This window comes from Neptuniibacter sp. CAU 1671 (assembly GCF_029222905.1).
GTDB lineage: Bacteria > Pseudomonadota > Gammaproteobacteria > Pseudomonadales > Balneatricaceae > Neptuniibacter.
The window spans coordinates 113,032-228,374 of record NZ_JARHUE010000001.1; the positions used below are offsets into that span (position 1 = coordinate 113,032).

A 115,343-nucleotide genomic window follows, 5' to 3' on the forward strand; every position below is an offset into this window, starting at 1 on the left:
CCCTGTCAGACAGGGCTATCTATATCTAACAATCGCTTTCAACTTTGCTTTGAATTGCACGCTGGCTCGCTAATGCCTGCGCAATGATCCGCTCCACCAGTTGCGACACTGATGGCGCATCACTGATCAGTCCCTGAGAGATGCCGGTCCAGAAGATGCCTTGGGAGAGATCACCGCTGGCAAGTACCTCAGCACCTTTAGCACCTGACACCCAGGCGGCAATATTACTGAACTGTGTACCCGCAACCGCCTCCTGCTGCGCTACTTTCACGGCAACGTCATTACGGTAGACCCGCGCGGTATTACGAAAGCTTCTTAAAATCAATTGAGTATCGGCTTCACCGGCTTCGATCAGCACCTGCTTAAGCGCGGGATGCACCGGAGCCTCTTCAGTGGCCATAAACCGGGTCCCCATGGCTATACCACATGCACCAAGCGCCAGTGCAGCGATTAAACCCCGACCATCGGCAAAACCACCGCAGGCAATGACCGGTACTGATAACTGATCCACCGCCCGGGGCACCAGTACCAGTGAAGGAACATCCTGCTCACCGGGATGCCCGGCAGCCTCAAACCCATCAATGGTGATCGCCGCACAGCCGAGTTTTTCTGCCTTAAGGGCATGTTTAACCGAGGTGCACTTGTGAATCACTTTGATACCCGCCGCATGAAACAACGGCATCAGTGCTTCCGGACTGCGCCCGGCGGTTTCGACCACCCGTACACCTGATTGTGCAATTACCCGGGCATAACCTTCATAATCCACCGGTTGCTGGGTAGGCAGCAACGTCAGGTTTACACCAAACGGCTGGTCGGTGAGTTGCTGGGTTTTTTCAATCTCATTCTTCAGATCTGTCGGAGATGGCTGGGTCAATGCACTGAGAAAACCCAGTGCACCGGCATTAGCAACGGCGGCCACCAGTTCAGCGGTGGCTACACGTTGCATACCACTCTGGATAATCGGATGGCGTACACCAAACAGTTCTGTCATTGCCGTCTTAAACATCACTATCACCCTGTAATTTCTTTGCCGAAGATCTGACGCGCCACAATCATGCGCTGAATTTCATTGGTTCCTTCATAGATCTCGGTGATCTTGTAATCCCGGTAGACCTCTTCGACCTTGTAGTGGCTGCCGTCAGCTGACAATGTGCGCATATAACCATAACCACCAAAAATCTGGATCCCATCGCGGGCCATATCCCCTGCCAGTTCAGTGCCATAAAATTTCGCCATCCCCGCTTCCGGCTCAGCCTGTTTGGCACCCAGATCAAGTCTCAGTGCAGCTTTCAGGTAGAGGTTTCTGGCGTTTTCAATCTGTGTTGCCCGGCCGGCCATCAGGAACTGCCAGTGCTGAAACGCACCAATTTTCTGGCCAAAGGCTTCCCGTGTTTTCAGATGCTGTACTGAGTGATCAAACACCACCTGCGCCATCCCGACCCCGGTAGCCCCTATACCAATCCGTCCCAGGGCCAGCGCCGACAATGCTCGTTTTAAGCCATCCCCGGCATTGCCTACCCGATGAGTCACCGGCACTCTGACCTGATCAAAATGCACATCGGCGGTGAGTTGGCCTCGGTTACCGAGCTTGAGGTCTGGCGTACCTACGGTGACACCCTCGGAATCTGTATCAACCAGCAGCAACACCATGCCATCAGTTTCACTTTTACAGAGCACCAGAATAAAACCGGCAACCGGCGAGTTGGTGATCCAGCGTTTATGACCATGGATGACGTAATGGTCCCCATCACGATAGGTCATGGTTCTGACTGAGCGTGCAGAAAGATCGGTACTGGCGGCAGGTTCAGTGGTGGCGAAGGCACCGACGGTTTCCCCATTGATCACTTTACTCAGGTAGGTTTTACGCAGCTCAGGGGAAGCATATTCCAAGGTTTTTCCGGCCAGAATGCAGTGCACATCAAAAATGGCTGCAATGGAGTTACTGTGATAGGCCAGCTCCTCACAGGTCACAGCGGTTGCCAGAATCGGATGTGCCAGGCCGCGGCCACCATCAGCTGCACTATAGGGAATCTGGAAAAGGCCTTTTTCAGCCATCCGGTCAAAAATATCCCGTGGGAAGTTTTCTACCGACTCATCGTTATGGGCAATTTCATACGCTCTGGGAGCGATAAATTCATCGGCAAACGCGCGCACCTCCTCCCGGATAGCCTGAATTTCAGGGGGTGATATCAGGTCATGATAAAGCGTGTCAGAAAGTCGTTCTGGCTGTGACATGGTCTGCTCCATTGTTTTTATTTTCATCAGTCTAGCGAGATGACAGGAAGCAGAGTAAAGTCTTATATGACATTAACTATGCGATAAATGACAAAATGCCTCATGTTGCTCTGTTGGTACTGGATAACTGCTATCTCTCCAGCCTGACCGGCTTAATGGATCTGTTTCAGGTGGCTAATGCACATGCCAGAAAACAGCTACCACAGCATGCAGAGGCCTTTACCTGGCAGTTTTTATCCATGGACGCTGCGACAGTTCAGGTCAGTGGCGGCTTATCAATTGCAGCCGACCCAATCAGGACACTCGCTGATATAGAGTTTGATCTGATCTACATTCCCGGCATCTATTACCCGGGTCAGGTCAAGTTTGCGGATTATCTGGAGCAACACCGGCCCCTGTTTAACTGGCTGAAGCTAAGGCATCAGCAGGGCGCCCTGCTGGCCGCCAATTGCACCGGGACCTTTCTATTGGCTGAAACGGATCTGCTTGACGGAAAAAATGCCACCACCACCTGGTGGCTGGAACGTCAGTTTCGAAAACGTTATCCCAATGTCGCGCTGGATATTCGCCAGATCCTGACTGAGGATGCCCGGCTGCTCTGCGCCGGTGCGATTACCACCCACCATCACCTGGCCCTGAAAATGGTAGAGCGCTTTTATAACCAGCGGATTGCAGAGTTAACGGCAAAAGCACTGCTGGTGGATTTTGGACATCATGTGCAGCAGCCTTACCAGAGTCTGATCAGCGACAAAGAACACGATGATCCGCTGGTGGGCCGCGCACAGTATCTGCTTCAGGAAGCGGTTAACCTCGAACTGACCATTCAAGATTTGGCGAGCCAACTTTCAGTGAGCCCGAGAACACTGATAAGGCGTTTTAAGGCAGTGTTGGGTATTCAGCCCTCGACCTATCAGCAGAACTTACGACTGGAAGCAGCAAAATATCTGCTGGAACACACCCCCATTCCGATTGAAGAGGTGGTGCTGGATGTGGGTTACGAAGATCCGAGTTCATTTACCCGGCTGTTTCAGAAGCGGGTCGGCCTGACGCCTTCGCAATATCGCGAAAAATTCCGAGGCCAGACCCGTTCAGTTTTATCCTGAGCGCGTTATGCGGGGAGTTTTACAGTCAAACTCGGGGTATTTGCACGGGAACAGCACGGCGTAAAACTGTTATTAGCCTCACGTTCAGCATCCGTCAGGAACATATCCCGGTGATCAGGCAAGCCCTCTTCAACGCTCATCAGGCATGAGCCACACACACCCTGCTCACAGGAGAAAGGCACCTCCAGACCACAGCGCTGCAGAGCCTCAAGCGCCGTTTCATCAGCGCCGACGGTGATCACCTGATCTGTATCGCTAATCCGCAGATCAAAACTCTGATCACTGTCATGCACCAGAGAATCACTGCGACTGAACAGTTCATAATGAATATTACCGGCCAGCCATCCAGCCGCTGTGGCTTTCTCCTCGATGGCCCGGATCAGTCCTTCAGGACCGCAGACATAGAGATGCTTACCGGCGTTGGGTGATGCCAGCATCGCATCGAGATCGAAGCGCTGGTCAGCCTCGGCATCGGCGTGCACATACATATCCTTGCCACAGAGTTTATCCAGTTCAGCTACATAGGCTGCGCGGGACTGCTGCCGGGTCAGATAATAGAATTTAAATGAATTATTTTCTTTAACTGATTGTTTAATCATTGAATATATCGGCGTAATACCGATGCCGCCAGCAACAAACAACAGCTCCTCAGCAGGTTCTAACGGGAACAGGTTACGCGGTGCACCAACCCGAATCTGATCACCCTGCTGGTAGTTGTCGCACAGCTGACGGGAGCCTCCGCGCCCTTCTGCTTCCCGCAAAACGGCAATCTTATAAAAGCCCGTTTCGTCCGGCCCGTTGGTCAGAGAATACTGGCGGGTCAGTTCCGGACTGACACAGACATCCAGATGTGAACCCGGGCTTGGCACCGGTAGTTCACCCCCTTCCACCGACCGGAACTCAAACTCAAAAATATCTTCAGCAACCTGCTGCTTGCTGGTGATCTCAACTAAGAACTGTAAATCAGACATAACGCACCCATAAGAGAGGTTCGCCCTGCAAACACAGGGCGTAAATAGAGAGATAGATTAAGCCTGTTGCTCTTCGGCAATCAGCTTATCAAGGGTGCGTCGCACGCGCAGGCTGCCTACATCACTGGACAGCAGCACTGGATTCAGCTCCCAGAAGTCCTGATCACCCATCTCCCGATACTGGGCTTCCAGTACGGGTTTATCTTCCTGGGTGAAGGCCTCTATCATGCCTTCCATCTTCATACGGTTGTATTCGCAATCATCCATTTTGTAGTTACGTGAAGACGCGAAGAAGTAATGCGTGGTGTGTTCAGTTTCAGGTGTCACTGCGTGGAAGTCATACAGCACGGCACCGTCATTGGTGAAGTCACTGCTGTCCTGTACCGCACCCACTTCCAGCGTCATAGAAGCCGGCGCCTGCCAGACCACCTCGACAAACATCTGGGCGGCATCTTCGGTGCGCGGCATATGTTCACGGAACAACAGCATGGCCGGTTCCTGTGTCCAGTCCCAGCGGATCGAAATACGGTTGTTATCCAGCTCTTTTACCTGAGGCACCTGCGGGCTGAGTTTACCGGCAGAGTTCAGCAGCGGACCATGCAGGTGGTCCACATGACTCAGGTCCATCACATTATCCACCACCAGATCATAACGGCACTTGTTGTACATATAATCATGCCCAACAGCGCTCTCCGGGTTCTCGGTGTAGATACTCAGGTTGCGTACCATCGCAGCGTCCGCTTTTTCCTGATCACCCATCCAGATCCAGATAAAACCATCACGTTCAATGATTGGATAGGTCTGAACTGCACAGGCCTTGGGGATTTTGCCGTTGCCATGGGGGTTATGCACGCACTCACCCTGCGCATCAAAGTGCAGACCATGATAGTGACACTGGATCACATCACCCAGGCGTTTACCCATGCTCAGGGGCGCAAAACGGTGTGGGCAGCGGTCACGCATGGCAATAACCTGTTTCGCTTCGTTGCGATACATCAGTACAGATTCATTTAACAGCTTACGTGTAAACAGCGCCTCATCATCGACCTCTTTTGAAAGAGCGGCGATATACCAGGCATTACGCAGGAACGGAGAAGTGGTTTTATCTGAGGTTATGATCATGTGACATCACCTTATTATTATTTTGGATGTAATTAATTAACGGTCCTTTCGTACCTGATCAGACAATTGCAGGAAGGGTGCCAACTTATATGGATTATTTTTAACTTATTTTTCAATAGGTTAATTAAGGTGATTTTTTATAGCACGCAAGACAGGAATGAAGTTTATTGATTTGAAGAAACCTGATTTCAGGATTTACAAATATTTGTAAATCCTGAAATCATCGGTCACCCCTCGAATGAGGGTTCATGGTTGGCTTTTTTCAGACGGTACTCAAACTGGCCACGCTTCATGGCAACACGACGTGCTGCTGCAGACATATTGCCGTTGCTCGCTTCGAGAGCCTTGGCAAGGTACGCATGCTCAAAGTCACTGAAACTGGCGTGTTGGTCCATCAGTACCTGCCATGCCTGATCCAGATCAGGCGTCACTGACTCCAGCGTTGTTGGCACAGCCACGACGGGACCTGACGACAACCTGAGCTGTTCCAGATCGATATAGCCATTTTCATCCGCAAGGATAACGGCCCTTTCGCAGACATTTTCCAGCTCACGGACATTGCCCGGCCAGCTATACGCCATCAACTGGGCAAAGGCTTTTTTAGACACCCCCAGGATGGTTTTACCGATGCGTTCAGCAAAGCGCTGCACAAACAGATTTACTAACAGTGGAATATCATCTGAGCGCTTTCTTAACGGAGGAATCTCAATCGGAAACACATTGATCCGATAATACAGGTCTTCCCTAAAGAGACCCTCTTTCACATCCTGCGCCAACTGACTGTTGGTGGCCGCAATGATCCTGATATTCACCGGGATCTCGTTGGTACCCCCTACCCGTTCAATCACACGCTGCTGAATGGCACGTAACAATTTGCCCTGTGCCTCATAGGGCAGACAGCCAATTTCATCGAGAAACAACGTGCCACCGCAGGCACGCTCAAATTTACCGGCACGACTGCTGTCAGCTCCGGTATAGGCGCCTTTTTCAACGCCAAAAAGCTCTGATTCCACCAGATCTTTGGGAATCGCTGCGCAGTTCACAGAGATAAATGGCCCGTCACGTCGCTCACTGATCGAATGAATCGCATTGGCAAAACGTTCTTTACCGACACCGCTCTCGCCGAGCAGCAATACCGAGGTCGGAGTGGCTGATACTTTTTTGCAGAGGTAGGCCGCCTGACTGAAGGCCGATGAAATACCCACCATATCCGGCAACGTGTGTTCGCCGGAGCCGGTTTTTGGCTGGAGTTCATCAAACCTGAAATGGCGGGATTTCGGCTGTGCGATAAACGCTTCGACCGACATGAATTCCAGATACTGGTCTGGGTTGGGTTCCTCTTCCAACGGCAGCCCAATCACCCGACACTGATCATGCCCCATGGCCACACACTCGGTTTCTTTCCAAAGAATTGGCCGGCCCATCAGATAGGTGGAATAACCGCAGGCGTAGGCAGTCATCATCCAGCAGGCCGGACTACCCGCAATCCCGAAATGCTCCAGATGCGCCTGAGCTTCCCAGGAGTTTTCCCAGGCATATTCCGCCCAGAACTCACCGGTATTTTCATTAAACCGCAGGTGATCAATGGCCCGGTGATGAGCAAATCCCTGTAGCTCTCTGAGTACCGGCCCATATTCGAACAGCTGAGTCAGGTCATCTGACATCTGTTCTGACAGCTGGCGGGCATCAGCAACACCCTGCTCATAGCCCAGTCGCATAAAGAACTTTTTGGTTTCCTCTATGCCAGATCGGTTGATCATCTCACGGCGGAATGCGGCAAGCGTAAAGTCATGCACCAGCAACATACGTTGTTGCATGAATTTAAACATGCCTGACTCAAGATCATGCTTGAGTGTGTCATGGATACAGGATGCGCAGGTTGTCTGTTTCATCTTATTGTTATTCCAAACACGTGTGACAGCTTTTAAGACAAAAAAGCCCGGTATTAACCGGGCTCTGCACAAGGCGCAATGCCTTTGAGTGGTGAATTATTTACCGCGTGCACGCATGTTCTGCACGGTAAATGTATCCACCGGGCTCAGGTTTGGATCCACAATACCTTTGAACTGTGCAGTGGTACAGTGGTTCGCCTGAACGTCGATCATGGTCACAGAGTCATCAATGGAGACACCGCTGCCTTTGTTGATTGGCAGGTGGTAGTCCGGATGCGCCTGACCAATGGTGAATGAACGCCACAGATCACCTTTACGGTCGTAGGAGATGGTCCGTGGAATGGTGTAGGTCTGGGCATCGATAAAGTGTACCCGTTTGCTGATCGGGTGGTTTTCATCCACTGGATCAGACTCCAGCACATACACCTTACGCAGCTGCCAGGTAATGTCCTGGAAGCAGCCGCCCTTGCCACCGTAGGCCACCATCTGGAAGCCATCAGGATCGTTCTGGTGTACTTCAGTATCGAAGTTAGTCAGATCGTTGTGGTTGTACATCGGCATCAGGATGTTCTGGGTGCCTTTATAGGTCCAGTTCATATCACTGATACGACCGTTGTAACCCTCAAAGTCTTCGATCATCAGATCCGAGCCCAGGAACGCATCAGTAGTCTGGCCAGAAGACAGACGACGTACACGACGCTGGAAGCCCAGATACAGGTAGACGTTATCCAGCTTGGTGTCATCCTCAAAACGGTGAATCAGCAGCTGGGTGTTTTTCAGGTCATACGGCTCCAGTACTTCCGCATAGGTACCGCGGAAGAACTCGGATGGGTTTGGATCAATCGCCGGTACCGGGTCATGCTGGGTCCGGTGAGTAAAGTTCAGGAAGTGGAAGTTGAACTTGATGGTACGCTCCACCTTACCGGTGTTCATGTCGCGGTACTTCCAGTAGAACGGATAAATAGAGGCAGAGTCACCCCAGTTGTAACCGTACTTGAAGTTCCACGCCAGTTTTTCACCGGCACGGGGATCATCCAGCTTGGGTTCTTCCGGGAACGGACGGCCCGCAACGGTTTCAGAGATCTCGCCGTGGCCTGCCCCCAGAGTCACACCACTGGAGTATTTGCGAGTGGCTTCAATGTAACTTTCATCCAGCACGAAGTCGGTGGTTTCACCCACTTTCAGTTCTGTATCGCCGTTCTTGATAAAGCTGTACATGGCCGGGTCGAGGGCATCTTTGAACTGATCAACGTTGCCCTGATTGATGGTCATGCCGGCACTCAGGCCCGGGAAGCTGGGTACCCCGTTCTTGTAAGGGTAAAAGCTGCTTTCGATCACCGCGTCTGACACTTCGGCCTGCGCCTGGCTGATCATCACGGCCGAGAGGGCCAGTGTTAAGAGAGTTTTATTACGCATGGTCTACACACCTATATTCTTGTTATTCGTTCCGCGTTAGAAGCTGTAACGGACGGTCAGCTGAATCTCGTCTTCCTGATTCGCCACACCGATCGGGCCATTGGTGAAACGGGCCAGCGGCTCGTACACTTTTTCGCCACCGACGGGCGACCAGCCGAAGGTTTCATCACCGCCGAACTTCACGTTCAGACCCAGGTTAAACATCCAGTGGTTATCCGGTGTCCAGGAGATGCTTGGGGCAACGGCAGTGGCTTTACCGCCAAAGTCATGCGCCATGATGATCTGCGGACTCAGTCGGTTGTTCATGTACCAGCCTTTGAACAGCAGGGTCGCAATCCAGTTGTCTTCTTCGTTCGGCATGTCTTCGACATGATCCAGGATATGCTCACCAAACAACTGCGCAGAGATCAGGAACGCACTCTGGGTGCCCAGTGATGGCATCACGAGGTTTTTGTCGAAACCGATCACGTAACGCAGCATGTCGGTCTCTTTGTGACCGTTCAGGTCACGCGCCAGCTCTTCGCCCTGGGTGTAGGCCAGCTCCAGACGCCAGACCGCATCCATGTCCATGGAGTAGTAGTCGATGGCACCGCCCACCAGGTTGACCCGGGGGAATTCGATGTTGAACAGGCCGAAGTTGTCACCCGGTCCAGGCAGTGCGTGCAGAGACGGCAGCTGCTGACGGAAGTGCAAGGCGTTCAGGGAGAAGGTCGCATCGCCATACACCCCTTCCCACTTCACACCAAACTGGGTGTTGGCCAAGCTCCAGCTCGGCTCTTCCACGTCGTTGATCACGTAAGGACCCCCGCCGTTGATGCGGGAGCTGAAGAAACAGCCGGCATCCAGAATGCTGTAGGACTGACCACAGGTACCCAGATTGCTTGGACGGAACTTGTCGAAGTTCCAGACAAAGGACAGGTTGATATCGTCAAAGGTCTCGGTGGCACCCATACGCCAGGTGGCGTTCAGCATCCACTGAGGGATACGGATATCTTCCAGCTCGTCGTAGATATTGTGACGGGAGTAATCCACCGGGTTCAGCACGTCGAGTACGCGGAACAGGTCGGTTTTACCCCAGATGATCTGTTGTTTACCCAGTGAGAAGGAGAACACATCACCGTTATCCAGTGGCAGGTCACCACGCACATAGAGTTCGCGGACAAAATCCAGCTGGTCATTAAACTCAGGGAAAGCAGCGTCGCTCTCGTGCTGATCCATGTAGCCGTCGAGGTTGTTACACAGCGCCGGATCATTCTCACACGGGAACGGAGTACCCGGAGCCAGGACCATATTGGACAGGTCCGCATCGTGCCAGTTGGCACCCAGATGGGACTCCTGAGCATCTTTGCCGAAGTCCTTGTCGTTCAGGTCGTAGACACCATCGTAGGTGCCACGCAGCACGCCGTTGATGCTCAGCGAACGAAAGGTTTCGCTTTCAAGTTTTTTCTCAAACTCCGCCTGGGCAGTGTTGCGGAATTTGGATAACCCAACGTCATCGCGATAATAAGTAGCGTTTTCAACAAAACCTGCCCAGGTCGTTTCTGCTGCAGTGGCTGTGGTTGCCATCTGGCCCCCTACCACAGCGGCAGAAATTGCCAGTGCCATGCGAGTGTATGTCGTTGTTATTTTTTTCGACATCTTTTTGGCCTCTTGTTATGCCTTTGTTGTCATATAAAGGGCTGACTCCCGTTCCTGAGCCGCCCCCCCCCTTTCCTTATCGATAGACTGTTCCTCATCCGGGATCTCGTCGGCATGGATCACACCATCCTCATCCAGATAAGCGGTAGTAATAAACTTCGGTTTGAACACCAGTACCCAGCTCGGTACCAGCAGCATGGCGGCAGCGCCGTTCAGCAACACCATGACAATCAGCAGCAGTGCAGCATCAGCCTGGAAGCGCAGGTCAGACAGAACAACCCACATCACAATGCCTGAGATCAGGGTGATTGCCGTAAAGCTCACTGCCAGCCCCGTGGTACTGATCGCCTGTTTCACCGCCAGTGCAAGACTGCCCTGCTTGGCCATTTCAGCGCGGATGCGGTCCATCATGTAGATTGAGTAGTCGATACCGACACCCACACCCACCGCAATAATCGGCACGGTATTGGCGTTAATACCCATGCCCACCACACCCATGTAGGCGTAGGTCAGTGTGGTGGCGAACAGCATGGCGCCAAACATCATCGCCCCAGCCATAAATGACTGATAAAACAGGGTGACGAAGATAAAGATCAGCAGGAAGACCAGCGGCAGTACCATCAGGTTGGTTTCATAGGCCGCTTCATTCTGCGAAGCGATAACACCGATGGTGCCGCCCGCCAGACGAATCGTCAGACCCTCAACCTTGCCTTCGTTGTCAGCTATCCACTGCTTCGCGGTATGAATGGCACGACGGATGGTTTCGCCTTTATGGTCCTTGTAATAGAACACCAGGTTGGCGACACGATCATCCGGATCCACAAACTCATTCAGTGCACCCGGAATCGGGTTGGACATCATGTAGGTGTACATCAGACCACCCACATACAGCTCATCATCGGGAATCTGGAACCAACGCGGGTCGTTGCTGTGCAGCAGACGGTTGACCTGCATGACCAGATCCGGCACACCTTTAGAGGCACCCACTTCAGGGTCCATCAGCATATGTCGCTGCAGATCCGCCAGCGCCATCAGCACCTCTGGCCGTTTAATGCCGCCCTTCTCTGAAGTTTCCGCCACGATGTACAGCTCTTCAGAACCCGGGAAACTGTCGTTCACCGCGGTTGAGGAGATGTTGTAGTCATGGTCATGGTAAAGAATCGGAGATCCCGGTTCTGACTCACCAATCACCACCGTTGAAGAGAACCAGAAGCCAGACAGCAACAGACCGGCCGCAACCAGCAGCGCATTGCGTGCGGCGATTCGGCTACTGATCAGATCCGCACAGAAATAGCCCACTTTGTGGAAAGCATTCGGCTGGATTTTGGTGCTTTTCGGCTTCGGCAGAACTGACAGCAGCAGTGGCACTGCCACCAGTACGGTCAGAATGATGCTCAGTGCCCAGATAGAGGCGTAATGTGCCAGCTTGGTATTCAGCGGAATCGAACCGATGGCTATCAGCAACAGACCAATCGCATCTGACACAACACCCAGGCTGCCAGGACGGAACAGGCTTTCAAAGGTCAGACGGGCGGCCAGATGATGATCGTCATGTCCGGCCAGTTCCTGATAATAACGTTCAACCAACTGAATCCCGTGGGACATTGCCCGCGCTGAGATCAGGAACGGAATGACCAGACTGAGGGGGTCAAGGTTATAGCCAAACAGGGAGATAATGCCCACACCCCAGATGGTGGAGACAATCACCCCTGCCAGCGGAATCAGAATGCCGTACGCCTTGCGGAAATAGAAGATCAGCAGCGACAGCATGATCAGAATCGTGAACAGGAAGATTTCAAAAATCTGGTCCAGATACTGATACGCCCAGCCCACCAGCATCGGCTGACCGGTCACGTGAATCTTCACACCATCAGCGGATTCAGCCAGACGCATCTGCTGAATTTTGTTGAAGGTTGCGGCATAGTCCAGCTGACCTTCAATCAGCTGCGCCTTGATCAGGGCCATATGCAGATCAGGGCTGACCAGCGGGCCATAGATACGACCGTCGGCGACAATCTCTTTACGCAACTGCTCCAGATCAGCCCCGCTCATGTCGGTGTGTTCCGGATTGTAATATGGCTCAGAGTTAACGTTGCCCTCTGGCGTCAGCCACACCTTACGGGTGTTTCGGTGAGTTACACTGGCCACCAGGTTATGGTTCACACCCGGCAACGAGTCCACTTCCTGAGTAATGCGATGAATACGTGCCAGCGCATCGTTATCAAAGATGTCATGTTCAGTGAACTCAACACCCACGATGATCACATTCGCGCCGCCAAACGATTCTTTAATCTCGTTATGCAGCTCAATGTATGGGTGAGTTTGCGGCAGCAGGTCCGCAAAATCAGAGTACATTTTGACGCTGGGAATCTGGGCCGCAAAAAACAGCGTTGCCAACAAAATCAGCGACAGGATAGTCTTTGGGTATTCAAACACACGCTTTTCAAACTGATGCATCCAGTGTGTGGTTTTGTGTGCTTTTGCAGAATGCTTATCCATTTCGATGTCCGTTAACTAATCAGGGTTTCATCGCAATCAGGGTGCCCTTACCGCCGGCAAGCAACACGCCACTCTGCGTTTCAAGGCCCGCGCCGATATAGACCGGGGGTGCATCAACTTTCACCTGAGCCCAGCCATCGTGGGTATATTTAAGAACGGTGGCATTTTCACCCAGCGCATAGACAGAACCTGCGGCGGTGAACAGCGAATACAGCGGTGCTGCGACAGGTGCAGGCAATAACTCCCAATTCTCGCCACCGTCTTCAGTGCGCAAAGCGGTGCCATCAAGACCAACAGCCCAGCCGGTCATTGCATCAAGAAACAGCGTGTCCTGGGGGTAAAATTCATCCAGCATCGGTGGCAATACAGTCCAGCTATTGCCGCCATCTTCCGTACGGGCCAACAGACCAAACTCACCTGAGACATAACCCAGTGAATGATCAATAAACTGGATGCTGGTCAGCAACGCGTCTTCATTCAGGGAGTTTTCCTGCCAGGTTTCTCCGTGGTCATGACTGGAAAGCAGTGATGAGAAACTGCCCACCGCCCAGTAGGAACCGTCGGGAGCACAGGTCAGGGAGATCAGATTTTCCTGAGAATCCAGTGGCAACTGCTGCCAGGTTTTTGCCTGATCCTGACTCCGCCAGATATGCTTATCGAAGGTCAGCACCAGCACAGAATCATCCGGACAGGTTGCCACATCCAGCAAACCCGGCTGACCCGGAAACTGTTGACGCTGCCAGGCCTGTTCGCCAATCGCGCGGGTCAGGACAACGCCAAAATTGCCCACCACAATTTCAGTGGTGCGGGTTGTCGTAATGGCCTGATAGTTGTCAGTGCGCAGAACAGCCTTGGACTGTTCCTGAGAAACACCCTCAAGATTCAGTGGCGCTTCACAACCAGACAGCGAGATAAAAGAGCCCAGCAGGGCTGTTTTTAGAAAGTCATTTAATGGTTTCACGATCTTATTCTTATTCATGTTTATCGGTTTCCATCGCCAAAAAAAGTGCCGACCAGACTGAGACGTGAGTGCAATCTCCCTATTTCAGTCCTGGACTTTTCATCCTGGCCGGCATAACGGCTCATTGATTCGTGATGAAAATACCTACATCACCTACTCTAATTCAGAGTTCTAATACCCATCCAATACATTTGAGGCGCATTCTTAATACCTATAAGGTATTGCGAAACAGGGCCTGCACACGCAAAAACCGGTTAATGGCGATAAAGAAAAAGGCAAAAAAGACTGAAACTCGTTACAGCTAGAGCAACGTATAAATTTTTAGAAAATTATTGAATATTAATCACTTATGGATATTCAGGAAGGAGCTAAATCAGACGCCTGATCAGAAATCAGGCAGAGAAATTATCGTTTAGTCAATTTATAGGCGAGTTGGCGACGGGTAAGCCCTAGCAGCCGAGCCGCTTCGGTGACATTACCACCGGCACGGGACATCGCCACATCAACCAGACGCGATTCAATGTTCGCCATGTTGAGTTCGTCATCAGGCAGGGCTTCAAATTGCAGAATGGAGTGAGTGTGCTTGTCATCACAAACGACACCTTTAGAACTGACCGACGCAAGCAGTTTGCGGTCACTTTGAATTTTGAGTTGTTCAAGCCCCAGCAGACCAGTGTCAGGAAGCAGCAGCACCGCCCGTTCGATGACATTTTCTAACTGCCGCACATTACCCGGCCAGTCGTAGTGCACCAATTCCGCCATGGCCTCATCGGTTACACCCTTAATTTTTTTACCGTATAACGGCGCGAATTTATCCAGCATCGCCTGCACCAGCAGCTTGATATCCGCTTTACGCTCACGTAACGGCGGGATCTCTACCGGATAGGCTGAAAGACGATAATAGAGATCTGAGCGAAAGCTACCCTCGGCAATCATCTGGTTCAGGTCAACATTCGTGGCGGCCACCAGGCGTACATTCACCTTGCGTAACTTGTTATCACCCAGACGTTCCACTTCACCCGTTTGCAGAACCCGCAGCAGTTTCACCTGCGCCGCTGGAGACAGCTCGCCCAGCTCATCCAGAAACAGGGTACCGCCATCGGCACGTTCAAACTTGCCCGGACGGGACTGCTGCGCGCCGGTGTAGGCGCCCTGACTAACGCCAAACAGTTCGGCCTCAATCAGTTCAGCCGGGATGGCACCGCAGTTAATCGGAATAAACGGCCCATCCTGGCGGTCACTGTTTTCATGCAGCCATTTGGCAAATACCTCTTTACCAACACCGGTTTCACCCAGAATCAGTACAGAGATCGGTGCTTTTGCCGCCCGACTGAGCATATCGAAACAATGCAAAAACCCCGGAGACTCACCGACCAGATTGCCCTGTGGAGCAGGCTCCAGACGTTTACCGCGCAGGGTTTTCAGTTCCTGCTCGATATCCACCAGGTCAGTCTGGATACGGTCATTCCGAAACAGATTGATGTAATGCTGATCTTCCCAGGCCTCGGCGGGCTTGCCCTCTAACAGGCAATATTCATCGCCTTTGGCAACACAGTGGGTCTCTTTGAAGACAATGAAACGTTTGAAAAAACCGGTGACATAACCGGACGCGTAACCGGCCATAGCCCAGCAGATCGCATGGCTGCCGGTCCCGTATTGCCGGATATGGCATTCCGCTTCCAGCGATTCATGACACACGGCCCGGCCGAAGAAGATACCCGCTTCCCAATCAATATCAGCATCGGTAACTTCTGCACGTACTACTCCTTCAAAGCCATGCAGTTCGGGACCGATCCGAAACACTTCGTAGTTGTCGCCTTCACCATAGAGTTTGTAGGCCATGGCGGCATCCTGCTGACCGGAAATAAACCCCATGCGCAGCAGCGTGCCTTTAGCACGTTCAATACCATAGTTCTCGATCAGGTCACGGCGCAGTTCAGCAAACGCTGAGGCATGCAGCAGCATCATGCGATTTTGATCGAGCCATATCTGACCCTTTTCAATATCAAAGTGCAGCCGGGAGCGGAGGTTAAACTGGTCAATCAGGCGTTTTTTATTCATGGTTTTTCAGCCGATACAGCCAGAGTACGGGGGCAATGCCCCCGTTTAATTACATATTCGGGTAGTTAGGACCACCGCCACCCTCCGGCACCACCCAGGTGATGTTCTGGGCGGGGTCCTTGATGTCGCAGGTTTTGCAGTGGATACAGTTTTGCGCGTTGATCTGAAAACGAGCCTGACCACCCTCTTCCACCACCTCATACACGCCGGCCGGACAGTAACGCTGTGCGGGTTCGGCATAGGTTGGCAGGTTGTCACGAATCGGCAGCTCAGGATCCTTCAGGCGCAGATGACAGGGCTGATTTTCTTCATGGTTGGTATTGGAAATAAATACCGAAGAGAGTTTGTCGAAGCTGAGTTTGCCATCCGGTTTCGGATATTTGATCTGCATGGCCTGATCGGCGGGTACCAGATGGGTATGATCCGCTGAACGATCATGCAGGGTAATCGGCAACTTGCCCGCAAACAGATTCTGATCGATGAAGTTAAAGGCACCACCCAAGATCGGTCCGAATTTATGCAGCGCCGGGCCAAAGTTACGCGCACGGAACAGCTCATCGTAGACCCAGCTATCCGCAAAGCGGTTGGCATATTCCGTCAGCTCAGCCCGAGCACCCTCGCTGTTGCTCAGAGCATCAAACAGGGTTTCTGCTGCAACCATGCCAGACTTCATCGCGGTATGCGTGCCTTTGATTTTGCTGAAATTCAACGTGCCTGCATTACAGCCCACCAATAAACCGCCGGGGAAACTCATCTTGGGCAGGGTATTAAAACCGCCTTTGGTGATGGCACGGGCACCGTAAGAGATGCGGCTGCCGCCTTCCAGATGCTGCGCCAGCACCGGATGATGCTTGAGACGCTGAAACTCATCGAAGGGGCTGAGCCAGGGGTTGCTGTAGTTGAGGTCCACAATCAGACCCACAACCACTTCATTGTTATCGAGATGGTAGAGGAAGAAACCGCCCGAGGTACCACCCTGCAGCGGCCAGCCGGTACCATGCACCACCAGACCCGGCTGATGTTTCTCCTCAGGTACCTGCCATAACTCTTTGAAACCTATTGCATAGTGCTGCGCATCAGCTTCGGTATCCAAACCGAATTCGGCAATCAATTGTTTGCCCAGATGGCCACGGCAGCCTTCGGCAAACACGGTATATTTCGCATGCAGCTCCATGCCTTCCATGTAGTTTGCTGTCTGCTCACCGTCTACACCGATGCCCATATCACCGGTAGCAATGCCTTTTACACTGCCATCTTCGTGATACAGAATTTCAGCCGCGGCAAAACCCGGAAAGACTTCAACGCCAAGCCCTTCAGCCTGTTCCGCCAGCCAGCGACACAGGTTACCCAAGCTAACAATGTAGTTGCCCTGGTTATGCATGGTTTTTGGTACCAACGCATTGGGCAGGCACTTACCCGCAGTCGCGGATGTGAGCAGATACACTTCGTCTTTAGTCACGGCGGTATGCAGTGGTGCACCCATCGCTTTCCAGTCAGGGAACAGCTCATCCAGGGCGCGGCTTTCGATCACCGCGCCTGACAGGATATGAGCACCGACTTCAGAGCCTTTTTCAACGACACACACACTGAGTTCCTGATCATTGTCCTGTGCCAGTTGCATCAGCCGGCACGCCGTTGCCAGTCCTGCCGGACCGGCACCCACGATCACAACATCAAACTCCATCGATTCGCGCATACGTTCTCTACTCCCCACCTACTCGCTACGGGTTCCCGGCATCGGGATTAAAGTTTGCTTTCCAGTTCAGGCAGAATCTCAAACAGATCACCCACCAGACCATAATCCGCAATCTGGAAAATCGGCGCTTCTTCGTCCTTGTTTATCGCAACAATGACTTTGGATTCTTTCATACCCGCCAGATGCTGAATCGCACCGGAGATACCCACCGCGATATAGAGATCCGGTGCCACAATTTTGCCGGTCTGACCGACCTGCAGGTCGTTGCTGACATAACCCGCATCAACCGCAGCACGGGAGGCACCAATCGCCGCCCCCAGCTTATCGGCAACCCGCGCCAGCAGATCGAAGTTCTCGGCACTGCCCAGACCACGACCGCCTGAAACAACGATCTGCGCACTGGTCAGATCAGGACGTTCAGACACCACCAGTTCCTCTTTAACAAAGGCAGAGCGATCATTCGCCGCGGTCGCTGTAACGGATTCGATACCTGCGCTACCGCCGGTGGCGGCACTGCGATCAAAGGCTGATCCACGCACAGTAATGACCTTGATAGCATCCAGAGACTGAACCGTTGCAATCGCATTGCCGGCATAGATCGGGCGTTTAAAGGTATCAGCGCTTTCAACCGCAATAATTTCAGAGATCTGGCCAACATCCAGCTGAGCAGCCACCCGCGGCATAAAATCCTTACCTGTGGTGCTGGCAGCTGTCAGAATGTGGCTATAACCACTGCTCAATGAGATCACCAATTCCGCCAGGTTTTCTGCCAGTGCTTTGTCATAGGCCGGACTATCTGCCAGCAGGACCTTTTCAATACCTTCAGCCTGTGCAGCGGCTTCAGCCACAGCGCCACAACCTGAACCTGCTACCAGAACAGTAATGGACTGGCCCAACGCCTTGGCTGCAGTGATGACACTCAGGGTGGCTGGATTGAGTGCCTGATTATCGTGGTCGGCAATAATTAATGTACTCATCAGATCACCTTCGCTTCATTTTTCAGTTTATCCAGCAGCGCATCAACGCTGTCCACCCGAATACCGGCCTGACGCTGGCCCGGTGCTTCCACCTTCAACACAGTCTGATGTTGCTTCAGCGCCACACCCAGGCCGTCCGGTGTTTCCACGGCCAGTGGTTTTTTCTTGGCTTTCATGATGTCAGGTAACTTAACGTAGCGCGGCTCATTCAGACGCAGGTCTGTGGTCACCACCGCGGGCAGTTTCAGGGCAAGGGTTTTCAGACCGCCATCCACCTCACGGGTGACAACAACCTGCTCTGCATCCAGCTCCAGTGAATACGCGAAGGTCGCCTGTGGCGCACCGATCAGAGCCGCCAGCATCTGGCCGGTCTGGTTGTTATCAGAATCGATGGACTGCTTACCCATCAGCACCAGTCCAGGCTGTTCCTGCTCCACCACTTTAGCAAGCAGTTTTGCGGTGTTCAGGGCTTCGGGTGCTGCTTCAGTTTCAATCTGAATGGCACGGTCTGCGCCCAGTGCCAGTGCTGTTCGCAGCTGTTCCTGAACCGCTTTAGGACCGATGGATACTACGACCACCTCGTCAGCTTTGCCCTGCTCTTTCAGGCGTACAGCCTCTTCCACAGCAATTTCACAGAACGGGTTCAGTGCCATTTTGACGTTGGTCAGATCAACATCACTCTGATCCGCCTTCACCCGAACTTTTACGTTGTAATCTATGACGCGTTTTACGCAGACTAGAATTTTCATTGTCTCTTCTCCGACGGTTCGCCTGTAACGGCCCGGCCTTTAAAATTGATCCACGGGTAACGCCATCAGGCTGGACTCACCCTTGAGCAATGTTTCTGTATATGCTTTAACCCTAGGCAATAGATGCTCACAATAGAAACGTGCGGTGATAATTTTTGCACTCAGGAACTCAGAATTATCCGCACCGGTTTTCAGATTCTCAGTTGCGATAATCGCCTGCTTGCTCATCAACCAGCCACCAGTCAGGTAACCGCAGAGCATCAGATAGGCATTGCTCACAGCACCTGCCGCATGGGGTGACTGAGCACCACTGTCCAGAATCCAGGCCAGAGCCGTACGGGTATCAGACAGTGCAGCAGTCAGTGCTTTCGCCAGGTCCTGCAGGCCGTCGGTTGCTTCCAGGCCTTTGCAGGTGTCTTCAACCTCGGCCAGCAGACGGGTCATACCCTGGCCTGAATTTTTCAGGGTTTTACGGCCGATCAGATCCAGTGCCTGAATACCGGTTGTGCCTTCGTAAATCGTCAGAATGCGGGCGTCGCGTGCGTGCTGTGCTGCACCGGTCTCTTCAACAAACCCCATACCGCCATGCACCTGAATGCCCAGATAGGTCACTTCCTGTGCCAGTTCCGTCAACCAGCCTTTAACAATCGGTGTGTACAGCTCAACCCGTTCCTGGGATATGGCCTGCGCATCATCCGTCGCATAATGACTGCGGTCGGTTTCAGCGGCAGCCACCAGTGCCAGCGCGCGCATCGCTTCAACAGAGGCGCGCATCTGCATCAGCATACGGCGTACATCCGGGAATTCGATGATTGGGATTTTGCTGCCATCTTTGCGTGTGCCCTGCAAACGTTCTTTGGCATAGGCAACCGCCTGCTGGTAGCTGCGCTCAGCAATCGCCAGCCCCTGCAGGCCGACTGTCTGACGGGCATGGTTCATCATGGTGAACATGTAGGCCAGACCTTCATTTGGCTCGCCCACCAGATAACCGATGGCACCGCCTTCGTCACCAAAGCTCATGGTGCAGGTCGGGCTGCTGTGGATACCGAGTTTGTGTTCAATGGATACACAACGGGCATCGTTCAGCTCAGCCGGTTCACCCTGATCATCCAGCAGGAATTTAGGCACGATAAACAGGGAAATACCTTTTACGCCAGCGGGCGCATCGGGCAGACGTGCCAGCACCAGATGCACAATGTTTGGCGTCATCTGATGGTCGCCCCAGGTGATAAAGATCTTCTGGCCGGTAATGCGGTAGTGATCTCCCTCTGGCACCGCTCGGGTCTTGATAGCTGCCAGATCGGAACCCGCATCAGGTTCAGTCAGGTTCATGGTGCCGGTCCATTCACCGCTGACCAGCTTGGGCAGCCATGTCTCTTTCAGTTCATCGCTGCCGTGGTGCAAAATCGCTTCAGTGGCACCCTGTGTCAGCATCGGGCACAGAGCAAATGCCATATTGGCAGAGTGCCAGACCTCGTTCACCGCCGTACCCAGTACATTCGGCAATGCCTGACCGCCAAAGTCTTCCGGGAAGGTCAGGGTTGGCCAGCCATTTTCAACAAACGCCTGATAGGCATCAGCATAACCTTCAGTCTCAACCACGCCGTTTTCAGTCATGCGAGCACCGTTCTGGTCACCCACAAAGTTCAGCGGCGCCCATACCTCACTGCCAAAGCGACCGGCTTCTTCAACAATGGCATCCGCCAGTTCCTGGTTAACTTCGGTCAGGCCGGCGTCAGCGCAGAGCTGATCAAACTCAACCAGGTGCTGCAAAATAAAAGCGGTATCCCGGTAGGGGTGCTGATACTCAGACATGTTGGCTCCTCTAAGGCTGTGTTAACCAGCCCGACTGATCTGATGAATGGATTAACGAGTCTTCAGAAACGAAGGTAAGACGCTGCTCTACTGCATATCCGGTCAGTTATGTATCGCCTGCGCGGACTCGTTATTCTTGTGCGCCTAATGTCCCAATAATTGCCCCTTGCGTAAATGACCAATAAAGACGTAAATTTAACATTTTAGGACACACAAAAACGCACCCCAGTGCCGGGTTAAACCTTAGTATGAGTTACGAAAATCAGACCATCTCCATGCACTATGTGCGATCCGTGATTGAGGCTCTGGGCAGACGTGGCATTGCTCAGGCAGATATTCTCGCCAAAACCGGTATCAGCCCAGAGATGCTGACCACCCCGGGCATACGGATTACGCCTCTACAACTCTCGGTTGTGATGCAGAATGCATGGGAACAGGCGGATGATGAGTTTATCGGCATGACCCGAATCCCAAGTCGCCACGGGGTATTTACCATGATGGCGCAGCAGATTATTCACAGTCCGGATCTGGGTAGCGTTTACCGTCATCTGGCGCGTTTTTATAATCTGACAACCGATGCTTTCACACTTGAAATATGTACTGATCAGGACACCGCTCAGTTCAGCATGAAGCTCAAAGAACCCGAGCTGGATGTGCAGCATATGATGATTGACTTTTTTATGCTGGTCTGGCACCGCTTCCCGGCCTGGCTGTCGGGCCAGCGCATTCCCCTACTATCGGTCGAGTTTGATTTCCCGCCACCGGAACACGCCGCAGAGTACCGATTGCTGTTCCCCTGCCCGGCCCATTTTGAAACCGGCCATTGCCGCTTTACCTTTCCTGCTGAATGTCTGAGCTGGCCCGTGGTACAAACCCGTGACAGCCTAAAAGCACACCTGCGCCGGGCACCACTGGACTGGTTTCAGAAACAGAATTACTACCCCAACCACACCCGGCGCATTCTAGATGCGATGATGGCCGGTAACCGGTTTCGTAATCTGAGCATTGAAGAAGTCGCCGAGCAACTGGCTATGACCAGCCGAACCCTGCGCCGCAAGCTGGTCGAAGAAGGCACCACCTTCCGTGAGCTAAAACATATCGCCCGACGGGATACAGCCATCCATCTGTTATCACAACGCAAACTGCCGGTAGGCAGCATTGCCCAGATTCTGGGCTTTACAGAGGCCGCTTCATTTTCCCGTGCGTTTAAAGAGTGGACCGGAGTTAATCCGCATTTTTATAAAAAATAAAGGCTGTTCAAGTTAGTTGGTAAGAGAAGCTATCTTTTGAAAGTGAATGATATTTATTTTGATTCTTGCATTTATCAACACTATCTGCTTCTTAACAAAACCAGACAACGTCTGGATTAAATTATATTCAACGTAAATGAGTCTGTGATAAACAAGCCTAATTAGTTCAGGATAATAAAGGTGCTTCAATTACATCGATATAAGATATTTTTAACTACAACCACAAAAAAAGCCCTGATATTCAGGGCTAAAATCCGCATGGCGCGGTGTTGTTGAATCATCTAGGGAATGATTCGGGGGCGAAGAAACTCATTTATAAACCAAATAGTCAGATGGCGTCCCTTCCAACCTTATATTTTTGACAAGCGACCTCCTGAAGGAATTTTTACTTATTACAGTCGAGCTGTTTGAATCATATAAAACAAAAGCGTCATCAATTTGAAGAATGCCGTATGAGTTAGAATTTTTACGCAATACATTTATTAATTTCATATCTGGCATACTGTAGACATTAACTTGAAAACGGCAATAAACATATAAATCATCGTTAACAATATTCATCAAATAAGGCTGAAAACAGGTTTTCAATGTATCAACAATCGTGTACGACTTACTTTCATATACAACCACCCTATTCCTCTCGACATCTGAAACCAATACTGTAAAAACATCTAATTTATTTTCATATTTTTCCTGATCATCATTGGTGTTTAAATTAAAATAAATAAAATAAAAACCGATAATGAACACAATAAAAATAATATATGATTTATTGAATAAATTTATCATATGAACTAAATAAAGGGCCCTCTCGGGCCCTTTATATTTATCATTCAATTTCAAAAGCAATTAGTACAGCACCACCACGGACATTTTTAAATTCCGGCCATGGTATTGAAGCAAATGCTGGGAAGAGAGAGCCAAAGCCAGAGGCTGCTACAATATATTGTTTGCCATTTGCTGTATAAGACATCACACCGCCACGCAGACCAGAACCTGTATTAAACTTCCACAGTTCTTTACCGGTCTTATCATCATATGCGTAGAGCATTCCGTTTGGATTACCGTTGAATACCAATCCACCACCAGTTGCCAGAACATGACTCAAGCCAGGTAGACCGTATTCGATTTGCCATGCTTTCTCGCCGGTGTAAGGATTATAAGCAGTTAAATAAGAAGGCGCTTTATCCTTACCTGGAGGCGGAATAATCTCAAACTCAATCAAATCATAATAAGGTTGAGAAAACGCTAGCTCATCAATTTTTTGTTCACCAACTTTAGCTCGGTTACAAATTTCATAGGAATTACTGTACCAAAGATCAGTCTTTGGACTATAGGCACCGGCATTCCAGCTACGTACACCTAGCGCACTTGGGCAGAAAACATCACTTTTGCCGTCGATTGGATTATTACGACCAATCAGCTCACCAGTTTTAGGATCAATACCTTTTACCCAGTTCATCTCCTCAGCAAGCTGCCAAACATTTTCCACTTTACCGGTATGACGATCTAACAAGGTAACGAAGCCACCTTTATTCAGGTGCATCATCATTTCCTTGCCATCTTTATCTAGAAGAACCATTTCGTACGGGGAATCAAAATCCCACGCATCGTTCGGAACTTCCTGATGGTGCCACTTGATATGACCATTTTTAGGATCAAGCGCTAAGATCGTAGAGGTGTAAAGGTTGTCGCCCTTACGGTTATTGATATTAAAATCTGGAGCTGGGTTAGATGTACCAATATAGAAGGTATCGGTTTTTGCATCATACTGACCCGGCAACCATGCGCCACCGCCACCAACTTCAATGGTGTCTTTTGGCCAGCTTTTTGGATCATCTTTAAGCACTTCAAATGTCCAGGCGGCTTTACCTGTATTTGCATCAAGAGCATAAATTTTATTACGTAGCGCCAAGTCACCACCGGTAGGTCCTGCTATCAGCACATCGCCAGCAAGAACCGGGGGAGAAGTAAAGTTACAGCCATGGCAAGTTTCAGGATCGGTCAGCTTAGTTTTCCAAAGCTCCTCACCTGTTTTCTGATCCAGGGCAATAATATGGCCATCAGAACTGCCGATGTAGACCTTGTTATTACCAACTGTGACACCGCGGTTATAGATACCAAAGATCGAACGTTCCTGAACCTCATCAAGCTCGGTGTAGTAGTGCCAAATCTCTTCACCGGTAGCACCATCAACAGCAAATACACGGTTATTTGAGCCACTGTAATATAAGATACCATCAATAACGACTGGCATAGCTTGTAGGCCCTGAGCAATATCACCAGGCTGGTGCATCCAAGCAACTTTCAGCTTAGATACATTTGACTTGTTAATCTGGTCAAGCCCGGAATAATGCCACCCACGAAAATCACGATGATACTCTGGCCAGTCAGAATAATCTTTAACAGAATCTTTGGATTTAACAGTGGGAGGAACACCGTAAGCAGTAGCAGCTGCTAGCATAGAAACAGACACTGCTATCAGGGTTTTATTCATTTTTTTCACATTGCCACCTATTATTTTAATGTATGGATGATGTTTTTCAAATATACACTTTAGATAAATAATGATTATTCTTTAAAAGAAATAAAAATTGACTATAAATGCAAAAATTTAATTTTTCGGCGCACCAGAAAGCGATTTAATAAAGGCAACTATCTGCCAAATTTGATCATCAGAAAGACTTTCTCCCCAAGCTGGCATAACATTAGCCCCTCGCTTTTTACCATCATGAATAGTTTTAAAAATATAATTTTTATCCCAGTCGGCTGGACGTTTCCTGAAGGCTTTGTTTTTTCCAGAATCACCTTGAGATCCATGACAATATCCGCAAGTCAAGGCAAACTTCTTGCTGCCATATTCAATCCATTCTGGATTCTTCAGTTGAAGATCAGTTGGGACACATTCAGTGTTACTAAAAATATCACAATTATTTTTTTCTTCTTCAACACCACCAGCAAAGCAATACAAAGACATCGAAAGCATCGATACCAAAATCAAACCTTTGTTAATTATTTTTATATTCATATTACACCTTTATAAAACCGTAAAATTTTGATATTTAATTTTTCCATCTACGACAACGATTGTATCAACAGCCTTTTCAACAAATGGTACAGCGGACCAAACCAGTAGCGTGGCATTGTACTCGGTAGACAAGTGCTCTACTTCAAAGGCTTCCCAAAATTCACTTGTACTATTCTCAATAAAATCATTAAAGAAAGTTCGAATTTCATTTAGACCAATATAAGTTTTATCCTGAGTAACCAAGATAGACTCTTCGTTATAGTCAGCCATAACATCATCAATACCATTAGAAAATGCGCCAAGGTGATGATAAATAACTTTCTCTATTTCTGCTCTATTTACATCCATATTATTCACCTCTCCAGTAATAATTTTGTGATTGATTTAACAGCCAACACTTCTATCCAATAGCCATCAGGATCCTGAATAAAAGCCAAATCTTTCATAGTACCGTCACTTGGTTTTTTAACGAATACTACGTTTTTTTCTTCGAATCTCTTACAAGCCTCGTTAACATCAGGGACACTAATTGCAATATGCCCAAACCCCTGAGGTGCGGAGTTTCCATTATGATAACCGCCAAAACTAGGATCGTTTTCAGAACCCCAGTTATGTGTTAATTCCAGGATGCCGGGAGTACCAAAGATATAATTGGCTTTTTCTTCACGGCTCAGATCATCGACATTTAAGTCACCAACATAACCTAAAAAGTACAGACTGAAGCTCATTTCAGGAAAATCATATTTATCGATAAAAGTCATACCTAAAATATTTTCATAAAAATCAGAACTAGCTTTAGGGTCGCGCACCCGCAACATAGTATGGTTTAAAACAAATTCATTCATATACACACCTTTAAAAGTCATCTCGCAGCTCTCTAAGAGCTTTAAATAATTCAAATTTTGAACTAATACTTTTTTTACAAATATCTTCTACTTTATTTTTTAATTCTTTATTTTCAAGATTAAAAAAAGGATTATAATTTTTTTCTTCTCCAATCGTCATAAGTTGATTAGAAGAATGTTTAATTGAATACTTTACATAGAAATCAAATAGTTCATGCCGCTCAGCCATTACATATTTAGAAAAAACCCAGTTTTTCAAAAAATAATCATGCCCTGGGCATAAATAACAATCATCATGGATTTTATCTTTAACACCATCAACGGTGATAAATAGTTTTTTTATATCCCCACCATTTTTTATATTGCCTATACCACCATTAAACAAAAGATCTCCAGCAATAAAATAGCCCTTGTCAACATCATCATATTCAATACAAATATGGTCTTCTGTGTGTCCCGGGCAATGTTTAATGCGCAGCTTCAGTGAACCTAGTTCCAAAACTACGTCATCTTTTAATTCGATATCAATGTTATCTACGAGATTTTTATCAAAAGCTGCAATTTTTGCATGTGGATATTTTGACTTAAAATAACAATTCCCATAAATATGATCGACATGATGATGCGTATTTATAATGTAGCAAACATCACCTTGCGCGTTTCTCAATACGTGCTCTATATCATCGATAAACAAAGGGTCTATAAGAGCAAATGAATTTGTCTCATTGCATCTTATTATATAATTATAATTATCAGACAGAATTTTATTTTCTAAACGAATTAAAGACATTATATTTTTCGCAATAATTATTTTAACTTCAGTATCGCCTCGGAAATTTCTATCTGCAAGCCCTCTTCTCTTACAGTCAACTATGCCTTCACTTTTTGGCGACTTAAATTTATTGTTCATCCTTGTGCTTGTTTCTTTGCACAAATAAACATTTTATTTTTTTTATTCGATTTATATTTCAAAGGCGTAACAAAATAATAAATCGGAGAAAAAAATGAAACAGAAAGCACCAGAAACTTACGTACAGATGGACGACATGGAATGGGCCCCTTTCCCTGAAGCGTTTTGCGATGGCCCTATTAAATGGCGACTATTAAACACCTCACCAGAGATGGGCTCATGGACTGCTGTTTTTGACTGCCCTGCTGGTACTTCATTTGCTGCACATTTCCATACCGGTCCTGGTGAGTATTTCCTGTATGAAGGCAAAATGGATATTCGTGGCGGTGTAGAAAATGGTGGTGACTCAGCCTTCGCGCCCGGTTATGGCTATGAATCATCTGGCGCTCGACATGATCAAACTTCTTTCCCAATCGATAGTAAATTTTATATGACTTTCTTGGGCCCACTGGCTTTTATCAACCCAGATGGCTCAGTAATTGCGAATGTAGGCTGGCAGGAAGCAGAGGCAGCTTGGGATGCTTTTCTGCAATCTCGATAAGAAAAGCAACACAACTAATTAATAAAATAATTATTCAAAATTCCAGGTGATATCTATGCAAATAAAAAAAATTGCTTATGCTGTCGCGCTCTGCAGTTCAGTAAATGCTTATGCGATCGAAGACTTCAATATCAACGTTTATTCAACACTTGATTTCGGTATGGTTTATCGTGCTGGCGATGACACCACTGCACCTGCAGGCAGTCAGGTTGATTGGGAAAGCGGCGTAAGAAGCGGTAGTTTCCTCGGCGTACAGGGTAACCAGAAGATTTCTGAAGATAATACTTTTATCTTTAAACTGGAATCTGGCTTTGACTTGGATGATGGTACAAGTACGTACGGCGATGACAGCATATTTGGCCGCCAGGCTTGGGCTGGTTTCACCGGTTCTTGGGGTACTGCTATTGCTGGCCGAATGGATGGAGGCCGCGCAAGCATTGCCAGAGATTACGATCCATTTGGTGAAGGTACTGTCGGCAATATGAGTTCAACTCTGATTGTTGTACCACGAGCAGATCAGGCCGTTGCCTACGTTTCACCTCGTTATAATGGCTGGGGTATTATTGCTGCGTACACCAACACTCTTGTCGGCCAAGAAGGTACAGGCAACGAAGGCGATAACAGAGTATATGCCATTATTCCTAGTTATAAAGACGGTCCCTTGAGTTTGACTTTCGATTTTGAGCATTCTTGGAATGCAAAATCTGATGCTGCTCAACTCTATCTTGGCATTTTGGCTGGCTCATATGATTTCGGACCCTTTAAACTATTCGGTTATTACGAAGAAGTTCATATTGAAAAAGATCCAGCAGTCCTTTTGGGTGACCAAGCAGCATTTATGATCGGTGCTCAAGTGCCCGTAGGTGACTCTGGGCTAATTAAACTCTCTGCCCTACGCAGCGACAACAAATCCATGGACTACACCTGTGATAAGTGGAGCATTGGTTATGAAAAAGAGTTCAACAAAGGTTTAGTTTTCTATACAAATGCAACCACCATTGACAATAATGACAATGCTCAATGCACTGTAGGCTATTCTCATAATCAAGTGGCACATGGAACTGGTGCAGGCGGATATGGTGACTTCGGTCTCGATATCGGCATTTCTTACTCATTCGATCTTTATTAAGAATAAATCGGGCACAAAAAAAGAGCTACATTCGTAGCTCTTTTTTTAAATATTTCAAATTCTTTTTTGTTTTAACTGGCGAGGACTGATACCAAATTTTTTCTTGAAGCATCGACTGAAATGAGATGCATCATTAAACCCCCATTTAAAGCAAATTTCTGATATTTGCTTATGCTCATATATAGGGTTTTTTAAATCCTCTCTGCATTTATTCAATCTTTCATTTTGTATCCAGGCATAAGGCGTAGAATTAATCTCATTAAAAATAAGATGCAAATACCTTACAGAGATCCGATTTTCTTGTGCTATTTTAGCCACATTCAAATCAGGATCCTGAATATTATCTCTTACAAACTTCATAATATTATTTAAATAATTCCTAGATAATCTCGTATCCGTCATGGAATCATTTTGACTTTCAATAAGCGAACAAGCCAATTCAAGGACAGCTCTTTTTAATGCAAATGATTCTACATTGTTTACTGTATAAAAATTTTCTGACAGGGATTTCATATATGCATAAATAATTCTAGATAATGCATTATCGGTATCAATAAACTTATAGCCATCCAATTTATTTAGATTAACCCTGCTTGAAATCTCTTTTTCTGGAATCATCAAAGTAGATTTAGCAATTGGAGATTCAACGTGAAATTCTGATGGAATCGAGCTATTCCAGAGAATCATGGATCCTTCAAGAAAAGTCTTTTCATCATGTCGTGTTTTAAAAGTCTCTCTTCCTTTTTCAAGAATTTGTAGCCCTATAAACCGTTCAGAATCTTCGTTTATAGTTTTATCGTCCCTGTAACCACTAAATTGTCCACACTGACATTTAACAAGATCGAGCTCTTCAATTTTTCGGCTTACAATATCCAAACTACTTTCATTTGAGTATGAATTTTTATCGATACTCCAACGCCTATAAATTGATAGCTTTTGCTCTTGCTCATAGATGTTTTGTATAGAATTACTTTTTTCAGCATTCCCAAGAACGAGCATCTTACACCTCTTTTTATTGTTATATTTTTATCTATAGCATAAACATAGATTCATAAGTATTAAATTAATGCATAAAAAATTGTAGATTTGTGCAAAAACAATAAAAATAAAATCAATACTAAACTATAGCTTAATTCGCTTTGAGATCAACAGCCAAAACGGTTTATTTCAGAAACAACCACCCTTCAAAAACAAAAAAGCCGGACATATCGCTATGTCCGGCAAGCAACAAAGGGCTTAGTTGAAGCGGTTTATTTACCGGTCGCGCGCATGTTCTGAACGGTAAACTTATCCACCGGGCTCAGTTTAGGATCGACGATCCCTTTGAACTGACCGGTGGTGCAGTGGTTTGCCTGGACATCAACCATGGAGAAGGAGTCATCAATTGAGACGCCTGTTCCCTTGTTGACTGGCAGGTGGTGGTCCGGATGTGCCTGACCAATGGTGAATGAACGCCACAGATCACCTTTACGGTCATAAGCTATGGTCCGTGGAATGGTGTAGGTCTGGGCGTCAATAAAGTGAACGCGTTTGCTGATCGGATGGTTTTCATCCACTGGATCAGATTCCAGTACGTACACTTTACGCAGCTGCCAGGTGATCTCCGGGAAGCAGCCGCCTTTGCCAGAAAACGCCACCATTTTGAATCCATCCGCATCGTCCGGATGAATCTCGGTGTCATAGTTCGCCAGGGTGTTGTGGTTGTACATTGGCATCAGGATGTTTTTCGCGCCTTTGAAGGTCCAGTTCATATCACTGATACGACCGTTGTAACCCTCAAAGTCCTCGATCATCAGATCCGAGCCCAGGAACGCATCAGTGGTCTGGCCAGAAGACAGGCGACGTACACGGCGCTGGAAGCCCAGGTACAGGTACACGTTATCCAGCTTGGTGTCATCCTCAAAACGGTGAATCAGCAGCTGGGTGTTTTTCAGATCGTACGGCTCAAGCACTTCCCCGTAGGTAGAACGGAAGAAGTTAGACGGGTTCGGCGTGATGGCCGGATACGGCTCATACTGGGTACGGTGTGAGAAGTTCAGGAAGTGGAAGTTGAACTTAAGTGTCCGCTCCACCTTGCCGCTGCCCATATCACGGTAGCGCCAGTAAAACGGATAGATGGACGCTGAGTCACCCCAGTTGTAACCATACTTGAAGTTCCAGGCCATTTTCTCACCGGCACGTGGATCATCCATTTTTGGCTCTTCCGGGAACGGACGGCCCGCAACGGTTTCAGAGATTTCACCGTGGCCTGCTCCCAGCGTCACACCACTGGAGTATTTGCGAGTGGCTTCAATGTAACTTTCATCCAGCACGAAGTCGGTGGTTTCACCCACTTTCAGTTCGGTATCGCCGTTCTTGATAAAGCTGTACATGGCCGGGTCGAGGGCATCTTTGAACTGATCAACGTTGCCCTGATTGATGGTCATGCCGGCACTCAGGCCCGGGAAGCTTGGCACCCCGTTCTTGTAAGGGTAAAAGCTGCTTTCGATCACCGCGTCTGACACTTCGGCCTGCGCCTGGCTGATCATCACGGCCGAGAGGGCCAGTGTTAAGAGAGTTTTATTACGCATGGTCTACACACCTATATTCTTGTTATTCGTTCCGCGTTAGAAGCTGTAACGGACGGTCAGCTGAATCTCGTCTTCCTGGTTTGCCACACCGATCGGGCCATTGGTGAAACGGGCCAGTGGCTCGTACACTTTCTCGCCACCGACGGGCGACCAGCCGAAGGTTTCATCACCGCCGAACTTCACGTTCAGACCCAGGTTGAACATCCAGTGGTTATCCGGTGTCCAGGAGATGCTTGGAGCAACCGCTGTGGCTTTGCCGCCAAAGTCATGCGCCATGATGATCTGCGGACTCAGGCGGTTGTTCATGTACCAGCCTTTGAACAGCAGGGTCGCAATCCAGTTGTCTTCTTCGTTCGGCATGTCTTCGACATGATCCAGGATATGCTCACCAAACAGCTGCGCAGAGATCAGGAACGCACTCTGGGTGCCCAGCGATGGCATCACGAGGTTTTTGTCGAAACCGATCACGTAACGCAGCATGTCGGTCTCTTTGTGACCGTTCAGGTCACGCGCCAGCTCTTCACCCTGGGTGTAGGCCAGCTCCAGACGCCAGACCGCATCCATGTCCATGGAGTAGTAGTCGATGGCACCGCCCACCAGGTTGACCCGGGGGAATTCGATGTTGAACAGGCCGAAGTTGTCACCCGGTCCAGGCAGTGCGTGCAGAGACGGTAGCTGCTGACGGAAGTGCAAGGCGTTCAGGGAGAAGGTCGCATCGCCATACACCCCTTCCCACTTCACACCAAACTGGGTGTTGGCCAGGCTCCAGCTCGGCTCTTCCACGTCGTTGATCACGTAAGGACCGCCGCCGTTGATCCGGGAGCTGAAGAAACAGCCAGCATCCAGAATGCTGTAGGACTGACCACAGGTACCGAGGTTGCTCGGACGGAACTTGTCGAAGTTCCAGACGAAGGACAGGTTAATATCGTCAAAGGTTTCGGTGGCACCCATACGCCAGGTGGCGTTCAGCATCCACTGGGGGATACGGATATCTTCCAGTTCGTCATAAATATTGTGACGGGAGTAATCCACCGGGTTCAGCACGTCCAGTACGCGGAACAGGTCGGTTTTACCCCAGATGATCTGTTGTTTACCCAGCGAGAAGGAGAACACATCACCGTTATCCAGCGGCAGGTCACCACGCACATAGAGTTCGCGGACAAAATCCAGCTGGTCATTAAACTCAGGGAAAGCAGCGTCGCTCTCGTGCTGATCCATGTAGCCGTCGAGGTTATTACACAGCGCCGGATCATTCTCACATGGGAACGGAGTACCCGGAGCCAGAACCATATTGGACAGGTCCGCATCGTGCCAGTTGGCACCCAGATGAGACTCCTGTGCATCTTTGCCAAAGTCCTTGTCGTTCAGGTCGTAGACACCGTCGTAGGTGCCACGCAGCACGCCGTTGATGCTGAGGTTACGAAAACCCTCGGACTCGATGACTTTGGTGAACTCCGCCTGAGCCGTATTACGGAACTTCGATAAGCCAACATCATCACGATAATAAGTCGCGTTTTCGACGAACCCCGCCCATTCAGTTTCAGCAGCATAGACACTACCGGCTACCGTTGCAGCCATCCCCGCGGTCATGCAAAGTGGTAGCGTTTTGAGGGTCATTTTTATTGTTTTTGACATGTAAAACCCCTTCAGGTTGTTTTCTTATGTGTTTGTTTTCCAATAACTAACTACGCGTGTATTACTCCATCCTCATCGGCATAGGCCTCACAGATAAACTTCGGTTTAAAGACAAGCACCCAGCTGGGTACCAGCAACATGGCAGCCGCCGCGTTCAGCACGACCATTACGATCAGCAGTAACGCCGCGTCCGACTGAAAACGCAGATCAGAGAGCAGTACCCACATGACGATGCCGGCAATCAGGGTGATTGCGGTGAAGCTGATCGCCAGTCCGGTGGTGCTGATGGCCCGGCGCACTGCGGCGCTGAGATCACCCAGTGACACCATTTCGGCGCGGATGCGGTCCATCATGTAGATTGAGTAGTCGATACCGACACCGACCCCTACCGCAATAATCGGCACGGTGTTGATGTTGATACCCATTTCGGAAAGACCCATGTAGGCGTAGGTCAGCGTGGTGGCGAACAGCATCGCCATAAACATCATGGTGCCCGCCGCCAGGGACTGATAGAAGAACATCACCATGGCAAAGATCAGCAGAAACACCAGTGGCAACACCCACAGGTTGGTTTCATAGGCGGCTTCATTCATGGCCGCCGTCACACCGATGGTGCCACCGGCCAGACGAATGGTCAGACCTTCAACCTGGCCGTCATTTTCTGCAATCCACTCTTTGGCGGTATGGATGGCACGGCGGATGGTTTCACCCTGATGATCCTTGTAATAGAACACCAGGTTGGCAATGCGCTCATCGGTATCGACAAACTCATTCAGTGCACCCGGGATTGGGCTGGACATCATGTAGGTGTACATCAGGCCACCCACATACATCTCATCCTCAGGAATCTGGATCCAGCGTGGATCATCGTTATGCAGCAGGCGGTTCACCTGTTTCACCAGATCCGGGATGCCTTTTGAGCCACCCACCTCAGGATCAAGCAACATATGCTTTTGCAGTGAACTCAGCGCAGCCAGTACCTCGGGCCGTTTGATATCCCCTTTCTTCTGGGTTTCTGCCACGATGTACAGCTCTTCAGAACCGGGGAAGCTGTCGTTAATCGACTTGGATGAGATGTTGTAATCGTGATCCTGATACAAAATCGGCGATCCCGGTTCTGACTCACCAATCACCACATGGGAGGAGAAATACCAGCCGCCCACCAGCAGCAGCGCCGCCAGACTGAGGGCACGACGACCGGCCTGCTCACTGCTGATCAGGCGGGCACAGCCATAACCCACATTACGGAAGATATTCTCCTGAATGTCGGTGTTGCGGGGCTTAGGCAGAATCGACAGCAACAGCGGCACCGCCAGCAAAACGGTGATGATGATCGACAGTGCCCAGAGCGACGCGTAATGCGCCAGTTTGGTATTCAGCGGAATCGAACCGATGGCAATCAGCAACAGACCAATCGCATCAGACACCACCCCCAGACTGCCGGGACGAAACAGGTTTTCAAAGGTGGAACGCGCCGCCTTGTGGTGATCCGAGTGCTGATTCAGCTCCAGATAGTAACGTTCCACAATCTGGATACCGTGGGACATGGCACGGGCCGAGATCAGGAATGGAATAACCAGTCCCAGTGGATCAAGGTTGTAGCCAAACAGGGAGATAATGCCGATGCCCCAGATGGAGGAGACAATCACCGCAGCCAGCGGAATCAGTACCCCGTAGGCTTTACGGAAATAGAAGATCAGCAGCGCGATCATGATCAGCGCGGTGAACAGGAAGATCTCGATAATCTGATCAAGGTACTGATAGGCCCAGCCCACCAGCATCGGCTGACCGGTCACATGAATTTTGTAGCCATCGGCAGCCGCTTTAAGCCGCATCTGCTGAATCGCATTGAAGGTGCCGACATAATCCAGCTGACCTTCATTCAGCTGAGCTTTTACCAGCGCCATTTTCATGTCGGGCGACACCAGCGGACCATATACCCGTGGATCGGCAATCACATCCGCACGTAACCCACTGAGGGATTCTGTGTCCATGTCACCGCCCTGTGGGTCGTAATAGGCCTGAGAGTTCACATTACCCTCAGGTGTCATCCAGACTTTACGGGAGTTACGGTGGGTTACGCTGGTCACCAGGTTGTGGTTGACCCCGGGCAGACTATCCACCGCCATGGTCACCTGATGAATTTTTTCCAGCGCTTCATTACTGAAAATGTCACCCTGCTCTACCTCAACCCCAACGATGATCACATTGGCACCGCCAAAGGACTCTTTGATCTCGTTATGCAGCTGAATGTAGGTGTGTTCCTGCGGCAGCAGATCGGAAAAATCGGAGTACATTTTTACCGCGGGAATCTGCCAGGCAAAAAACACGGTGATTGCCAGAATGATGCTCAGAATCAGCTTCGGATACTTAAACACTGCACTGTCGATGTTGTGCAGAAAATGCGTGGCCTTATGGGCCTGAACGGACTGCTTATCCATAGTTCGTGCCTTTATTATTTTTGTGACAGGCGTGCCTGATTATCAGCAACCTCAACCGAGACCAGAGAGCCTAAGCCCCCGGCCAGCAGCATGGCGTGTTCCGGCAGTGCAACCGCATCGCGGAAATACACCGGTGGATGCGACAGGCTTAACTGCTGCCACTTGCCAGACTGGTATTTGAGTAAGGTGCTGTGATCGCCAAAGGCGTAGAGACCGGTATCTGTGCGCAGAAAACCGTAGATGGGTGATTCCGTGGGTGTGCTCTGCAGATCCCAGCTTAGACCCCCATCCTGAGTATGGAGAATCTTGCCGCTCAGACCGCCAACCCAACCCTCTTCAAGGTTGATGAATTCAGCCGCATGGGCATAGAAATCATCCGGAATATACTGGGGTTCGTTCCAGGTCAGGCCGCCATCATTCGAACTCACAAACAGACCGAATTCACCGCTGATCAGGATATTGTTGCGGTCAATAAACTGAATACCGGTGAGCATCGCATCTTCACTCAGGCTCTGCTCTTCCCAGCTTTCACCGGCATCAGACGAGGACAGAATGGTGGAGAAACTGCCCACCATCCAGATGCTGTTATCTTCAGCGCAGTTGATCGCCATCAGATCTTCGCCGGTAGAAAGGTCAATCTGCTGCCATGTCTGGGCATTATCGGTACTGCGGAAAATCTGTTTATGGGTGCTGAGTGCCACCAGACTCTGATCCGGACAGGCAGCAATATCGATCAACGATGGCTTGCCCGGAATCACGCTGCGCGTCCAGTCAGGTGCTGTAACGGTACGGTGCAGCACCAGTCCGTCATTGCCTACCGCGTAGATATCCTGATGGTTAACAGTCAGAGCCTGAAACTGGTCAGTGCGGCGAACCTGCTTTTGCAGTTCCTGACTGACACCTTCGAGGTTAAGAGGCGCTTCACAGCCGGCGAGAAGCAGACTTGCGAAACCTGTGCAGAAAACTTTTTTTGTAAAAGCCGGCCACGTGAAAGCGGATTTCATCGGGTGCCGAACTTTGACGTGTCTTGTTTTAATTATGGACGTCATCATGTTCACCAATAGCCATTTGATTGAACCTTTGGGGTTCTACTACTAGGTCAGCAAACACTGTGCCAGCCAATTTAACCAGCCGCATAAATCCATATTAATCTATTTAAAATCAGCATCTTAATAAATAATGATGAAGTTAAATTTAACGATAAACCCGCCTGATTCTGGCTTTTAAGTCGCTAAGTTTAATCAAATCATCAAATGCTTAAGTAACGGGGTAAGCAAATGATTGAATGGCTAAATACAGCCACAAAAAAGCCAGCAAACGCTGGCTTTTTTATGCATTAACGGGACATCAGATACGCTTAAACAACGCTGAGCGGGTAGACTCTTCGCCACCATCCGCAGCGGTATAAAAACGCTCCATATGAATATCACGTTCAAATAAACGCCCCTGCATCAGGGTTGTGATGGCCGCATCAATCATTGGCGGCGGACCGCAAAGGTAGGCTTTGTGGCCATCAAAGCGCCCATCAAAATAGCTATTCGCCGCATCGTGAACAAAGCCAGTGAAACCCTGCCAGTCATCACCTGGCTCAGGCGCGTTCAGTGCAGGAATGTAATGGAAGTTCTCATGGGTTGAAGCCAACTCCTCAAACAGCTCGCGGTTGTATAGCTCCGCGACATTCCTTGCGCCCTGGAATAGATAGATCTGACGCTGATCGCCCTCTTCTATCATCTCCAGAATCATCGCCTGTGGACTGGACAGGCCAGAGCCACCGGCAATAAAAATCACATCTTTCGTGTCAGATTTACGGGTAAAGAACTGTCCGTAAGGGCCTGATGCATCAATGGTATCCCCCACGTTTAACTGCTCATGCAGGTAGGTTGTGCCTGCCCCGCCCGGCACCAGACGCACATGCAGCTCCATCCGGGTATTGTCAGACGGTTTGTTGGCCAGCGAAAAGGCACGGCTACCCTCTACACCCGGCAGCTGCAGGTTGATGTACTGCCCGGCCTGAAACGCCATCTCGCCATCCAGATCAAACACAATGCCTTTAATCGTGGGTGACAGATCGCGAATCTCGCGCACTGTTGCCCGGTAATCCTGAACCGGGTAACCGGCAAAATCCGGATCAACATCAATGTCGGCTTCGATCACCAGATCAGATTCAGGAATCGCACAGCAAGCGAGGATTTTGCCTTCCTCCCGCTCCATATCCATCAGGGCAAAGGGCGAGGCATTACCAATTTCAACATCACCCTCTACAACCTGACATTTACAGGTGGCGCAGGTGCCGTGGCCACAGGCAAACGGCAGCCAGACACCCTGTCTCAGGGCCGCATCCAGAATGGTCTGGCCCTCTTCCACCTCAATTACATCGCCGGTGGGTTCTATGGTTACTTCATATGTCATGGCATTTCTCTCAGGCCAATGGCTCAGATATCTGCGCCCATATAACCTTTCAGTTCTGGGGTCTGGAAACGCAGCACAGATTTATGGCTGATGCCCTGATCTTTCAGCGCGACATCCAGCTGCGGAATAAACGGCTGACCATCCAACAGCCACTCGGCTTTACTCCAGTCCAGCTGATCAAACTCCGGGTGTACCGCAAACACATCGGTGGCTACGTCCGTCAACAGGGACTTGAATGACATCTCCGGCGGGACTGGAAAAGCGAACGGAGCACAGAACATCAGGTGTTTATCCCAGGCCACATACACCAGCTGGTTGCCATGGAAGTTTTCAAAACGATCTCTAACGACGCCCCGGTAATCAGGAACGATTGCTTGTACAGACATTTTCTTATCTCTCTTATTGTGGGCAGTGCCAGACGGCACCGCCTGTGTCTATTAACTGCCTGCTCAGGCAACACCTTTCCACTGCTTCCAGCGTTTCTCATCCGGCGAACCTTTCATATCCATATTGTCCGCACCGACATTGAAGTGGTAGTAATCCGACAGCACCTGCTCTACACCCGGACCGCCACAGTTACCCTGCAGGATCTGATGCACCGGCAGCCATGACTGCACATATTTTTCAGGTTCGTCGTGGAAGATGTCTTTGCAACCATCTGAACAGAAGTGATAACGATCGCCGTTATAAACGGTATCGCGATACGCAATCTGGGTCGGGTCATCCATCTCTGTAAACAGCATCGGAATCTGACAGGTGGTACACAGCTGCGGCAGGGCTTTGGTGTAGAAACGTTTGCCTTCTGCTTCCAGCTTTTTGGCCATTTCCCAGCGTGGGCGGTAATACTTATCGAAGGTTTCCGGGTATTTCTCGCTCAGCCAGTCCAGCTCTTCATCGGTTGGAATCCAGGTGTGGAAACCGGTTGCGTGACCGTGGGTGTAGAAGGTCCACCATGCCTGATGCGAGATGTGTTCTTTTTCTTTTTCAACCAGCGCGGCATATTTCGGCATGGTAATACCGTAACGGGCCAGATCCTTGAACAGCGCACCACCGGCTTCTTCGAAGTAAACCTCCCAGGCTTCCTTCCAGCTCATGACTTTGTTTGGCAGCATGTAATCCATCATCATGCCAACCAGTGTCAACAGTCGGGTGCCGCGCCAGAACCATTTATCGATCCACTTCTGCACAATCGGCACGTTATCTTCATGCTGTTCCAGCAGGAACTTGATCACTTCCAGACCCAGCGTCATGTGACGGGCCTCATCTGACTGGGCAGAGAAACCAAAGGTCACAGTCGCCATATCGCCGTTGTAAGCTGCACCCGACATAAAAGGCACAAACAGCAGGTTGGTCAGCACGTATTCAAAGCTGAAACCGATCGCCACCAGAAACTCGAAAGGACCGGCGCTACGTGCATCATGGAAGAAAGAGGTTGGCACGGATAGATACCAGACCCGGTCCTGCATGTTGCTCCAGCTCTGGAAACCGTCAAAATATTTATTGAACTGACTCATCGCATGTACCTGAGTCTGTACATGCCGTAGTTCGTCAATTGACTGCATCTGACAGGCGATACGCGCACCCACGCCGCCGTACTGACGGCCGATATGAGCAAAACCCTGATGCGCCTGGTATTCCTGTGGAGAGATCCCGGTCAGGAACAGCTTGATCGCGTTCACATAGCGAGGATCAGACACATTCAGGTGACCATTGTTCTGGGCAAACGCATCTAGGATGGCATAGAGTTTTTTCTCTTTTTCAGCCTGATATTTCCAGTAAGCATCCATGGTCAGGCGGAACGGGTCTTCCCATTTTGACCAGTCAGTGATCTTGATGCCCTCAAACTCCTCCATCGGAAACGCATCTTTGCGATCCTGATAAGAAAACTCCCAATCCAGATCCCGCGTCAGCAGGCTGTATTTCTCTTTCAGACTTAATTTCTTAGCTGCCATTGTGGTCACCTTATTCTTATTCATTCCAGCTCAGGCTGAGTTGATCATCATCTTCATCTACGTTACCGCCCAGGGTGATCAGGCTCAGATGCAGCTCCTGCATATCCCAGTCACGGCCCATTTTTTCTTCGACGGTTTCACGCTTCACCACCAGATAACCCTCAGCCTCAATGCGAATCATCGCGGGCTGATGGATGATGGTGGATTCCGGGTTGTCTTCTTCGATCGCCTCGACGATATAACGCGCTTCATCATTGTCCTGCAGCGCCAGATACACTTTTGACATAGCCATCTCCCTTACTTGATGCCCGCTTTGGCAACACGTTTGTCCAGTTCAGCCAGTGCGATCGTCAGTGCATCTTCACCCAGCATTTCAATTGCCAGCGGCGCGAATGCTTCAGCCGCTTTGCCACGCCATTTGCTGATCCACTCGGTCATCAGGGTTTTGTTTTCTTCAGACTCGGACACAGCAATTTTCAGTACAGCCTCCAGCCAGCGGCTGGTGTCTTTGTTCCACTCCTGCATAAACTCCGTCAGCATGGCGATATCCTGACCATCGTCGGCTACCAGTTTTTCATCCAGCTGGACGTAGAACAGGTTGAACATCAGCGTATCGATCACCAGATCCTGTGCCAGGAACAGTTCAAACCAGTCTTTCTGCACCAGCGTCTCTTCACACAGGGCACGTAGCGGTTGCCAAACGGCGTCATTCATCCAGTAACCTTTGGCTTCCTGCAGGGCATCGCTACTGTTGCCGTCCAGAATCAGGCCGATGCGGGAGAGATACTGCGCTATACCCAGGCGGTCCATGGCGTTGTAGAGCAGCGCCTGAGTAATCGCCGTGCCGTAACCGTAGGCTGTGCCATACATGTTATTGAGGTTGGCAGCCTGCTCGAGGTGACGCAGCGGGATCAGGAAACGTACCACCAGATCACGTACCTCAGCCGGCAGTCGTTCAGCCAGTCCACGCTTTTCAAAGAACGCATAGTTACTTTCTGCGTTCTCCTGCATGCGGGCACGCTGCTGTACATAGGTGCCGTAGTAGAACTGTCGCGGGTCCTTGAAGGCGTACCAGTCGGCCATTTTCAGCGCCGTGCGATTGGGATCATTCAGTTCGTGCTGTGGGTCCCACAACGGACGGTAGTGGAAGTTGGTTTCAGCCTGCACATCGTAGGTGGCTTCCTGATACCGGGTAGCCGGCTTATCCCCAAAACGACGCTCGATGTGCGCAAAGGTGTTGCGAACCGGCTCCAGGGTAGAGGTCTTGATCTGAATACTCATAGGTCATATTCCCGCAAGGGTCAGTTATTTTTATTTGATCGGTCGTGATTGTTCGCCATCAGGGTTTCCTCCCCGTAACGCCACTTGCTCATTTCTGCATCCACTGCAGCCATCTGTTCATCGGTCATGAACTGAACGGCGTTGGCTTCACAGAAAATCTCAAAGGCTTGCTGAGGCATCACAAGCTCAACAAAGAGTGAGGGTTCGTTAATGGCAAAATCGAATTCAACAAAACGTGCACCAGGCGCACTGCGCACCCGCACATATTTGGTCAGTTGGCGCGCTTCCTGTTTGGAAGGCTGGTCCGGTACTGCTTTAAGGTTGGTGTGTTTCATGGCTCTAATTCACGTTTTTATTGTTGTACCCGGTTAGAGCAAAGGGTGTGCCAGCAATAAAAATCAGGTGAATAGAGCCTGATAAAAAATCTATAAGCTATTGTTTAGAATAATTTTTATTTTTTAAACTTGTTCTTTTAAGCAGCCGAATTGACTGTCAGTTTATCAATCGATGTCTATTTCAGAGGGTGATGAAATGATGAGGTAACCCGCCCTGCCTTATGATTTCAACAGGCAACTGAAGCCTGCGAGCAACCTGCAAAAAACATTTTTGTGCAGCTTTGCACATCGAGCATTGAAATTTGTCCTGCACTATAGTCACATGAAAAAAGACAACCCTGAACGGGACCGATTTTCAGAACACCTGACTGTTTTGAGAACCTGCCTGGCACGGGTTGAACTGCAAGCACCCATTACTCTAAAAATAATACAGCGGTATCTTAGATGGACACAGACACACCTTCGGCCACCCGGCCGGATGACTTAATCAGTCAGATTCAGTTTGCCTATAAAGACGGCAAAATCTGGCTGGATGAACAGCGCATGCTGCTGATTCATGCAACAGTAATGGGTTCTCTGCGTAAAGAACTGATCACTACCATGGGCATTGAGCGCGCCCGCGGATTCCTGATGCGCTTTGGCTATCAGTCCGGCATGAAGGATGCCGAGCTGGCGCATAAACTCCGGCCCGAAATCTCCAGCGCCGAAGCCTTTATGGTTGGTCCGCAGCTGCATGCACTGAAGGGCATGGTGCGGGTTGAGATGGAACAGCTGGATTTTGATATTGAGAAAAAACAGTTCTTTGCCAAGTTCAACTGGCATGACTCCTACGAGGCCGAGGTCCATCTGGCTGAATTTGGCACCGCCGCCGAACCGATCTGCTGGACGCTGCTGGGTTACGCCAGTGGCTTCACCTCCTACTACATGGGACAGAAAGTCTTTTTTAAAGAAACCCACTGTGCCGGTTGCGGTGATACTCACTGCAGCATTGAAGGCAGACCCGCTGATGAATGGGAAGATAAAGAAGAACTTGAACGCCAGCTGCTGCCCGACCCCATTATCGAAGAACTCTTTGCCCTGCGTTATGAGGTCAGTACCCTAAGAGAAAACATGCAACTCATGCGCTGTCCGGCGGATGATCTGCTGTTTAATTCAGTAGGTCAGTCAGAGGCATTTAAGAATGTCTGTCGACTGATCCAGCGCGCCTCTGACAGTACCGTCACTGTGTTGCTGCAGGGTGAAACCGGTGTAGGTAAAGAGGTGGTTGCCCGCGGCCTTCATCAGAGTAGCCCTCGGGCTGACAAACCCTTTATTGCGGTGAATTGTGCCTGTATCCCGCCGGATCTTATCGAGGCTGAACTGTTTGGCGTGCGTAAAGGCGCCTATACCGGTGCCACAGAATCCCGCGAAGGTAAGTTTGAGCGGGCGCATGAGGGCACCATCTTTCTGGATGAAGTGATCGAACTCAGCCCCCGCGCGCAGGCCTCCCTGCTTCGCGTTATTCAGGAGGGTGAGCTGGAACGTGTCGGGGGTACCGAGACCCGCAAAGTGGATGTCCGCATCGTCGCCGCCACCAACGAAGACCTTGCCCTGGCGGTAGAACAGGGGCGGTTCCGTGCGGATCTTTTTTACCGGCTGAATGTGTTCCCAGTGAATATCCCACCCCTGCGGGAACGCAAGGAAGATATACCCCTGCTGGTTGATCACTTCCTGGAGAAATATCACACCAAATACAACAAAAAGACTCAGGGCGTCTCCGACAAGGCGCTGGATGCCCTGCTCCACTATAAATGGCCGGGCAATATCCGGGAGCTGGAGAACATGATGGAGCGCGGGGTGATCTTAACGGACAACAACCGCAGCATCGATATGTATGCCTTCTTCCCCTCTCTGGTGGAGCCTACCCACCCGCTGCGGGTGACTGCATCCACCGGTGAAGTGCAGGATAACGTCAGTCAATCCACCGCAGGTGATGATCTGATCGAACAGCTGATCAATGCTTCGGTTAACCTCGATCAGCTCGAGTCAGATCTGTTGCAACGTGCGATGGATAAAACCGAAGGCAATATCACCCAGGCCGCAAAACTGCTGGGCATTACCCGTCCGCAAATGGCCTACAGGCTGAAAAAAACCGAATCTGCCAGCTGAGGAACCTGCAAACAAGTCCCAAACTCCTCAGACTACCAGAACGTTTCAAGGCAACGATTACAGGCATGCTGGTTGCCTGTCGAAAATCGTTAACAAAGAAATTGATCGTTCTGTTAGTCCCGCTGGGTGGGCATTAAATCCCCTTCCTGCTTTGTCAGGCAGCTTGAAAAGGACTCGTCATTCCACTTCGCTACCTTTCGCGCATTAAGTCGATTTACTACCCACTGAGAAATTTGGGACTTATTCGCAGGTTCCCTAATCATTTGCCACAGTCTGAAGCAGCAGGCTGTGGCGATTTCATCAACTCGTTAAATTTACAAAACCTATTTAATCATTTAATCAGGTTCAGCTGTTTTTCGTTCCGATTCAGCAAAGCCTTCAAATCCCACCTTCGTACTCGAAATAAAATTTATCCATTTATATTCAATAGCTTAACAACAATATCCGCACTTCTTTATTAACAGCACCCACGCTGGCACACCCCTTGCAAAAACCGGTTAAACCATAAAAACAACAATCGGTTTATCACTATGCAGATCATGACAACGGAATTTTGTGGGCCGTTTCAGCCCTTCCGTATCCAGGTCACTAACAGAGATCAGGAATTTCTCTGCCCTGCCGGCAGCAACCTGCTCAAAGCGATGGAACGCAAAAACAGCGGCTGTATTTCAGTTGGCTGTCGTGGTGGCGGTTGCGGACTGTGCAAAATCCGCGTCGTTCAGGGCGAATTTCACAGCAAACGCATGAGCAAAGCCCATATCAGCGATGACGACCTGGAACAGGGTGTTGTGCTTGCGTGCCGTATCTCTCCCGCCAGCGATCTGGTGATTGAATCCGATCAATATCAACCTCCCGTCGCCGGGTAATCAGGTGGCTGCGGGTAAACGACAAAAATAATAAACAGAGGAACTTAAGATGAAAAAAGGTGTGATGCGTCCCGGGCATGTCCAAATCAGGGTATTAGATCTGGATGAAGCCGTAGCTCACTACACGGATCTGGTGGGTCTGACCGAAGTTGACCGTGATGATCAGGGCCGTGTTTATCTCAAAGCCTGGACAGAGGTCGACAAGTTTTCTGTCGTGCTACGCGAAGATGACACCCCCGGTATGGATTATATGGGCTTTAAATGTCTGGACGAAGCCACGCTGGATACGCTGCGCGGCGCACTGATTGAATATGGCTGCACCATTGATGATATCCCTGCGGGCGAACTGAACGACTGCGGTCGTCGGGTCCGTTTTACCGCACCAAGCGGCCATAACTTTGAGCTGTTCGCTACCAAAAAACAGCTTGGCACAAGTGTGGGCAATCACAACCCTGAAGCCTGGCCACGTGATTTGAAAGGCATGAAAGCACAGCGTTTTGATCACTGCCTGCTGTACGGCGTTGAACTGGAAAAAACCCTGAATCTGTTCCGCGATGTGCTGGGCTTTGATCTGGTTGAGCAGGTTATGACCCCGGACGGTAAACGTGTTGCGCAGTTCCTTACCGTCAGCATGAAAGCCCATGATATCGCGTTCATCGATCATCCGGAGCCGGGCAAATTCCACCATGCCTCTTTCTATCTGGAGACCTGGGATGACGTACTGCGTGCCGGTGACCTGCTGTCCATGACCGACACTTCAATTGATATCGGTCCGACCCGCCACGGTATCACCCACGGCCAGACCATCTACTTCTTTGATCCGTCTGGCAACCGCAACGAAGTGTTCTGCGGCGGTGATTATTTCTATCCCGACCATGAACCTATCACCTGGGATGCTGAAAAACTGGGTAAGGCGATCTTCTATCACGATCGCGAACTGAACGAGCGCTTCCTGACTGTATTGACCTGAAGCCTGACCAAAAAAATGTCTGCTGTCCCCGCCACAACGGAGGCAGCAGGCAAGGAACACTATTGCCTGAACTAAGCAGTCAGTCGCGTGTTTTTGAAAAAAGAGAGCGTTATGAAAGAGTTTAAACATTTTATAAACGGCGAATTTGCAGCCTCCGCCAGTAACAGCACCTTTGAGAACCGCTGTCCGGTAGATAACAGCCTGATCGGTATGGTGCATGAAGCGGGCCAGGTGGAAGTGGACGCCGCAGTTGCCGCCGCCAAACGCGCGTTGAAAGGTCCCTGGGGCAAGATGACTCAGGCGGAACGCATCAAACTGCTGGATAAGGTCGCTAACCGAATCAACGAACGTTTTGATGAATTTCTGAAAGCCGAGTGCCTCGATACCGGCAAACCGGAAAAGATCGCCTCGCACATCGATATCCCCCGTGGTGCCGCCAATTTCAAAGCGTTTTCTGAGACTCTGGCCAATCACCCGACAGAAGCTTTCAAGCTGGATACCCCAGATGGCAGAAGCGCGCTGAACTACGGCCACCGTACACCCAAGGGCGTGATTGCGGTGATCAGCCCATGGAACCTGCCGTTGCTGCTGATGACCTGGAAAGTCGGTCCGGCGCTGGCCTGTGGCAATACGGTTGTGGTTAAACCCTCAGAAGAAACCCCGGCCACCGCCACCCTGCTGGGTGAAGTGATGAACGAGTGCGGCGTACCGGCGGGCGTCTATAACGTGGTGCATGGCTTTGGCCCGAACTCTGCAGGTGCCTTTCTCACCGCACATAAAGATGTGGATGCCATCACCTTTACCGGTGAAACCCGCACCGGTGAAATCATCATGCGTGCTGCCTCAGTCGGTCTGCGCAATATCTCGCTGGAATGCGGTGGCAAAAACCCCTCCCTGGTATTTGCCGACTGCGATATGGACAAAGCCATCGAAGGCACCATGCGTTCAGCCTTTGTGAACTGCGGTCAGGTCTGTCTGGGCACTGAGCGTGTATATGTGGAACGCCCAATCTTTGATGAGTTTGTCAGCCGCCTGAAACAGGGCGTTGAAAAACTGAAACTCGGCCGTCCGGAAGATCCAGACGTGGACTTTGGCCCGCTGGTCAGTCTGGAACACCGGGACAAGGTGCTCTCCTACTACAAGCTGGCAGAAGAGGAAGGCGCCAACGTCATCATCGGTGGTGGTGTGCCTGAGATGGGCGCCGAGCTGAATGCCGGTGCCTGGGTCGAACCGACGATCTGGACCGGCCTGCCGGATGATGCCCGGGTAGTGAACGAAGAGATCTTCGGCCCCTGCTGCCATATCCGCCCGTTTGATACCGAAGAGGAAGCGATTCAGCTGGCTAACGATACCCGTTATGGCCTGTCCGCCACCATCTGGACCGAAAACAGCTCCCGCGCCTCTCGCGTAGCCGAGCAGATGGAAGTGGGTCTGGTGTGGGTCAATAGCTGGTTCCTGCGTGATCTGCGCACCGCGTTTGGTGGTGCCAAGGAGTCCGGTATCGGCCGTGAAGGCGGTGTTCACTCGCTGGAGTTCTACACCGAAACCAAAAACATCTGCATCAAGCTGTGAGTCGAAGAGCATGACATCTCTGACCCCTGACAACCCTGAACTTGGCACCCAGCTCGATGTAAAGGGTGTGCAGACCAACCTGCATGATCTGGGTACAGGTCATCCGGTGTTTCTGTTCCACGGCTCCGGACCCGGCGTTACAGCCTGGGCCAACTGGCGCCTCAGCCTGCCGGTACTGGCACAGAAACGCCGGGTACTGGCACCGGATCTGCTCGGCTTTGGCTACACCCAGCGCCCGGCTGATAACCAGTACAACATGGACCGCTGGGTGCAGCATGCCGTCGATATCCTCGACACGCTGGATATTCAACGGACCGATCTGATTGGCAACTCCTTTGGCGGTGCGCTGGCACTGGCACTGGCCGTGCGTCATCCCGAACGGGTACGCCGTCTGGTGCTGATGGGCAGCGTGGGCGTGCCCTGCGAACTGTCAGCAGGTCTGGATGCCGTCTGGGGTTACCAGCCGTCGATTGAGGCAATGAAATCCATGCTGGATGTCTTTGCCTATGACCGCACGCTGGTCACCGATGAACTGGCAGAACTGCGCTATCAGGCCAGCATCCGGCCCGGTTTTCAGGAGTCGTTTTCCGCCATGTTCCCGGCACCACGCCAACGCAGGCTGGATGCCATGGCCAGTGATGAGCAGGCCGTGCGCGCCCTGCCCCATGAAGCGCTGATCATTCATGGCCGGGATGACCTGGTGATTCCGCTGCAGACCAGCCTGACCCTGCATCAGTGGCTTGAACGCTCGCAGCTACACGTCTTTGGCCGCTGCGGTCACTGGACCCAGATTGAACACACACAACGCTTTAACCAGTTGGTTTCCGACTTTTTGCGCGAAGCCGACCTAGCAGAAGATGAGAACACACAATGAACAAAGAACTGATACAGCAGTGTGGCGATGAGCTGTATGAGGCGCTGACCGGTTGTCGCACCCTGCGACCGTTTACTGAGCGCTTCAGTGATATCACCATCGAAGATGCTTACCACATCTCCCTGCGCATGGTTGATCGCCGGGTTCAGGCCGGCGCCAAGATCATCGGTAAAAAAATCGGTGTCACCTCCAAAGCCGTGCAGAACATGCTGAATGTGCACCAGCCTGATTTTGGTTATCTGACCGATGATATGGCCTTCAGTCAGGGCGAAGAGATGCCCATCTCCGAGCGCCTGATCCAGCCTAAAGCGGAAGGTGAAATTGCCTTCATCCTGAAAAAAGACCTGATTGGCCCCGGCATCACCAATGCCGATGTGCTGGCTGCGACCGATTGCGTCATGCCCTGCTTTGAGATTGTCGATTCCCGCATCGAGAACTGGCAGATCAAGATTCAGGACACCGTGGCAGACAACGCCTCCTGCGGCCTGTTTGTACTGGGAGATAACGCCGTCAGCCCAGCGAAGGTAGACCTGTCTACCTGCGGCATGGTGGTTGAGAAAAACGGCCAGATCATCTCCACCGGTGCCGGTGCCGCCGCACTGGGCAGCCCTGTTAACTGTGTCACCTGGCTGGCCAACACCCTTGGTCAGTTTGGTATTCCGTTAAAAGCCGGAGAAGTGATCCTTTCCGGTTCTCTGGTACCGCTGGAGCCTGTTCAGGCAGGTGATTTTATGACGGTCAGCATCGGCGGCATTGGTTCTGCCTCTGTGCGCTTTACCTGATCTGGACAGATGTGAGGAAACAACATGAGCAATAAATTAAAAGCAGTGATCATCGGTCCAGGCAATATCGGCACCGACCTGTTGATGAAAATGATGCGTTCAGACTGGGTAGAACCAGTCTGGATGGTGGGCATCGACCCTGAATCCGAAGGTTTGAAACGGGCAAAAGAGATGGGCCTGAAAACCTCCTCTACCGGTGTCGACGGCATGATTGAACATGTCATTGAAGATGATATCCGTATCGCCTTTGACGCCACCTCAGCCTACGTTCACGCGGAAAATAGCCGCAAGCTGAACGAACTGGGCGTGATCATGATCGACCTGACCCCCGCGGCCATCGGTCCGTTCTGCGTACCGCCAGTCAACCTGAAACAGCACGCCGAACGGCTGGAGATGAACGTCAATATGGTCACCTGTGGTGGCCAGGCCACCATCCCGATGGTCGCGGCGGTCTCCCGGGTGCAGGAGGTGGAATACGGTGAGATTGTTGCCACTGTATCTTCCCGTTCCGTAGGCCCCGGCACCCGTCAGAATATCGACGAATTTACCCGCACCACCTCCGGTGCAGTACAGAAAGTGGGAGGCGCCAAACAGGGTAAAGCGATCATCATTATCAACCCGGCAGAACCGCCATTGCTGATGCGTGACACCGTGCACTGCCTGACCAAAGACACCCCTGATCAGGCCGCGATCACGGAATCTATTCACGCCATGGTGAAAGAAGTGCAGAAATATGTACCCGGTTACAAACTGGTGAATGGCCCGGTATTTGATGGCAACCGTGTCTCCGTCTTTATGGAAGTCGAAGGTCTTGGGGATTTCCTGCCGAACTACGCGGGCAACCTGGACATTATGACAGCCGCGGGCCTGCGCACCGCCGAGATGTTTGCCGAAGAAGCCGCCAAGGGCATTATCACCCTGCCGGCCCGTGGTTAAGTGGAGGAACAGAACATGAATTTACAAGGTAAAAAAGTCACGCTCCACGATATGAGCCTGCGCGATGGCATGCACGCCAAACGTCACCAGCTGTCACTGGACCAGATGGTCGCCGTGGCCACCGGTCTGGATGAAGCTGGAATGCCACTGATTGAAGTCACCCATGGTGATGGCCTAGGGGGTGCGTCCGTTAACTACGGCTTCCCGGCCCACACCGATGAGGAATACCTCAACGCCGTGGTGCCCAAGATGAAAAACGCCAAGATCTCCGCCCTGCTGTTGCCGGGTATCGGTACCGTTGAGCACCTGAAGATGGCCAAGGACTGTGGCGTGCACACCATCCGTGTCGCCACCCACTGTACCGAAGCCGATGTATCAGAACAGCACATCGGCATGGCCGCCAAAATGGAGATGGATACCGTTGGCTTCCTGATGATGGCGCACATGGTCACTCCCGAGAAAGTACTGGAGCAGGCCCGTCTGATGGAAAGCTACGGCGCCAACTGCATCTACTGCACCGATTCCGCCGGTTACATGCTGCCGGATGAAGTGAGCGAAAAAATCGGCCTGCTGCGTGCTGAGCTGAACCCCAACACCGAAGTGGGCTTCCATGGTCACCACAACATGGGCATGGCGATTGCCAACTCACTGGCGGCGATGGAAGCCGGTGCATCCCGTATCGATGGATCCGTTGCCGGTCTGGGTGCCGGTGCCGGTAATACGCCGCTGGAAGTGTTTGTTGCGGTGCTGGACCGTATGGGCGCTGACCACGGTATCGATCTGTACAAGATCATGGACGTGGCCGAAGACATCGTGGTGCCATTGATGGACCAGCCCATCCGCGTTGACCGTGATGCACTGACCCTGGGTTATGCCGGTGTGTACAGCTCCTTCCTGTTGTTCGCCAAACGCGCTGAAGCCAAATACGGCATTCAGGCACGCGACATTCTGGTGGAACTGGGTCGCCGCGGCACTGTGGGCGGTCAGGAAGACATGATTGAAGACCTGGCGCTGACCATGGCGAAAGCACGAGGACTGATCTGATGAGCAATAACCTGACACTGGAACAGATTCAGGGGCTGGCCGAGCACTGCGAAAAAGCCGAGCTGGAAGCCTATGAAATCACCAAAATCACTGATGATTATCCGGAGATGACCTACAAGGACGCCTTCGATATTCAATGGGAGATCCGCCGCCGCAAGGAAGCCCGCGGCAACAAAATCGTCGGTATGAAAATGGGCCTGACCTCCTGGGCCAAGATGAAACAGATGGGTGTCGAACAGCCCTGCTACGGTTTTCTGGCGGATTACTTCTCCGTTCCTGATGGCGGTGAGATCAAACATGATGAGCTGATCCATCCGAAGATCGAAGCAGAGCTGGCGTTTGTCACCAAGGCACCGCTGAAGGGTCCGGGCATCCATATCGGCGATGTACTGCGTGCCACGGATTTTGTGATGCCCGCCGTGGAAGTGATCGACTCTCGCTACAAGGATTTCAAATTCGACCTGAAAAGCGTGATTGCTGACAACTCCTCCTCCAGCCGTTTCATCTCCGGTGGCACCATGGCCAAACCGGAAGATCTGGACCTTAAAAATCTGGGTGTGGTGATGGAGATTAACGGTGAAGTGGTTCAGCTGGGTGCCGGTGCAGCGGTGTTGGGCCATCCGGCCTCTTCGGTTGCCATGCTAGCCAATATGCTGGGCGAGCGCGGCGAAGAGATTCCGGCAGGTACCTTTATCATGATCGGCGCCATCACGGCGGCGGTGCAGGTGAATAAAGGCGACAGCTTCTGCGTCCGTTATCAGGATCTGGGTACCGTCAGTGGCCGGTTCGTCTGATCAGACCAGTGTGACAGACACTGCCCAGCGCAGTGTCTGCCAGCCCGGTGACGAAGGCCCGGTCACCGTTAGTATCTCGCGCCGGGTCAAACCCGGCCGGGAATCTGACTATGAACAGTGGATCTCCGGCGTCATAGAAGCGGCAGGTGAATATCCCGGTCACCTGGGCACCAGTGTGCTCCGGCCGGGCCCGGCCACCCGCCATGAATATGTGCTGATCTACCGTTTCGACAATTACGAGCACTGTCAGCAGTGGGAACAGTCCTATCTGCGCAAGCAATGGCTGGATAAGCTGGAAGGCATGACCGAAGGTGATGCCACCACCGTGCGTGGTACCGGTCTGGAATTCTGGTTTGACCTGCCGGAACTGCCCGCCCACCAACCGCCCTCACCTGCCAAGATGGCACTGGTGCTGGTTGTGGTGGTGTTTGTCCTGATCATGGGCATTAACCTGCTGTTCAAACCCTGGCTCGACCTGCTGCCCTTGTGGCTGCACACCCTTCTGGTCGTAATTGGACAGGTATTACTCATGACCTATGTGGTCATGCCCAGAGTCACCAAACTACTGAAAAACTGGTTATTTAAGCGGTAAGAGGATCAAACCATGCCGATCGCACAGATCAACATTATTGAAGGTCGTTCAGATGAACAGAAAGAACGGCTGATTGCAGAGATGACCGATGCCATTGTCCGGGCACTTGATGCACCCCGCGAAAGCGTGCGGGTGCTGATTAATGAGATGCCAAAACAACATTTTGGCATTGCTGGACAGTCGGCGAAAAAACTCGGACGCTAGTTCTAATGAGCAACTCTACGGAGACAAATGGCAGGCCCTCCGTTTTTTCACCCGGCATTTGCCGGGTGTTTTTTATTGTTTAGTAGCTGGGACGAGTAAATTGGCATCAAATCGGCTAAAAAATGAAAAAATTGTCAAATATATGCATAACCATATCAATAACGACAGGACTCAAAAAACACACAGGTTATTGAAAAATAATAAAATTCACAACAACATTAGCCTCCTTAGCCAAACTCCAAAAATGATATAGAATACGAGATCAATAGGATCACACTAAGGACAGTAGCAATGAGCATGCAGTTTCTTCCTGGTTCACTTGAAATCGATAATGACCCCTATGACCTTGAACTGTGGGAACATCTATCGAATTTGCTTGCAAAACAGGAAGGTTATTGTGCATACAAAATTCCAGTTCTCGGTACGACTTCATTATCCGAAGTTCCTACTTTTGTTGTCGTAACAAAAGAGTCCGGTATTTTTCTGATTGATATATGTCATGAAAAAGTAGTGGGTTTTGAGGAAGATGGACGTGTTTGGAGAACTGTTGATTCCGTAACGTATTCACGGGATATAGTCCTAGAGCTTTACAAAGATGAAATTGAAAGCAGACTTAAGAGATCACCAAATCTTTACAGTAGGAAATATAAAAATCAAAAAGTTCCAGTTAATTGTTTGATTATCTTTAGGGATAATTCACCCGATGAACTAGAAAAAATCAATTACAACGATTATGTTTATTCAGAAACAACTACTCGTGAGTCCTACTCAAAAGATCTCGCAAAGTTTTTCACCGATAATCATGCTTGGGACGGAACAGATCAACAGTTTGATGATATTCTTAGTCTAATTGAGGGGACATGGGGTTATAGAGACCTTTCTGAAACTTACGATAAAGCTAAACAACCATCGACAATCAATGATTTCATTCAACTTTCTTTGCAAAGAACTTTTAAACAAGACGAAGCTCAACGCCAAGTATCTATGCAAATACCAAATGGACCTCAACGAATAAGGGGTCTAGCAGGTACAGGAAAGACCGTAGTTTTATCTCTTAAAGCTGCACTGACTGCTCTTCGCTTCAAAGATTTTAAAATTTTGTATCTTTTTAACACGCAAAGTTTGTATCACACTATTGGCAAACAAATTGGAGATTATTATGCCAAGGAATCCAAGTCCAGCCTACCCTCTGGTGTTATAGATATACTTCATGCTTGGGGAGGTAAAACTTCAGGGGAAGGGTTATATTCGAAAACTTGCGCTGATTATGGGATAACACCACTTACTTTAAGAGATGTTAGAGGAAGCAATGATGCTCTCTCTGCAATTTATAAAGATCTAGACAATAAAATTGGGGATAATATCACCCCTATATATGACATGGTTTTGATAGACGAGGCTCAAGATTTTCCGAACGAAGTTTTTGAAGTTGTATATAAGCTCACGAAAAACCCAAAAAGAATCGTAGTCGCATATGACGATTTTCAGTCATTAAAATCAATAAAAATTCGTGAATTTTACGAACTATTTGGAACGCATAAAGATGGGACACCTAGGTTTAGCCAAGATGCACTAGAGGGCCAATATGTAGGAGGGATAGATAAAGATTTCGTTTTACCCAACTGTTATCGTAATCCCCGTAATATTTTAATGATAGCTCATGGTATTGCTTTAGGAATTGCTAGAAAAGGTGGTGTTGTTGACAGTGTAGATAGAGCATCAGACTGGAAAGCTCTTGGTTATCAGATTAATTCTCCTAAATCAAAAAGCACTTTTTCAGCTGGTGATGAAATTGAGGTTGAAAGACTGTCTAAAAACAGTACGAACTTATTAGAGAATCTACTCACTGAACAATCAAAACTGCCTAACAAATTGATTCAAATAGAAAAATTTAATACAAGGGAAGAAGAAGCTGATTATATTTCAAATAAGGTTTACGACTTAATTGAAAACCAAGATGTAAAGGCTCATGACATATTTGTTATAGCAATTGACACAAAAAATTCAGAGAATTTCTTAAAAGATATACGATCCAAGCTTAACAGTGTTGGTATAAAATCCATTATGCCAGGATTTGTTGAATCAAGCAGACATTTCTTTGAGCAAGATTGCGTAGTACTTACTACTCCATTCAAGGCAAAAGGCAACGAAGCCAATATCGTTTTTGTAGGAAATTGTGAGCAGGTAGTGCAAGATACAACTTTCCGCAAACGAAACTCTTTTTTTGTATCAGTAACTAGATCTAGGGGCTGGTGCTATGTTTCCGGCATTCAAGATGCAATGAACACCTTGTTAGCAGAAATTAATAAAATACAGTCTGAATTACCTAAATTTAAATACATAAGACCAAGTGACAATCAAATTGCCAGAAGGAGACTTATACTTTCCAAGTCTGATTCCGGGAGTGAATTAGCCCTAGAAAATCTGAATAAGCTTGTTGAAGAGAACCCTGAACTTTTAATAGAGCATTTAGAGCAACTAAAGTTCAACATAACAAGGGAAAGCTAATTTAAATGGATTTTAATACAGTAAAAAGAGGATTGGATAATATATCATCTTTATACTCATCAATGTTATTGGAAGACAATTTCTTAGCACATGAAAAAATCGTCAGCTGGAAAGGCCATCGACCAGGAATTTTAAAAAACATAGTCTACGCAGCCGAATATCAAAAATTACTCGACGAAAAACAGTACAGTTTTCTTTTAAAGGATAACTCATTTTTTCAATTCTATTATGAATGGAAAGACGAAAAAATCAAATCAGCAAGACTTTGCTACTATCCGGCACCAGTGAAGATTAATGGAACTCTTGATAATCTAAGAGAGCTTGCTGAAGAAAGTGGAATTGACTTAATTCAAGAAATATATTTCGGAGCAGAAACTTGGGTAGATTTAGGCATTGATGTTGTTAATACGTCACATATTCGGCTTGACTATGACTCAAATGTAACGTCTCACTCAAAATGCCATTTACAATTTGCTTCCTTCAACTGCTTCAGAATTTCTAGTTCAGTATTACTAAACCCATTTATTTTTTTTGAATGGATATTCATGCACATAAATACCGGCGCTCAAAAAGAAATATCCAATAAAAAAACTTATCCTAGCATTGCAAAAGTCCACTACAGAAAGAACTCTGAAATTGATGTTTTAGAAAAAGGACTCCCTATGCTTAGCATTAAAAAATGAAAAAACCACCCCAAATAATTTATTTTCATTCAAGACCTCATTAAATATAGGTTATTATACGTAATGATGATTTGCATTTTATTCTTTAAATATCTTCGCTAACAACCGATAACTTTCGCAGCGTTTGGCAAAGTCCCAGGTTACGGCGACGATCAGTGCTTCTTCCACATCGTAGTAACCCGCCTGTTGTTCCAGCTTTTCACGACATTGCATCGGCGTGCCTGTGATCATCGAATCGCGGGTTTCTTCGAAATATGCCTGATCAGAAACAGGGAGTTGTTTTACCCGGTCCAGACAGATTTCGGGCGGTAATAAACCCTCGCGAATACCATGACGAAACGCCAACACTTTCCAGTAGGCGTGGCTGGCGGCCAGATGCCGTGCCTCTTCTGCGGTGTCGGCACAGATTACCGCATTGGCGATCATCGCCGCCGGTGCTTTGAGTGGGCTTTTGCTGCGTCCTTTAAACTGTGCGCAATAGTGACGAATGATCTCGGCAGAACGATGTTCAGTCCCGATAAACAGAGCCAGCACAAAACCCAGCCCATAGTGCGCGGCCATCTCAACACTGCCGCTGCCGGAGCCTAACGCCCAGACCTGAGGCACTGAGCCACCCTCTGGCGTGGTAGTCAGTTCACGCCCAGCAATGCCTTCAGCGGCTCCGTCCAGAAAGGCGATCAACTGCTCTACCCGGTCAGGAAAGATTTCAGCCCCGGTGGGGCGCCACGGAAACGCCAGCGCCTGACTTGAGAGGTCACTGCCACCGGGGGCACGGCCAAAACCAAGATCGATCCGGCCGGGAAAAAAGGCTTCCAGCGTGCGAAACAGTTCAGCCACGCGGTAGGGACTGTAATGGGACAGCATCACCCCACCGCTGCCAACACGAATCTTGTCAGTGGCGGCGGCGATACGGCCAATCACCATTTCAGGACAACTGCTGGCATAGCTTGGCGTAGCGTGATGCTCAGCGATCCAGTAGCGATGGTAGCCCTGCGTATCCGCAAGTTGCGCCAGCGCAACGGCATCGTTCAGTGCGAGAGCCTGGGTTTTGCCGTTATGGACCGGTACCTGATCAACAATACTTAACTTCATTAAGGTGTTTCCAGAATTCCGGCCGCTGCGGCTGCAATGGCATGGTCCTGCTCTGCCGAGCCACCGGATATGCCAATGGCACCGATTAACTGATCGAACTTCTGCAGCGGCAGACCGCCCGGAAAACCGATCAGGCCACCGTTGGTTTCAGCCATGCCAGTGAGGTTTTCATCGCGCATCAGCTGACCAAACACCCCGGTCGGAATTGGGAATAGCGCTGCGGTTCTGGCTTTTTTAATCGCCACATCCACAGAGCCCTGAAAACTGTTATCCATGCGAATAAAACCGGTTAACAGACCGGCACTGTCGGTGACCGCGATACAGACCGTGATCTTAAATTCAGTGGCCTGCGCCACGGCGGCCTCAATCAGTTGTTCTGCCAGGGCAGCGTTCATGCAGTTTGCTCCATTTTTTTCAGTCGATAGGCCAGTGTCGGACGGCTGATTCCCAGCACCCGGGCCGCCGATGAGATATTGCCGCGCCCCTGCTCCAGGGCATGTTCGATCAGACGCTCTTCTATGGCGTCCAACGAGCCACATTCCGCCAGCGCCTGATCAATCCAGTCTGACGCCGGCTGTGGCTCATTAATCGCCGTTGCTTCTATCAGGCGACCCTCAACAGAAACCACCTGACTGAAATCAGAATCAAAGCCGGGAAACAGTGATTTGGCACTGATCGCTTCACCATGGTCGGTCAGGATCAGGCCCCGTTCGATCAGGTTTTCCAGTTCCCGGACATTGCCAGGCCAGGCATATTCGCGCATCGCTTTCTGCGCCATATCACTCAGGCCAGACACCCGTTTGTTGTAATAGGCCTGATACTTTTCCAGAAAGTGTTCAATCAGCACCGGAATGTCTTCCTGACGCTCACGCAGCGGGGGAATATGGATTGGATATACATTGAGGCGGTAATAGAGATCCGCCCGGAAGCGCCCGGTCTGGATCGCCTCTTCCAGCGACTCATTGGTCGCGGCGATGATACGCACATTGACTGCACGGGTCTGGGTATCCCCCACCCGCTCCAGTTCGCCTTCCTGGATAACACGTAACAGGGATGCCTGTGCCCGGGGGCTGAGCTCGATCACCTCATCCAGAAAAATGGTGCCACCGTGGGCACGTTCAAATTTACCTTCCCGGGTATGGGTGGCACCGGTATAAGCGCCCTTGTTGACACCGAACAGCTCCGCCTCAATCAGATCCGGTGGAATCGCCGCGCAGTTAACCGCGACAAAGGGCTGCTCTCTGCGTTCGCTGGCATTATGAATACCCTGCGCCACCAGCTCTTTACCGACACCGGTTTCACCCAGCAGCAGTACACTGACATCCCCCTCAGCCGCCCGGGTCGACATGCTACATACATGTCGGTAGCCCGCGGATTTACCCCGCAGGTTGCCGAGTGTGGGTGCTGAATCAACCTTGTGACGCAATACCGAGAGCTGAGACTGCAACTCATACAGTTCTTCAATGATCGGGCTGCTGACAAAATATTTACGATACTGATCTGCATCCTCCCAGGCGTCTGCCGGACGGCCGACCAGATGACAGGTCTCATGGCCACAGGCACGGCAGGAAGTTTCTTTGAACAGGATTTCCTGGCCAAGAATGTTGCTGGTAAAAGCACTGGCATGCCCCACCAGACTCCAGCAGCCGGGTTCGTCGATCAGACCCAGCTCGGTTCTGAACATCTCGGCTTCATAGGATTCAGATAACCGGTACTCCGCGATAAATTCATGCACTGGTTCGATATGCAGACGGTCCTGCTCAATGCGCACCATGCCCTTGAGGCTGTCGAGTGCAAAACCGGCTTTCAGCAGTTCAAGTGGGGAGGCATTAGGAAACAGACGTCGGGCCAGTAGTGCATCTTTCTGGCCAAGGCTGTAGCCAAGGCGCATAAAAAATCCTTTAGCCCGTTCAAGGCCAACGGTTTCTATCACCTCTTTTCGGAAAGTAGCCAGGGCGGCCATTTGCAGCATGACCATGCGTTGTTCACCGAACCAGACAGTGCCATCCCGTTTCTGAAAACGGATCTGGTGACTCAGGGCAGGCTCGTCGATGTGCAGGTGGTGACTCATTATTATTCCCCCGCGGAGTTAGACGGCCATCAGTCTATTTGATTTCATAAACAGAATTTAGTATCTAAAATGGAAGTCAAAATCCCATTTATGGAATTGATAAATGAACTATCAGGATCTTTATCTGTTTATTCGCATTATGGACAGGGGCAGCTTCAGCGCTGCAGCGGACAGTCTGGGCATGCCGCCCTCTACCCTGAGTCGCCGGATGCAGCAGTTTGAAGAATCGCTGGGGGTTAAATTACTGCATCGCAATCCACGGCATATTGCCCTGACCGAGGCCGGTGAAAAGTTTTATGCTCGCTGTCAGCCGCTGTTTGATGAGCTGGACACCAGCCTGCAATCCATTGAAGGCGAACTCTCTTCGCCCACAGGCCTGCTTAAAATCACCGCGCCGGTCGCACTCGCAACCGAACTGCTGGATGACTGGTTTTTTGAATTTATGCAGCAGTATCCGGGTATTCGACTGCAACTGATTCTGAACAACCGCAATATCGACCTGCTTGAGGAGGGTATTGATCTGGCGTTCAGGATTGGCGATATCACCCTGCAGGACTGGGTTCGGCGCCCGCTGTTTACCTCTCAGTTTCATCTCTGCGCCAGCCCAACATTTATTGAAAGATTTGGCCTGCCCGAACACCCCGGTGAACTAGAACGTTTCCCGCTGATTGTGACCGCGCGCTCGCCGCAGTGGCAGTTCCGAGATGCCGAGGGCAATCTGGTTCAGTTAACGCCGCAGGGACATCTGCATGTGGATGAGTTACGCACCGCCGCCAATGCGGTGTTACAGGGTATCGGCCTGGGCAATTTACCGCGGTATGTGATCAAGCAGCATCTGAGCAGTGGGGAACTGATTTCAGTGATGCCTGACTGGAAACCACTGGGCCGGGAAGTACAGATGCTCTATCCGCACCGAACCTATATGCCGCTGAAGGTGAAACTGCTGGTGGAATTTATTATGGAGAAAACGCGCAGCCTGAAACTCTAGTGTCAGACGGACGCCTGTAAACGCCAGAGGTCCAGATCAGTCTGGGTATCAATATCAATCGCCGCATGTTCAAGCGCAACTGTGATGACCGGTTCATCTGGATTATTCAACAGCGACCTGGCCCCCTGATCACCCGTTAACTGTTTCAGTTGGGCAAAATAGCGTTGCGGGAAGATCGCGGGTACACCCCGACGACCGGAATATTCAGCACAGACCATGTTTTCCCCGTTGAACTGCTGCAGCAAAGCCTGCAGATCGGCAGAGTGCAGCGCGACCTGATCCGCCAGCAGCACCAGCAAACCATCATAACGCTCAGCCAGTTCATTCACCGCAAATGCCAGTGAAGCACCCAGTCCCTCATTCCATTGGGGATTGAATAGCAAGTTGACGCCGGGATGAGACGCTAACAGCGTGCGTATTTCAGCATCCCAGGCACCGGTGACAATATATACAGGGCCCGCGGCAACGCGCTCAGCAGTCGCCAGCGTATGCTCTAACAAACACCGGCCATTACCTAATGGGGCCAGTAATTTGCAGCCTTCAAAACGGCGGCTTTCACCGGCCGCGAGGATAAGAGTAGCGATACCCATCAGCCGGTCAGTATCCCACTGATTGAGTGCCCGGTGCCCTGCTCCAGCATGGCCTGACACTCTGCCAGGATCGACAGTGCGATTGTCTCCGGTAACTGACCACCCAGATAAAGCCCTGCGGGTCCGGCAACCGGTGTGCGTAAACGATCAACCGTGACGCCAGCCCGCTCAAGTACCTGCTGTTTACGATTGACCGGACCCAGTAAAGCCAGATAGCTGAGTGGATAATCGCCCAGCATGCGCAGCACTTCAGCATCCATGGAGATGTTATGGGTCATCAGTACCGCGGCATGAACGGTTTCCTGCCGGGCATACTCGATCAACTCGTGTACTGGCACACTGAGCAGGGTATCTGCTGTGCGGAAATATTCCTTGCGACCATTGGCCGGGCGCGGGTCCCACACCGTCACCCGCCAACCCAGCTCATGTGCAATGGCGGCCATCGGTCTGGCATCAATGCCGCCCCCTGCAATTAACAGGTGCGGCGGTGGTGTCACCGGTGTTTTCAGCCAGTTGCCCTGCTCTGTAATCATCAACTCGCCGGACTGGCGGCTGTAGTTCACACAGCTGGAGGGGTTCGCTTCAAAACGTGCTTGCACCAACCCTTTCTGATCGGGAATGGATTGAAAATAGTGACCACTGCCATGGGCCATCAAACAGCGGTACACCTCTGTCAGTTCCAGATAGTGATTCGCGGCATAGACCGGCTGCAGCAGAATATGCACGGTTCCGCCACAGCCGATGCCCAACTGAAAGGAGATGTCGTCTTCATCCGTGCCATCGTAGGAGATGGTGACGGCACGCCCTTCAAGGCTCACTTTGCGGGCATGGCGATGGATATCTGATTCCAGACAGCCACCGCTGAGCATACCCAGTTGCTGACCTTCGCTGCCAAACAGCATCATCGCACCCGCCTTCCGATAAGCAGGCCCTTCCGTGCGATAAACGGTGCCCAGCACCCAATCGCACTGATCTCGCTGTGGATACCACTGGCTCAGCAGACCAAGCAGATGATTTGACATCAGCAAAGCCCCGGTCAGGCCTTAACGGCGTCAGGCTTGATCGGCAGCTGGTAAAACCGCTTACCCGTCGCGGCTGCCAGTGCATTAGCGACCGCTGGCGCCAATGGCGGCACACCCGGTTCACCCACACCGGTTGGCGGTTCAGCCGACGGCACAATAAACACCTCAACCCTGAGCATATTATTGATCCGTGCCACCTGATAATTGTGATAGTTGGTCTGATCAACCTTACCGGCCGTCAGGGTGATTTCACTGTTGATCACCGGCCCCAGACCAAAGCCGATACAACCTTCCATCTGCGCTTTAATCACATCTGGATTGACGGCAACGCCACAATCCACCGCGCAGACAACACGCTCAACCTTATACTGGCCATTCGGCTGTACAGACACCTCGGCCACCTGAGCCACATAGGAATGGAACGATTCATGTACCGCCACTCCCCGTCCCCAGCCTTCAGGTAACGGCGCGCCCCAGTTGGCTTTCTCTGCCGCCAGCTTGAGCACACCCTGCCAGCGCGGGTGTTTTTCCAGTAGCTGCATTCGCAGTTCAACCGGGTCCTGCCCCAGTTGGCTGGCCAGCTCATCCATAAAGGTTTCAGCGGCAAACGCGGTATGGGTACTACCGACAGAGCGCCACCACTGCACCGGCACCTGTTTTTGGGTGGTGGTGAGTTCTACCTGCAGATTGGGAATGGCATAAGGCAGATTGGCGGCGCCTTCAACGGAGGTACCATCAATGCCATCTTTAATCAGGAACCCTTCAAAGGCACTGCCTGCAACCACGGACTGACCAACAATGTGCTGCTGCCAGGCCACAATTTTGCCCGCTTCATCCAGACCGGCCTGCAGACGGTGCACATAGATAGGACGGTAATAGCCCGCCAGCATGTCATCCTCCCGGCTCCAGACCAGTTTCACTGGCGTGCCCGGCTGAGTTTTAGCGATGTTTACCGCCTCAATCAGATAATCGGATTTTGGGTTGGCACGACGACCAAAACTGCCGCCCGCAAACAGCATGTTCATTTTGACCTGTTCGGGTTTGATATTAAGCAACCCGGCGATGGCCATCTGATCACCAGTATGGAGCTGTTCGCCGTTCCAGATTTCACAGCCCTGATCGGTCACTAACGCAACACAGTTAAGGGGTTCCATGGCTGCATGCGCCAGATAAGGGAAGGCATAAGTGGCCTCAATCGTCCGGGGTGCTGCAGCCAATGTGGCAGCAACATCACCTTCGGAACGGGCGACCAGTCCTGACTTCAAGGCCAGTGCTTTGTACTCGGCAATGATTTCATCACTGCCCTGAGTCATGGCTGCAGACTCATCCCACTCAATCTGCAGCAGCTCCCGTGCTTTTTTACCGCGCCAGTAATCAGACGCCACAACCGCCACGCCTTCCGGAATCTGCACAACGGATTTCACACCTTCGGCTGCCAGCGCTTTACTGGCATCAAAACTTTTTACTGTGGCGCCAAACCGGGGTGGATGTGCCACCACCGCCGTCAGCATGCCTTCAATCTGAATATCCTGGGTAAAGATCGCCGTGCCGTCGGTTTTGCCCACATCTTTACGGGTAACCCGTTTGCCGATCAGTTTAAATTGCGACGGCTCTTTCAGAACCACAGATTCAGCGTCCGGTACAGGCAGTTTTGCTGCCGCGTCTACCAGTTCACCAAACTGCGCTTGTTTACCGCTGCCCGCATGGCTGACGATACCATTACTGACCCTAATCTCGGAGACTGGCACCTGCCAGCTGTTGGCCGCTGCCTGCACCAGCATCGCTTTTGCGGTGGCACCGGCTGTGCGCATCTGCATATAGGCATTGGCGATGGCTGAACTGCCACCCGTGCCCTGAAACTCACCCCAGAGCAGGTTGTTATAGCGTTTTGCGTCCGCCGGTGCCGGTGCAGCATGAATCTGCGCCCAGTCGGCATCCAGCTCTTCAGCCACCAACGTGGCCAGACCGGTATAGGCCCCCTGCCCCATCTCCAGATGTTTCATCAGCACCGTGACCTGACTGTCTTTATCGATACTGACAAACGCATTGGGGGCGAAATCACCGGCGCTGTTTGTGGCAGCAGCTGTTTCACCGGCAAGCGCCATCCGGGTGGAAAAACCCAGGGTCAAACCGGCACCGACGCCGGTCATCAGTTTCAGAAAATCACGACGATTGGCCTGCAGAATCGGCTGATCATGAAAATACATACGACGCATGAAAATATCCCTCTAATCGTGAATTAACTGATCAACTCAGCAGCATGTTTGATGGCACTGCGAATCCGCACATAGGTGTTACAGCGGCAGATATTGCCGGACATGGCCGCATCGATGGCCGCATCATCCGGCTGTGGTGTTTTTTCCAGCAGCGCAATGGCCGACATGATCTGGCCCGATTGGCAATAACCACACTGGGGTACCTGATGCTCATTCCAGGCCTGCTGAACCGCCTTCGCCACCGGAGAGGCCAGCCCTTCGATCGTGGTGATTTTTTTGCCTTCGGCAAACTGTGCCGGGGTGGAACAGGACCTGACCGGCTGACCGTCCAGATGCACGGTGCAGGCACCACACATCGCCATACCACAACCAAACTTGGTGCCTGTCATCTGCAGGCTGTCTCGGATGATCCATAACAGTGGAGTATCGGGTGTGACGTCAACGGTCTGATCAACACCGTTTATATTCAACGTTACCGGCATAGTGGGCTCCCTTTTCTGGCGGCAGTGGGGTCTTTGAAGATTGTTAGCTATAAATAGTGGCCGCTTAGCCCGGTAAGCGTTATCGAAATAGTCCTTTTTGTTTGCACAAAACTCCGAAACAACCACCTGTATGTGTGTAAATTAGCCAACTGATGACATAATTCTCTGAAACCATTGCAGACCGTGCGGAGATAAATATGCCTTTTAAGTCTAAACTGGCGCACTCCATTGACCGTTTCGCACAGGAAGAAGGGGCCAACGAAACACCAATTGAAGGCCTGAAACTCTACCGGGCACGCAACAATGTGCCACGTCAGCCTGTGGTGTATAAACCCTCCATCTGTGCGCTGGTTCAGGGCCATAAGCGGGTCTATCTGGGCGATCAGTGTTACACCTACGACCCCAACCATTACTTGCTCAATTCACTGACCCTGCCCATTGAAGCTGAAGTCAATGACACCAGTCCTGAGCAACCCTATCTGGGACTCAGTCTTGAAATAGACACCAGCATGGTCAGCCAGCTGATGCTGCAGATGGATGCCTACAACCCGGCGGTACAACCCGCCAAACGGGATAATATTCTGGCGGCAGCCCCTCTCACCAGTCACCTGCTGCACTGTCTGGACCGTCTGGTGGGCATGATTGAATCACCGCAGGATTACGAGATTCTGGGCGAACACATCAAACGTGAGATTTACTATGAGGTGCTGAAGGGACCGCAGGGCGCTTTATTGCGTAACTGCGTCGCGAATCACGGTGGCGCCGTGCGCATCGCCTCGGTGATTCATTACATTGAAGCCAATTTTGACCAGACACTGGATATCGACACCATCGCCAGCGTGGCCCAGATGAGCCCGTCGGTGTTACATGAGCAGTTCAAAGCCTACACCTCGTTTTCGCCGATGCAGTTTGTGAAAAATCTGCGCCTGCACCAGGCACGCACAATGCTCTGCAGTGGCACCAAAGCCAGTGAAGCCTGTTATAAAGTGGGTTACAGCAGCCCCTCTCAGTTCAGCCGCGAGTTCAAGCGACTGTTTGGCCATTCACCCCGTGATATACAGCTACAGATGGCCAGCTAAACCGTTATGCAACTTGCCAATATGACACTCAGCGACTAGACGTTACTAGCATACTAAGCGTGGTTAATAACAATAAAGGTGTCTCATGAAAGCAGTTTACACAGCCTCGGTTACGTCCAGTGGTGGACGTGAGGGTCGCTCCGTCTCTTCTGATAAGCGTCTCGATATTAAGCTCAGCACGCCCGCAGAAATGGGGGGTGATGGCGGCCCTGGCACCAATCCGGAACAGCTCTTTGCGGCGGGTTACTCGGCCTGTTTTATCGGTGCGATGAAATATGTCGCCGCTCAGGAAAAACTCAAGCTACCCGCTGAACCTGAAATCACCGCCAGCGTCGGCATTGGTGAAAATCCCAAAGGAACCGGTTTTGCGATCTGCGTGACAATGGAGATCAGTGTGGTGGGAATGGAAACAGAGCTGCTTAAAGATCTGGTGGATAAAGCCCATCAGGTCTGCCCTTACTCCAATGCAACCCGGGACAATATTGATGTTGATCTGATTCTGGTTTAAATCTGTGCCGGGGCTAACCCGGCACATACCTTCTGGGATTATTCAGGCTTAACAAATTTCAGCGTCATACGGTCACTTTCGCCTATCTTCAGGAAATCCTCTTTGCCTTCATCACCGCCCCGCAGTGTTGGCGGTAGGCTCCAGACGCCATTGGGATGCATTGTGCTATCTGCCGGATTGGCGTTGACCTCCGATTGGGCCAACAGTCTAAAACCTGCCTGTTCTGCCATCCGCACCACAAACGAGGTATGCATATAGCCGCTGGCTTCCATATCCCCGGCCGGACGTGATTCTGGCAGGCGATGCTCGACCACGCCTAAAATTCCACCCGGTTTTAACGCGCGGTAAAACGCCTGGAACGCCGCCAGTACCCGTGCTTCGCCACCCCCACGCATATACCAGTTATGCACATTTCTGAAGGTCAGCACCTGGTCCGCACTCCCTTCCGGGGCAATATCAACATACTCAGGTGGATTAAAGGTGGTGACCTCCACCGCGCTGTAAAGCTCAGGCTGCGCATTGAGTTTATCGATAAACTGCTGGCGCGAATTACGGAAAAATGCAGCGGAGGAATCGGCATTAAACTGCGCCGCATAGAATTTCCCCTCGGCTTTAAGGTAGGGTGCAAGGATCTCGCTATACCAGCCTTTAGCGCCGGGCCAGATCTCAACCACCGCCATGTCAGGCTGTAGCTCAAAAAATTCCAGCGTTTCTTTAGGATGACGGTAGATATCCCGGCTTGATGAAGGGGCCCGATGCTCATTCTGAATAACATCCATCAGCGTTTCAGAAGCAACCGCCGGAGTAATCACCCCTGCAGCACTCATCAACAGGGCCAATCCCAACGTGTGGATTTTATGACTGTATTTTTGCCTCAGTGTATTCATGTAGCATCCTTTGTTGCTGATTAGTAATAGTCTTTTACTGATTTCACTTACTAAATACGCGGTTGGAATCGATCATTAATATGAGATGATAGTCGCTGTAACAGCCCCAATCCTCTGAGTAAATGATCTGTTTCACTATGTCCCTGCGCCCTATTCTGACAATGCTGCTGCTTTCGATCGCTTCTGCCTCACAGGCTGAACAGGTCTATGTGGCTGTCGCAGCAAATTTTTCTGCCCCCATGAAGCAACTTGCGGAATTGTTTGAACAGCAAACCGGGCATCAGGTTCATATTTCTGCAGGTGCTTCTGGAAAATTATTTGCGCAGATTCAGCAGGGAGCACCCTTCCAGCTGTTTTTTTCCGCCGATCAGACAAAACCTGCCACGCTGGAATCATTAGGGCTGACCGTACCTGATTCACGTTTCACCTACGCTATTGGCACCCTTGCCCTGTGGACGCCAACACCGGGGCTGGAAATGACCGCAGCTACACTTAAAACCGCTGAGTTTAACCATCTGGCGTTGGCCAATCCCAAACTGGCACCCTACGGCAGTGCTGCCATTGTGGTGCTTGATCAGTTGAATCTGGTGCGTCAAACCCAGCGCAAGTGGGTAATGGGTGAAAATATCAGTCAGACCTATCAGTTTGTCAGCACAGGCAATGCGGAGTTCGGGTTTGTCTCACTCTCGCAGATCCTGTTTAATGGCAAGGTAAAGGAAGGTTCGGTGTGGGTTGTGCCGCAGCATATGTATCCTGAAATTCGTCAGGATGCCGTGCTGCTGAAGTCGGCGGCTCAACACCCGGCTGCAAATGATTTTTTAGCGTTTATCAGATCGGCGGATGGCGCCGGTGTGATTCAACAATACGGTTATATCACGCCTGAGTAATCGAACATCATGATTCTGTCTGAAGCAGATATCTCTACGCTCTGGCTGACCTTACGGCTGGCTTCAGTCGTCACGCTGATTCTACTGCTTATTGGTACCCCTTTGGCCTGGTGGTTATCGCAAACCAGCTCCCGCCTGAAAGCCCCGATCAGTGCGCTGGTCAGTTTGCCGCTGGTGCTTCCACCCACCGTCATCGGCTTTTATCTGTTACTGGCCATGGGGCCAAATGGCTGGCTAGGTCAGCTCACGCAATCGATAGGACTAGGTACCCTGCCGTTTACTTTCTGGGGACTTGTGGTTGCGTCGGTGTTTTATTCCCTGCCCTTTGTGGTGCAACCGATTCAGAACGCGATGGAAGCGATGGGGTCACGCCCGCTGGAAGTGGCCGCAACGCTCAGGGCCGGACCAGTGGATCGGTTTTTTACCGTCACCCTGCCTCTGGCAAGACCCGGTTTTTTAACCGCCGCCGTGCTCGGCTTTGCCCACACGCTGGGGGAGTTTGGTGTGGTACTGATGATTGGCGGCAACATTCCGAATGAAACCCGCGTGGTCTCTGTGCAGATATACGACCATGTGGAATCTCTGAATTATGCGCAGGCACACAGCCTGGCAGGCCTGATGGTGGCAACCTCGTTTGTTATTTTGCTGACACTCTACCTGCTGCAGGCGCGCGGTAAGGCCGTGCCTTCTCTTGTGGGCAGTAAACGATGAATAACCAGATCAGGGTCAGTTGCCAGTTAGACCGCCGCACTATGGCCGGATCGGGTTTTTCATTATCCGCAGATCTAACCCTGCCAGCAGAGGGTATCACGGTGATTTTTGGCCCGTCGGGCTGTGGCAAAACTACCCTGCTGCGCTGTATTGCCGGTCTGGATCTGGCTGAAGATGCAGAAATCGTTGTTCAAGATACCATTTGGCAAGACCACAAGCGTTTTCTACCTGTGCACCAGCGCAAGCTGGGCTATGTGTTTCAGGAGGCCAGCCTGTTACCTCATTTAACAGCCGGAGGTAACCTGCGTTACGCCGCCAAACGCTCAGGCAAACCCCAGCCCGAACTCTGGGATCAGGTCGTGAACCTGTTATCCCTTGGCACTTTACTTGAACGTAAACCTGATCAGCTTTCCGGAGGTGAACGCCAGCGTGTTGCGCTGGCCCGGGCGCTGCTGTCACAGCCCAGCCTGCTGCTGATGGATGAACCGCTGGCCTCGCTGGACCTGCCCCGTAAACAAGAGATCCTACCCTATCTGGAACAACTGCGCAGCGCTTTCAAAATCCCGGTGATCTATGTCACCCATGCCATGGACGAAGTAACCCGCTTAGCGGATTATCTGGTACTGATGGATCAGGGAGAGATACAGGCTGCAGGCCCTGTCGAAGAGGTGTTAAGCCAGCCCAGCCTGGCCGCTTTTTTTGGTGATGAAACCAGCGTTGTGATTTCAGGCTGTATTGCGCAACGTGATCCCCAGTGGGGGCTGATGAAAGTCACGTTTGCAGGGGGCGATATCTGGATTAAGGATACTCACCAAGCGCTGGGTGATAGCGTTCGTCTGCGAGTTTTAGCGCGAGATGTCAGTCTGAGCCGAAGTGAAGACGTAGACAGCACGATACAGAATCGCTTGCGGGTAAGTCTGGTTGAAATCAGCGACACTCCAGATGCTTCAACGGCCATGTTGAGGCTGAAATGCGGGGATGTTCAAATCCTGGCCAGAGTCACTCAGCGGGCTATATCCAGCCTTGATCTGAAACTCGGTGAGCAACTCTGGGCCCAGATTAAAACCGCGGCTGTGACGTATTAAGTTAGCCCAGCAAATAGCATTCAGGGCATGTAGAGAGAGTCGTAAAACCCTTTCAATGTCAGGGTAATGGTTACCGGCTCTGCAGAACGGTTTTCCCAGTACCATCCATGTTCACCCGCAAAAGAGGCCTGGAATACACCGTGTGCCTCTGCGCGGGCATCCTCCATCCAGTAACGGGTGAAATCATCAGACGCAGCGTTAGGCTTCTGGCCATGCATGTCAAAATGAACCACGGCGGCACCCTCTGCCTGCCACTGATACACAAAGCCGTCACCCACTTCCATGATTGCTTTAAGTTCTGCGCCCTGTCCCGGCATCAGTACCAGTTGTGAGCGATCTTCGCGCCAGGCACTGCTGACCTCAACCTGATCCAGTTGCGCCTGAGACTCGATCACCACTTCAGCCGCCGCTGCGGGCTGGCCTAAAGTAAGCAGGCCCAGCTTTTCACCCAGCCCGGAGGGATCTTTGCCAAACTCAGCCGGCATCACCGCAACCAGCAAAATAATACCCGCCACCAGAGCTGCGCCCAGGGTTGTAACACCAAGCTGACGTGAGGTTGGTAACTGATCGTTTAGTTCTGAAATATCATGCATAAAATCACCTTAAACCGCGGTCAGATAACCGGTCAGTTGATACATCGCCAGTAAAAAGCCTGCACATAACAGCACAGTGTTCGCGGCGTACGCCTGACGTACAAAAACGGGCCGTTTACGCCAGATATCCATCAGCAGCACAATCCAGACAAGTGCAAGTAACTGCCCGATTTCAACACCGACATTAAAGGCCACCAGATTTACCAGTAATCCCTCTTCCGGCAGTTGGAAGTCCTGCAGTTTTGTCGCAAGGCCAAAACCGTGAAACAACCCGAAAAACAGCACCGCGCCTTTTTGATTTGGAGTGAAACCAAACCAACGCTGGAAAGCGCCGAGATTATCCAGCGCCTTATAGGCAACCGAAAGCCCGATGATGCAATCAATAAGATAGGCATTCAGGCTGATTTTAGTCAGCACACCGGTCAGCAGAGTAATGCTGTGTCCCAGAGCAAACAGCGTGACATAGATGCCTACATCCCTCAGCCGGTAGAGAAAAAACACCACCCCGGCAAGAAATAACAAATGGTCATAGCCGGTGACCATATGTTTAGCCCCCAGATAGACAAAGGGTAAGAAGGCAATGCCATCGACACTCTGCAGATAGGCTGCATCACTGCTGGCGACGCCGTGAGCGAATACCATTGTAGGAACACTGAGCAGCAGCAGAATAAACAGGCGGATTGAGCCTTGTGCGGTAAGTACAGGCATATACAACTTATTCTAGAAGACGTTATTTGTTACGCCGTTAATAGGGGGCCGGATTACAACACCCATACTGTGAGACGCGGATAGACGAGTCTAACGAAAGCTTTTCCTAATATAAAGGAGGTGGGGAAACCTAACGGGTCCTGCGCCAGAAGCGATTATCACGGATTGACATAATGACACCGTCAGGCGTGATGGTTTCCAGCACCAGATTCTTCTCAATCCGGTCGCCCTGTCGGTAGGTTGTATTATTGATGCGTACCATTCGCGAACCGGGCTGCTCAGCGTAAATATGAACACTGATATTCAGATCTGGCAGTTCATTCTGCAGGCTGGCCGATAGCTGGCGCTGATGCGGTATACCGTCGTAATAATCAACTTCCGCGCTTGTAGCTGGGCTTGTAGGTGCGGGCTTACTGTTCACAGCAAACACATTCGAGGCTGTTGTTTTTGCAGGTGTTGCCACATCCGTCGGTACTTTCTGCTCGACTACAACCCTATTCTCAGCCGCTGATGGTGTCTGAACTGACTGTTTTGTTTGGGCAACAGCATCCGCCACCGGAGCAGTATCCAGCTGTATCCCTTTCAGGGCATCCAGAGCATTGGTTTTGGGTTGGGATGGCGTTTTATTCTGTTCGACAGGCGCCTGAGCTTCCGGCACATTAACTGTCACCGATGGCGAAACCGTTTTCGCTTCAGGTTGCTCAGCGTCCGAAAAACCATAAAAAGCGATCAGCAACACAATCAGCACAAGTGCCAGCAACACACCGAAGTACCGCAAGTACCGACGGTCTGAACTGACTGGCCGGGTTGGAAATTCTGGTTGAGTCTGGAGATCAGGAACGCCGCCTTTTTGCCGGTCCTGATCTGAACGTTTGAGTGCATCCAGTATGTACGACATCGCTATTTCCCTGCAGCCAGCGTATGCAAAAGAGGCAGGCTGGAATCCGTGTGGGTATTGATCTGAATAATGGTATTCGGTCCCACTACACCATCAGGAACCAACCCCTGGCTGGACTGGAACCGTCTGACCTGGCGGACCAGACTGTCATCATAGATCACCGGTGGTTCGCTGAGAGGAGAGCGCCCTTGTACTGTCGCCAGATTCCGGTCCAGCCAGCTTACCATCGGGCCGGTACCGCCGGGTTGGAGAATGCCACTGTAATCCGTTGGTTTACGCCAGAGTACTGCAAACTGCCCCTCCAGCCATAAGGCCAGGTCATCCACACTGACTTTGTGTTTTTCGCCGGCCAGCAACAGTTCAGCCGTGTCATTGTTAAGTGCAGTCAGTGTGACAAAATATTTCTGCCCCTGAGCATTGAACAGAGAGAGCACCGCAGGACGGTTCAGTCTGGAGAGTTCCTCAAGGGTGGAAATAGAATAGAGACAGCGCAGCCCCTTCTCATCCGCAAAACGGCACACACTGGGATTATCGCGGGGATCATAATCAATGCCCCATAGTTTGAGCAGGTCCTGATATGCCGTGATTTGCGTCAGTGCCGCCTGTTCACTGTCGGACCATTGCCAGCTGGCAGGATTTGACAGAGTCACTGGCGTTGGCTCATCGACGACTGGCGCCACGCTTTCCGGCTCAGAAATTGCGGGAACGACCGGTGCTGAAGCGTTGAAATCCGTTGAATCTACCGGTGCCTGTACAAAAGGCAATGCAACTGCCTGCAGATCATCGATCAGCACCTTCCCCTGTGGTGTAAATCCAAGACCAATCAGGGCCAGAATAAACACACTGGCAATTGCCCATTTACTCAGCCCGGCAGATTTTCGCCCCTCATGGGTCGCATCCCCGCCAAACACCTCGTTTGCTGCCTTTCCTAAAGTATGCGTATGCACCTGATTTTCACGTTGCACATAGGTACCGAGCAGCGCGCGGTCACAGACAATATTCACCAGACGGGGAATGCCTTTGGTGAGATGAAATAAACGCTTAATGGTGGCCTGAGGAAAAAGCTGACATTCAACACCGGCAATAGAAAGGCGGTGCGAAATATACCCTGCCAACTCTTCCTGGCGCAGCGCACGCAGATGATACCGGGCCGTTATACGCTGATTGAGCTGTCTGAGTTCGGGCTTATTGAGAAGTTCCAAAAGCTCCGGCTGACCGATCAGAATGATTTGCAGCAGTTTGTGGGTGTTGGTTTCCAGATTTGTTAGTAAGCGGATGGTTTCAAGTACATCCACCGAAAGGTTCTGTGCTTCATCAATGATCAGCACGGTATGGCGGTTTTGACGATAATTCGCGAGTAAATGCTGATTCAGCGCATCCACATACTCTTTCATCTCACTGGCCGGTCCGTAACTGATACCCAGATCATCACAGATTGCCGATAACAACTCTTTAACGCTGTATTTAGGATTAAGGACCAATGCAACTTCAGTGGATTCAGGCAACTGCTCTAACAGGCAACGAGAGACAGTGGTTTTGCCTGTGCCTACTTCGCCGGTGAGCAGAATAAAACCACCATTGCTGCCAACTCCATACATCAGATGCGCCAGCGCTTCCCGGTGTTGTTCGCTCATGTAGAGAAAACGCGGATCCGGTGCGATTGAGAATGGCGCTTCCGAGAGCCCAAAATAGTTGTTGTACATCGTACCTCCCGGTACTGAAGTCGGGTCCTTTATCAAACTCAGTTTACATGCAAATTGTTAATTTCGCGGAACAAAAATGTTAAGCAACAATGTCTTGAAATATTTTATTAAAGTTTTCATTAAAATTTGTTCAACATTTGTACAGTTGTCTTGCGAATGTTTCAGTCGGCAAACAGCGACAGTGACTAATATACAAATATAGCCCCGCCTGTGACGGAATAGGCCGCCGCAGTACTTTGGTCAGGACGGTTACCATGAGTACTGAATTTTCAATCCTTCAGCCGGGTGATACCTCGGTACGCAAAGCGATTTATCTGGACCTTGCCGAGTATCACCAAAACGATATAGACACCTTCGATTTCTCAGATTGGGCAATTGACAGAGTGACCAGTCTGCAACAAGCCAAAGGGCATATTGATCACTACCCCTACCTTGTCGGCATGGTCTACCTGAGCAATTTATCAACCGAACAACATGAACAGATACTCTCGGTAATTAATGCTGATTCAGCTCGTAGCTGGATTGCACTGATAGAACACCGGGATCTGCTGGACAGCCATTTTCGTCGTCTGATTTACGAAAACTTCTATGATTACTTTACCCTGCCCCTCAAGGACAACTTCCGATTTCTGAAAACCGTATTGGGCCATGCCTATGGTGTCGCCTACCTACGCTCACTGGAGCAGGACGCGGTAGAGCAATACACCGAATACAGTGAAATGGTCGGCGCCAGTCAGCCAATCCGGCGTGTATTTGACGGTATTCGCAAAGTCGCCAGCGTTGAGGCGCCTGTTTTGATCAGTGGCGAAACCGGCACCGGCAAAGAGATGGTCGCCCGTGCAATCCACCAACGCTCTGAAATGTGCGACGGACCGTTTATAGCCGTCAACTGTGGTGCCCTGCCCGACACCCTGATTCATGCCGAACTGTTTGGTTTTGAAAAAGGCGCCTTCACCGGCGCCTATAAACGCAAGATCGGCAAGATAGAAGCGGCCCAGGGCGGGACCATTTTTCTGGATGAGATTGGCGATCTGCCTCTCGACCTGCAGGTGTATCTGTTGCGTTTCCTGGAGGAATCAACCATCGAGCGCTTAGGTAGCAACGAAACCCACCAGATAAATGCCCGCGTCATTGCTGCCAGTCATGTCAACCTTGAAGACGCTGTTGAACAGGGATTATTTCGTGAAGATCTGTATTACCGCCTGAACGTTTTGAATATTCAGGTACCGAATCTGGCTGAGCGTTTTGAAGACATTGAACTGCTGGCATATTACTTCTTCCGTAAATTTTCAGAAGAGTACGGTGCCTCTGCACAGGGTTTCACGCGTAAGGCTTTAATCGCGATGAATGGCCACAGCTGGCCCGGCAATATTCGCGAGATGATTAACCGAATCCGGCGGGCACTGGTCATGACTGAGAACCGTCTTATTACGCCGGGCGACTTGGGGCTTGACCCGGAACCCACCTCAGTCGACGTAGTCTCGCTGGATGAAGCGCGCCAGAAAGCCGAAGAAGTGGCGATTAAAAGCTCTTTGCACTACGCCCATAACAATATTTCAAAAACCGCCAAGATGCTTGGCATCTCCCGTGTCACACTCTACCGTCTGATCGACAAGTATGGATTAAAGTGACATCCGGGAAACACTAAAACTGTTGCGTCGAGTTTACAAAATGATTTTTCTACATAAATAACAAGAAAATTAAGTAATTGTAATAAATAAGCTTTTTTATTGTGGCGCAGTCTTTGCGACTAACAACAAGAGACAACCTACATAAAGTGTCAGGTCATTTATGAAAGAGCTTATACCAAAACACCCCCCTGCTGATTCCGATGAAGACACCTCTGGCAAAGTGGTTTCAGCACAGTTTCGTCCGCTTAACAGCCGTAGTGGCCGACGTAGCCATCACCGTAAACACGCAGCGAATGACCCCTTTATTGTCCTCTGGGACGAAATGGAAAACATGTCTCACGATCATTACTGAACTTCCCTTCCTATCTTTAGCTCCTACCAACTCCAGCTTCTTTTCTCCGTATTTCCCTCTTTAGATTTATTTCAAACAAACGCTTGTTTTATTCCACAATTGTATAAGACTTGTACAGTTGTAAATGTTACGATACGCACAGGTTCACACATGAAACATGTTGTTCAGTCGTTTAACAGTCTATTTCGTTAAACACAGGTTTCAGAGAGGTGCGGATACACGGACTATCCAACCCAATCACACACCGACTGTTTAGAACCATAAAGAATTTAAAAATTAATTAGGGTGAGAAAACAGTATCACCCCGATAGATCCTCTTCCGAAACGGCACACCCTGAGTAATCAGGCGTCGCAAAGCTACGGGTCCTTTAGAGTAAGGATGGCCGAACTACCGAAGGAGAGCGTTCCGACTGAGTTTGCGCGTTGGGGATCTTGGCTTAAGTTGCGGAGATTCCCATGAAGATGCGGTTTCCTTTGATTGCTTCCCTCGGCCTGTGCGCCACCCTGACTGCTGCAACCCTCCAGCATTCTGATACTTTGTCCACCAACACCGATGCAACCACTTCAACAAGTGGCAAACTGCTGCGGATCGTTGAAGATTTTGCCGATGGCTCTTACCGTGTTCACAACTATCTGGATACCTCCGAAGGCAAACGTGTATCGCTGGAAGGTGTCGAACTGGCTGACCATCTGGTATCTGGCCAAACCATCACGCTGACTCAAGCGGAAGCCGATGAAGGGATGCTGGCCGTTGCAGCGGACAGCTTAATCAAAGTCATGGGTGCCACCGGTGGTGAGACTTCAGGCACTGCAGGTGTTCTATCCGGCACGCTTGGCGAGAGACGTGTCGCCGTTTTTCTGGTCAACTTTCAGGACCAGCCCGCCGACAAGCCCTGGACCTCTGCTCAGGTTGCAGCCAACGTGTTCGGTAATGTTGACAACTTTGTGCGGGAAAACTCCTACAACCAGACCTGGTTGAGTGGCGATGTGTATGGCTGGTTTACTGTACCCGTTGATGGTTATGGCACCAGCTGCCCTTCAAACTATGATGACCTGGCACTGGATATGGCCGCAGCATCAGGTGTAGATCTGAATGCTTTTGATCATTTTATTTTCATGCTGCCCCCTGGCGGCAAGTGCAGCACCAACGCTGGCACCATCGGTGGCAGCCCGTCCAGAACCTGGATTAGCTCGGCACTGGATACCCGCGTAGTGGCACATGAGTTTGGTCACAACCTGGGCCTGTACCATGCCCACGCTCTGGACTGTGTCGGTGATACAGAGACCACCAGCTGTTCATCCCTGATCTACGGTGACTTCCTGGATATCATGGGCAGTCAGATGGGGCATATGAATGCGTTCAACAAAAGCCGCTTGGGCTGGCTGGATTATGGTGTTTCCCCAGCAATCACTACAGTAATCAGCTCTGGTACCTACCAAATTTCACCTATTGAAAGTGATACTAACGAGGTTAAGGCACTGCGAATTCCGCGCGGCACCGATGCGACGGGTGCTCAGCGTTGGTATTACCTGGAATACCGTCAGCCAATCGGTTGGGACACCACTCAATTTGAAACCGGCATGTATAAATACCCTGAAAACATTGCGAATGGGGTCATTATCCGTTCGGCAATCGAGGGGAATGGTAACAGCAGCTACCTGCTGGATATGACGCCTGAAACTGTCACTGTTTTGCCTGGCTTTGACCTCTATGATGCAGCGCTTGAAGTCGGTCAGAGTTTCACTGATACCGACAACGGTATCACTATCAGTGTTGTGGCAAATGATGCTCAGAGCATCACCGTGGCTGTTGAAGTCACTGATGCACCCGCGCCAAGCAACACAGCCCCCGTCGCTCAGAATGACACTGCCGCCACCGCTGCAAATACAGCCGTCACTATTTCCGTTCTGAGTAATGATACCGATGCCGACGGCGATGCATTAAGCATCACTGGCACCAGCGGTGTTAACGGCACTGCCAGCATCCAGAGTGGCAAGATTGTCTTCACCCCTAACAGCGGTTTCAGTGGTGTGGAAACCTTCAGTTACAGCATCAGTGACGGCAAGGGAGGCAGTGCATCTGCTAATGTCAGCGTCAGTGTTGCCGCCGCCAACAATGCGCCGGTTGCAGTGAATGACGCGGCCTCTACCGAAAGCGGTAGCAGTGTCACTATTGCAGTATTGGCAAACGACTACGATCTGGACGGTGACTCCATCAGTATCACCGGGACCAGCGGTGTGAATGGCACAGCGGTCATCAGCGGCGGTAATATTATCTTCACACCAAGCGCAGGTTTTAGCGGCACTGAAATCTTCAACTACAGCATCACTGACGGCCAGGGTGGCTATGCAACGGGTTCCGTCTCCATCAGTGTCAGCGCTGCGTCGAATACTGCACCGGTTGCGACTGATGATCTGGTCACTATCAGCAGTAAAACCAGCATTACCATTGCGGTTCTAACCAACGATTCAGATCCAGAAGGCGATGCGCTGAGCGTGGCAAGCTTTACCCAGGGTCGATATGGTTCAGTGTCCCGCAGTGGTAATCAGTTGATCTACACCCCGGGTAAACGTTTCAAAACCAGTGACACCTTTACCTACACCATCAGTGACGGCAGTCTGTCTGCAACCGCCTCAGTCAGCATTGAACTGAGTAGCAGTGGCACTACCGATGGTGGCTCTACTGACAGCGGCACCACCTCTGGCGGTAAAGGCAAAGGACCGAATAAATAAGCGAAACCGTTAATAAAAAGGGCACCTTCAGGTGCCCTTTTCTATTTCAGCCGTTCTGCTTATTCCGGAGGAAGCAGGAACGGATTGTCATCAGGGTGAGGACAGGCTGATGGCAAATCGGGGTTATTTGAGTAACAGATTGAACAATGTGCATCATCTGAATCAAACACTGGAGTACCCGAGAAGACACCGGACGCTGTGACACCTGCTGTATTACTGAAAAGTGCTTCAGGTGAAGCCAGCAAATCAGCCAATACGGTGTAGACGGAATAGGAAATATCACCGTCATTCCACATCAGCGTATCGCCTGTTGGGGCTGCCGGGAAGTAGCAGAGTGATAACGGATAGTTTGCACCCGGTACCAGATTTGGCAGCGCCATTGGGCTATCCAGAGCCACTGTATCAGTCAGCGATACATTGGTCAGGGTTTCATCTACACCGGTGTTGGTCACAACGATATCGACACAGGCCTGAACACCCAGGATAGTGCCGCCGTCATGGGCAACTTCGACCAGACGAATCATCGGATCACCGCACTCTTTAGTGATCGCTATAGATGGCGGAGCATTATCAGGACAGGTAGCGTTTGCATTGTCACTGACTGAAGGTTCATGGGCAAACTCGGTATCCGCACTGACTGTCACTTCGTTATAGCCACTGCCAGGTAACGGAGAAGCCACGGTACAATCAACACTGATCACAGCCGATGCGCCTTCTGCCAGGCTGGCGGGAACATTGGTGATACTACAGCCAGCGATAGATTCATTAACGTTAAAACCACTCAGAATACCATCACCGGTATTGGTCACAGTTACATCGTAGTGATAAGTCGCACCACCTACACCACCATCAATCAGCTGCGGTGCACTTGGACAATCTTTTTCCACCATGATGTCAGGATCACCCGGGAAATAACAAAATGAGATATGGCTCAAGCCACTGTTTCTACCGTTGTTAGGATTGACGGGGGAATGCAGATTACCGTCAGCAGTAAGACCGGTTCCCTCATAGTCATAGAGGTTACCCCCAATCGGACCGCCCTTTACAAAGATACCCTGTATCGAGCCGTTAAAATTTGACCACGAAAAGGTATTGTTTGGCCCCAGTACAATGTCCACCCAGTCATTTGCTAGATATTGATCCGGGCTGAGTTTAACCTCAAGCAGACCTTCAACACCTGGCATCAGATCACTACAGGTCAGGTTGCCTTCATAGACCGTCGGAGTGATGTTACCCGGCACGGTCGGTGTTCCGGCATACTCCTGAAGGTGTCCAAAGGCGTAAATTGATGTGCTCCACATTAAAGCCAGAACGGCACCGGCTATGCCCAGGCCGCACCGCTTAATGCAAGCACCCCATCTGTTTTTATTAAGCAGGGACATACCGCTACCCTCCTTTTGCTTTGATTGCGCGTAATAAACTCAGCAGGGTTTATCACAGGCTTCCTTGAAGAAAATGCAGCAAAACGGGCCAACGCTGTAAGCTGGGCCAACCTGCATTTCTGCCCCGTCCATGACTCATCCAACAGATCAGTTCAAGGACTCAAAAAGCAGAATGCATAAGCCACACCAAGCTTATAAACACCTGATTTAATTGGATTAAGATTTCAGAAAAGACCGGAGAACTGAAGAAAGCGTAAGCAGGACGTTACAGTTCCGAGAAAACGGGCTAAAAAGTGTTAACCCATCTGAACCGATTAACACTGGGCGCTACTGGTTGGCCGTCAAACTGTGTCGAAAATGATGCGATAGCTGCAAAGCCTGCATACTGATCTAGGGACGTTTGAGTTTAACCAGTAAACCCAACAGGACCACCAGCACCAAACCCGCAAGCAGGCCGCTTAGCCCCTCAAGTAACATCACAAACAGGCTATGCAGCAGACCGGAGGTATGAACCAGTGTTTCAATCCATTCAATAAAGTGGTGCACCGGCGGAACGGTGTGACTGAGAATCCCGCCGCCCACCAGAAACATTGCCAGCGTGCCAACAATTGCCAACAGCTTCATCAATATGGGCGCAAAACGCAGAATACCTTGTCCCAACAGTTGTAAAAGCTGAGAGGCGCCCTCTTTCTGATACAGATAAAGCCCAAGATCATCCAGTTTTACAATGGCGGCCACCAGTCCATACACCCCCAGCGTAATTAAAAACGCAACCAACACCAGTACCCCTATCTGCGTAGACAGAGACATCGAAGCAACAACGCCCAGGGTGATTACAATGATTTCGGCAGATAGGATGAAGTCTGTGCGGATCGCCCCTTTGATCTTGGTGGCCTCATCCAGCATGGGTTTGGCATCTGCTGACGGCTGTGCGTTATGGAACAGCTTTTCTATTACTTTTTCAGCACCTTCGTAACAGAGAAATAGGCCGCCCATCAGCAGCAGTATATTCACCGCCCAGGGAGCAAAATAACTGATCAGCAACGCCGCAGGAACCAATACCGCTTTATTCAGCAGTGAACCCTTAGCCACCGCCCAGACTACAGGTAATTCTCTGTCGGCTTTAACACCGGAAACCTGCTGTGCATTCAGGGCAAGATCGTCACCCAGCACACCCGAGGTTTTTTTCGCAGCTACCTTGGTCATCGCGGCCACGTCGTCCAGCACAGTGGCAACATCATCCAGTAATGTGAGCAGAGAAGCGATCGCCATGAAACTCTCCTTGTATCCGGTTATAACGCGCTGAAATCGAATGGCATGCCAGAATAGCATTAAAGCACTGAACTATACTGCTTCAATCAACCGCCGTCAGGAGAGAACGATGTCTGATCATCACACCTATAAAAAATTAGAACTGGTTGGCTCGTCCAAAATCAGCATTGAAGATGCGATTCAGAATGCTATCAGCGAATGCAGCAAATCGATCAAAAATCTGGACTGGTTTGAGGTCGTAGAGACCCGTGGGCATATTGTGAATGGGCAGGTAGGTCATTTTCAGGTGACGCTGAAAATTGGTTTCAGAATAGAGAGCAGCTAAACAGACTGTGAAAGACTGATCCTGTTGCCTCAGACAACAGGATCAAAACTTGTCATGGCCGCCGCATTTCCACTGAACTGATCCATAAACCGTTCGAACTCATCTAACGGCAAAGGTTTACTGAATAGATAACCCTGAAAATAGTCGGATCCGATGGTTTTCAACACGGATACCTGATCCTCATTTTCTACCCCTTCCGACACAATCTTCATACCCAGCTCATGGGCGATAGTGGCAACCCCTTTACAGAGCTGTAAATCACGTTTGGAGGTACTGATCTCATTGACGAACATACGGTCAATTTTAAGGTAGCTGAAGGAATAACGGGTCAGATAGGCAAGCGAGGAATATCCAGTCCCGAAATCATCCAACGCAATCTCTACACCCATGCGGTTATAGGCGTGCAGAATCTTATCGGTAATTTCTGAATGCTCCAGCAGAAAGCTCTCGGTCACTTCGACGATCAGGTTACGTCCACGCACATCAAAACTGCGCAAGCTGTTATGCAGATGGCTGATACTCTCGTTGTAATCCAGAAACTGCAGGGGTGATTTATTGATCGAGAGCTGGAAGTCATCACCATATTTACGGGTCCAGTGTTTCAGCACACGCAGTGCTTCTGTCACTACCCAACGCCCGATACCTTTGATCAGGCCGTACTTTTCAGCCAGCGGGATAAAAACATCCGGTGGCACCATCCCAAGTTCAGGGTGATTCCAGCGCAACAGTGCCTCTGCCTTACGAATCGACATGGTGGTGGAATCCACAATCGGCTGGAAATGCAGAGAAAACTGCTGACGTTCCAGCGCCAGACTCAACTCAGTCAACAACTCGTGAACATTCGTCAGGTTATTCGCTGCCATTTCACAAAAGAACATCGACTGATTACGGCCCTGATGTTTTGCCCGGTACATCGCCTGATCAGCATGCTGCAGCAACTGTTTGACTTCACTGCCATCATCCGGGAACACTGAAATTCCGATACTGGCTGAAAGAGACAGTTCAACATCATTAATGGTCACCGATGCTTTCAGGTTGTGAAGTAACGTCTCAGAAAGGCGTTTCAGAGAAAAATTATCCACCACGCCCGGTAACATGATGACAAACTCATCGCCCCCCAGGCGGGCGACCACATCCCCGGCCCGGGTGCTGCGCTTAAATACCTCGGCCGCATGAGAGAGAATCTTGTCACCAAATTCGTGACCGTATGTGTCATTGAAAATTTTGAAATTATCCAGATCGATAAAGAACAGCGCAAAGCGGTGTTTGGAGACACGACAGCTATTGATCTGTTGGGACACCAGCTTCAGAAAATTGCGCCGGTTGGGTAACCCGGTTAGTTGATCAAGGTATGCCTGCCTCCAGATCTGCTCCTGATTGAAGACATCCTGGGTAATATCACGCGCAATCTTTGATATCCCGACCACTACACCGTTTTCGTAGATAGGTGAAAGGCTCACAGACACATGGATGGATCGGCCGGATTTGTGTAGCCGAATGGTCCTGAAATGATTGACTTTATAACCCTGAATTAGCTGGTTGAAAAACATAGCCTCCTCTTCCAGCTTGTCATCCGGAAACAGCATGATGACCGATTGACCCACCATCTCTTCGGATTTGTAACCAAAGATACGCTCAGCACCCGGGTTCCAGCTGAGGATGATGCCATCCAGAGATTTACTGATAATCGCATCGTCCGAGGACTCAACAATCACTTCAAACTGGCGGCTCAAACGCTCCTGAGTGACTAACTGAGAGATATCACGGGCAATTTTTGAGGCACCAATAATCATGCCGTGTTCGTCAAAAATCGGCGAAATAGTGACGGATATATCCACCAAATGACCATCTTTGTGCTGCCGCTGCGTACGAAAGTGTTCAATGCGCTGACCCGCTGCCAGCTTTGCCAGGATCTCATCTTCCTCATGCCATCGTTCTTCGGGGAAGATCTTTAGCATCGGCTGGCCGATCATCTCTTCCGCCGTGTAACCAAACATCCGCTCCGCCGCCTGATTCCAGCTCTGCACAATGCCCTGAAGAGACTTACTGATAATGGCGTCATCGGAAGCAGAAATGATCGCTTCGAACTGGCGCAGAATTCGGTCCTGCTCAACCAGTTTACTCACATCGCGGGCGATTTTAGAGGCACCGATTACCTGGCCATATTCATCCAGTACCGGCGAGATACTGACTGAGACATCCAGCAACCGGCCGCTTTTATGCTTGCGCTGGGTTCGGAAATGTTCAATTGTCTGTCCGGCTCTTAACCGGTTAAGAATATCGATCTCTTCGTGAACGCGATCTGGCGGGAAGATCTTCAGCATTGACTGACCGATCATCTCTTCCGCCGTATAACCAAACATACGCTCGGCGGCATGGTTCCAGCTTTGCACAACACCATTTATATTTTTGCTGACAATGGCATCCTCTGAACTTTGCAAAATGGCCTGCGCATGTTTGTTGATCAGTTCAGTACGGGTACGCGAGCCCAGGTCCTGCAGCACAGCACAAACGCTGATGATTGACCCGGCTGCATCTCGAATGGGTGACAGAGAGATTGCTACTTCAATGTGACGTCCGGTTTTAGTCAAACGCCGGGTTTGGGCAAAAGTGACCTTCTTACCCAGCAGCAGTTTGTGCATCATCTGCTGGTGTTCTTCCAGCAGATCGTCAGGGATGAGGCAACCAATACTATGCCCCAATATCTCTTCAGCAGCGTATTTGAATATTTCAGTGGCGGCAGGATTCCAGCTCAGCACCTGATTGTCTGGCGAGATAAGAATGATTGCATCGTGTGCTGAAAGTGCAATGGTATTCAGCAACTGCACAGTCGTGCGGTGATCCTGTTGATCTAAACCTGAGGCTGATGACAACGGAAACTGTCTGTCATCACTGGTTATGCTGGCACCCTGCTCTGCATTATTTTTTTTCTGAGGGTGTTCAATCGTCATAATTCACCACTGCCCATCAAACTTCGGATTGCTATGTGCTGACGAAATCCAAACGGTTATAAGCGCTATAAACAGTTAAGGACATATTTGACGCCTTTGCTGCATTTATTCAACAGGTGGGTAAGTGAAATTTTAAACTTAAAAAAATAATTAAATTTAAACTAAATCAAATCAAGATCATCCGGATCAATCCCGCGCTAAATCCGTGCTGTACCTGAAAATTTAACCTAGTAATTCTCGGCTAGAGTAAACACTCCTGCCAGATACCGAGATTCACAAGCTGATCTGGCTCAATGTAAACAGTAGATTAATGTACAACCCAGTTTCGCACATGGTTTAACAGTTGTTCTCTGGACTGGAGCAGCGCATCAATCTGACTTTCGCAGACCGATTGTTCTGCTGCATCTTTGCGAGCAATAAGCTCGGATGCGCTCTGTGAAATTACACGACAGGCCGCCTGTAACCCCTCCGGCAATTCAATGGGGGTTTCACCCTCACCTGCTCTCTGCACCGCCCAGTTTTCTGAAGGATCGGCCGACAGCCCTAATTCAGCCTGCTGACTCTCAAGAAACCGGCTGACCTGAACAACCCAGGCACGGTATTCAACCACAGCAAACAACGCTGGCATACTGACACGCTGAATTGGTTTAAGCCCCTGCCAGGCAGGATTGGGCCGCCAGCCAGTCAGCCAGTCTGGTACCCTGTCAGCGGGCATCGGTTGAGCAATGCCGTAACCCTGTGCCAGTTCACAACCTAACCAAAGCAGGATTTCACCCTGCTCAGCGGTTTCTACACCCTCTGCAATCACCCGGCGTCGGAATGCACGGGCCAGACCAATGACACCCTCCAGAATCGCCAGATCCTCAGGATCATCCAGCATATCCCTGACAAAGGTTCGGTCGATTTTTAGGATTTCGGCCGGAAGTAGCTTCAGGTAGGCCAGTGACGAGTAGCCGGTACCAAAATCATCCAGTGAAATCACCACCCCGAGTGCCTGACACTCCTTAATAACCTGCGACACATGGCTGATGTTTTCCAGTGCACTGGTCTCAAGCACCTCCAGCTCCAACAGTGACGGATTAACATCCGTGTACTGAGCAAGCAGGGTATGCAGGCATTCAACAAAATCATCCTGCTGAATATGATAGGCCGCGATATTGACGCTGACCGGTTGCGAAATACCCATGGCTTGCCAGGTCTGAAGCTGCATGAGCGCCTGATTAAGCGTCCAGTGACCCAGTTCAATCATCGTTACATGGTCTTCTATTTCAGGCAAAAAACTGTCCGGTGCCATCAGACCGTTTTCCGGGTGCATCCAGCGCAACAAACTCTCAAAACCGATGACTTCACCGGTACGCATATTGACCTTAGGCTGGTAAAAAAGCTGAAACTCTTCGTCTTGCAGTGCCTGCCGAATACGCTCGATATTACGGTGGCGGCCACGCAGATGACGGTCTTCCTCGGCATCAAACAGGCAGTAACGGTTTTTACCGGCAAGCTTGGCCTGATACATCGCCTGATCGGCCTGTCGCAGCAGTTGCTCTGCATCCACCTCATCCGCTTGCGGATAAAACGTTACCCCTAAACTGGCTGATACCTGCAGTGAGTTGCCACCAATGCTGACGGTCTCACACACAGCACTCAGCAGGCGCTGAATCAGTGGGATACAATTCTCTGTCTCCGGCAGATCCATCAACACCGCAACAAACTCATCGCCCCCGAGTCGGGCGATGGTATCGCCTTCACGCAGGACATGTTTCATGCGATAGGCCAGACTCATCAGCAACAGGTCACCGACTTTGTGCCCGTAGGTGTCGTTGACCTCTTTAAAGCCATCCAGATCGAGGAAAATGACCGCGACGTGCTCACCCCGCCTGGCATCCTGAACCATGGCATGACGCAGCCGGTCATTCAGCAAAATACGGTTGGGCAGCCCGGTGAGGGCATCATAATGGGCGATATGTTCTAACTGTTTTTGCTGTTTTTTAAGCTGAGTAATATCCGAGAACAGGGAAACGTAGTTTTCCACCTCACCTGCCGCATTGCGGATGGCACTGATGGTACGCAGTTCTGCATAGAGATCACCATTACGACGTCGGTTCCAGATCTCGCCGGACCAGTGTCCCTCCTGCAGCAGCGACTGCCAGAGTTGCTGATAAAAAGCCTGATCATGTTCACCGGAACGCAACAGGCGACTGTCTCTTCCCAGTGCTTCTGCGCGGCTATAACCGGTAATCTGGCAGAACGCATCATTCACATCGATGATGCGTCCATTGGCATCAAAGATCATGATGCCTTCACGGGCATGATCAAACACACTTGCGGAGAGTTTCAGCTGGGATTCTGCTTTCAGCTTTTCAGTGATGTCATGCACAATCACAAACAACAGCGTCTGGCCACGCATCTGGACTGGCGTTGTGTATAGCTCGACGTTTCTGAGCTCACCATTGGCCAGCTGATGCTGTGTCTGCCGATAACGCTGATCAGCGGTTGCCGAGCCCGTTATCAGATCATTCTGTGCCGTTGAATCAACACTGATCTGTTCCAGTGAGATTTCAGCCTCACCCGTCACCGTATAGCCATAAAAAGTCTGCGCGGCGGCATTGGAAGCGATGATTTTATGTTGAGCAGGGTCCACCAGCAGCATGACGGAGGTATTGTCCTCAAAAAAACTGCGAAACTCTGCTTCACTGCTGGCAACATTCTTGCGCAGGCGTTCCATCTGCACCAGGTTGTGAATGCGTCGCCGGGCGATATTCACATTGACCGGTTTGGTCAGATAGTCCATCGCCCCAAGCTCAAGGCCCTTGGCTTCCTCCTGAAGATCCCCCAGTGCCGTAACAAACACCACCGGAATCTGTTTCAGCTGCTCATTAGCCTTGAGGCGACGACAGACTTCATAGCCATCGATTTCAGGCATCATCACATCCAGCAGGATCAGCTCAGGGTTGATCTCTGCCGCCAGTTGCAGCCCCTTTTCACCGGAATTAGCAATAAACAGATCAAAGTCATCTGCGAGCGCCCTACCCAGCATCCGCAGGTTGATGGGGTTATCATCCACCATCAGAATTTTTGAACGCTCCGCGTTCATTCGCCACCCATTTCCATCATCAATTTTTCACGAAATTCCCAGAGCTTTGGTATGGCTTCCTCAAACCGAAAAGCATCAATCAGCAAACTGATTTCATTAAACATCTGGATATCTGAATAACCTGTTAACCGCTGTTCAAGCAGCTCGAAGGTGTCGATTGCATTAAACGCACCTTTTTCAAGCTGCCCAAGCACGGTATCAATCAAGCCAAGCAGTTCAGATACAGAACTCTGGAAAACAACTACAGACGGTGTCGGGACCTCCTCAGATGCCCGGTCTTTAATCCATTTTGACAAAGTCTGATAGAGGTTGTCGGCCATGATCGGTTTTGCAATATAGTCATTCATGCCGGCAGCGAAACACGCCGCTTTATCTTCAGGAAACACATCCGCTGTCATGGCAACGATAGGGATTGGCGGATAGCCCTGATCTGACTCCCAGGCGCGTATGGCCCGGGTGGCTTCATTACCATCCAGATCCGGCATATGCAGATCCATAAGAATCAACTGATAACGTTCCGGCGCTGAGGTATAGCGCTCAAGTGCCTCGCGTCCATTGGTGGCACAGGTTGACTCAAGGCCAAAATGTTCAAGCATGGCACTGACAATCTCGTGATTAACGGACACATCTTCCGCAATCAGCACATGTCCAGTCAGGGTATTTTCATGCGCAAGCGGATCGGCAATTTTTGCCGGACCTGAGCCTGTTTTGCGCAATTTCAACGCCACAGTGAACCAGAATCGCGAGCCTTCATTTTGCTTACTGACGACACCCACACTGCCACGCATCATCTCGGCCAGCTTGGCCACAATCGATAAGCCCAGCCCGGTACCGCCAAACACTCGTGTGGTACTGCTATCGGCCTGCGTAAACGGATTGAATATCTGATTTTGCTTGTCCCGGCTGATGCCTATGCCTGTATCTGTGACTGAAAATTCCAGCACCGCAGTTGTCTCATCCCGGCTGATCTCTGTGCATTCCAGTGCAATGTGACCCTGCTCAGTAAACTTGATCGCATTATTAATCAGGTTCGACAGCATCTGATTCAGTCGATACGGGTCGCCGGTAAAATTAAGATTGGATGAGATGCATTGATGGATATAGAGCTGCAGCCCTTTTGTGTGCGCCGGTTCAATAAATAGCCGCTGACATTCGTTGAGTACCTGCGCGGGGTTAACGATCCCCTCTTCCAGTTCCATCTTGCCAGCTTCGACTTTTGACAGATCCAGAATATCATTGAGCAACGCCAGCAGTGACTGACCGGAATGCAGAATCGTACGCGTGTAGTCATCACGTTGCCGCTGCGGTAACTTCTGATCAAGCAGCAACTGGGCCATGCCCAGGATACCATTCATGGGTGTTCTGATTTCGTGCGACATGGTCGCTAAAAAACGACTTTTTGCGATATTGGCCGCTTCTGCCTGTTCACTGGCCCGCTTCAGCTGTTCTGCGGTATTTTTCAGGCGCGTGATATCCGTGATGGTCCCTATCCAGCCAATCACCTTGCCATCAGCATCCACTTGGGGGTTTGCCAGGCAGAGCACCCAGACAACCCGACCATCCGGTTTAGCAAAACGAAACTCTGTCTGCAGCATCTGATGATGCTGACGGACCCAGTTCCACGCATCTCTGACCAGTGCCAGATCATCCGGATGGACCACGTCTGTCCATTGCGTACCTATTTGGTTACGTTCGTAACCACTGATCTCAATCCAGCGCGGACTGACATACACAAACTGCCCCTCAGCATTGATCTGCCAGACCCCTGCCGGTGAAGATTCAGACAGCTGCTGATAGCGCGCCAGACTGTCTGACAACTCCTGTGACGCCTGTTTACGACGGGTAATGTCCTGATGCGTCCCGGTCATCCAGAGCGGCTTACCTTCCCGGGTCCAGCTGATGACCTTACCCCGGTCCAACACCCAGACCCAGTGACCGGCTTTATGCTGCATCCGGACTTCCACTTCGTAATAGGGCGCCTGACCAGTGAAGTGTCTCTCCAGCGCCTGCTCTGAAACCTTCAGATCATCCGGATGAACATATTTAACCCAGGTTGATATGCTGATCGGCTCCAAATCCTTGAGACGGTAGCCGATGATATCTGCCCAGCGCTCATTAAATCGGGTTTCTCCGGTTTCCACATTCCACTCCCAGACCCCGACCCGGGTTGCCTGCAACACGTTTTCAAGCAACAGCTTTTCCCGCTCCAGGCCAGATCTGGAGTCACCTATCACCCCCAGCATATGGTTGATGGTCTGACTAAGCAGAGAGGTTTCCTTGTAGACAAAATCGGGCAGTTGTCGCAGCGGGATACCGTCTGCATCCTGTTCGCTGATCTGGCTGGTAATCTGTTTTAACGGCAGAATCAGAACACGCTTACTGATACCAAGCAGCAACAAGATCAGCAGCACCGAGGACAAAATGCTCAGCAGCATTGTGCTGTACAGTGCACTCTCCAGCTTTTCGGTGATAGCGCGATCGGTGTTGAAGATCGTTAGGGTGCCAATCGGTTCGCCAAAGTTGGAAAATAGCGTTTGGCTTTTCACTATAAACGCTTTATTCAACAGGCGTTGATGCGCCGGGTTGTCCGCATCAAAGTCCTCAATATGCCCCAGAGCGTTTCTGATTCTGCCAGAGGTAAAAGACGTTTGACTGGTCATCTCAGCCATCATTTTATCGTCTACCAGAATGGCCAGATAGAGGCGATTTTCTATCTCAGCGGAGAGCAGTCTCTGATATTCATTGACTGCATACGCCGAGACAAAGGGGGCAACATTCACCGAAAGACGCTGCAGAGCATCATCTGTCTCCAGATTCATCTCTTTGGTAATGGCTTCCCGCGCCAGTGAGTATTGCAGGATACCGTTAAGCGCAAACACGCTCACAACGGTAATCGCGATAATCAGTGCCAGGTGGACCAACAGCGAAGTTTTGGGTTGCTTCTGCATCCCCTTAATCCTCTATGCCAAGTGTATAGTGCACAATGGTACTTCTAAGGGTCTTGAGGTTTTCAGCTGTTACGGTCAGGACCGGGATCTCGACCACCTCCGATACGGCCTCCCCGCGCAGGTATTTATGCATTTCACGGACAGCGGCCTGCCCAAGCAGCAAAGGTTGCTGCATACTACTGGCCAGCAGGTCACCACTGTCGATCATGTCCAGAAATTCAGGCTCGGCATCAAAACTGAGTAACAGGATATCGGGACGACCACTTTCAGCAATTGCTCGCTGAGCCGCCTTATATTTGTCCGATCCCTGTAGCCAGATTGCGCAAAGGTCCGGATTGTCACTGATCAGCTCACGGGTAAAGCGATAGGTTTCTGCAGCGGTGAAATCACGCTGTTGCCGAATTCCGGCCATCCTGACACCACCCAACTGAATTGCCCGGATGAAACCTGCAGTCCGTTCGCGTCCATTTGCTCGGGTCTGCGGAATGGCAATCACACCCACCCGTCCCGGATTGCCCGGCTGTTGTTTCAGTTTATCCAACAAGGCGATACCCAGATTGTAGGCCCCCTGATAGTTGTTGGATTTGATATAACTCACATATTCGCCCGATTCTGTACCTACATCCGCGATCACCACCGGTACCGAGGCTTTTTGCGCCAGAGACAGCAGCGTGACCGCCGCAGAAGAATTGGTTGGCGAAATAATCAGACCATCCACTTTGCCGTTTAAGGCAGAAATCACATGTTCAAGCTCCTGCTTGACACTGTTATGTGAATCCAGCACCCGTAAATCATGCTGATTGGCCTGCGCTTCCAGCTCTATACCGCGCGCCAGAATACGCCAGAATGGAATGGTCAGATCAGGGGTGACGTAAACCAGACGTCCGGCATGAGTGAGGCCCGAGAAACCCAAGCAAAGAGCCAATATCGACAAAATGCCTATTGAACACAGTCGGCCAATCGTTTTTATAGTGAGTCTCACAGATAACCATACAGTTGTTTGGCAATTATCATACTCAGCACCGCACAACCCCAGTAGAATGAAATGTATGTAAATGAAATGGATTTCCAAGCTTGACCGATTTTTAAACGGATCACCCGATTTCAAGCCGAGTCCATGCCATGAAATATAAAGACCTTAACACCGCTTTTTCCCTATCGGCAGAACTACTTAAGTCTCAAACCTATCATGACCTGACAAAAACCCTCATCAATATGCTGAGCATGCTAGAGGGTGTTGAAGAGGTCCATTCTTACGAAATTCTGGCACGCAAAGAAAAACGCAGTACCGACCCTGAACTGCTGGTCAGACGTTTCCCAATGACGCTGGATGACAACGCCACGGATAAGAATCAGGCAATGATTAAAAACGTTGCGTTTCAGTGTGGTCATGGCACCAGTTTCACAACCTTTAATACAGATCCCTACATTGTGATCTATCTGACTGAGAATGCAGCCCCCGAAAAGCTGCTGATGGTGAAGGGAGATGTTTCAGAATTTGATGCCGAAGTGATCCGTGGGCTGAGTTTAATTTTTGACCATCAGGTCAGGCTATTTGATGCCAAAGAACGCGACCCTCTGACATTGTTACACAACCGCCAGACGCTGAATCATACCCTCGAGCAGGTCATTGATTTCTACCGCAACCGCCCTGCGGGCGATGTACAGTCCTGGTTGGTGTTACTGGATATAGATCATTTCAAGCGGATCAATGACACCTTTGGTCACCTTTACGGTGACGAGGTCCTGATTCACTTTGCCAATTTGATGAAAAAAGAGTTCAGACACTCTGATTTTTTGTTCCGCTATGGTGGAGAAGAGTTTCTGGCCGTCATCAACCAGACAGATGCTGACGGAATTCTTCAGGCGCTGGAGCGTTTCCGAACCTGTGTTGAACAATACCCCTTCCCATCCGGTCAGGTTACAGTCTCCATTGGCTGCACACCCATTCAGCAAAACACCGCCATGACCACCATGATTGAGCTGGCGGATGAGGCTCTCTACAAATCAAAAGCGTCTGGTCGCAACCGGATAACCGTTTTGAACCGTTCTGAAAAAGAAGCATCGCAGTCTGATGTCGAGCTATTTTGATTAAATATTAATCAAATTCATTTATGGACAGGCCTCTTGAGCCGACAGCTTAGTAATCCCGACGGGAGTGCTGGGTTCAGGTATCCAAGTGCAGGATCAGGAACTAGAATGACCTGCATATGCTTTGAACAACAAACGGAATGCTTGTCATGATCCCTAACAGTTTACCGCGCGCCTTCCTGTTGCCTGTCGCAATTTTTTCACTGGCCTATCTGCCAATGTCATCCATTGCAGCGCCGCCCATACATGCAGCAAAACAGGTGATCGAACATTGGACGCCGGAACGCCGCGCCCAGGCGATTCCACGTGACCTGCTGATCGATGAAAAAGGTGCCGGTTATTTGCGACTACCCGATGGTCGTCTGCAACCTTATGGCAAACCCCTTGACCCAATCAGTATGGGAAAACCCTCTGGTCAGGAAGACACTGAAGCGCCAGTGGTGACCCTCCTGACCCCCGCTACGAATGCAACTGTAGGTGGCAGTGTCCTGTTCTCAGCGCAAGTGACAGACAATGTCAGCGTTAAATCAGTCTCGTTTACCATTAACTATCCCAACGGCATTCAGAGCCAGTCGTTCACACCGACCTATCAGGGTAATGATACCTGGTCTGCTAACCTGCAAGGCTTCAGTGACGGTCTCTGGAGCTGGCAGGTGGTCGCAAAAGATAGCGGCCCTAAAGGCGGTAATAGCATCACTACGGCCCCTTCTGCCTTTACAGTTGATACATCCGGTGGTGACACCGGTGGCGGCACTGGTGGTGATACCGGTGGTACAACCGATGTCATTACTAATGCAGGATGGGCTGATGGCGGTATTGTTAAAGCAGCTGCCGGGCGTATCTATTTTGAGATGCCAACGAATAAGCGCATGAACCGCTGGGCCGGTTATGTGTGCTCAGGCACTGTGGCGGCAGAGTCCGCGACGGGCCGAAGTGTCATTATCACAGCAGCACACTGTTTATTTGATGACGCCAACAAAGCATTTGCGCGCAATGTGCTTTTTATTCCTGATCAGGACGCAACCTCTGGCTCACGTACCGATATTGATTGCAGCAACGATCTCTATGGCTGCTGGGTGCCAAGTTTTGGCGTTGTTGACCAGGAGTGGACGACTCGTACCTTCCCCGATAATGTTGCCTGGGATTATGCATTTTACGTTGTCCCTGATGCCGGTGCGTTCAGCAACAGCAGCAATAACAATGGGGTTATCGTCGAATCAGGCTCCTATCCACTAGACCAAACCGTCACGCCGATGGCGATATCGTTTGCATTACCCTTTGTTGCATCTGAACCCGGCACCGTTGCCAGTGAAGCATATACGCATGGATTGGGTTACTCCTACAGCGATGATCCTAATTTCATGTATTGCGCTGAAGATATGACCGCAGAGAGCGCAGTTAACTGGTGGTTATCTAAGTGCGACCTTTCAGGCGGCTCATCGGGTGGTCCATGGGTTCAGCCGATGGATGCAGCAACAGGAGACGGCCCAATCATCTCTGTCAATTCATGGGGCTACACCACCTCTCCAGGTATGGCTGGACCCGTGTTAAGTGGCACCAGTGCAAGCTGCCTGTTTGATACGGCGACCATTGCAGCTTTCCCTGTGCTACCCGCTGACGGTGCGGCAGGCGTAAAAGTGAATTATGCAGACTGTCCCTAATTAACAACGCGATTCTACCAATACTCAAAAGGCCCCGAATTCGGGGCCTTTTTTATGCGTTTCTTGTCTCTTCTTATGCATTTTTTCCGTACACCGCCCTGCCTCTATTAACCATATTGCTGATTGCGGCAGAGCACCGTTGGAGTGATGATTGGGGTTTTATTGACCGAACAACCCTGGAGTGACAGATGCAGAATTTGAATGATGTTGTGGTGCTAAGTGCAGGCCGCTCTCCGATTGGTGCTTTTGGTGGTGGTTTGAGCCAGGTGGAACCCGCCGAGCTGGCCGGACAGGTTATGAAGTCCGTTATTGAACGCAGTGGTGTTAATCCTGAGCAGATTCGTTTTGTCACCTCCGGTCACTGTATCCCAACCGATTCCCGTTTCGCCTATGTAGCCCGTGTTGCCTCTATTCAGGCTGGCCTGCCAATGGATTCTGTTGCCATGGCAGTTAACCGTCTGTGTAGCTCCGGTCTGCAGGCCGTCGTATCTACCGCACAAACCATCATGCTGGGTGATTACGAATACGGTATTGGCGGTGGTGTTGAAGTCATGTCTCGCGGTAGCTACATGGCGCCCGCCATGCGTACCGGTGCCCGCATGGGTGACACCGGCATGATCGACATGATGGTTGCTACCCTGACTGACCCGTTTGGTGCTGGTCACATGGGTATCACTGCTGAAAACCTGGCTGACAAATGGGATATCTCCCGTGAAGAGCAGGACGCACTGGCTGCTGAATCTCACCGCCGTGCAACTGTCGCCATCGAAGAAGGCCGTTTTAAAGAGCAGATCGTGCCAATCACCGTTAAATCCCGTAAAGGCGATATTACGGTTGATACCGATGAGCACGTTAAGCCAGGTACCACTGTAGAAAGCCTGTCTAAAATGCGTCCCGCATTCAAAAAAGACGGCTCTGTCACTGCCGGTAACGCATCCGGTATTAACGACGGTGCGGCGTTCCTGGTACTGGCTTCTGCAGAAGCAGCAAAACGTGACGGCCACAAACCAATTGCGCGTATCGTCTCCTATGCCCTGGCGGGTGTACCGAACGAAATCATGGGTGAAGGCCCAATTCCGGCCTCTAAAATGGCGCTGGAACGTGCCGGTCTCAGCGTAGCCGATATGGACGTGGTTGAGTCCAACGAAGCCTTTGCAGCGCAGGCAATTGCCGTTGCTAAAGGTCTGGGGCTGGATATGGACAAAACTAACCCGAACGGTGGCGCTATCGCACTGGGTCACCCGGTAGGCTGTAGTGGTGCTTTTATCGCCACTAAAGCGCTCTACGAACTGCAACGCATTCAGGGCAAATATGCACTGGTCACCATGTGTATTGGTGGTGGTCAGGGTATTGCCGTTGTATTTGAACGCCTCTGATTATTCAGAACCATTAAGCGCCCTTCTGGGCGCTTTTTTTTTGCTTCTGTAATTGATCAACCAATTTATTCCCACCGCTCAATATGCCTTAAGCATTCATCAGAATCTTAGGTAAACGATTTAATGCTTCGAAGCGCTTTTCATCCCAACGGTGGGCAAAGCTGATGCGTAAGCAGTGATTAAACTGGCCTGACACACTAAAGAGTGAACCCGGTGTGAGAACAATATTATCTGGCAATGCTGCCCGGTAACTTTTCAGAGTATCTATAGATTCGGGTAGCTCAACCCAGACAGCAAGACCACCGGCGGGTGCACTGACCTTAACGGGCATTTCCCATTGGTGCAAAACGGCCAGCAGACAATCTCTGTTTTCTCTGAGCTGATTACGCTGTCGGCGCAGATGGCTCACAAAATGCCCCTCAGCCATAAAGTCAGCAAAACCCTGTTGCAGATAACGACTACCGGCCAGTTGCGTTACCAGTTTCAGATACAGAATACGTTCCTGCCAGCGCCCACCCGATATCCAGCCCAGCCTGATATCTCGAGAGACACTCTTGGAGAAAGAACTACAGAGGATCACCCTATCATCTGTATCCAGCGCCTTGAGGGGTTCTGGCGGGTGATTAAAGGCCGTGTCTGCGTAAATATCGTCTTCAATCACCACCAGATCAAAACGTTTGGCCAGCGCCAACAGTTTTTGCTTGGCTGGCAGCGGCATCACCGCCCCACCCGGTGTTGCAAAAGCCGGAGAGACAATACAGGCACGAACCGGCCAGCAGCTTAGTACATTTTGCAGAAGATCCACGTCTATACCGGTTTCGGGTGAAGCCGGCACTTCCAGCACTTTTAGTTCAAGCTGCTGTAACAACTGCAATACGCCGTAAAATCCCGGCGTTTCAACCGCCACAACGTCGCCTTTCTGACAACTCGCAAGCAAGGCGAGAAACAGAGCATTCTGACAGCCTGTGGTAATACAAAACTGATCAGGTTCAGGCTGCCAGCCCCGTCTTGCATAGTGGAGGGCTAACTGCTCTCGCAAGGTCCTGTCACCTGCCGGCTCATCATAATACTGAAAACCTGCGCCTTCCTGTCTCCGAAGTGAGCGCGCAATAGACCGGTTCATGGCAACGATACCCGGCGGAGTCGGGCTTGTTGCAGCCCCCGGCAGCAGATCAAAAGCAGCACTCCTACGCATAATATCGAGCAGTAAATCTGTCTCTGTTACCAGTCTGGGAGGGTCTACGCTACGTCGTAGTCCTCCACCGGTCGCCGCCTTAAATTGATAGGTAACAAAGTAACCCGCCTTTGGGCGCGCCTCTAATAGCCCCTGAGCTTCAAGCCGCTGCAACGCATGTATAGCGGTCGCCTTAGACACCTGATGGTCAAGGCAAAGCTGTCGAATCGAGGGCAATCGTTCACCTGAACGCCAACGCTGTGTCTGAATACCCTTGAGTAAATACTGTTCAAGCTGCTGATAACGATAATCCATGATAAAACGCCTGACGTCCAAATCTGTACCTATTAATTATTATTTTTTTATACCTGACCCTAAAAGAACTACAAGTATATTCTGCTGCCCATACATTCGTTTGGGGCCAGTTAAATGGAAAAAATTCCGGTTGTTCAGATACATGCTCTCAGCACGGCGTCGACTGAAAAATTTCATGTCAAAATAGTTGAGGGAAAATTTCAGAACCTGCGCAGATTGATAAGCTGGCCATTGATCGCCCTGTTTTTCCTATTGGTCTGGGTGCAGATCAATGACCAACCCTGGTTATTGTTCTCTTTTGCCCAGCGTCAGATCATATTGTTTGGCCACTCACTTTCCTGGCATGACCTACCGCTCCTGGCAGGCTTAATGATTGCGGGGGCCAGCCTGCTGTTTTTTCTGGCGGTTGCCTGGGGCCGGGTCTGGTGTGGCTTTGCCTGCCCGCAAAGCATCTGGACCTGGCTGTTTATTCGTATTGAGGACTGGACAGAAGGCAGGGCCAGTGAACGTGCCCGTGCTGATACTCAGCCGTTACGGGGCGAACGGCTTTTGCGTCGCGCACTGAAGCACCTGCTCTGGATCGCGTTAGCACTGATCACAACCCTGACCTTTACCGGTTATTTTGTCCCAATTCGCGAGATTATTGACGATCTCTTTCACTATCAGGCCTCAGCCACACTGGTCGGCTGGATCATCATTATGACCGGACTCACCTACGCCAACGCGGGTTTAGTTCGGGAAAAAATCTGTCTGCATGCCTGCCCCTATTCCCGCTTTCAGAGCGTTATGTTTGATCAGGACACACTTACCGTCAGTTACGATGCTAAACGGGGTGAACCCCGCGCCCATAAACGTCAGGCCGATACAAACAGTGGTGATTGTGTCGACTGCCACCTGTGTGTTCAGGTATGCCCTACCGGCATCGATATCCGCAATGGATTACAGGCGGAGTGTATTGATTGCGGCGCCTGTATTGATGCCTGTAATACGGTAATGGACAAACTCAGTCTGCCTCGCGGACTGATTCGGTTTGCGTCTGCATCTGGCTTACAGGATCAACCCGAAAGAGTGTTACGACCCCGACTCATAAGTTATGCGGTGGCGATGGTGATCGCCTTCGGCGCTGTACTGTATGGTTTTACAGAGACCACACAGCTGTTGGTCGAGATACGCCGTGATCGTGGTGCCCTCTTCACCCAGCTCGATGAAAACACAATCTGCAACCACTATCGGCTGAAGATAGAGGGTTTTGGTTTGGCTAATCAGAAGATTGCTGTCACGCTTAAAGAGCATCCAGCCTTTCAGCTTTACGGCCCCCCCGTTATCGACCTGAGTGAGAACAATGCTGTTTGGCTTCCCTATCGAGTGTGTGCGGAGAACATGACTCTGCCAAAATCCGAAGTGCTTTTTGAATTAAAAGGTTCAGCCGTCGCGGTTACGAAAAAGACTACTTTTATTGCAATGAGTATCTGAGGAAGAGGGATTTTCTAAGGGACAAAATGAAAAAAGGCAGATCAATAAGTTATTGATCTTCCGCTTATTTACCGCTGAAAGAGCATATATAGACTAGTGACCGGAGTTATTCCCCCCGAATCGCCACTAATCCACTCAGGTTCACACCAGGATTAATAAGGACCTCAACAGCCTGAAACAAATCTGCTACGGATCGAAGAATAGTTAGATACTTCCAATCAAACCTATTAACTCTCTCTATACACTCAAGAAAGATTATTGTTAACGAGCCTATTTATAATTAAAATCATTACCAAGAATAAAATATAAACGCCTACAGCAGACCACAAAAAAACAAAAAAAGTTCTTCTTTCTTCCCTGTAATTATTAATTGCGTCATCAATATCCATACTTCCAACTGAGAGAAGATACTCACAATCATGAATAGAACTTATAGCGAAATACCCACAAGAGTTAAACCAGTAAATCCTAACTTTTTCATCTTTCTGAAAATTTTCTGCTAAGAATTTTTTTGCTGAACCTCCTCTAGAAAATCTTAAAAAAAGACCATCCTTTTTAAACAAAGCGACACTCCATGATCTAGGACTGTTAATAATTCCTGTTTTTTTACTAATTTCAACAAATTCAACGAAATCAGATCTCAGATCAGTGTCTTTAACATCCAACTTAACCTGCGTGTAGTAACAAACATAAGCAATCATTACCAGCGCTATTAATAAACATTTCCTCATAATAAATCTTGCGCTCCTAATGCCACCCTTTCAAAATATCATTTAAAAATTAACAATATACAAAATTAAAAATCACTTACCTTTTAAACACCTGCACTAATAACCATGCCTTGCGCATGATTAAAACAGAGTAATAAAGTGTTACAGAATAAAAATTCTACTATTTAACCTCTACCCTTATTCTAAATCCAGGTATCGAAAACATATATCTAAAATCGTGGCCGGGCCTTACTAACTTATTCTATATTATCTATATATTAAGCATGATTTATAATAGCCATTCTGTTTACCTATATTTTAGATAAAAAGAAATGGAAATTAAGCATCCACCCAATATATATGGCAAATTAAAGAAGAACTTATGTGGTAAACGATTGTACCTATCAAGATTTTTTTTACTATCTTCATACGATATCAATATCTCATCACCAGAATAAACAGCCATTAAAACATTGCAACGACGCTTAAAAATCATATTTAACTTATGATTACATATATCAAACCAACCAGCACGAAATCTAATTTTTCTTTCTATTATATCAACAAGAATCCTTTTGTTTATTTTATTTAATGCGAACGACATCAACTGCACACTCTCTCCATTTTCATCCCAAACTTTTATTGAATACTCTCTTGTCCTATAACCTTCGATTAACTCCGACTTATCAACATCAGTCCAACGCAAATATTCAAACCTACTATTCGGATCTATTTTTGTTTCCCAAAAAAACAACCCCACAATAAAAAAAGCAACACCTAAGACAAACAGGAATCTACAATGAATTTTTTCAAAACCATCACCAGTTTTTAATGTTTTAATATCAATTCCCATTACTTTCTTCCTTGAAGCCTGATATTTTTATGATATTCTTATCACCCATAAAGTCGTAATATTTGATATTAAAGCACTTTCCTACATATTCTTCTTTCATAAAAAAATCACCGTACTTTGCACCTTTAAAAACTTCTTCAACGCCATTAACTTTTATCTTGTACCCGCCAAACCTTCCTTTTAGAATTTTTTCCAAGCAGCCATGAACCTGATGTACATTGTGTCGATATGAATAAGCTTGATAAATATTCATAAGTAACAAAATTAGAGAAGACAAACTCATGATAAATAATGTTTTTCTTGTTTCTGATTTTGTTTTTCTTTTCCGATAAAATAAAAAAAGAGAAGAAAAGAAAATAACAGATAGAAAAAAATCCCCATAAAATCCTCGTAACAAAAAATCACTGATTAAAGTATTTATTCATATCTCTTGCACACTATCTATCTTAATCATCAATTGCTTCTATTAGAGCATGAACAGAAGCAACTTTATCCACCCATGTGGATGCATTTAAAAAATCTTCTGCATTAGCCCTAATAACACTTAAATAAACTTACTTTTTAACATATTCAGTCCTTATTTTTAAAAAATTTAAAATATATTTCCTTTTTGAAAGGTAGAAAAAACAACTACTAACAAATAAATAAATCCAAAAAAAGCCATTCTATAAACAGAATAACTAAAGAAAAAACTACGCTGACCCTCATATCTTATTATTTCATCCCCACCATAGAATGCCGAAACCAAAACTCTACTATCAAACAAATAATCAAAAAAAGGGCCATTTGGGTAATACCAACCCACACTAATACACCTATCGCCTATATATTCCTAATGATACTGATTGAAGACTCTGGGTAACCTTGATATATAACTCTGCCTCCAGTAATTCTAGGCACACCATATATTGCTCTAAACTCCCACCTAGCTGGACTCACAACAATTCTATCTACACACACCTCATCCCAATAAGCATCTTCACTACTATTTGGGTACAAAGTAATCATACAAAAAGCCTTCAAGAATATTAAAAAGAAACCAACTAAAAACCCATAGTAAACAACATTATTTTTAAACAAAAACTCACCAAAGGACGAGTAATAATTATTATTTTTATTAATCACCACCCCCACCACCCATCTCAAACAAAAAAGGACAGATTTATTTTTCATTTACCTTTCTCCTTTCGCGGTATTCCCTGACCTTGTTTTTCTAACGACCTAACACGTCCTCATCAAATAGCTGAGTCACAGATAAAGTCATACATTTATTTCACCTAAATCGTAAAAATAAATCTGTTACTTTTTTCCCTTGTATTTGATCCGAATCGGTATATAAATTATTTAATAAAGATCCTGTCGATATTCCTGCACCGAGTAATTGATTTGCCTTTCCAAATGCCCCACCAACTGAATAAACCAGAGCAGCTGCTTCAATTAATGTGTCTCTCTCTTCCCTTGTCTGAAGTGCGTCATATAACTGACCCGCCTTGATTGAAGAGTCTATACTTCCGTATAAAGCATCTTTAATAGATTTCGCTGACTTAGTATCCATTCTAATTAACTCCCTCCTTCAGCCTAGAAAAATTTATTATTTTTTTAGACCAAATCATTTTATAAAACTTTATTTTGAAGCAATAGCCAATATCTTCATCTTTGAAATAAAACTCACTATACTTTCCTGGTTTATACAACTCAGATTCACCTTCAACAATTACAACATACCCTCCATATCTTGTATTCAAGATATCATTAAGACAGCCGTATACTTCATGTACATTATGTCGATATGAATAAGCTTGAAAAATATTCAACAACAAAAAGCATAGAGACAAAAGACTCAAGCAAAAGAATGTTGTTCTTGTTTTCGAATTTGTTTTTATCTTTCGGTAAAACAAATAAAGAAAAGCAAAAAAAATAATAGATAAAAAAATCACCATAAAATCCTCGTAACAAAACACCACTCACTGATTAAAGTAATTATTCATCTCTCTTGTACATTATCCATCTTATATCTCAGCAATGGAGCAACTAGGTATTCAATTAATAACCGCTTGCCTGTTTTAACTTCCGCGCTTATCCCCATGCCCGGTACAAGATTCACATCACGACCATCTACATTAAAAAAATTCTGCTTCATTCTCATTTGGGATTTATAGATTAAACCCCGTTGTTTATTTTTTTGGGGGATCAGGTGATATATTAGTCACTTCAGCAAACATCAACTGACGGTTATGCACTCGTTGTACTATTTGGTGCGGATACCCTTGCAAACCAGCCTGCCAGTCCTCGGGCATAACAACTCCTTATTGAAAAGTCAAAGTCCAAAATTCATTCGCCTATATATAGAAAAATAAATCTATCACCTTTTTTGTCCGTTGGTCGTATAAGCTTTTGGCATAATTAAGATTTTCTTGAATGATTTCGTTCTCTAATAGTGCCATAAAATATCCTTCCAACATCCAAATTGTTGTTTACCTTAAACTTCTAGCCTGTATAAAAATTCTATAACCTTGCTTCTTATATCTTCCCACATGGGTAAATTGATCTCTCTAAACCTAACAGTTATGTTTGCCCCCCAAGGTTGGTATTCAAACCTTAATTCACAAAGATGCTTAGTACGTTTATCTATAAACTCTCCGCTTTGGCATATAATTAAATTTTTCACAATTCCATCTTTTTCTCCATCCCAGTACAGAGTTTCATTCCACACATGGAATTTCTCGGTATAATCACCTTCTAATACCGCCCGTTTAAGTCCATGCTCACCTTCATCTAAACGGTATTTTAAGTTAGAAACCTTGACTAATTCGTCTTTCTCATGATCATAAACTCTTCTTGGGTGCTTGATTTGATATTCTTCAGTGAATCTTGATAGGATTCCATTCAATCGAAGAGATAGACCATTCTTGCCTTTAAAGTGCCGATAATCATCAACCAAAGAAAATACTATTGAATAATCATCAATATTGGAATAAAGGCTACGGTTGTTTTTTATTTCACTTTCAATAAATTTGAGATTGGGCAATGATGCTCGAAAGCTGACGAAATGAATCTCTTTGATTGCATTTCCTTCTTTGTTTTTTACTTCACCACCAGGGATTTTATGATATTCCACAGGGAAATACAAAAATCTAGAATCAAATTTTATTTTAACTCCATTAATATTCCCTGTTATTTCTTTGTAAGATTTAGCTACAGATCTTCCGTGATTAGCTGCAATAAGACCAGAAAACAAAACCGAAAGCACAATTAACCCTAGAAACATAAGATAAAAATGATTTCTCTTTTTATTAAGCATCTTATATTATCCTTAAATAAATCCACACACTTATTACACCTGAATCCTGAAAAACCTGCCACTTTTTCCTTTTATCTAAGACATCGATCTAGATCAAAAAGCCATCTTTCTTTACATTTTATTCCATTTTGAAACTCCTTTTTTGATTTCAATTCCTATCCATAAAAACGAGAAAACGAAGGCAAACCAAATACATAAATTCAAGAAAAAAAGACCTATTATGGTATTGTTATGAATAGCATTTAGCTTCCCCTTCCCTGTAGATCCGTCAATTGAAAAATAAAATAAACAAATCAAAATCACAAAAATAACAGCAAGCCATGTGCATAATTTACATGAATACACTTCTTTAATATCAACAATTCCAACTATAGAAAAAAGCCATAAACCATGAAAAAAGGAAAAGTTATATAACTAAAAAAACCAATCCAGAAAGCATAAACTGGATAGGTATGATATTTTGAATACCTCTCAAACCAAAAATCAAAATCTGTATCAAAAATCTCAATACGCAGCTCAGGCAAGAGCAAAGTTATTATCGATAAAATCACATGCAACCAAAAATAAACCGAAAATATTCGACCCCAAAATTCTTTAATATCCTTAAATAAATACATTTTCACCAACTTAACTTTATATTTAAAAAACAGCCATTAAAACCCAAAACACTTAAGACAATTAAATATATATTCATCTCTCTTGTACATTATTCATCTTATATCTCAGCAATGGAGCAACTAGGTATTCAATTAATAACCGCTTTCCTGTTTTAACCTCTGCGCTTATTCCCATACCCGGTACAAGATTCACATCACGACCATCTACGTTCAGAAAATCCTGTTTCATTCTTATTTGGGCTTTATAGATTAAACCCCGTTGCTCATCCGCTGTGGCACCTGGCGAGATATTTGTACTTCACCATCAATAATGCCGTATTTGGTAAAGGGGAAGGTATGCACCTTCAGCTCGGCAGGCTGGCCCGCGGTAACAAAACCGATGTCCTTGTTCTCCAGCCAGGCCTCGGCCTCCAGCGTCTGGTTTTCAGGCACAATTTTCATTAGAGGTTGTGCGGCGGTAACGACACCACCGATGGTGTGTATGGCCAGTTCCCGCACGATGCCATCTACCGGTGCAGTAATAATCTGCTTTCTGTCCAGATCCCGGGCTTTATTCAGCTCTTCAGTCAGGCTTAGGTATTCACGTTCCAGATCAACTAACTGCTGTAGCGTCTGCGCTCGGTTCTGCGCTTTAAGTGCATGCTGATCTTCTTTTAGCTCAGCAATTTTAGCGTTTAGTTGTCTGCCGGCTGCTTTAGCCGCAGACAAATATTGCAGCAGCCAAATTTGCAATAGCAGCCCCCTTTTGTAAATAACCAGTTTCAAAAACATCTTGCACTAGTTGCAAGCATTTCCCTTGATCTATCATTGCACCTTCTTCCTTAATTTATAATCAATTATTGAAAAAACAGAAAACCCTAAAAAAAACAAACTTATTATCACGGAGAAAACAAACAGCCTATTCTTCCTATTTTTGATCAGATAATAATTTTTGTTAATATCATTAACCTGAACTCCTTCATATTGATACCCTATCACAGCTCTTTCATTGAATATAAACCCGGATAAACCGGTATAATACCAATAAAGATCAATTTCTATATTTTTCGACAAATCCCCTTCTATATTTTCAAAAAATATTTTATTAATTAACCCATCATATCTAATATTTTTTTGTCTATTAAAGAATACGCCTCTATACCTGGCTCCGATCCTCTTGTATCTGAGTAAAAAATTCTAATTATAACTACACGATCATAATTTTCATCGTACCCACTTTTAGGAAACAAAATATAACCACCCGAAAAAAGAGATAAGAACATACCCAAAATCAATATAAGCAAAAGCAATCGTGATGGCTTTTCAAGTAGAACTTTTCCAAATTAATAAAACATCATCTTCCTCAACACTATCCATTTTATATCTAACAATGGCGCCAGGTAAAAACGGGACTAAAAACGGGACAGATTTATTTTTCATTTCGCGGTCTTTCCTGTCCTCGTTTTTCTATTCTTTTGCCGGTAATCCTTTCAATTTCATCAATGAACTTTCTGTCGCCTGTTAGTTGGTTTCTCGCTAATGAGTCTCTGATCATTACTTCTTCATCCGCAGGTGCTGCTGAACAGATATATTCCGCATACGCCACGCCCGAAAGGTTTATATCTGGTAGTGGGGACAACAAATTGCACTCTCCTCGATAGCGTTCCTGGTAACTTGGCCATAGGTACATTGAAGGGCTTTCAACCATCCGGGCTTTAACAGGGTTCTGCTCTATGTACCTGATGCAGCGAAGGATGTAATGTCTCAGACCGCCGAGAATCGCATCAAAAACCGCAATTGCCACAAAGCCAAACGCCAGCAAATCCAGCGTTGTAAAGCCCCGGTGGACCAGCACCTTGTCCATCACCACCTGGAAAAACAGCGGAGTAACCAGCGCAAAGAGTTGCAGAAAGAAAGAGATCAGGATGACTTCGCCAAATAGTTTGCGGTACTTGACGAGTAAGGGGATAAACCAACGTATATCAAAATCTTTGAGCTGGCCCACCAACCCTTCACGGGGCGTGATCAGAATGACGTCCCCTTTCCACATTTCGGCAAAATCATCTGCGGACACAGAGCTCGGCTGTTCACCTTGACGCACAATAAGCACTTTATGTGCGCCGGCAGCCGAATGAGACACCCGAGCAATGATGAAAAATTCACCTTGCTTATCAATGCCACTGGCGGGGAGAGAGGAATTATTAAGGCGTTTGAATGTTAAGGTGGTTTGACGTGCTTTTAAACCCAGCTTTTTCGCGGCCCGCAAAATTTCCGTAACACCAAAAGGCAGGCTTGGAACCCCGAATTGATTCTGCAACTGCTGTAGTTCAGTCGGCAGCTTATGAAAGCGCAAAACCGTTATCAGAGCATGCAGCCCTGTATCCCTTTGCATAAAAACACTATCCCTGTGTTCAGCACGTTTTTTGAACCGTAGCAGCTTATCAACAACCGCACAATTTAACATTTAGTTATAGGATTGCTGGGACTATCCACATAAATAATTGATCACATGGAGGAATTTACTGAAGGCAGTCGAATTACTCTGGCTGAGGTTGCTCAGGTAACTGGAATCAATCGGATGACATTATCTAAGATAATAAACCACAGAGGCCACAGCACAGTCACTGATAACCTAGATAAGCTTTGTAAATACTTTGACTGCCCAATTGAAAAGCTGCTTACCCATATCCCAGAAGACTAAAAGTAGACTTACGGTCATTGGTAACAAACCAGTTTTCGGTTAGGGAAAAATTTGGGCACCATATGGGCACAGAGTGGGCACATGGATTTTCTGAGGGATGAAAATGAAAAAAGGCAGATCAATAAGTTATTGATCTGCCTTCTTAAATATTGGAAGCGGGGGCCAGATTTGAACTGACGACCTTCGGGTTATGAGCCCGACGAGCTACCAGGCTGCTCCACCCCGCATCAACGTGGCGTGCATATTATAGACCTCGCCAAGTGCATGCAAGTTCTTTTTTCCGCAACTGCAAAAATAATGTAAAAAAACCGTAAACTCTTCTGTATTGCAATATTTGCAACAGAATAAACCAAATATATCATTTTACGATACGAAACATTTCGACTAGAGTACCCCGTCTAATTGACCTGATAAGACCTGTCAGGCAGCTGAAAAACACTAACCTGTGGATCACAACATGTCTCAGAACTATTTTAATACCCTGCCCCTGCGCGAGCAGCTGGCTCAGCTGGCTAAATGCCGCTTTATGTCTTCTGATGAATTCAGCGATGGTGTCAACGCGCTGAAAGGCAAAAAACTGGTTGTTATCGGTTGTGGTGCTCAGGGTCTTAACCAGGGCCTGAACCTGCGCGACAGCGGCCTGGATGTTTCTTACGCGCTGCGTGAAGCAGCGATTGCTGAAAAACGTCAGTCCTGGAAAAACGCCACTGAGAACGGTTTCACCGTTGGCACCTATGAAGAGCTGATTCCTCAGGCAGATGTTGTTCTGAACCTGACCCCAGACAAGCAGCACACCTCTGTTGTAAATGCTGTTATGCCGCTGATGAAACAAGGCGCTTGCCTGTCTTACTCTCACGGTTTCAACATCGTTGAAGAAGGTATGCAGATCCGTCCTGACCTGACCGTTATCATGGTTGCACCTAAGTGCCCAGGTTCTGAAGTACGTGCTGAATACGTGCGTGGTTTCGGTGTACCGACTCTGATCGCTGTTCATGAAGAAAACGATCCACAAGGCGAAGGTCTGGCACTGGCTAAAGCTTACGCGGTAGGTACCGGCGGCCACAAAGCCGGCGTTCTGCAGTCTTCCTTCATTGCTGAAGTGAAGTCTGACCTGATGGGTGAGCAGACCATCCTGTGCGGTATGCTGCAAACTGGTTCTCTGCTTTGCTTCGACAAAATGGTTGAAGAAGGTATCGACGCTGGCTGGGCTGCCAAATTCATTCAGTACGGCTGGGAAGTAATCACCGAAGCCCTGAAATACGGCGGCGTAACCAACATGATGGATCGCCTGTCCAACCCTGCCAAACTGAAAGCTTATGACCTGGCTGAAGAGCTGAAGCAGATCATGCGTCCGCTGTACAACAAGCACCAGGATGACATCATCGATGGCACCTTCTCCCGTACCATGATGGAAGACTGGGCCAATGATGACAAAAACCTGCTGGGCTGGCGTGCAGAAACTGCTGAGACTGCCTTCGAGAAAACCCCTGCCGGTGATTTCGAAATCAAAGAGCAGGAGTTCTTTGATAAAGGTATTCTGATGGTGGCTATGGTTAAAGCAGGCGTTGAGCTGGCATTTGAAACCATGACTGCGGCTGGCATCATCGCTGAATCTGCATACTACGAGTCACTGCACGAAACGCCGCTGATCGCCAACACCATCGCCCGTAAGAAACTGTACGAAATGAACGCCACTATCTCTGACACTGCAGAGTACGGTTGCTACCTATACAACCATGCCTGTCTGCCACTGCTGGGCGACTTCATGAAAGGCATCAAGACAGATGTTATCGGTAAAGGTCTGGACCTGGCTGACAACGGTGTTGATAACGCGCGCCTGATCGAAATCAACGATGCACTGCGTGCACACCCGGTTGAGATCGTCGGTAAAGAGCTGCGTAAACACATGGCTGACATGAAGAAGATCGTATAAGTATCTGAAATATAGATGCCAAATTAAAAGCCAGGGCATCTGCTCTGGCTTTTTTTTGCCCAAATGACACCTGATGACAAGAACAACAGCCATGCACAGCATTCACATCGAAAACTGCACTGCCAAATTTGGTGATGCTTTTTATCTGGAAAATATCAACTGGACCCTCGAGCCAAATCAGCACTGGCTGATTACAGGTTGCAACGGTTCAGGTAAATCGGCCCTCGCCACCCTGCTTGCCGGTGCTGGCAAACTGAGTGATGGCGCTGTTTCGGGCCTGCCTGCGCATGTTGAACTGGTGTCGTTTGAGGTTCAGCGTGAGCTGATTGCCCGGGAGCTGAAAAAGGACGATGCAGACATTCTTGATGTAATTGCCGTCGGTACTCCTGTGCGTGAGATTCTGCTGGAAGATTCTGAGCATTACCCGAACTTTGACCAGGCTTTGCTGGATCGGCTGATCAGCCAGTTCAGGCTTGAACATCTGCTGGAACGGAGTTTCCGCAAACTGTCCACCGGTGAAACCCGCAAAATGCTACTGCTGCGGGCTCTGGCGCGTAAACCGGCGTTGCTGGTGCTGGATGAACCCTTTGACGGGTTGGACGTAGACGCTGCCGCCTTGTTGCAGACTCTCTTATCTGAACAGATCCAACACAGTGCCATTGTGCTGGTATTGAATCGCTTTGATGAGATGCCCGATTTCATCACCCATATCGCCTATGTCGATAAAGGCCAGTTGCATCATTGTGTGGATAAAAACGACGAGCAGGCCTATGCCGAGCTATATCAGTTATTGCATATCAAAACCTCGGAGCTTGAAATTCCACCCGCCACCGGAGACCGGCCACCGGCTCTGAATCCTGATGAGCCACTGGTACGCCTGACCAATGCCCGTATTGCCTACGGTGATGAGGTGGTCTTTGAAGGACTGAACTGGAGTATCGAACCGGGCCAGCACTGGCAACTGAGTGGTCCCAATGGCAGTGGCAAGACCTGTCTGCTCAATCTGATCACCGGCGATCATCCCCAGTGTTATACCAACAATATTTTTGTGTTTGGCATGCAGCGCGGTAGTGGTGAAAGCATCTGGCAGATCAAGCAGTATATCGGGTATGTCTCCACTGCTCTGCAGTGGGAGTATCGGACCAGTACCAGCGTACGTAATGTGATCATTTCCGGCTGTCTGGACAGCATCGGCCTGTATCAGAAACCGACCGATGAACAGATCCGACTGGCGGACCAATGGCTTGAATTACTGGGCATGGCTGACCGTCCCCACCAGCCCTTCAACCAACTGTCGTTTGGTGATCAGCGCCTGTTACTGATCGCCCGCGCCATGGTCAAACACCCGACTCTGCTGATACTGGATGAACCCTGTCTGGGACTGGATGATATCAACCGTCAGTTGGTACTGGCGCTGATCGAGAAAATCTGTGCCGGCAGCGAAACCACCGTTCTCTACGTCAATCACCACGCCGAAGACCGGATTAATGGCATCCGGCATTATCAGAAGTTAGGAGCGGCCTGAAGCAGCAGACTGTTGCCAGGTGGAAGGTATCTGCAGCGACAGTTCACTGAAGTTCAGACCAAACAGAGGACGAAATTCCGCAGCAAATGCACGTCGATAACTGCGTTTGCTGGCAGCCAGTCGCTGAAGCAGCAGGGTCACATCATCCTGCTTACTGAAACTGCTGCTGTAATTCAGGATACTGGCCTGCAATAGATACAGATCGTGGAAACGCCCAAGATCACTGCCAAGATCGGCCAGTTTTTCACGGTACTCCTGACTCAGACTGCCTTTCTGGCGCAGTAGCAGCTCCTGCTGGTAGAGCCAGAATTTACTCCACTTGCGCCATTTATGATAAGGCTTATCCCGGTCGCTCTGCAGCGCCCGGTCACCAAACCGACCGGCCTTTTCATAGGTGTATTCAAGACCGGTGACAATGAACTGTCCATCAGGTTGCTGTAGCAGGCGCTGCCATAAGCGCAAGGCCTCAGACAACCACTGAGCGGCAAGTTTAAGATCCGGCGGTGGCAGTGTTTCCCGCTCTGCCTGCAGTCGGGTCTTAAAGTTTTCAGTCAGTGGTTTCAGATCAGGATAGTGCTTTAAAAACCGCTTCAGGGTTTTCAACTGCACATGGGTATCACGCCGCGCGGCAAAAGCCCGGGCAGTTTTACGTAACGGTTCATCCACCCGTCGCAGATCCGCTTTCCGGCAGACTGGCTGATAGAGCCGTAACGCTGCACGCAGGCGTTTACACAACACCCGCAGATCATGCACACCCTCATCTGTTAACTCATCCAGAGTGGTTAACTGATGGATCAGTCGCTGAAGCAACGGACTGACTTTTGTGAGCACCGGATCTGTCATGGTTTAAAAATATTCAGTGAGTTCCTGGCTGTTTGGGAGAGTCGCTGTAATTCATGGTCGCCGAAGCTTCGCCCGCCTCAGACCAAACATCGGTCTCCAGCGTCAGTGCCACTATACCTGTCGTCGGGATATTGTCTACCGAGCCAACCCCCAGCAGGGCAACTAAACCATTCAGCCCCGGATTATGGCCCACAATACAAAGATGGGTGACATAGTCTGGGGTGCTCCGGACCAACTCCAGCAGATCTTCAGCGGATGCCTCGTACACCTTGTCGTTTAACTGCAATTTTGCAATCGGAATATCGAGGTGCAGCGCAAAGATACGTGCGGTGGTCAGTGCACGGGTGGCATAGCTGGTGATGATCAGTGTTGGAATCTCGCCACTGGCAGCAAAACGCTCTGCCATCAGGGGTGCATCACACCAACCGCGCCGGTTTAATGGCCGCTCAAAGTCACGCAGCCCTTCATGTTTCCAGCTGGATTTAGCATGGCGAATCAATGTCAGTCGTTTCATGTGCGTTCACCCTATAACCTGTTTTGGCAGCAGTGTTTCACAATTGAATGACTGTATGATGAAGCCGAGAATCAGGATAAGAACCGACAACCACCCTTGGGCTGCGTGCCTTCTACATAACGCACTTTAGCGCGGGCTTTGCCACGCTGGTTGCTGACCTGAAAACGTCGACCATCATGCACATCGGACGTTTCAGCCGGGGGCATTTCTGGTGACTCCTTCTGCTCTTCAGGCTCAGGGATTTTAGGTTTCTGACTCATGCGACTTTCTCGATCTGACTCTTTTAGCAGTATAAACCCGATATTGTGAGCACAGGGCCATCTGCTGAATAATTTAAGCAATGTTTTATCTCAATACAGAGGCTGGGCAATGAAGTGGGTGATTTATTTACCGGTGCCTAAACACGGATCATATGCAAAGCATGAAAGGCAGACCCTGCGATCTGCCTGTTGCTTGTCATTATCTTGAATGAAACCGCAAGGAGCAGGGGCGACGGCTACTGCCAGCACAATGCAAAGTGTTCGGGGAAATGAGTCCCTTTGTAATCCATGACTGACAGGGGTTTCAGATTATCCAGCAGCAGAACATGGCGCACCATTTCCGGAATCATCTCCATACCCACATACTTGCCCAGACACTCATGCGGGCCATAACCAAAGTTAAAATGGTGGTAACCATTTCGACCCGGTATAAATTTCTCGGGATGATCATAGGCATAGGTATCAAACATCGCTGACTGGGTCAGTAACAACACGTTAGTTCCCTGTGGAATCAGGGTTTCATGTGCAGTGCCTTTGGCCAGGGCATAATCACAGGACAACTTGCGGAAGCTAAAGGGAGAGATAGGTACAAAGCGCAGTGCTTCCCAGACATAAGCATCAAATTCTCGCGGGTCTTCAAGTGTTGCAGCTAGTTTAGCCTTCGCCAGCAGGTCAGGCCGGTCGAGAAAAAACGCCACCACCTGAGTGACCGCCTGAGACGTGGTTTCCACCGCGCCGATCAACAGCCCACCAGCATTGACCCCGACCCGCACCAGGCCAAAATCAACCTCCTTCGCCATGCTGCTGCGTAACATCCGGGTAACGATGTCATCTTTAAGCCGCTCAGAGGGTTTACCCAGCAGGTGTCGTACCAGAGATTTCAGCCCATACCAGCCAATCAGCAACAGGTTTTTGGCCTGTTCCGCTTTAACCCATGCGAGTTTTCGCGCCATCAGTTTGGCTATGTATGCCACCAGCTCTTTCGACACTTTGTCATGCTCAGCTATGATTCGCTGGAATTCCTCTTCCGGCAGCAAATCAAACGGCTGGTTGTAAAATGCATCGGCCTGATTCCAGTAGGACCAGCGAATAAGATCCTGCGGGTCAACGCCGTCCAGCCCAAAATATTCCTGCACCAACACGGTAGGCACTATCCGACTGTACTGATTGACCAGCTCAATATGCCCACCGGCAGTCGCCAGTACCTCGGCACAGGTATCAGACACCAGCTGACGCACCCGGGGCAGATCATCACGGTTCAGAAATCCTTTCATCAGGTTTTTTTCACGGGTGTGCAGAGCGTCATCATCGTGAGCCATCAGATAACCCACATCCGTTTCGGTGACACCCATCTTGGGCTTGTACAGATCAACCGTGAAAATCCCCGGCATCGACAGCGCATCACGAATATCACTGAACAACGCCACCAGCGTACATTCAGGTGTGACCAGAATTGGACGCTGCGCCCGCAGCTGGGCAAAAAATGGCAGCGGTTCACTCGCCATCCACTGTTTCACCAGAGGATATTTTTCCGCCTCCGGAGCGGCATCAAATTCCGCCAGATAATCCTTCTGCATCGCTCTACTCCTTTAAAGCGTTTTCAGGTATTCAATTAACTGCCAGCGCTGCTGTTCATCCAGCGCGGGCAATACCGTTTTACCATCAAGCTGGGGCGTGCGCCCTGCTCCATATTCATGCCCGCTGTTCAGATCGCCCACCCGGGTTGTGATGAAACGTTTGGCATCGGTTGCCTGACTCAGATTACCCACTTTCACCGGGTCAAACTCACGCTGACCGACATAAAACACATCGGGTCGGTACTGACCGATTTCTGGATCAGGAATACAGTTTGCAGCGTCAGGGCTGCAAACCCGTTTTTTAGGCAGCAAGAGGTCATACAGGGTGGGGACTGAACCATTGTGCAGGTAAGGTGCCGTAGCCCAGATACCGTTTAACGGACGTGCTTTATAGGACAACAGCGAATTGTAGGGCTGTGCGGTGGTATCAGGGGTGTAGTTACCGTTTTTAATGGTGGCCTGAATTTCATTCTGGAAAAACGACATGCCCAGGGTATAGAGCCAGTCCAGCCAGCGCCTAACCAGCCATTTATCTGCATCGGGCGTTGCCACCACACCACGGGTGGCAGAGGTCAGTATCTGTACCACCGGTGCCTCTTCGGCGATGTACAACTTGCCTACATCTGTCTCCTGCACCGTCTGATTAAAGTTGCCCGACTTACCGGTGTAATGAACACTGTTTTGCGCCATGGCCGGATCTGTGCCGATTTTATCCAGCGCCATCATTTTACCGATCACCACCCGGTCCCAGTTTCGCGGCTGTATAACTTCATGGCAGGACTCACAGTACCGGGCATAGATCAGCCTGCCCTGTTGCGCTTTTTCCAGATCAATCGAACCAAAAATTGACTCTGGCCAGGCCGGCGAAGTCAGGCTTTTCAGGTGTGCTTCCAATCGTTCAAGATTGACCAGATCGATCGACGATTTAAAGTTGATCTGTTCGTGTTTGCGGCTTTGGCCGGTGATCCAGGCGGACAGGCTCGAAAAATTGAAACCCGGCTTTTGCGCACTCCAGTCCAGATTGCCAAAAACGCCAATGACCTCACCCGTATTACGACCCAATGGACCTACGCCAGCATTGTTTGCCAACCCATTCCACTGCACATAATCAGACTGCACGATATCCCACAGGAAGGGATAACTGACCGGGGCATCCGGTTCATTAAACAGGGCATCACGAATGCGTAACATGTCGCGCCTCCCCAGCCCCGGCAAACCGTTATCGTTAGATTGCAGACGGGCAACGACTTCAGCAAACTCTTCCTCCGAGAGAATGCTGGCATTCACCCCCTGCAATACAGCCTGGATCTGGGTGGCGCTTAGCAGAGGCGCTCCCTGAGGCCCCATCACCATGGCCAGTGTTTCGGCCAATTGCGCATGGTTGAGTATATGTTGCAGCACCCGGTTATAGATTCGGCCAAAAGCATCCAGCCGGGCATAACCATAATCTACATGACTGTGATTGATGGTATTGTAGAGTCCAATCCGCTGTCTCCAGACCGTCAGTGAATCGATAATTTCAGCCTCGGTCTGAAAATCATTATCCAGTGCAATGACACGCTCGACGAACCGCTGCCGTTTATCAGCTTCCGACAGCGTAGCCTCCATGGCCTGCGCTAGCGCGGTCAGAAAACCCACCATGTCTGCCATGGCTGGACCACCATCAATCCGGATGGCCGTGCCACGATAATTCACCTGCCCGGTATGACACGCTGCACAGGTGAAACCCATATAGTCGCGCCCTTCATAGGTATCCTTAGCAAAACCAACCGGCATACCGTCCGGATTAAAAAACGTGGGTTTCTGCGGTAGATAACGGAAATAGTCGATATTCGCATCTGAGCGGAATAACTCTTCAGACTCTGCCTGTTCCAGTACAAGGAAAAAATCATAGGGCAGCAGGTTGGAACCCTGAGTGGTGGTGTAAAACCACAGGCTGTCAGATGCAGACCAGCCCTGATTAAGATAGATGGGTGTGGCATACGACTCACCAAATGCCCCGTTCTCAATACCAATGGCACCCCGATCAGGATCATCATCCCAATTCTGGTAGGCCTTACCAATGGCCAGCGCGATAAACATTGAAAGCACCACCAGGGCGAGCAACAACAGCATCCATTTACGGTGACGCCAGATATAAAATCCAGGTGCAAGCAGGGAGGAAACCCGAGGCATAGCGAAGTCCTTTTCATCGTAGAGGTGAGCAAACGCGACAACATCCTGATGTCGCTGATTTCAGGCCATGCAGTATAGAAGAAAAATCAGGAGATCGCGGCCTGACAACACGCCCCCTGCTGCACTTATGCGGTCTTGGCGGTATCACCAATCGAATTAAGTAACAGTTTCAGTACCTGGCGCCGACTGATCACACCCACCACTTTGCCAGTGCTATCCACAACGGGGTAACTTTTAGGCTTGGCGGCCAGCATCTGCTGCCCCAGCGTCAGCAGATCATCATTAAGATTCACACTCAGCACATCCGTGTTCATCACTTCTGCCACCGTGGCGACACGCTGGTTGTGATACACCACCTGAATGGTCACTTTAAGGCACTCCTGCTCTGACACCCAGCCGACCAGTTTGCCCTCAGCATCGGTCACCGGCGCACCCAGCATGGTGTGTTTGATCAGTTCCTTAGATGCCGCAGCCACCGGCATATCCGGAGTGATACGGGCAAAATTCCGCTGCAAACAATCTGCGACTTTGGCTAGTTTCATCGATATCTACTCCTTAAAGCGCCATAAAAAGGCGCACTCAGCGACACCCGCTCGCAAATGATGCATAAAACGACTGAAAACACC

The 115,343-nt window shown here is 49.5% G+C and carries 97 protein-coding genes, 1 tRNA gene and 1 riboswitch; of the genes, 34 read left to right on the forward strand and 64 right to left on the reverse strand.

Annotated elements, in window-relative coordinates:
* Positions 1-25: 25 nt before the first annotated feature.
* Together P2G53_RS00630 and P2G53_RS00635 are read right to left on the reverse strand one after the other, a co-directional pair.
* Entirely contained in the window at positions 26-1,006 is a 981-nt protein-coding gene (locus tag P2G53_RS00630; RefSeq protein ID WP_275812205.1) for a nitronate monooxygenase, read from the reverse strand.
* Between the two features lie 5 nt (positions 1,007-1,011).
* The gene (locus P2G53_RS00635) at positions 1,012-2,235 is read right to left on the reverse strand and encodes an acyl-CoA dehydrogenase family protein (protein ID WP_275812207.1); all 1,224 of its coding nucleotides are present in this window, start codon (positions 2,233-2,235) and stop codon (positions 1,012-1,014) included.
* A gap of 95 nt (positions 2,236-2,330) precedes the next feature.
* Between P2G53_RS00635 and P2G53_RS00640 the strand changes: the two genes are divergently transcribed.
* Positions 2,331-3,338: a helix-turn-helix domain-containing protein gene (locus tag P2G53_RS00640; protein ID WP_275812210.1), complete on the forward strand. Its 1,008-nt coding sequence runs from the start codon at positions 2,331-2,333 to the stop codon at positions 3,336-3,338.
* A gap of 5 nt (positions 3,339-3,343) precedes the next feature.
* Here P2G53_RS00640 and P2G53_RS00645 read toward each other — a convergent pair whose 3' ends face one another.
* From P2G53_RS00645 to P2G53_RS00700, 12 genes are all read right to left on the reverse strand, one after another.
* Positions 3,344-4,309, reverse strand: a complete 966-nt coding sequence (locus tag P2G53_RS00645) for a PDR/VanB family oxidoreductase (RefSeq protein ID WP_275812213.1) — start codon at positions 4,307-4,309, stop codon at positions 3,344-3,346.
* Between the two features lie 57 nt (positions 4,310-4,366).
* Entirely contained in the window at positions 4,367-5,431 is a 1,065-nt protein-coding gene (locus tag P2G53_RS00650) for an aromatic ring-hydroxylating dioxygenase subunit alpha (RefSeq protein ID WP_275812216.1), read from the reverse strand.
* Between the two features lie 227 nt (positions 5,432-5,658).
* Positions 5,659-7,323 (reverse strand): sigma 54-interacting transcriptional regulator, encoded by a 1,665-nt coding sequence (locus P2G53_RS00655; protein ID WP_275812220.1) that lies wholly within the window; start codon positions 7,321-7,323, stop codon positions 5,659-5,661.
* A 96-nt stretch (positions 7,324-7,419) separates the two neighbouring features.
* Positions 7,420-8,739, reverse strand: coding sequence for a DUF1329 domain-containing protein (locus P2G53_RS00660; protein ID WP_275812222.1), 1,320 nt, complete (start codon positions 8,737-8,739; stop codon positions 7,420-7,422).
* Between the two features lie 36 nt (positions 8,740-8,775).
* A complete protein-coding gene (locus tag P2G53_RS00665) occupies positions 8,776-10,377 on the reverse strand; it encodes a DUF1302 family protein (RefSeq protein WP_275812225.1) in 1,602 nt (533 codons plus the stop codon).
* A 15-nt stretch (positions 10,378-10,392) separates the two neighbouring features.
* Positions 10,393-12,876: an MMPL family transporter gene (locus P2G53_RS00670; protein ID WP_275812228.1), complete on the reverse strand. Its 2,484-nt coding sequence runs from the start codon at positions 12,874-12,876 to the stop codon at positions 10,393-10,395.
* 19 nt (positions 12,877-12,895) lie between these two features.
* Positions 12,896-13,855, reverse strand: a complete 960-nt coding sequence (locus P2G53_RS00675) for a YCF48-related protein (RefSeq protein ID WP_275812231.1) — start codon at positions 13,853-13,855, stop codon at positions 12,896-12,898.
* 387 nt (positions 13,856-14,242) lie between these two features.
* Positions 14,243-15,898: a sigma-54-dependent Fis family transcriptional regulator gene (locus tag P2G53_RS00680; RefSeq protein ID WP_275812234.1), complete on the reverse strand. Its 1,656-nt coding sequence runs from the start codon at positions 15,896-15,898 to the stop codon at positions 14,243-14,245.
* A 49-nt stretch (positions 15,899-15,947) separates the two neighbouring features.
* A complete protein-coding gene (locus tag P2G53_RS00685) occupies positions 15,948-17,594 on the reverse strand; it encodes an electron transfer flavoprotein-ubiquinone oxidoreductase (protein WP_275812237.1) in 1,647 nt (548 codons plus the stop codon).
* A 47-nt stretch (positions 17,595-17,641) separates the two neighbouring features.
* Positions 17,642-18,571, reverse strand: a complete 930-nt coding sequence (locus tag P2G53_RS00690) for an FAD-binding protein (protein WP_275812240.1) — start codon at positions 18,569-18,571, stop codon at positions 17,642-17,644.
* Positions 18,571-19,320 (reverse strand): electron transfer flavoprotein subunit beta/FixA family protein, encoded by a 750-nt coding sequence (locus P2G53_RS00695; RefSeq protein WP_275812244.1) that lies wholly within the window; start codon positions 19,318-19,320, stop codon positions 18,571-18,573. The genes P2G53_RS00690 and P2G53_RS00695 overlap by 1 nt, the downstream gene beginning before the upstream one ends.
* 39 nt (positions 19,321-19,359) lie before the next feature.
* Entirely contained in the window at positions 19,360-21,135 is a 1,776-nt protein-coding gene (locus P2G53_RS00700; RefSeq protein WP_275812247.1) for an acyl-CoA dehydrogenase C-terminal domain-containing protein, read from the reverse strand.
* A 248-nt stretch (positions 21,136-21,383) separates the two neighbouring features.
* Between P2G53_RS00700 and P2G53_RS00705 the strand changes: the two genes are divergently transcribed.
* Positions 21,384-22,385 (forward strand): AraC family transcriptional regulator, encoded by a 1,002-nt coding sequence (locus tag P2G53_RS00705; protein WP_275812248.1) that lies wholly within the window; start codon positions 21,384-21,386, stop codon positions 22,383-22,385.
* A gap of 829 nt (positions 22,386-23,214) precedes the next feature.
* On the opposite strand, the gene P2G53_RS00710 is transcribed toward P2G53_RS00705, so the two are convergent.
* From P2G53_RS00710 to P2G53_RS00730, 5 genes are all read right to left on the reverse strand, one after another.
* Entirely contained in the window at positions 23,215-24,882 is a 1,668-nt protein-coding gene (locus P2G53_RS00710) for a PQQ-binding-like beta-propeller repeat protein (protein WP_275814064.1), read from the reverse strand.
* Between the two features lie 117 nt (positions 24,883-24,999).
* A complete protein-coding gene (locus P2G53_RS00715) occupies positions 25,000-25,413 on the reverse strand; it encodes a cytochrome c (RefSeq protein ID WP_275812251.1) in 414 nt (137 codons plus the stop codon).
* Between the two features lie 9 nt (positions 25,414-25,422).
* On the reverse strand, positions 25,423-25,761 hold the full coding sequence (locus P2G53_RS00720; RefSeq protein ID WP_275812254.1) for a hypothetical protein: 339 nt from the start codon (positions 25,759-25,761) through the stop codon (positions 25,423-25,425).
* Between the two features lie 5 nt (positions 25,762-25,766).
* Positions 25,767-26,258, reverse strand: a complete 492-nt coding sequence (gene gloA / locus P2G53_RS00725; protein ID WP_275812257.1) for a lactoylglutathione lyase — start codon at positions 26,256-26,258, stop codon at positions 25,767-25,769.
* A gap of 10 nt (positions 26,259-26,268) precedes the next feature.
* The gene (locus P2G53_RS00730; RefSeq protein WP_275812260.1) at positions 26,269-27,168 is read right to left on the reverse strand and encodes an MBL fold metallo-hydrolase; all 900 of its coding nucleotides are present in this window, start codon (positions 27,166-27,168) and stop codon (positions 26,269-26,271) included.
* A gap of 94 nt (positions 27,169-27,262) precedes the next feature.
* Between P2G53_RS00730 and P2G53_RS00735 the strand changes: the two genes are divergently transcribed.
* Together P2G53_RS00735 and P2G53_RS00740 are read left to right on the forward strand one after the other, a co-directional pair.
* The gene (locus P2G53_RS00735) at positions 27,263-27,709 is read left to right on the forward strand and encodes a hypothetical protein (RefSeq protein WP_275812263.1); all 447 of its coding nucleotides are present in this window, start codon (positions 27,263-27,265) and stop codon (positions 27,707-27,709) included.
* A gap of 55 nt (positions 27,710-27,764) precedes the next feature.
* A complete protein-coding gene (locus tag P2G53_RS00740; protein ID WP_275812266.1) occupies positions 27,765-28,838 on the forward strand; it encodes a porin in 1,074 nt (357 codons plus the stop codon).
* Positions 28,839-28,892: 54 nt separating this feature from the next.
* Here the strand turns inward: P2G53_RS00740 and P2G53_RS00745 are convergent, their stop codons facing one another.
* The 11 genes from P2G53_RS00745 to P2G53_RS00795 form a co-directional block, all read right to left on the reverse strand.
* Positions 28,893-29,837: a helix-turn-helix domain-containing protein gene (locus P2G53_RS00745; RefSeq protein WP_275812269.1), complete on the reverse strand. Its 945-nt coding sequence runs from the start codon at positions 29,835-29,837 to the stop codon at positions 28,893-28,895.
* A 251-nt stretch (positions 29,838-30,088) separates the two neighbouring features.
* A complete protein-coding gene (locus P2G53_RS00750; RefSeq protein ID WP_275812271.1) occupies positions 30,089-31,408 on the reverse strand; it encodes a DUF1329 domain-containing protein in 1,320 nt (439 codons plus the stop codon).
* A 36-nt stretch (positions 31,409-31,444) separates the two neighbouring features.
* Positions 31,445-33,043 (reverse strand): DUF1302 family protein, encoded by a 1,599-nt coding sequence (locus P2G53_RS00755; protein ID WP_275812274.1) that lies wholly within the window; start codon positions 33,041-33,043, stop codon positions 31,445-31,447.
* Between the two features lie 50 nt (positions 33,044-33,093).
* Positions 33,094-35,484 carry an MMPL family transporter gene (locus tag P2G53_RS00760; protein ID WP_275812277.1) on the reverse strand — a complete coding sequence of 797 codons (2,391 nt, stop codon included), beginning with the start codon at positions 35,482-35,484 and terminating at the stop codon, positions 33,094-33,096.
* 14 nt (positions 35,485-35,498) lie between these two features.
* Complete coding sequence (locus P2G53_RS00765) at positions 35,499-36,488, reverse strand: YCF48-related protein (RefSeq protein WP_275812280.1); 990 nt, start codon at positions 36,486-36,488, stop codon at positions 35,499-35,501.
* 343 nt (positions 36,489-36,831) lie between these two features.
* Positions 36,832-37,893 (reverse strand): phenol 2-monooxygenase domain-containing protein, encoded by a 1,062-nt coding sequence (locus P2G53_RS00770; protein ID WP_275812283.1) that lies wholly within the window; start codon positions 37,891-37,893, stop codon positions 36,832-36,834.
* A 23-nt stretch (positions 37,894-37,916) separates the two neighbouring features.
* Positions 37,917-38,279 (reverse strand): phenol hydroxylase subunit P4, encoded by a 363-nt coding sequence (locus P2G53_RS00775; RefSeq protein WP_275812286.1) that lies wholly within the window; start codon positions 38,277-38,279, stop codon positions 37,917-37,919.
* A 63-nt stretch (positions 38,280-38,342) separates the two neighbouring features.
* Entirely contained in the window at positions 38,343-39,845 is a 1,503-nt protein-coding gene (locus P2G53_RS00780; protein WP_275812289.1) for an aromatic/alkene/methane monooxygenase hydroxylase/oxygenase subunit alpha, read from the reverse strand.
* Positions 39,846-39,861: 16 nt separating this feature from the next.
* Complete coding sequence (locus P2G53_RS00785; protein ID WP_275812292.1) at positions 39,862-40,131, reverse strand: MmoB/DmpM family protein; 270 nt, start codon at positions 40,129-40,131, stop codon at positions 39,862-39,864.
* A gap of 11 nt (positions 40,132-40,142) precedes the next feature.
* Positions 40,143-41,126 carry an aromatic/alkene monooxygenase hydroxylase subunit beta gene (locus tag P2G53_RS00790; RefSeq protein WP_275812295.1) on the reverse strand — a complete coding sequence of 328 codons (984 nt, stop codon included), beginning with the start codon at positions 41,124-41,126 and terminating at the stop codon, positions 40,143-40,145.
* 20 nt (positions 41,127-41,146) lie between these two features.
* Entirely contained in the window at positions 41,147-41,461 is a 315-nt protein-coding gene (locus P2G53_RS00795) for a phenol hydroxylase subunit (protein ID WP_275812298.1), read from the reverse strand.
* 444 nt (positions 41,462-41,905) lie between these two features.
* Between P2G53_RS00795 and P2G53_RS00800 the strand changes: the two genes are divergently transcribed.
* The 13 genes from P2G53_RS00800 (at position 41,906) to P2G53_RS00860 (ending at position 55,434) form a co-directional block, all read left to right on the forward strand.
* The gene (locus P2G53_RS00800) at positions 41,906-43,609 is read left to right on the forward strand and encodes a sigma-54-dependent Fis family transcriptional regulator (RefSeq protein ID WP_275812301.1); all 1,704 of its coding nucleotides are present in this window, start codon (positions 41,906-41,908) and stop codon (positions 43,607-43,609) included.
* A gap of 530 nt (positions 43,610-44,139) precedes the next feature.
* Positions 44,140-44,475: a 2Fe-2S iron-sulfur cluster binding domain-containing protein gene (locus tag P2G53_RS00805; RefSeq protein ID WP_275812304.1), complete on the forward strand. Its 336-nt coding sequence runs from the start codon at positions 44,140-44,142 to the stop codon at positions 44,473-44,475.
* A gap of 49 nt (positions 44,476-44,524) precedes the next feature.
* Positions 44,525-45,445 carry a catechol 2,3-dioxygenase gene (locus P2G53_RS00810; RefSeq protein WP_275812307.1) on the forward strand — a complete coding sequence of 307 codons (921 nt, stop codon included), beginning with the start codon at positions 44,525-44,527 and terminating at the stop codon, positions 45,443-45,445.
* 111 nt (positions 45,446-45,556) lie between these two features.
* Entirely contained in the window at positions 45,557-47,017 is a 1,461-nt protein-coding gene (locus P2G53_RS00815; protein WP_275812309.1) for a 2-hydroxymuconic semialdehyde dehydrogenase, read from the forward strand.
* A 10-nt stretch (positions 47,018-47,027) separates the two neighbouring features.
* Positions 47,028-47,891 carry an alpha/beta hydrolase gene (locus P2G53_RS00820; RefSeq protein ID WP_275812313.1) on the forward strand — a complete coding sequence of 288 codons (864 nt, stop codon included), beginning with the start codon at positions 47,028-47,030 and terminating at the stop codon, positions 47,889-47,891.
* The gene (gene dmpE, locus P2G53_RS00825) at positions 47,888-48,673 is read left to right on the forward strand and encodes a 2-oxopent-4-enoate hydratase (RefSeq protein ID WP_275812316.1); all 786 of its coding nucleotides are present in this window, start codon (positions 47,888-47,890) and stop codon (positions 48,671-48,673) included. Before P2G53_RS00820 ends, dmpE begins: the two co-directional genes overlap by 4 nt.
* Before the next feature lie 24 nt (positions 48,674-48,697).
* Positions 48,698-49,609, forward strand: coding sequence for an acetaldehyde dehydrogenase (acetylating) (locus tag P2G53_RS00830; protein ID WP_275812319.1), 912 nt, complete (start codon positions 48,698-48,700; stop codon positions 49,607-49,609).
* 15 nt (positions 49,610-49,624) lie between these two features.
* Positions 49,625-50,653 carry a 4-hydroxy-2-oxovalerate aldolase gene (dmpG, locus tag P2G53_RS00835; RefSeq protein WP_275812322.1) on the forward strand — a complete coding sequence of 343 codons (1,029 nt, stop codon included), beginning with the start codon at positions 49,625-49,627 and terminating at the stop codon, positions 50,651-50,653.
* Positions 50,653-51,447: a 2-oxo-3-hexenedioate decarboxylase gene (dmpH, locus tag P2G53_RS00840; RefSeq protein ID WP_275812325.1), complete on the forward strand. Its 795-nt coding sequence runs from the start codon at positions 50,653-50,655 to the stop codon at positions 51,445-51,447. Before dmpG ends, dmpH begins: the two co-directional genes overlap by 1 nt.
* Positions 51,431-52,039, forward strand: a complete 609-nt coding sequence (locus tag P2G53_RS00845; RefSeq protein WP_275812328.1) for an antibiotic biosynthesis monooxygenase — start codon at positions 51,431-51,433, stop codon at positions 52,037-52,039. The genes dmpH and P2G53_RS00845 overlap by 17 nt, the downstream gene beginning before the upstream one ends.
* Positions 52,040-52,051: 12 nt before the next feature.
* Complete coding sequence (locus P2G53_RS00850) at positions 52,052-52,243, forward strand: 4-oxalocrotonate tautomerase (RefSeq protein ID WP_275812331.1); 192 nt, start codon at positions 52,052-52,054, stop codon at positions 52,241-52,243.
* Between the two features lie 291 nt (positions 52,244-52,534).
* On the forward strand, positions 52,535-54,751 hold the full coding sequence (locus P2G53_RS00855; RefSeq protein WP_275812334.1) for an ATP-binding domain-containing protein: 2,217 nt from the start codon (positions 52,535-52,537) through the stop codon (positions 54,749-54,751).
* 5 nt (positions 54,752-54,756) lie between these two features.
* On the forward strand, positions 54,757-55,434 hold the full coding sequence (locus P2G53_RS00860; RefSeq protein WP_275812337.1) for a DUF2290 domain-containing protein: 678 nt from the start codon (positions 54,757-54,759) through the stop codon (positions 55,432-55,434).
* 78 nt (positions 55,435-55,512) lie between these two features.
* Here the strand turns inward: P2G53_RS00860 and P2G53_RS00865 are convergent, their stop codons facing one another.
* The 3 genes from P2G53_RS00865 to P2G53_RS00875 are packed head-to-tail and all read right to left on the reverse strand — an operon-like array spanning position 55,513 to position 58,597.
* Positions 55,513-56,526, reverse strand: a complete 1,014-nt coding sequence (locus tag P2G53_RS00865) for an MsnO8 family LLM class oxidoreductase (RefSeq protein ID WP_275812340.1) — start codon at positions 56,524-56,526, stop codon at positions 55,513-55,515.
* A complete protein-coding gene (locus P2G53_RS00870; protein WP_275812343.1) occupies positions 56,526-56,921 on the reverse strand; it encodes a heme-binding protein in 396 nt (131 codons plus the stop codon). Before P2G53_RS00870 ends, P2G53_RS00865 begins: the two co-directional genes overlap by 1 nt.
* Positions 56,918-58,597, reverse strand: coding sequence for a sigma-54-dependent Fis family transcriptional regulator (locus tag P2G53_RS00875; RefSeq protein WP_275812344.1), 1,680 nt, complete (start codon positions 58,595-58,597; stop codon positions 56,918-56,920). Before P2G53_RS00875 ends, P2G53_RS00870 begins: the two co-directional genes overlap by 4 nt.
* Before the next feature lie 103 nt (positions 58,598-58,700).
* Between P2G53_RS00875 and P2G53_RS00880 the strand changes: the two genes are divergently transcribed.
* A complete protein-coding gene (locus tag P2G53_RS00880; RefSeq protein WP_275812347.1) occupies positions 58,701-59,585 on the forward strand; it encodes a LysR family transcriptional regulator in 885 nt (294 codons plus the stop codon).
* A 2-nt stretch (positions 59,586-59,587) separates the two neighbouring features.
* On the opposite strand, the gene P2G53_RS00885 is transcribed toward P2G53_RS00880, so the two are convergent.
* The 4 genes from P2G53_RS00885 to P2G53_RS00900 are packed head-to-tail and all read right to left on the reverse strand — an operon-like array spanning position 59,588 to position 63,895.
* A complete protein-coding gene (locus P2G53_RS00885; RefSeq protein ID WP_275812350.1) occupies positions 59,588-60,175 on the reverse strand; it encodes a nucleotidyltransferase family protein in 588 nt (195 codons plus the stop codon).
* The gene (locus P2G53_RS00890; protein WP_275812353.1) at positions 60,175-61,197 is read right to left on the reverse strand and encodes an XdhC/CoxI family protein; all 1,023 of its coding nucleotides are present in this window, start codon (positions 61,195-61,197) and stop codon (positions 60,175-60,177) included. The genes P2G53_RS00885 and P2G53_RS00890 overlap by 1 nt, the downstream gene beginning before the upstream one ends.
* A 14-nt stretch (positions 61,198-61,211) precedes the next feature.
* Complete coding sequence (locus P2G53_RS00895) at positions 61,212-63,413, reverse strand: xanthine dehydrogenase family protein molybdopterin-binding subunit (protein WP_275812356.1); 2,202 nt, start codon at positions 63,411-63,413, stop codon at positions 61,212-61,214.
* 23 nt (positions 63,414-63,436) lie between these two features.
* Positions 63,437-63,895 (reverse strand): (2Fe-2S)-binding protein, encoded by a 459-nt coding sequence (locus P2G53_RS00900; RefSeq protein ID WP_275812359.1) that lies wholly within the window; start codon positions 63,893-63,895, stop codon positions 63,437-63,439.
* A 197-nt stretch (positions 63,896-64,092) separates the two neighbouring features.
* On the opposite strand from P2G53_RS00900, the gene P2G53_RS00905 reads away from it, so the two are divergent.
* On the forward strand, positions 64,093-64,974 hold the full coding sequence (locus P2G53_RS00905; RefSeq protein ID WP_275812361.1) for an AraC family transcriptional regulator: 882 nt from the start codon (positions 64,093-64,095) through the stop codon (positions 64,972-64,974).
* An 85-nt stretch (positions 64,975-65,059) separates the two neighbouring features.
* Positions 65,060-65,482: an organic hydroperoxide resistance protein gene (locus tag P2G53_RS00910; RefSeq protein WP_275812364.1), complete on the forward strand. Its 423-nt coding sequence runs from the start codon at positions 65,060-65,062 to the stop codon at positions 65,480-65,482.
* A 38-nt stretch (positions 65,483-65,520) separates the two neighbouring features.
* On the opposite strand, the gene P2G53_RS00915 is transcribed toward P2G53_RS00910, so the two are convergent.
* Entirely contained in the window at positions 65,521-66,369 is an 849-nt protein-coding gene (locus P2G53_RS00915; RefSeq protein WP_275812368.1) for a methyltransferase, read from the reverse strand.
* A 137-nt stretch (positions 66,370-66,506) separates the two neighbouring features.
* On the opposite strand from P2G53_RS00915, the gene modA reads away from it, so the two are divergent.
* Genes modA through modC form a run of 3 tightly spaced genes read left to right on the forward strand, consistent with a single transcriptional unit; the run spans position 66,507 to position 69,052 of the window.
* Positions 66,507-67,256: a molybdate ABC transporter substrate-binding protein gene (modA, locus tag P2G53_RS00920; protein ID WP_275812371.1), complete on the forward strand. Its 750-nt coding sequence runs from the start codon at positions 66,507-66,509 to the stop codon at positions 67,254-67,256.
* A 9-nt stretch (positions 67,257-67,265) separates the two neighbouring features.
* Positions 67,266-67,967 (forward strand): molybdate ABC transporter permease subunit, encoded by a 702-nt coding sequence (modB, locus tag P2G53_RS00925; RefSeq protein WP_275812374.1) that lies wholly within the window; start codon positions 67,266-67,268, stop codon positions 67,965-67,967.
* Positions 67,964-69,052 (forward strand): molybdenum ABC transporter ATP-binding protein, encoded by a 1,089-nt coding sequence (gene modC / locus P2G53_RS00930; RefSeq protein WP_275812377.1) that lies wholly within the window; start codon positions 67,964-67,966, stop codon positions 69,050-69,052. Before modB ends, modC begins: the two co-directional genes overlap by 4 nt.
* A gap of 20 nt (positions 69,053-69,072) precedes the next feature.
* On the opposite strand, the gene P2G53_RS00935 is transcribed toward modC, so the two are convergent.
* The 4 genes from P2G53_RS00935 to P2G53_RS00950 form a co-directional block, all read right to left on the reverse strand.
* Positions 69,073-69,645 carry a hypothetical protein gene (locus tag P2G53_RS00935; protein WP_275812380.1) on the reverse strand — a complete coding sequence of 191 codons (573 nt, stop codon included), beginning with the start codon at positions 69,643-69,645 and terminating at the stop codon, positions 69,073-69,075.
* 9 nt (positions 69,646-69,654) lie between these two features.
* Positions 69,655-70,353: a HupE/UreJ family protein gene (locus P2G53_RS00940; RefSeq protein ID WP_275812383.1), complete on the reverse strand. Its 699-nt coding sequence runs from the start codon at positions 70,351-70,353 to the stop codon at positions 69,655-69,657.
* A 130-nt stretch (positions 70,354-70,483) separates the two neighbouring features.
* Positions 70,484-71,251, reverse strand: a complete 768-nt coding sequence (locus P2G53_RS00945) for a general secretion pathway protein GspB (RefSeq protein WP_275812386.1) — start codon at positions 71,249-71,251, stop codon at positions 70,484-70,486.
* Positions 71,252-71,253: 2 nt separating this feature from the next.
* A complete protein-coding gene (locus P2G53_RS00950) occupies positions 71,254-72,954 on the reverse strand; it encodes an ExeA family protein (protein WP_275812388.1) in 1,701 nt (566 codons plus the stop codon).
* 254 nt (positions 72,955-73,208) lie between these two features.
* Between P2G53_RS00950 and P2G53_RS00955 the strand changes: the two genes are divergently transcribed.
* The 3 genes from P2G53_RS00955 (at position 73,209) to P2G53_RS00965 (ending at position 77,670) form a co-directional block, all read left to right on the forward strand.
* Positions 73,209-74,585: a sigma-54 dependent transcriptional regulator gene (locus tag P2G53_RS00955; RefSeq protein ID WP_275812391.1), complete on the forward strand. Its 1,377-nt coding sequence runs from the start codon at positions 73,209-73,211 to the stop codon at positions 74,583-74,585.
* Positions 74,586-74,745: 160 nt separating this feature from the next.
* Positions 74,746-74,937 carry a hypothetical protein gene (locus P2G53_RS00960; protein ID WP_275812394.1) on the forward strand — a complete coding sequence of 64 codons (192 nt, stop codon included), beginning with the start codon at positions 74,746-74,748 and terminating at the stop codon, positions 74,935-74,937.
* Positions 74,938-75,253: 316 nt separating this feature from the next.
* Positions 75,254-75,333: riboswitch (cyclic di-GMP riboswitch) on the forward strand.
* 60 nt (positions 75,334-75,393) lie between these two features.
* A complete protein-coding gene (locus P2G53_RS00965) occupies positions 75,394-77,670 on the forward strand; it encodes an Ig-like domain-containing protein (protein WP_275812397.1) in 2,277 nt (758 codons plus the stop codon).
* Positions 77,671-77,729: 59 nt separating this feature from the next.
* Here P2G53_RS00965 and P2G53_RS00970 read toward each other — a convergent pair whose 3' ends face one another.
* Positions 77,730-78,971: a hypothetical protein gene (locus tag P2G53_RS00970; protein ID WP_275812400.1), complete on the reverse strand. Its 1,242-nt coding sequence runs from the start codon at positions 78,969-78,971 to the stop codon at positions 77,730-77,732.
* A gap of 471 nt (positions 78,972-79,442) precedes the next feature.
* The gene (locus tag P2G53_RS00975; protein WP_275812403.1) at positions 79,443-80,324 is read right to left on the reverse strand and encodes a DUF808 domain-containing protein; all 882 of its coding nucleotides are present in this window, start codon (positions 80,322-80,324) and stop codon (positions 79,443-79,445) included.
* A 109-nt stretch (positions 80,325-80,433) separates the two neighbouring features.
* Here P2G53_RS00975 and P2G53_RS00980 point away from each other — a divergent pair, with 109 nt between their 5' ends.
* Positions 80,434-80,649, forward strand: a complete 216-nt coding sequence (locus P2G53_RS00980; protein ID WP_275812406.1) for a dodecin — start codon at positions 80,434-80,436, stop codon at positions 80,647-80,649.
* Positions 80,650-80,678: 29 nt separating this feature from the next.
* Here the strand turns inward: P2G53_RS00980 and P2G53_RS00985 are convergent, their stop codons facing one another.
* From P2G53_RS00985 to P2G53_RS01000, 4 genes are all read right to left on the reverse strand, one after another.
* Entirely contained in the window at positions 80,679-83,600 is a 2,922-nt protein-coding gene (locus tag P2G53_RS00985; RefSeq protein WP_275812409.1) for a bifunctional diguanylate cyclase/phosphodiesterase, read from the reverse strand.
* Between the two features lie 307 nt (positions 83,601-83,907).
* Positions 83,908-86,691 carry an EAL domain-containing protein gene (locus P2G53_RS00990; protein WP_275812412.1) on the reverse strand — a complete coding sequence of 928 codons (2,784 nt, stop codon included), beginning with the start codon at positions 86,689-86,691 and terminating at the stop codon, positions 83,908-83,910.
* Complete coding sequence (locus P2G53_RS00995; protein ID WP_275812416.1) at positions 86,688-89,639, reverse strand: PAS domain-containing hybrid sensor histidine kinase/response regulator; 2,952 nt, start codon at positions 89,637-89,639, stop codon at positions 86,688-86,690. The genes P2G53_RS00990 and P2G53_RS00995 overlap by 4 nt, the downstream gene beginning before the upstream one ends.
* 4 nt (positions 89,640-89,643) lie before the next feature.
* Positions 89,644-90,552 (reverse strand): substrate-binding domain-containing protein, encoded by a 909-nt coding sequence (locus tag P2G53_RS01000; RefSeq protein ID WP_275812419.1) that lies wholly within the window; start codon positions 90,550-90,552, stop codon positions 89,644-89,646.
* A gap of 209 nt (positions 90,553-90,761) precedes the next feature.
* On the opposite strand from P2G53_RS01000, the gene P2G53_RS01005 reads away from it, so the two are divergent.
* The 3 genes from P2G53_RS01005 (at position 90,762) to P2G53_RS01015 (ending at position 94,767) form a co-directional block, all read left to right on the forward strand.
* Positions 90,762-91,730, forward strand: coding sequence for a GGDEF domain-containing protein (locus P2G53_RS01005; RefSeq protein WP_275812422.1), 969 nt, complete (start codon positions 90,762-90,764; stop codon positions 91,728-91,730).
* Positions 91,731-91,879: 149 nt separating this feature from the next.
* Complete coding sequence (locus P2G53_RS01010) at positions 91,880-93,391, forward strand: Ig-like domain-containing protein (protein WP_275812425.1); 1,512 nt, start codon at positions 91,880-91,882, stop codon at positions 93,389-93,391.
* Between the two features lie 188 nt (positions 93,392-93,579).
* The gene (locus P2G53_RS01015; protein WP_275812428.1) at positions 93,580-94,767 is read left to right on the forward strand and encodes an acetyl-CoA C-acyltransferase family protein; all 1,188 of its coding nucleotides are present in this window, start codon (positions 93,580-93,582) and stop codon (positions 94,765-94,767) included.
* 88 nt (positions 94,768-94,855) lie between these two features.
* On the opposite strand, the gene P2G53_RS01020 is transcribed toward P2G53_RS01015, so the two are convergent.
* A complete protein-coding gene (locus P2G53_RS01020) occupies positions 94,856-96,256 on the reverse strand; it encodes a PLP-dependent aminotransferase family protein (RefSeq protein WP_275812431.1) in 1,401 nt (466 codons plus the stop codon).
* A 114-nt stretch (positions 96,257-96,370) separates the two neighbouring features.
* On the opposite strand from P2G53_RS01020, the gene ccoG reads away from it, so the two are divergent.
* Positions 96,371-97,729, forward strand: a complete 1,359-nt coding sequence (gene ccoG, locus P2G53_RS01025; RefSeq protein ID WP_275812434.1) for a cytochrome c oxidase accessory protein CcoG — start codon at positions 96,371-96,373, stop codon at positions 97,727-97,729.
* Between the two features lie 245 nt (positions 97,730-97,974).
* Here the strand turns inward: ccoG and P2G53_RS01030 are convergent, their stop codons facing one another.
* From P2G53_RS01030 to P2G53_RS01065, 8 genes are all read right to left on the reverse strand, one after another.
* Positions 97,975-98,394 carry a hypothetical protein gene (locus P2G53_RS01030; RefSeq protein WP_275812437.1) on the reverse strand — a complete coding sequence of 140 codons (420 nt, stop codon included), beginning with the start codon at positions 98,392-98,394 and terminating at the stop codon, positions 97,975-97,977.
* A 352-nt stretch (positions 98,395-98,746) separates the two neighbouring features.
* Entirely contained in the window at positions 98,747-99,292 is a 546-nt protein-coding gene (locus P2G53_RS01035) for a hypothetical protein (RefSeq protein ID WP_275812440.1), read from the reverse strand.
* Entirely contained in the window at positions 99,282-99,488 is a 207-nt protein-coding gene (locus P2G53_RS01040; protein WP_275812443.1) for a hypothetical protein, read from the reverse strand. The genes P2G53_RS01035 and P2G53_RS01040 overlap by 11 nt, the downstream gene beginning before the upstream one ends.
* Before the next feature lie 626 nt (positions 99,489-100,114).
* A complete protein-coding gene (locus P2G53_RS01045; protein WP_275812446.1) occupies positions 100,115-100,465 on the reverse strand; it encodes a hypothetical protein in 351 nt (116 codons plus the stop codon).
* 100 nt (positions 100,466-100,565) lie between these two features.
* Positions 100,566-100,847 (reverse strand): hypothetical protein, encoded by a 282-nt coding sequence (locus tag P2G53_RS01050; protein ID WP_275812449.1) that lies wholly within the window; start codon positions 100,845-100,847, stop codon positions 100,566-100,568.
* Between the two features lie 924 nt (positions 100,848-101,771).
* Positions 101,772-102,593, reverse strand: a complete 822-nt coding sequence (locus P2G53_RS01055; RefSeq protein ID WP_275812452.1) for a hypothetical protein — start codon at positions 102,591-102,593, stop codon at positions 101,772-101,774.
* Positions 102,594-103,459: 866 nt separating this feature from the next.
* The gene (locus tag P2G53_RS01060) at positions 103,460-103,942 is read right to left on the reverse strand and encodes an HlyD family efflux transporter periplasmic adaptor subunit (protein ID WP_275812456.1); all 483 of its coding nucleotides are present in this window, start codon (positions 103,940-103,942) and stop codon (positions 103,460-103,462) included.
* A 676-nt stretch (positions 103,943-104,618) separates the two neighbouring features.
* The gene (locus P2G53_RS01065) at positions 104,619-105,581 is read right to left on the reverse strand and encodes a cysteine peptidase family C39 domain-containing protein (protein ID WP_275812459.1); all 963 of its coding nucleotides are present in this window, start codon (positions 105,579-105,581) and stop codon (positions 104,619-104,621) included.
* 117 nt (positions 105,582-105,698) lie between these two features.
* Between P2G53_RS01065 and P2G53_RS01070 the strand changes: the two genes are divergently transcribed.
* Positions 105,699-105,890, forward strand: coding sequence for a helix-turn-helix transcriptional regulator (locus P2G53_RS01070; RefSeq protein ID WP_275812462.1), 192 nt, complete (start codon positions 105,699-105,701; stop codon positions 105,888-105,890).
* 150 nt (positions 105,891-106,040) lie between these two features.
* Here P2G53_RS01070 and P2G53_RS01075 read toward each other — a convergent pair.
* A tRNA-Met gene (locus tag P2G53_RS01075) sits at positions 106,041-106,117 on the reverse strand.
* Between the two features lie 230 nt (positions 106,118-106,347).
* On the opposite strand from P2G53_RS01075, the gene ilvC reads away from it, so the two are divergent.
* Positions 106,348-107,823: a ketol-acid reductoisomerase gene (ilvC, locus tag P2G53_RS01080; protein ID WP_275812465.1), complete on the forward strand. Its 1,476-nt coding sequence runs from the start codon at positions 106,348-106,350 to the stop codon at positions 107,821-107,823.
* Between the two features lie 73 nt (positions 107,824-107,896).
* A complete protein-coding gene (gene modF / locus P2G53_RS01085) occupies positions 107,897-109,348 on the forward strand; it encodes a molybdate ABC transporter ATP-binding protein ModF (RefSeq protein ID WP_275812468.1) in 1,452 nt (483 codons plus the stop codon).
* Here modF and P2G53_RS01090 read toward each other — a convergent pair.
* The 6 genes from P2G53_RS01090 to P2G53_RS01115 all read right to left on the reverse strand — a co-directional run bounded on the left by P2G53_RS01090 (position 109,334) and on the right by P2G53_RS01115 (position 115,259).
* Entirely contained in the window at positions 109,334-110,191 is an 858-nt protein-coding gene (locus tag P2G53_RS01090; protein WP_275812471.1) for a CHAD domain-containing protein, read from the reverse strand. The two genes, modF and P2G53_RS01090, sit on opposite strands and share 15 nt — an antisense overlap.
* A 13-nt stretch (positions 110,192-110,204) precedes the next feature.
* Positions 110,205-110,705, reverse strand: coding sequence for a histidine phosphatase family protein (locus tag P2G53_RS01095; RefSeq protein ID WP_275812474.1), 501 nt, complete (start codon positions 110,703-110,705; stop codon positions 110,205-110,207).
* Positions 110,706-110,776: 71 nt separating this feature from the next.
* Positions 110,777-110,965 (reverse strand): hypothetical protein, encoded by a 189-nt coding sequence (locus P2G53_RS01100; RefSeq protein ID WP_275812477.1) that lies wholly within the window; start codon positions 110,963-110,965, stop codon positions 110,777-110,779.
* Between the two features lie 236 nt (positions 110,966-111,201).
* The gene (locus P2G53_RS01105; protein ID WP_275812480.1) at positions 111,202-112,542 is read right to left on the reverse strand and encodes a cytochrome P450; all 1,341 of its coding nucleotides are present in this window, start codon (positions 112,540-112,542) and stop codon (positions 111,202-111,204) included.
* Between the two features lie 12 nt (positions 112,543-112,554).
* Positions 112,555-114,717 (reverse strand): di-heme-cytochrome C peroxidase, encoded by a 2,163-nt coding sequence (locus P2G53_RS01110; RefSeq protein WP_275812483.1) that lies wholly within the window; start codon positions 114,715-114,717, stop codon positions 112,555-112,557.
* A 125-nt stretch (positions 114,718-114,842) separates the two neighbouring features.
* Positions 114,843-115,259, reverse strand: a complete 417-nt coding sequence (locus tag P2G53_RS01115; RefSeq protein WP_275812486.1) for a CBS domain-containing protein — start codon at positions 115,257-115,259, stop codon at positions 114,843-114,845.
* Between the last annotated feature and the right edge of the window lie 84 nt (positions 115,260-115,343).

Bases quoted from the DNA above. Each gene is read 5' to 3' on its own strand.
- modB (WP_275812374.1), top strand. From the start codon at position 67,266: ATGATTCTGTCTGAAGCAGATATCTCTACGCTCTGGCTGACCTTACGG.
- P2G53_RS00660 (WP_275812222.1), bottom strand. From the start codon at position 8,739: ATGCGTAATAAAACTCTCTTAACACTGGCCCTCTCGGCCGTGATGATC.
- P2G53_RS00800 (WP_275812301.1), top strand. From the start codon at position 41,906: ATGGACACAGACACACCTTCGGCCACCCGGCCGGATGACTTAATCAGT.
- P2G53_RS00985 (WP_275812409.1), bottom strand. From the start codon at position 83,600: ATGACGATTGAACACCCTCAGAAAAAAAATAATGCAGAGCAGGGTGCC.
- P2G53_RS01010 (WP_275812425.1), top strand. From the start codon at position 91,880: ATGATCCCTAACAGTTTACCGCGCGCCTTCCTGTTGCCTGTCGCAATT.
- P2G53_RS00785 (WP_275812292.1), bottom strand. From the start codon at position 40,131: ATGTCAAAAGTGTATCTGGCGCTGCAGGACAATGATGAAGCGCGTTAT.
- P2G53_RS01005 (WP_275812422.1), top strand. From the start codon at position 90,762: ATGAAATATAAAGACCTTAACACCGCTTTTTCCCTATCGGCAGAACTA.
- P2G53_RS00860 (WP_275812337.1), top strand. From the start codon at position 54,757: ATGGATTTTAATACAGTAAAAAGAGGATTGGATAATATATCATCTTTA.
- P2G53_RS01105 (WP_275812480.1), bottom strand. From the start codon at position 112,542: ATGCAGAAGGATTATCTGGCGGAATTTGATGCCGCTCCGGAGGCGGAA.
- P2G53_RS00735 (WP_275812263.1), top strand. From the start codon at position 27,263: ATGAAACAGAAAGCACCAGAAACTTACGTACAGATGGACGACATGGAA.
- P2G53_RS00955 (WP_275812391.1), top strand. From the start codon at position 73,209: ATGAGTACTGAATTTTCAATCCTTCAGCCGGGTGATACCTCGGTACGC.
- dmpH (WP_275812325.1), top strand. From the start codon at position 50,653: ATGAGCAATAACCTGACACTGGAACAGATTCAGGGGCTGGCCGAGCAC.
- P2G53_RS01100 (WP_275812477.1), bottom strand. From the start codon at position 110,965: ATGAGTCAGAAACCTAAAATCCCTGAGCCTGAAGAGCAGAAGGAGTCA.
- P2G53_RS01015 (WP_275812428.1), top strand. From the start codon at position 93,580: ATGCAGAATTTGAATGATGTTGTGGTGCTAAGTGCAGGCCGCTCTCCG.
- P2G53_RS00910 (WP_275812364.1), top strand. From the start codon at position 65,060: ATGAAAGCAGTTTACACAGCCTCGGTTACGTCCAGTGGTGGACGTGAG.
- P2G53_RS00935 (WP_275812380.1), bottom strand. From the start codon at position 69,645: ATGCATGATATTTCAGAACTAAACGATCAGTTACCAACCTCACGTCAG.
- modA (WP_275812371.1), top strand. From the start codon at position 66,507: ATGTCCCTGCGCCCTATTCTGACAATGCTGCTGCTTTCGATCGCTTCT.
- P2G53_RS00970 (WP_275812400.1), bottom strand. From the start codon at position 78,971: ATGTGGAGCACATCAATTTACGCCTTTGGACACCTTCAGGAGTATGCC.
- P2G53_RS01055 (WP_275812452.1), bottom strand. From the start codon at position 102,593: ATGCTTAATAAAAAGAGAAATCATTTTTATCTTATGTTTCTAGGGTTA.
- P2G53_RS01035 (WP_275812440.1), bottom strand. From the start codon at position 99,292: ATGGGAATTGATATTAAAACATTAAAAACTGGTGATGGTTTTGAAAAA.
- P2G53_RS01020 (WP_275812431.1), bottom strand. From the start codon at position 96,256: ATGGATTATCGTTATCAGCAGCTTGAACAGTATTTACTCAAGGGTATT.
- P2G53_RS00675 (WP_275812231.1), bottom strand. From the start codon at position 13,855: ATGAATAAGAATAAGATCGTGAAACCATTAAATGACTTTCTAAAAACA.
- gloA (WP_275812257.1), bottom strand. From the start codon at position 26,258: ATGAATGAATTTGTTTTAAACCATACTATGTTGCGGGTGCGCGACCCT.
- P2G53_RS00940 (WP_275812383.1), bottom strand. From the start codon at position 70,353: ATGCCTGTACTTACCGCACAAGGCTCAATCCGCCTGTTTATTCTGCTG.
- P2G53_RS00905 (WP_275812361.1), top strand. From the start codon at position 64,093: ATGCCTTTTAAGTCTAAACTGGCGCACTCCATTGACCGTTTCGCACAG.
- ccoG (WP_275812434.1), top strand. From the start codon at position 96,371: ATGGAAAAAATTCCGGTTGTTCAGATACATGCTCTCAGCACGGCGTCG.
- P2G53_RS00945 (WP_275812386.1), bottom strand. From the start codon at position 71,251: ATGTCGTACATACTGGATGCACTCAAACGTTCAGATCAGGACCGGCAA.
- P2G53_RS00665 (WP_275812225.1), bottom strand. From the start codon at position 10,377: ATGTCGAAAAAAATAACAACGACATACACTCGCATGGCACTGGCAATT.
- P2G53_RS00645 (WP_275812213.1), bottom strand. From the start codon at position 4,309: ATGTCTGATTTACAGTTCTTAGTTGAGATCACCAGCAAGCAGCAGGTT.
- P2G53_RS00855 (WP_275812334.1), top strand. From the start codon at position 52,535: ATGAGCATGCAGTTTCTTCCTGGTTCACTTGAAATCGATAATGACCCC.
- P2G53_RS00715 (WP_275812251.1), bottom strand. From the start codon at position 25,413: ATGAATATAAAAATAATTAACAAAGGTTTGATTTTGGTATCGATGCTT.
- P2G53_RS00900 (WP_275812359.1), bottom strand. From the start codon at position 63,895: ATGCCGGTAACGTTGAATATAAACGGTGTTGATCAGACCGTTGACGTC.
- P2G53_RS00695 (WP_275812244.1), bottom strand. From the start codon at position 19,320: ATGAAAATTCTAGTCTGCGTAAAACGCGTCATAGATTACAACGTAAAA.
- P2G53_RS00915 (WP_275812368.1), bottom strand. From the start codon at position 66,369: ATGAATACACTGAGGCAAAAATACAGTCATAAAATCCACACGTTGGGA.
- P2G53_RS00870 (WP_275812343.1), bottom strand. From the start codon at position 56,921: ATGAACGCTGCCCTGGCAGAACAACTGATTGAGGCCGCCGTGGCGCAG.
- dmpE (WP_275812316.1), top strand. From the start codon at position 47,888: ATGAACAAAGAACTGATACAGCAGTGTGGCGATGAGCTGTATGAGGCG.
- P2G53_RS00720 (WP_275812254.1), bottom strand. From the start codon at position 25,761: ATGGATGTAAATAGAGCAGAAATAGAGAAAGTTATTTATCATCACCTT.
- P2G53_RS00700 (WP_275812247.1), bottom strand. From the start codon at position 21,135: ATGTCTGAGTATCAGCACCCCTACCGGGATACCGCTTTTATTTTGCAG.
- P2G53_RS00815 (WP_275812309.1), top strand. From the start codon at position 45,557: ATGAAAGAGTTTAAACATTTTATAAACGGCGAATTTGCAGCCTCCGCC.
- P2G53_RS00690 (WP_275812240.1), bottom strand. From the start codon at position 18,571: ATGAGTACATTAATTATTGCCGACCACGATAATCAGGCACTCAATCCA.
- P2G53_RS00775 (WP_275812286.1), bottom strand. From the start codon at position 38,279: ATGTCTGTACAAGCAATCGTTCCTGATTACCGGGGCGTCGTTAGAGAT.
- P2G53_RS00890 (WP_275812353.1), bottom strand. From the start codon at position 61,197: ATGTCAAATCATCTGCTTGGTCTGCTGAGCCAGTGGTATCCACAGCGA.
- P2G53_RS00755 (WP_275812274.1), bottom strand. From the start codon at position 33,043: ATGTCAAAAACAATAAAAATGACCCTCAAAACGCTACCACTTTGCATG.
- modC (WP_275812377.1), top strand. From the start codon at position 67,964: ATGAATAACCAGATCAGGGTCAGTTGCCAGTTAGACCGCCGCACTATG.
- P2G53_RS00960 (WP_275812394.1), top strand. From the start codon at position 74,746: ATGAAAGAGCTTATACCAAAACACCCCCCTGCTGATTCCGATGAAGAC.
- P2G53_RS00680 (WP_275812234.1), bottom strand. From the start codon at position 15,898: ATGAATAAAAAACGCCTGATTGACCAGTTTAACCTCCGCTCCCGGCTG.
- P2G53_RS00875 (WP_275812344.1), bottom strand. From the start codon at position 58,597: ATGAGTCACCACCTGCACATCGACGAGCCTGCCCTGAGTCACCAGATC.
- P2G53_RS00705 (WP_275812248.1), top strand. From the start codon at position 21,384: ATGAGTTACGAAAATCAGACCATCTCCATGCACTATGTGCGATCCGTG.
- P2G53_RS01095 (WP_275812474.1), bottom strand. From the start codon at position 110,705: ATGAAACGACTGACATTGATTCGCCATGCTAAATCCAGCTGGAAACAT.
- P2G53_RS01065 (WP_275812459.1), bottom strand. From the start codon at position 105,581: ATGCAAAGGGATACAGGGCTGCATGCTCTGATAACGGTTTTGCGCTTT.
- P2G53_RS00640 (WP_275812210.1), top strand. From the start codon at position 2,331: ATGCCTCATGTTGCTCTGTTGGTACTGGATAACTGCTATCTCTCCAGC.
- P2G53_RS00995 (WP_275812416.1), bottom strand. From the start codon at position 89,639: ATGCAGAAGCAACCCAAAACTTCGCTGTTGGTCCACCTGGCACTGATT.
- P2G53_RS01045 (WP_275812446.1), bottom strand. From the start codon at position 100,465: ATGAAAAATAAATCTGTCCTTTTTTGTTTGAGATGGGTGGTGGGGGTG.
- P2G53_RS00650 (WP_275812216.1), bottom strand. From the start codon at position 5,431: ATGATCATAACCTCAGATAAAACCACTTCTCCGTTCCTGCGTAATGCC.
- ilvC (WP_275812465.1), top strand. From the start codon at position 106,348: ATGTCTCAGAACTATTTTAATACCCTGCCCCTGCGCGAGCAGCTGGCT.
- P2G53_RS00830 (WP_275812319.1), top strand. From the start codon at position 48,698: ATGAGCAATAAATTAAAAGCAGTGATCATCGGTCCAGGCAATATCGGC.
- P2G53_RS00780 (WP_275812289.1), bottom strand. From the start codon at position 39,845: ATGGCAGCTAAGAAATTAAGTCTGAAAGAGAAATACAGCCTGCTGACG.
- P2G53_RS00990 (WP_275812412.1), bottom strand. From the start codon at position 86,691: ATGAACGCGGAGCGTTCAAAAATTCTGATGGTGGATGATAACCCCATC.
- P2G53_RS00750 (WP_275812271.1), bottom strand. From the start codon at position 31,408: ATGCGTAATAAAACTCTCTTAACACTGGCCCTCTCGGCCGTGATGATC.
- P2G53_RS00965 (WP_275812397.1), top strand. From the start codon at position 75,394: ATGAAGATGCGGTTTCCTTTGATTGCTTCCCTCGGCCTGTGCGCCACC.
- P2G53_RS01050 (WP_275812449.1), bottom strand. From the start codon at position 100,847: ATGGATACTAAGTCAGCGAAATCTATTAAAGATGCTTTATACGGAAGT.
- P2G53_RS00850 (WP_275812331.1), top strand. From the start codon at position 52,052: ATGCCGATCGCACAGATCAACATTATTGAAGGTCGTTCAGATGAACAG.
- P2G53_RS00950 (WP_275812388.1), bottom strand. From the start codon at position 72,954: ATGTACAACAACTATTTTGGGCTCTCGGAAGCGCCATTCTCAATCGCA.
- P2G53_RS01115 (WP_275812486.1), bottom strand. From the start codon at position 115,259: ATGAAACTAGCCAAAGTCGCAGATTGTTTGCAGCGGAATTTTGCCCGT.
- P2G53_RS00770 (WP_275812283.1), bottom strand. From the start codon at position 37,893: ATGACATATGAAGTAACCATAGAACCCACCGGCGATGTAATTGAGGTG.
- P2G53_RS00710 (WP_275814064.1), bottom strand. From the start codon at position 24,882: ATGAATAAAACCCTGATAGCAGTGTCTGTTTCTATGCTAGCAGCTGCT.
- P2G53_RS00805 (WP_275812304.1), top strand. From the start codon at position 44,140: ATGCAGATCATGACAACGGAATTTTGTGGGCCGTTTCAGCCCTTCCGT.
- P2G53_RS00865 (WP_275812340.1), bottom strand. From the start codon at position 56,526: ATGAAGTTAAGTATTGTTGATCAGGTACCGGTCCATAACGGCAAAACC.
- P2G53_RS00980 (WP_275812406.1), top strand. From the start codon at position 80,434: ATGTCTGATCATCACACCTATAAAAAATTAGAACTGGTTGGCTCGTCC.
- P2G53_RS00820 (WP_275812313.1), top strand. From the start codon at position 47,028: ATGACATCTCTGACCCCTGACAACCCTGAACTTGGCACCCAGCTCGAT.
- P2G53_RS00880 (WP_275812347.1), top strand. From the start codon at position 58,701: ATGAACTATCAGGATCTTTATCTGTTTATTCGCATTATGGACAGGGGC.
- P2G53_RS00655 (WP_275812220.1), bottom strand. From the start codon at position 7,323: ATGAAACAGACAACCTGCGCATCCTGTATCCATGACACACTCAAGCAT.
- P2G53_RS00790 (WP_275812295.1), bottom strand. From the start codon at position 41,126: ATGAGTATTCAGATCAAGACCTCTACCCTGGAGCCGGTTCGCAACACC.
- P2G53_RS00635 (WP_275812207.1), bottom strand. From the start codon at position 2,235: ATGTCACAGCCAGAACGACTTTCTGACACGCTTTATCATGACCTGATA.
- modF (WP_275812468.1), top strand. From the start codon at position 107,897: ATGACAAGAACAACAGCCATGCACAGCATTCACATCGAAAACTGCACT.
- P2G53_RS00685 (WP_275812237.1), bottom strand. From the start codon at position 17,594: ATGCGCGAATCGATGGAGTTTGATGTTGTGATCGTGGGTGCCGGTCCG.
- P2G53_RS00670 (WP_275812228.1), bottom strand. From the start codon at position 12,876: ATGGATAAGCATTCTGCAAAAGCACACAAAACCACACACTGGATGCAT.
- P2G53_RS00740 (WP_275812266.1), top strand. From the start codon at position 27,765: ATGCAAATAAAAAAAATTGCTTATGCTGTCGCGCTCTGCAGTTCAGTA.
- P2G53_RS00745 (WP_275812269.1), bottom strand. From the start codon at position 29,837: ATGCTCGTTCTTGGGAATGCTGAAAAAAGTAATTCTATACAAAACATC.
- P2G53_RS00730 (WP_275812260.1), bottom strand. From the start codon at position 27,168: ATGAACAATAAATTTAAGTCGCCAAAAAGTGAAGGCATAGTTGACTGT.
- P2G53_RS00810 (WP_275812307.1), top strand. From the start codon at position 44,525: ATGAAAAAAGGTGTGATGCGTCCCGGGCATGTCCAAATCAGGGTATTA.
- P2G53_RS01070 (WP_275812462.1), top strand. From the start codon at position 105,699: ATGGAGGAATTTACTGAAGGCAGTCGAATTACTCTGGCTGAGGTTGCT.
- dmpG (WP_275812322.1), top strand. From the start codon at position 49,625: ATGAATTTACAAGGTAAAAAAGTCACGCTCCACGATATGAGCCTGCGC.
- P2G53_RS00885 (WP_275812350.1), bottom strand. From the start codon at position 60,175: ATGGGTATCGCTACTCTTATCCTCGCGGCCGGTGAAAGCCGCCGTTTT.
- P2G53_RS00630 (WP_275812205.1), bottom strand. From the start codon at position 1,006: ATGTTTAAGACGGCAATGACAGAACTGTTTGGTGTACGCCATCCGATT.
- P2G53_RS01110 (WP_275812483.1), bottom strand. From the start codon at position 114,717: ATGCCTCGGGTTTCCTCCCTGCTTGCACCTGGATTTTATATCTGGCGT.
- P2G53_RS00795 (WP_275812298.1), bottom strand. From the start codon at position 41,461: ATGAAACACACCAACCTTAAAGCAGTACCGGACCAGCCTTCCAAACAG.
- P2G53_RS00765 (WP_275812280.1), bottom strand. From the start codon at position 36,488: ATGAAATCCGCTTTCACGTGGCCGGCTTTTACAAAAAAAGTTTTCTGC.
- P2G53_RS00895 (WP_275812356.1), bottom strand. From the start codon at position 63,413: ATGCGTCGTATGTATTTTCATGATCAGCCGATTCTGCAGGCCAATCGT.
- P2G53_RS00760 (WP_275812277.1), bottom strand. From the start codon at position 35,484: ATGGATAAGCAGTCCGTTCAGGCCCATAAGGCCACGCATTTTCTGCAC.
- P2G53_RS01090 (WP_275812471.1), bottom strand. From the start codon at position 110,191: ATGACAGATCCGGTGCTCACAAAAGTCAGTCCGTTGCTTCAGCGACTG.
- P2G53_RS00975 (WP_275812403.1), bottom strand. From the start codon at position 80,324: ATGGCGATCGCTTCTCTGCTCACATTACTGGATGATGTTGCCACTGTG.